The 93,573-nt window shown below is 57.1% G+C and carries 73 protein-coding genes, 1 other RNA gene and 1 pseudogene; 58 read left to right on the forward strand and 17 right to left on the reverse strand.

Going from position 1 to position 93,573, the window contains the following annotated elements; genetic code table 11:
- From EB809_RS21085 to EB809_RS13905, 22 genes and pseudogenes are all read left to right on the forward strand, one after another.
- Positions 1-194 (forward strand): annotated as a pseudogene (locus EB809_RS21085) (integrase); the annotation flags it as partial.
- A gap of 131 nt (positions 195-325) precedes the next feature.
- The gene (locus EB809_RS13805; protein ID WP_207389252.1) at positions 326-673 is read left to right on the forward strand and encodes an endonuclease domain-containing protein; all 348 of its coding nucleotides are present in this window, start codon (positions 326-328) and stop codon (positions 671-673) included.
- 82 nt (positions 674-755) lie between these two features.
- Positions 756-1,934: a 2-methylaconitate cis-trans isomerase PrpF gene (gene prpF / locus EB809_RS13810; protein WP_123635417.1), complete on the forward strand. Its 1,179-nt coding sequence runs from the start codon at positions 756-758 to the stop codon at positions 1,932-1,934.
- Between the two features lie 132 nt (positions 1,935-2,066).
- Positions 2,067-3,551: a 2-methylcitrate dehydratase gene (gene prpD, locus EB809_RS13815; RefSeq protein WP_123635418.1), complete on the forward strand. Its 1,485-nt coding sequence runs from the start codon at positions 2,067-2,069 to the stop codon at positions 3,549-3,551.
- Between the two features lie 202 nt (positions 3,552-3,753).
- Entirely contained in the window at positions 3,754-4,485 is a 732-nt protein-coding gene (locus EB809_RS13820; protein ID WP_123635419.1) for a PEP-CTERM sorting domain-containing protein, read from the forward strand.
- Positions 4,486-4,688: 203 nt separating this feature from the next.
- On the forward strand, positions 4,689-6,101 hold the full coding sequence (locus EB809_RS13825) for a TIGR03013 family XrtA/PEP-CTERM system glycosyltransferase (protein ID WP_123635420.1): 1,413 nt from the start codon (positions 4,689-4,691) through the stop codon (positions 6,099-6,101).
- A gap of 76 nt (positions 6,102-6,177) precedes the next feature.
- The gene (locus tag EB809_RS13830) at positions 6,178-6,804 is read left to right on the forward strand and encodes an XrtA/PEP-CTERM system exopolysaccharide export protein (protein WP_123635421.1); all 627 of its coding nucleotides are present in this window, start codon (positions 6,178-6,180) and stop codon (positions 6,802-6,804) included.
- A gap of 80 nt (positions 6,805-6,884) precedes the next feature.
- Entirely contained in the window at positions 6,885-8,411 is a 1,527-nt protein-coding gene (locus EB809_RS13835; RefSeq protein WP_123635422.1) for an XrtA system polysaccharide chain length determinant, read from the forward strand.
- Positions 8,411-9,313 carry a polysaccharide biosynthesis protein gene (locus EB809_RS13840; RefSeq protein WP_223807968.1) on the forward strand — a complete coding sequence of 301 codons (903 nt, stop codon included), beginning with the start codon at positions 8,411-8,413 and terminating at the stop codon, positions 9,311-9,313. The genes EB809_RS13835 and EB809_RS13840 overlap by 1 nt, the downstream gene beginning before the upstream one ends.
- Positions 9,306-10,592 carry an outer membrane beta-barrel protein gene (locus EB809_RS13845; RefSeq protein ID WP_123635423.1) on the forward strand — a complete coding sequence of 429 codons (1,287 nt, stop codon included), beginning with the start codon at positions 9,306-9,308 and terminating at the stop codon, positions 10,590-10,592. Before EB809_RS13840 ends, EB809_RS13845 begins: the two co-directional genes overlap by 8 nt.
- Positions 10,589-11,545 (forward strand): XrtA system polysaccharide deacetylase, encoded by a 957-nt coding sequence (locus EB809_RS13850; RefSeq protein WP_123635424.1) that lies wholly within the window; start codon positions 10,589-10,591, stop codon positions 11,543-11,545. The genes EB809_RS13845 and EB809_RS13850 overlap by 4 nt, the downstream gene beginning before the upstream one ends.
- Before the next feature lie 24 nt (positions 11,546-11,569).
- Positions 11,570-12,724, forward strand: a complete 1,155-nt coding sequence (locus tag EB809_RS13855) for a glycosyltransferase family 2 protein (protein ID WP_123635425.1) — start codon at positions 11,570-11,572, stop codon at positions 12,722-12,724.
- On the forward strand, positions 12,724-13,851 hold the full coding sequence (locus EB809_RS13860) for a glycosyltransferase (RefSeq protein ID WP_123635426.1): 1,128 nt from the start codon (positions 12,724-12,726) through the stop codon (positions 13,849-13,851). Before EB809_RS13855 ends, EB809_RS13860 begins: the two co-directional genes overlap by 1 nt.
- On the forward strand, positions 13,848-15,044 hold the full coding sequence (locus EB809_RS13865) for a GNAT family N-acetyltransferase (RefSeq protein WP_123635427.1): 1,197 nt from the start codon (positions 13,848-13,850) through the stop codon (positions 15,042-15,044). Before EB809_RS13860 ends, EB809_RS13865 begins: the two co-directional genes overlap by 4 nt.
- Before the next feature lie 17 nt (positions 15,045-15,061).
- Positions 15,062-16,039 (forward strand): polysaccharide deacetylase family protein, encoded by a 978-nt coding sequence (locus EB809_RS13870; protein ID WP_190294904.1) that lies wholly within the window; start codon positions 15,062-15,064, stop codon positions 16,037-16,039.
- A 21-nt stretch (positions 16,040-16,060) separates the two neighbouring features.
- Positions 16,061-17,170 (forward strand): glycosyltransferase, encoded by a 1,110-nt coding sequence (locus EB809_RS13875; RefSeq protein ID WP_123635429.1) that lies wholly within the window; start codon positions 16,061-16,063, stop codon positions 17,168-17,170.
- Positions 17,151-17,780: a hypothetical protein gene (locus tag EB809_RS13880; protein ID WP_123635430.1), complete on the forward strand. Its 630-nt coding sequence runs from the start codon at positions 17,151-17,153 to the stop codon at positions 17,778-17,780. The genes EB809_RS13875 and EB809_RS13880 overlap by 20 nt, the downstream gene beginning before the upstream one ends.
- A gap of 89 nt (positions 17,781-17,869) precedes the next feature.
- The gene (locus EB809_RS13885) at positions 17,870-19,210 is read left to right on the forward strand and encodes a phenylacetate--CoA ligase family protein (protein WP_123635431.1); all 1,341 of its coding nucleotides are present in this window, start codon (positions 17,870-17,872) and stop codon (positions 19,208-19,210) included.
- Positions 19,207-20,100, forward strand: coding sequence for a glycosyltransferase family 2 protein (locus EB809_RS13890; RefSeq protein WP_190294905.1), 894 nt, complete (start codon positions 19,207-19,209; stop codon positions 20,098-20,100). Before EB809_RS13885 ends, EB809_RS13890 begins: the two co-directional genes overlap by 4 nt.
- A 22-nt stretch (positions 20,101-20,122) precedes the next feature.
- Positions 20,123-21,097 (forward strand): polysaccharide deacetylase family protein, encoded by a 975-nt coding sequence (locus EB809_RS13895; RefSeq protein WP_123635433.1) that lies wholly within the window; start codon positions 20,123-20,125, stop codon positions 21,095-21,097.
- Between the two features lie 31 nt (positions 21,098-21,128).
- A complete protein-coding gene (locus EB809_RS13900) occupies positions 21,129-22,517 on the forward strand; it encodes a phenylacetate--CoA ligase family protein (RefSeq protein WP_123635434.1) in 1,389 nt (462 codons plus the stop codon).
- A gap of 8 nt (positions 22,518-22,525) precedes the next feature.
- Complete coding sequence (locus EB809_RS13905; protein ID WP_123635435.1) at positions 22,526-23,479, forward strand: glycosyltransferase; 954 nt, start codon at positions 22,526-22,528, stop codon at positions 23,477-23,479.
- Positions 23,480-23,485: 6 nt separating this feature from the next.
- Here EB809_RS13905 and EB809_RS13910 read toward each other — a convergent pair whose 3' ends face one another.
- On the reverse strand, positions 23,486-24,532 hold the full coding sequence (locus EB809_RS13910) for a hypothetical protein (RefSeq protein ID WP_123635436.1): 1,047 nt from the start codon (positions 24,530-24,532) through the stop codon (positions 23,486-23,488).
- A gap of 159 nt (positions 24,533-24,691) precedes the next feature.
- Between EB809_RS13910 and EB809_RS13915 the strand changes: the two genes are divergently transcribed.
- The 3 genes from EB809_RS13915 to EB809_RS13925 are packed head-to-tail and all read left to right on the forward strand — an operon-like array spanning position 24,692 to position 28,177.
- Entirely contained in the window at positions 24,692-25,837 is a 1,146-nt protein-coding gene (locus tag EB809_RS13915) for a glycosyltransferase family 4 protein (RefSeq protein WP_123635437.1), read from the forward strand.
- Positions 25,821-27,179, forward strand: coding sequence for an O-antigen ligase family protein (locus tag EB809_RS13920; protein WP_190294906.1), 1,359 nt, complete (start codon positions 25,821-25,823; stop codon positions 27,177-27,179). Before EB809_RS13915 ends, EB809_RS13920 begins: the two co-directional genes overlap by 17 nt.
- Positions 27,180-27,193: 14 nt before the next feature.
- Positions 27,194-28,177 carry an acyltransferase family protein gene (locus EB809_RS13925; RefSeq protein WP_123635439.1) on the forward strand — a complete coding sequence of 328 codons (984 nt, stop codon included), beginning with the start codon at positions 27,194-27,196 and terminating at the stop codon, positions 28,175-28,177.
- Positions 28,178-28,221: 44 nt separating this feature from the next.
- Here EB809_RS13925 and EB809_RS13930 read toward each other — a convergent pair whose 3' ends face one another.
- From EB809_RS13930 to EB809_RS13945, 4 genes are all read right to left on the reverse strand, one after another.
- A complete protein-coding gene (locus EB809_RS13930; RefSeq protein ID WP_123635440.1) occupies positions 28,222-29,220 on the reverse strand; it encodes a glycosyltransferase family 2 protein in 999 nt (332 codons plus the stop codon).
- 40 nt (positions 29,221-29,260) lie between these two features.
- Entirely contained in the window at positions 29,261-30,781 is a 1,521-nt protein-coding gene (locus tag EB809_RS13935) for a lipopolysaccharide biosynthesis protein (protein WP_123635441.1), read from the reverse strand.
- Between the two features lie 4 nt (positions 30,782-30,785).
- Complete coding sequence (locus EB809_RS13940) at positions 30,786-31,760, reverse strand: glycosyltransferase family 2 protein (RefSeq protein WP_190294907.1); 975 nt, start codon at positions 31,758-31,760, stop codon at positions 30,786-30,788.
- Positions 31,761-31,916: 156 nt separating this feature from the next.
- On the reverse strand, positions 31,917-36,458 hold the full coding sequence (locus tag EB809_RS13945; RefSeq protein WP_190294908.1) for a kelch repeat-containing protein: 4,542 nt from the start codon (positions 36,456-36,458) through the stop codon (positions 31,917-31,919).
- Positions 36,459-36,996: 538 nt separating this feature from the next.
- Between EB809_RS13945 and EB809_RS20970 the strand changes: the two genes are divergently transcribed.
- Together EB809_RS20970 and xrt are read left to right on the forward strand one after the other, a co-directional pair.
- Positions 36,997-37,623, forward strand: a complete 627-nt coding sequence (locus EB809_RS20970) for a GNAT family N-acetyltransferase (RefSeq protein WP_190294909.1) — start codon at positions 36,997-36,999, stop codon at positions 37,621-37,623.
- A gap of 85 nt (positions 37,624-37,708) precedes the next feature.
- A complete protein-coding gene (xrt, locus tag EB809_RS13955; protein ID WP_190294910.1) occupies positions 37,709-39,271 on the forward strand; it encodes an exosortase in 1,563 nt (520 codons plus the stop codon).
- Positions 39,272-39,278: 7 nt separating this feature from the next.
- Here xrt and EB809_RS13960 read toward each other — a convergent pair whose 3' ends face one another.
- The 8 genes from EB809_RS13960 to EB809_RS13995 all read right to left on the reverse strand — a co-directional run bounded on the left by EB809_RS13960 (position 39,279) and on the right by EB809_RS13995 (position 51,797).
- Positions 39,279-41,252: a PA14 domain-containing protein gene (locus EB809_RS13960; RefSeq protein WP_123635446.1), complete on the reverse strand. Its 1,974-nt coding sequence runs from the start codon at positions 41,250-41,252 to the stop codon at positions 39,279-39,281.
- Positions 41,253-41,551: 299 nt separating this feature from the next.
- Positions 41,552-42,241: a PEP-CTERM sorting domain-containing protein gene (locus EB809_RS13965; protein ID WP_190294911.1), complete on the reverse strand. Its 690-nt coding sequence runs from the start codon at positions 42,239-42,241 to the stop codon at positions 41,552-41,554.
- A gap of 146 nt (positions 42,242-42,387) precedes the next feature.
- Positions 42,388-45,114 (reverse strand): tetratricopeptide repeat protein, encoded by a 2,727-nt coding sequence (locus EB809_RS13970; RefSeq protein ID WP_223807969.1) that lies wholly within the window; start codon positions 45,112-45,114, stop codon positions 42,388-42,390.
- Between the two features lie 14 nt (positions 45,115-45,128).
- On the reverse strand, positions 45,129-46,505 hold the full coding sequence (prsR, locus tag EB809_RS13975; RefSeq protein ID WP_123635448.1) for a PEP-CTERM-box response regulator transcription factor: 1,377 nt from the start codon (positions 46,503-46,505) through the stop codon (positions 45,129-45,131).
- 250 nt (positions 46,506-46,755) lie between these two features.
- The gene (gene prsK, locus EB809_RS13980; protein ID WP_123635449.1) at positions 46,756-48,870 is read right to left on the reverse strand and encodes an XrtA/PEP-CTERM system histidine kinase PrsK; all 2,115 of its coding nucleotides are present in this window, start codon (positions 48,868-48,870) and stop codon (positions 46,756-46,758) included.
- 188 nt (positions 48,871-49,058) lie between these two features.
- Positions 49,059-50,006 (reverse strand): SDR family oxidoreductase, encoded by a 948-nt coding sequence (locus EB809_RS13985; RefSeq protein WP_123635450.1) that lies wholly within the window; start codon positions 50,004-50,006, stop codon positions 49,059-49,061.
- A complete protein-coding gene (locus EB809_RS13990) occupies positions 50,006-50,821 on the reverse strand; it encodes a lysophospholipid acyltransferase family protein (RefSeq protein WP_123635451.1) in 816 nt (271 codons plus the stop codon). Before EB809_RS13990 ends, EB809_RS13985 begins: the two co-directional genes overlap by 1 nt.
- An 82-nt stretch (positions 50,822-50,903) precedes the next feature.
- Complete coding sequence (locus EB809_RS13995) at positions 50,904-51,797, reverse strand: D-hexose-6-phosphate mutarotase (RefSeq protein WP_123635452.1); 894 nt, start codon at positions 51,795-51,797, stop codon at positions 50,904-50,906.
- Positions 51,798-52,004: 207 nt separating this feature from the next.
- Between EB809_RS13995 and EB809_RS14000 the strand changes: the two genes are divergently transcribed.
- The 23 genes from EB809_RS14000 to EB809_RS21180 all read left to right on the forward strand — a co-directional run bounded on the left by EB809_RS14000 (position 52,005) and on the right by EB809_RS21180 (position 76,303).
- A complete protein-coding gene (locus EB809_RS14000; protein ID WP_123635453.1) occupies positions 52,005-54,494 on the forward strand; it encodes an acyl-CoA dehydrogenase in 2,490 nt (829 codons plus the stop codon).
- A 197-nt stretch (positions 54,495-54,691) separates the two neighbouring features.
- Positions 54,692-55,222: an REP-associated tyrosine transposase gene (locus tag EB809_RS14005; RefSeq protein ID WP_123635454.1), complete on the forward strand. Its 531-nt coding sequence runs from the start codon at positions 54,692-54,694 to the stop codon at positions 55,220-55,222.
- Positions 55,223-55,461: 239 nt separating this feature from the next.
- Positions 55,462-56,160 carry a 2OG-Fe(II) oxygenase gene (locus EB809_RS14010; RefSeq protein WP_190294912.1) on the forward strand — a complete coding sequence of 233 codons (699 nt, stop codon included), beginning with the start codon at positions 55,462-55,464 and terminating at the stop codon, positions 56,158-56,160.
- A 90-nt stretch (positions 56,161-56,250) separates the two neighbouring features.
- Positions 56,251-56,347, forward strand: an RNA gene (ffs, locus tag EB809_RS14015) — signal recognition particle sRNA small type.
- A 185-nt stretch (positions 56,348-56,532) separates the two neighbouring features.
- Positions 56,533-58,569 carry a DNA polymerase III subunit gamma/tau gene (dnaX, locus tag EB809_RS14020; RefSeq protein ID WP_123635456.1) on the forward strand — a complete coding sequence of 679 codons (2,037 nt, stop codon included), beginning with the start codon at positions 56,533-56,535 and terminating at the stop codon, positions 58,567-58,569.
- A gap of 123 nt (positions 58,570-58,692) precedes the next feature.
- Entirely contained in the window at positions 58,693-59,016 is a 324-nt protein-coding gene (locus tag EB809_RS14025; protein ID WP_123635457.1) for a YbaB/EbfC family nucleoid-associated protein, read from the forward strand.
- 41 nt (positions 59,017-59,057) lie between these two features.
- A complete protein-coding gene (gene recR / locus EB809_RS14030) occupies positions 59,058-59,660 on the forward strand; it encodes a recombination mediator RecR (protein ID WP_123635458.1) in 603 nt (200 codons plus the stop codon).
- A 42-nt stretch (positions 59,661-59,702) separates the two neighbouring features.
- Positions 59,703-60,827: a ribonuclease D gene (locus EB809_RS14035; RefSeq protein WP_123635459.1), complete on the forward strand. Its 1,125-nt coding sequence runs from the start codon at positions 59,703-59,705 to the stop codon at positions 60,825-60,827.
- Complete coding sequence (locus tag EB809_RS14040; protein WP_123635460.1) at positions 60,824-61,108, forward strand: YcgL domain-containing protein; 285 nt, start codon at positions 60,824-60,826, stop codon at positions 61,106-61,108. Before EB809_RS14035 ends, EB809_RS14040 begins: the two co-directional genes overlap by 4 nt.
- Positions 61,108-61,554, forward strand: coding sequence for a YcgN family cysteine cluster protein (locus EB809_RS14045; RefSeq protein WP_123635461.1), 447 nt, complete (start codon positions 61,108-61,110; stop codon positions 61,552-61,554). Before EB809_RS14040 ends, EB809_RS14045 begins: the two co-directional genes overlap by 1 nt.
- Entirely contained in the window at positions 61,555-61,923 is a 369-nt protein-coding gene (locus EB809_RS14050; RefSeq protein ID WP_317848724.1) for a hypothetical protein, read from the forward strand.
- 88 nt (positions 61,924-62,011) lie between these two features.
- Positions 62,012-64,720, forward strand: a complete 2,709-nt coding sequence (locus tag EB809_RS14055; protein ID WP_123635462.1) for a VWA domain-containing protein — start codon at positions 62,012-62,014, stop codon at positions 64,718-64,720.
- A gap of 63 nt (positions 64,721-64,783) precedes the next feature.
- Positions 64,784-65,626, forward strand: coding sequence for an AAA family ATPase (locus tag EB809_RS14060; RefSeq protein ID WP_123635463.1), 843 nt, complete (start codon positions 64,784-64,786; stop codon positions 65,624-65,626).
- A 27-nt stretch (positions 65,627-65,653) separates the two neighbouring features.
- Entirely contained in the window at positions 65,654-66,832 is a 1,179-nt protein-coding gene (locus EB809_RS14065) for a vWA domain-containing protein (protein WP_123635464.1), read from the forward strand.
- A gap of 577 nt (positions 66,833-67,409) precedes the next feature.
- A complete protein-coding gene (locus EB809_RS14070) occupies positions 67,410-67,907 on the forward strand; it encodes an AraC family transcriptional regulator (protein WP_123635465.1) in 498 nt (165 codons plus the stop codon).
- An 11-nt stretch (positions 67,908-67,918) separates the two neighbouring features.
- On the forward strand, positions 67,919-69,739 hold the full coding sequence (locus EB809_RS14075) for a tetratricopeptide repeat protein (protein WP_123635466.1): 1,821 nt from the start codon (positions 67,919-67,921) through the stop codon (positions 69,737-69,739).
- A complete protein-coding gene (locus EB809_RS14080; RefSeq protein ID WP_123635467.1) occupies positions 69,736-72,537 on the forward strand; it encodes a tetratricopeptide repeat protein in 2,802 nt (933 codons plus the stop codon). Before EB809_RS14075 ends, EB809_RS14080 begins: the two co-directional genes overlap by 4 nt.
- Positions 72,515-73,147, forward strand: coding sequence for a tetratricopeptide repeat protein (locus EB809_RS14085; RefSeq protein ID WP_190294913.1), 633 nt, complete (start codon positions 72,515-72,517; stop codon positions 73,145-73,147). The genes EB809_RS14080 and EB809_RS14085 overlap by 23 nt, the downstream gene beginning before the upstream one ends.
- Position 73,148: 1 nt before the next feature.
- Positions 73,149-73,511, forward strand: coding sequence for a hypothetical protein (locus EB809_RS14090; protein ID WP_123635469.1), 363 nt, complete (start codon positions 73,149-73,151; stop codon positions 73,509-73,511).
- A 97-nt stretch (positions 73,512-73,608) separates the two neighbouring features.
- Complete coding sequence (locus EB809_RS14095; protein ID WP_123635470.1) at positions 73,609-74,250, forward strand: MotA/TolQ/ExbB proton channel family protein; 642 nt, start codon at positions 73,609-73,611, stop codon at positions 74,248-74,250.
- A 16-nt stretch (positions 74,251-74,266) separates the two neighbouring features.
- Positions 74,267-74,800: an ExbD/TolR family protein gene (locus EB809_RS14100; RefSeq protein WP_123635471.1), complete on the forward strand. Its 534-nt coding sequence runs from the start codon at positions 74,267-74,269 to the stop codon at positions 74,798-74,800.
- On the forward strand, positions 74,797-75,300 hold the full coding sequence (locus EB809_RS14105; protein WP_123635472.1) for an ExbD/TolR family protein: 504 nt from the start codon (positions 74,797-74,799) through the stop codon (positions 75,298-75,300). The genes EB809_RS14100 and EB809_RS14105 overlap by 4 nt, the downstream gene beginning before the upstream one ends.
- Positions 75,266-76,303 carry a TonB family protein gene (locus EB809_RS21180; RefSeq protein ID WP_263316993.1) on the forward strand — a complete coding sequence of 346 codons (1,038 nt, stop codon included), beginning with the start codon at positions 75,266-75,268 and terminating at the stop codon, positions 76,301-76,303. Before EB809_RS14105 ends, EB809_RS21180 begins: the two co-directional genes overlap by 35 nt.
- 11 nt (positions 76,304-76,314) lie before the next feature.
- Here EB809_RS21180 and EB809_RS14115 read toward each other — a convergent pair whose 3' ends face one another.
- Together EB809_RS14115 and EB809_RS14120 are read right to left on the reverse strand one after the other, a co-directional pair.
- Positions 76,315-76,785 carry a MaoC/PaaZ C-terminal domain-containing protein gene (locus EB809_RS14115; protein ID WP_123635473.1) on the reverse strand — a complete coding sequence of 157 codons (471 nt, stop codon included), beginning with the start codon at positions 76,783-76,785 and terminating at the stop codon, positions 76,315-76,317.
- 66 nt (positions 76,786-76,851) lie between these two features.
- Positions 76,852-77,862, reverse strand: coding sequence for an alpha/beta hydrolase (locus tag EB809_RS14120; RefSeq protein ID WP_123635474.1), 1,011 nt, complete (start codon positions 77,860-77,862; stop codon positions 76,852-76,854).
- Between the two features lie 423 nt (positions 77,863-78,285).
- On the opposite strand from EB809_RS14120, the gene EB809_RS14125 reads away from it, so the two are divergent.
- The 3 genes from EB809_RS14125 (at position 78,286) to EB809_RS14135 (ending at position 85,242) form a co-directional block, all read left to right on the forward strand.
- Complete coding sequence (locus tag EB809_RS14125; RefSeq protein WP_123635475.1) at positions 78,286-79,962, forward strand: AMP-binding protein; 1,677 nt, start codon at positions 78,286-78,288, stop codon at positions 79,960-79,962.
- Positions 79,963-80,097: 135 nt separating this feature from the next.
- Positions 80,098-84,012 carry an ATP-dependent RNA helicase HrpA gene (gene hrpA, locus EB809_RS14130; protein WP_190294914.1) on the forward strand — a complete coding sequence of 1,305 codons (3,915 nt, stop codon included), beginning with the start codon at positions 80,098-80,100 and terminating at the stop codon, positions 84,010-84,012.
- Between the two features lie 108 nt (positions 84,013-84,120).
- Entirely contained in the window at positions 84,121-85,242 is a 1,122-nt protein-coding gene (locus tag EB809_RS14135) for a beta-ketoacyl-ACP synthase III (protein WP_123635476.1), read from the forward strand.
- Positions 85,243-85,346: 104 nt separating this feature from the next.
- Here the strand turns inward: EB809_RS14135 and EB809_RS14140 are convergent, their stop codons facing one another.
- Positions 85,347-85,712 carry an acyl-CoA thioesterase gene (locus tag EB809_RS14140; protein ID WP_223807970.1) on the reverse strand — a complete coding sequence of 122 codons (366 nt, stop codon included), beginning with the start codon at positions 85,710-85,712 and terminating at the stop codon, positions 85,347-85,349.
- Between the two features lie 466 nt (positions 85,713-86,178).
- On the opposite strand from EB809_RS14140, the gene EB809_RS14145 reads away from it, so the two are divergent.
- The 5 genes from EB809_RS14145 to dinG all read left to right on the forward strand — a co-directional run bounded on the left by EB809_RS14145 (position 86,179) and on the right by dinG (position 93,385).
- Complete coding sequence (locus tag EB809_RS14145) at positions 86,179-86,943, forward strand: VacJ family lipoprotein (protein ID WP_123635477.1); 765 nt, start codon at positions 86,179-86,181, stop codon at positions 86,941-86,943.
- Positions 86,944-86,995: 52 nt separating this feature from the next.
- Positions 86,996-88,480 (forward strand): DUF3336 domain-containing protein, encoded by a 1,485-nt coding sequence (locus tag EB809_RS14150; RefSeq protein ID WP_223807971.1) that lies wholly within the window; start codon positions 86,996-86,998, stop codon positions 88,478-88,480.
- A gap of 159 nt (positions 88,481-88,639) precedes the next feature.
- On the forward strand, positions 88,640-90,454 hold the full coding sequence (locus EB809_RS14155) for an ExeA family protein (RefSeq protein WP_123635487.1): 1,815 nt from the start codon (positions 88,640-88,642) through the stop codon (positions 90,452-90,454).
- A 4-nt stretch (positions 90,455-90,458) separates the two neighbouring features.
- Positions 90,459-91,247, forward strand: a complete 789-nt coding sequence (locus tag EB809_RS14160; RefSeq protein WP_123635478.1) for a general secretion pathway protein GspB — start codon at positions 90,459-90,461, stop codon at positions 91,245-91,247.
- Positions 91,247-93,385, forward strand: coding sequence for an ATP-dependent DNA helicase DinG (gene dinG, locus EB809_RS14165; RefSeq protein ID WP_123635479.1), 2,139 nt, complete (start codon positions 91,247-91,249; stop codon positions 93,383-93,385). The genes EB809_RS14160 and dinG overlap by 1 nt, the downstream gene beginning before the upstream one ends.
- A 71-nt stretch (positions 93,386-93,456) precedes the next feature.
- Here the strand turns inward: dinG and EB809_RS14170 are convergent.
- A partial coding sequence (locus EB809_RS14170; RefSeq protein WP_148079186.1) for a transposase occupies positions 93,457-93,573 on the reverse strand: 117 nt, incomplete at its 5' end.

A 93,573-nucleotide genomic window follows, 5' to 3' on the forward strand; every position in this document is an offset into this window, starting at 1 on the left:
ACAACGGCGAGATCAAGTGGCAGGGCCATTTGATCTACGTGAGTGAGCTGTTAGCCAGGCACCGCGTGGGCCTGAAAGAGGTTGAGGATGACCGAGTAGAGGTGCGATACAGCACCCATCTGCTGGGTCACATCAACCTTAAAACCGCGCGACTGGAGCCCGCATGCCGGTGGCACGCGGGGGAAGAGGTGTAACCCATGTTGCCGGTTCAAAGTGTTACCCATGCTCCGGTTGAACAGAGAGAGGGGGAGCGTCTTGCTCCAAAAGCTGGAGATTAAAAGTGGTGAAGGAACACCAATCCCGCGCAAAGGATCTGCGCGCGAACATGACCGATGCTGAGCATAAGCTGTGGTGGCATCTGCGAGGCCACCGGCTCTGCGGCCAGAAGTTTAGGCGCCAGCAGCCCATTGGCCCCTATATAGTCGACTTCGTTCACTTCGGAGCTCGACTGATCGTCGAGGCCGATGGTGGTCAGCATAACGACAGCGAGTATGACAGGAAGCGCGATGCCTGGTTGACGGCTAAAGGCTTCCAGGTTCTGCGATTCTGGAACCATGATGTTTTAAAGGATATCGAGACGGTGCTGGAAGTGATTCTTCGTGAGGCTTCTGCCCCCTCTCCCCCAGCCCCTCTCCCGCGAGGGGAGAGGGGAGTTAACTCGAGGCATGACTGAGTAAGCCTCTCTCCCCTGGAGGGAGCGATGTTTGGAGAGAGAGGGAGAGCCCCAGAACCCAATCTGGACCAGGAAAACCAAAATGACCCACAAACCCCAAATCAAAATCCCCGCCACCTACATGCGTGGCGGCACCAGCAAGGGCGTGTTCTTCAACCTGACCGACCTGCCGGAAGTGGCGCAGGTACCGGGCGAAGCACGCGATAAGCTGCTGCTGCGCGTCATCGGCAGCCCCGATCCCTACGGCAAGCAGACCGACGGCATGGGCGGCGCCACGTCCAGCACCAGCAAGACCGTCATCCTGTCGAAAAGTGAGAGCCCGGATCACGATGTGGACTATCTGTTTGGTCAGGTCTCCATCGACAAACCGTTCGTCGACTGGAGCGGCAACTGCGGTAACCTGACCGCGGCCGTCGGGGCGTTCGCCATCAACAACGGCCTCGTGGACCCGGCGCAATTGCCGGAGAACGGCACCGCCACGGTCCGGATCTGGCAGAAGAACATCGAGAAAACCATCATTGCCCGTATTCCCATAACCAACGGGGAAGTGCAGGAAACCGGCGACTTCGAGCTGGACGGCGTGACCTTCCCGGCCGCCGAAGTCCAGGTGGAGTTCATGGATCCGGCTGACGGCGAGGGTGCCATGTTCCCGACGGGTAACGTTGTCGACGATCTGGACGTGCCCGGCGTCGGTACCCTGAAAGCCACCATGATCAACGCCGGCATCCCGACCATCTTTATCAACGCCGACGCCATCGGCTACGACGGCACCGAACTGCAGGACGCCATCAACAACGACGACAAGGCCCTGACCCTGTTCGAAACCATCCGCGCCCATGGCGCTGTCAAAATGGGGCTGATCAGCGACGTGGCCGAAGCCGCCAACCGGCAACATACGCCCAAGGTGGCTTTCGTCGCACCGCCCAAAGGCTACGTGGCCTCCAGCGGCAAGGACATCGCCGCGGACGACATCGATGTCCTCGTCCGGGCGTTGTCGATGGGGAAACTGCATCACGCCATGATGGGCACCGCTGCCGTAGCCATCGCCACGGCTTCCGCGATCCCCGGCACTCTGGTGAACCTGGCAGCCGGTGGTGGCGATCGCACCTCCGTGGTGTTTGGTCATCCGTCAGGCACCCTGCGCGTCGGCGCCGAAGCCGAGCAGGTGAACGGCCAGTGGAGTGCGAAGAAAGCCATCATGAGCCGCAGTGCCCGCATCCTGATGGAAGGCTGGGTCCGCATTCCGGGAGATGCCTTCTGAGTTGCTTCGATGAAGAGACCGGGTCAGCTCGAAGCGGCCCGGTTTCCGGTCCATACTGACGCCATCATTTCTTGAAAGGCCGGGGCAGGGCTGATCGATCTAGCGGCACCCTCCCGGCCAGGGAGACGCCCCATGTCAGCGACATTCGATCTCAACGAACGCCCGGATTACGACGACGTCCTGCAGAAGATTGCGGACTACGTTCTCAATTATCAGGTCGATAGCCTCGAGGCGCTGGATACTGCCCGCAACTGCCTGATAGACACCCTCGGCTGCGGCCTTCTGGCGCTTCGCTTTCCCGAATGCACCAAACATCTGGGGCCGATCGTTGAGGGCACAGTAGTGCCTCACGGTGCCCGAGTTCCCGGCACCTCGTTCCGCATGGATCCCGTGAAAGCCGCCTGGGACATCGGCTGCATCATCCGCTGGCTGGACTACAACGACACCTGGCTGGCCGCCGAATGGGGGCACCCCTCCGATAACCTCGGCAGCATTCTGGCCGTCGCCGATCACCTGTCGCAGAAGCGCCAGGCTGAAGGCAAGGCGCCGTTGACCATGCGCGACGTGCTGGAAAGCATGATCATGGCCCACGAGATCCAGGGCGTGCTGGCGCTGGAGAATTCCTTCAACCGCGTTGGTCTGGACCACGTGGTACTGGTCAAGGTGGCCTCGACGGCGGTCACCGCCAAGCTGATGGGTGCGAACCGGGAGCAGATGCTGTCCGCGCTGTCCCACGCCTGGGTCGACGGTCAGGCCCTGCGCACCTATCGCCACGCGCCCAACGCCGGCTCGCGCAAGTCCTGGGCGGCGGGCGATGCGACCTCCCGCGCCGTGCGTCTCGCAGACATCGCCATGCGCGGTGAGATGGGCATTCCCGGCGTGCTGACAGCGCCCCAGTGGGGCTTCTACGACGTGCTGTTCAGCAAGACCAACAAAGATCAGAAGCTCAAGCCTGAAGATCAGCGACGGTTCTCGCTGCCCCAGGACTTTGGGTCTTACGTGATGGAGAGCATCCTGTTCAAGATCTCGTTCCCGGCCGAATTCCACGCCCAGACTGCCGCCGAAGCCGCTGTGACCCTGCATCCCCAGGTGAAAGACCGGCTGGACGAGATCGACCGGGTCGTCATCACCACCCACGAATCCGCCATCCGCATCATCTCCAAAGTCGGCAAGCTGGCGAACGCCGCCGATCGCGACCACTGCCTGCAGTACATGACGGCGGTTCCGCTGATCTTTGGTGCCTTGACGGCCGATCACTACGAAGACGCTTTCCACCAGGCCCACCCCGAAATCGACACCCTGAGGGACAAAATGGAGATCGTGGAAGAACCCCGCTACACCCGGGAATACCTCGAAGCGGACAAGCGCTCGATCGCCAATGCGATTCAGGTCTTCTTCAAGGATGGCTCAAAAACGGAACAGATTGCCGTGGAATATCCGATTGGCCATCGTCGGCGCCGGAAGGAAGGTATCCCGCTGCTTGAGGAGAAGTTCCGGGCCAATCTTGAAACGCGGTTTCCGAAAGGGCGGTGCGACGCCATTGTCGATCGATGCATCGATCAGAAGGTGCTGGAGGGTACGTCGGTGCCTGACTTTATGGCGTTGTTTATGATCTGAGACAGATTTTACAACTTTTTTAAAAAAATTAAGGGATTGACGGTTCGAGAAAAACGTCCATTTTCTTTACAGCGGTGTGGGCAGAAATTGGGTTGTATGGTGTTTAAAGATATGATTATTAAGAAATAAATATTGTTGGCCTTCTTGTTGCTTCTAAGTGACCACGGACTAACAACAACCTCAACAGGTTTAGGAGCTGTGCATGAAGAAGGAACGTGTTCTCAGTATCAGTGCGGGCATCGCACTCGGCGTATCCGGTTTGGTCGCGTCTGTACAGGCGGCGCCCATGCTGTATGTCAGCAGCGCCGGCGAGTCTGCTGCGCAGGCTGCCGAAACCAACTTCCTGGCCAAGCTGAAGTCAGGTTATCTGACTGAAGACTTCGAGTCTTACACGGCTGGCACGACATCCCAGAGCAACGCCATCGCCACGAGCGTCGGTACCTTTACCCAGGATGTTGCGGGTTCAGGCGGTGACTGCGACAGCCTTGGATTCACCTGTAACGGCGGTGTTGCCATTCTGGATGATGGTAGCTCTCCGTTTGGCGGTCGTTTTGCAACTCCAAGCGGTTCGGACAACGCGAACTGGCTGGACAGCATGGACAGCGAAGAGATGACTTTCTCGCTGACGCCGGGCTTCAACGCCCTGGGTTTCTACATCACGGACCCGAACGATGTGGGTGGCCGGATGACCGTGGGTAGCACCACCTTCACCTTCGAAGACATCTTCGGTTCTGCCCTGGGTAACGGCAACGTGTTTTACATCACGCTGTTCGATTCCGAAGGTCTGGGTGATGTTACCTTCTACGCCAATGCCTCGGACGACGGCTATGGCATCGACAACGTTACTGTTGGCGAAGTGCCGGAGCCGGGTTCACTGGCGCTCCTCGGCCTTGGTCTTGCGGGTATCGGCGTGATGCGCCGTCGCAAGGCATAAGCTGGCGAGATACGGTGTTAGAAACCTGCTAAACCCCGGCTTTGCCGGGGTTTTTGCTGTCAGGAATTTTTACATGCGCCTCCCATCTGTTTGAGATTGCACCCAATTGCAGTTCAACCCGGAAGGAGTAGACTTCAAAGGAGTTGGAGATCTACCGATCGGATTCATGGACGCGTCTGGCAGGGTGGCGTGAAGGAGTCGACGTGGCACACGTCAGGATATTCAGGCATTACATTCATCTCCCGTTCGTTATTCTGGGGCTGATTGATTTCAGTGTATTGGTCGGGGCCTTCTGCCTCGCCGTTTTCTTCCGGTATTTCGGTGATATTGCCTATTTCTCCGAATCCATCGCTTACATCCTGCCTTCCGCAGTTATCTTCGCTGCCCTCAATATGTTGCTGATGGTCGCCATGGGCGTGCATCAGTCCCGGCTGGAAGATGGCCTGTCCGGCATGATGCTGCGTACGCTCATTGCGCTGATCCTCAGCATTCCGTTTGCACTGACCGCCTATTTGCTGAGCCAGGAATGGCTTTGGTACCTGGGTGGGGACGGGGTCATCACGTCCGCATCCGTCTTTGGTTTCTTCCTGTTGGGCATCGCGCGCATCGTCTTCTTTACGGTGGTGGGCAATGACGCCTTCAAGCGGAAGGTCTTGGTGCTGGGCACAGGTTTTCGTGCCCGGCAACTGCTCGAAGACCTCCAGACCCCCTTCAATCGCAAGGGGTTCCATCTGGTGGGGTTTGTACCGATCAACGATGAGCCGGTCGAAGTCCCGGAACAGTATCTCGTCAATGTCCCCGGAAGCCTGCACGAGTATATGACGCGTCGTCCGGTCCAGGAGATTGTGGTGTCCGTGGAAGACCGTCGTAAGGGGTTGCCCATGGAAGACCTGCTGGAATGCAAGATGCAGGGCATCCGCATCGTCGACGGCGCGGTCTTCTACGAACGCGAGTCCCGCAAGGTCGCCATGGAGATGATTACGCGCGGCTGGCTCGTTTTCTCGGATGGCTTCTCGGTGTCTTCCGTGTCCGGATTCGGCAAGCGGGCCCTGGATGTGCTGGCGTCAGGCATCTTGTTGATTGCAACCAGCCCGCTGATGCTGCTGACCATCCTGGCGATCAAGATCGAAGACGGATGGTCCGCACCGGTGTTGTACAGCCAGGAACGTGTTGGTCTGCGCGGCCAGGTCTTCAAGGTCCACAAGTTCCGGTCGATGCGCACGGATGCTGAAAAGGATGGCGCCGTCTGGGCGCGCCAGAACGATACCCGCGTGACGCGCGTGGGGGCCTTTATCCGCAAGGTGCGTATCGATGAGCTTCCACAAATCTTTAACGTGCTGAACGGCACTATGTCGTTTGTGGGCCCGAGGCCCGAGCGGCCCATGTTCGTCGAGCAATTGGCGGAGAAGATCCCGTTCTACAACGAACGTCACCGTGTGAAGCCGGGCATTACCGGCTGGGCGCAGCTGTGCTTTGCCTACGCCGATAACGAGGAAGACAGCCGGGAAAAGCTTCGCTACGACCTGTACTACATTAAGAATCAGAGTCTACTGTTGGATTTGTTGGTTATTATTCAGACAGTGGAAGTAATATTGTTCAAGAAAGGATCGCGCTAGGCATTGGTTTGGCTGGTCATCGGTCGGAACGGGTGTCAGTAACCGTGGCTTTCGAAAAAAGAAGCGAGGATGTGAAATGGCAAGGATGGTAATCGGGCTCGTTGTACTGTTTTCTCTTCTGGCAGGTTGTGCCTCGCAACCGGCTTCGTCGCCGCAGCAGATCGAGGCGGCGCTCAACAAGAACGCCGGACCGGTCGACCAGTACATTCTGGGACCCAACGATGTGGTCCAGGTCTCGGTGTGGCGCAATCAGGATCTCAGCGTCAGCGTTCCCATTCGTCCCGACGGCCGGATCTCCGTGCCGCTGGTGGGGGATGTCGTGGCCGCCGGTCTGACCCCCGAAGAACTGGCCGACGACGTACAGGACAAACTTGAGCAGTATATCCGTCAGCCCCAGGTCAGTGTGGTCGTCACCGGGATGAACAGTCATGAGTTCACCGATCGCGTCCGGGTGACCGGTGCCGTTCAGAGTCCCATGACCATGCCGTTCCGTGATGGCATGACGGTCATGGACGTGGTGCTCTCTGCTGGCGGCGCCAACCCGTTCGCCGATTTGAACAGCGCCATGCTGTACCGGCCGATGGGCAAGGAGGTGGTGGCGATCCCGGTCAAGCTTGACGACATTCTGACCCGGGGCGACATCGCGACCAACTACCGGCTTTTGCCCGGTGATATCCTGACCGTGCCCGAGCGCAGTTTCTGATCCACTGGACGACGCCCTGACATCGATGGTCGGGGCATTCCAGATGATCGCACGTTAGCTTTCAGTTTCAGGTAACAGCTATGGCACTTCCACTGATTCAACTGCCCAGCGAAATCATCCGCGAAGTCCGAACCCGCAAGTGGCTCGCGCTGGCGGCCTTCGCCATTGTCAGCTTTGGCGTACTGGCTGCCGGGTTTCTCTGGCCCTACAAATACGAGTCGGACGTCGTCATCTATGTGGACGACGAGAACATCATCCGCCCTCTGATGGAGGGCAGCGCCGTGACGACCAAGATCAATGAGCGGGCATCAGCAGCCCAGGAGCTTCTCTGGAGCCGGGGCGTGATGGAAAACGTCGCCAAGGACACCGATATCTTTGGCCCGGATGCGGCCACGCTGCAGGCGGAAAAGCTGGAATCCCGTGTCAACTGGCTACGCTCCAACCTGAGCGTCCGTCCCCGCGGTGATAGCTATTTCAGCATCGGCTTTATGTCTGAATCCCCCTCTCAGGCGTATCGGGTGGCGCAGCGCATGGGCCAGGCCTTTATCGAAGAGTCGGTGCGCCGCAAGCAGGCGGAAAGTCGCAGTGCCTACGAGTTCATCGACAACCAGGTCAAATCCTATGAGGATCTGCTCGCCGAGTCGGAAAAACGTCTCAAGCAGTTCCTGTCCAAGAATGTCGATGGCACCGAAGGCGAAGCCAATGGCAAATTGTCCGACCTGCGCGGAAAGCTGGAACAGGCGCAACTGGATAAGCAGGTAACCGAAACCCGAGTGGCCTCGTTGCAAGGTCAGCTTTCGAACGTGAACCAGAATATAAGCCGCGGCAAGACCATCGACGCCTACCAGCAGCGCATCAACTCCATGCAGGATCAGCTCGATACGCTGCGCCTTAAGTACAAGGATTCCTACCCGGATATCGTGGCGTTGCAGGAGCAGATCGCGGTGCTCAAACGCCAGCGTGACAAAGCCCGCAGCAGCGGAGACACCTCCGACGCCAGTGTTGGTACCGGGGACACGATCAACCCGCTGTATCAGGACTTGAGTTCAGATCTGGCCGATGCCCGTACCCAGATGGAAATGATCAACACCCGCATCAGCTCGATCAAGGCGTTGATCGGGGAACAGGTTGATCGTATGCAGCGGATCCAGGAAAACAAAGCGGAATACTCGCAACTGACCCGCGATATGGAAGTCAACAAACAGATCTACAACGATCTGCTCAAGCGTCGCGAGCGGGCCCGGGTTTCCATGCACCTGGACATCAAGGGCCAGGGCCTGAACTATCGGATCAACGAGACGGCGCGTTACCCGCTCAAACCCGAAGGGGCCCAGTTTAACCAGTTTGCCATGGCGGGGCTCTTCCTGGGCCTGTTAGCGCCATTGGGCACCATCGCCGGACTGCTGCAAATCGATCCGCGGGTACGCGCCAAATCCCAGTTGGAAGATGAAGTGGGTATCCCGGTGCTGATCGACATCCCCCGGGTGAGAACGCCCTTTGAGATGCGTCGGGAGCGGCGGGTGACCTATGCCGTCGTTATTTGTGCCGTGCTGGTGATAGCCGCCTATATCGGTGTAGCCGTTGCTTCAGTGATGGGAGTTATTTGATGAACGGAACGCGCCAGAGCAGAGATGTCGATGCCTCTCCCGATAAGGACGAGCAGAACGAATTGGAAGCCCTGAGGAAACGGCAGCGTCAACTGAGCCGGGAGGAGGAATCCTCCAACCGGCCGGAAAAATCAGGCTCAGGCTCAAGCGAGTCGGAAGACGCTCGCCTGTTGGTTCCCAGCACGCTCGAACTGGGTGCCGGCGCGGTCGACCGCTACGTCATGAGCCGCCAGATCAAACGAATGCAGGAGCCTCGCCAACTGACATTCGATGATCTCGACGAACGCCGTATTATCTATCCGGAGTCGCCGAACCGGGATCTGGTCAACCGATTCCGTAGCCTGCGGACCAAGTTGCTGGAAATCTCCGGCGGCAACAACTTCACGTTGGTGGTGACCGGCGCGACCGATGGTGCCGGATCGTCCTTTATCGCCCTGAACCTGGCCGCGGCCTTCGCCTTCGACCAGTCCAAGACCGCGCTGTTGGTAGACTGCAACCTACGCGAGCCGTCCTTGCACACCATGCTGGATATGTTCCCGGACACCGGCCTGACGGATTTCCTGGAAGAGTCAGACTACGACGTCGCCAAAATTATTTACCCGACGGGCATTCCCCGGCTGCGCCTGGTGCCGGCTGGCAGTCGCCGCGAATCGCCGGCTGAATTCTTCACGTCGTTCCAGATCAAACTGTTCCTCCAGTCGATCCGCCGGCGTTATCCGGACCGGTTCATCATCTTGGATACGGCCTCAATCAGTCATTCGCCGGACGCGCGGATTCTCTCTGATCTCTGCGACTATTCATTGCTGGTGGTCCCGCATGGTAAGGCCACGCCGTCAGCGGTGGAGCAGGCTGCGCATTCGTTTGATCCCGAGAAATTTGCCGGAGTGGTTATCAATGGGTAGTTCTTCCGAATCAGGGATGATTCGAGGCATTGTCCTCCTGGCCGGGTCTCTCTTTCTGGGCGCGGCGACAACGGCCCATGCAGAGCCCGTGAAGCTCAGCATCGGCGCTGACAGCCGATTCAGCGACAACATCAAGCGCAGCGAATCGGGGGAGAAATCGGATGTGGAAAATCGCATCAAACTGAAGATTTCCCATAAAACCGATCCGGGTCGGTGCGTATCGGATTTTAACGCCGATCTTGCCTATGGCATTTACGCCAACCATACCTACGATCCGGAACCCTATGCCTTCATCGACTGGCTGGGCAGCTGCCAGATTGCCGAGCGCTTTTTCTGGGATGTCACCAACGAAACGCGGGACGTCGTCCAGAACAACACCGAACCCAACACACCGGACAACCGCAGCCGGCGCAATATCTTCAGCACGGGGCCACGCTACGTCTGGGGCGTTACGCCGGTCGATACCATCAGCTTGTCGGCCCAGTACGAAAACATCGAATTCAGCGAGCCGGAAGAGCGTGACAGCGAGGCAGGAATCGGGTCCGCGGTGTGGAGCCATCTGTTTTCCGAGCTGCTGACCGGTGGCCTGAACCTGTCCACCGAGCATCGGGAGTACGACAACAAGGAAAAGGTCGATCGCAATACCGCGACCCTGTTCTTCTCGAAGGAATTTGCGGCCACCACGATTTCCGGCTCACTCGGCGGTACCTGGTTGAAACGCCGGTTTTTCAGTACCGAGCAGTCGTTCAATGGCTGGGTAGGCGATCTGCGGCTTGAACGACAGATCAACGAGGCGTCCTCGTTCTATGTCGCGGCAAGCCGCCAGGTCACGGACGAAACCTCTGAGTTCGACTTCCTGTTCGACGGCGTTACCTACACGATCGAGGACACCTCAGCCGTCGAAGTCAGCGACGTCCGGGGTGGCTACACCCGCCGGTTCAGTGATACCTCGACCCTCAACCTGAGCGCCGTCGCCACCCGCTCGGACAACCTGAAGACCGACTCGCGCGAAGGCCGGGTGGCCTTTAACGCCGACTACCGCCGCCCGGTGACCGGCCAGATCGACTTCACCGCGGGCACGCGGGTTGCCTACATCGACTACAAGGACAACGACACCCAGGACGAAATCATCGGGGTCGACGTCGGGCTCAGTTGCCAACTCCTGTCCGATCTCGACCTGAGCGGAAAAATTGGTCACAACCGGCGCAACAGTGACGTGGGCTCCCGGGAGTATGCCGAAAACTGGGTGCTGGTCAGTCTGGAGTACCAGATCCGATGACGCACACGACCGATCGCAGCCGTAACGAACAACCCATTAACGCACTCACCGTCGACGTGGAAGACTATTTCCAGGTGGCGGCCCTGGCCGAAGCCGTGTCGCGGGATGATTGGGAATCCATGGAATACCGGGTGGAAGCCAACACGGATCGTTTGTTGGCGCGGTTCGAGCAGCACGGCATCCGGGCCACGTTTTTCACCCTCGGCTGGGTTGCCGAACGCTCGCCCGCGCTGGTGCGCCGCATCCAGGCCGCCGGCCACGAGATTGCCAGCCATGGATACAGCCACCAACTGATCTACAACCAGACGCCCGAGGTCTTCCGCGAGGAAACCCGGCGCTCGAAGCAGATCCTGGAAGACATTACCGGCGAGCGGGTAACGGGCTATCGCGCCGCCAGCTATTCCATCACCAACGAATCCCGTTGGGCGCTCGATATCCTGGCGGAAGAAGGCTTTACCTGGGATTCGTCGATTTTCCCGGTGCATCACGATCGCTACGGCATGCCGGGCACGCCGCGCTGGCCGCACCGCCTCAAGACCGATGGCGGACACGAACTGGCGGAATTCCCGCTCAGTACACTCCAGCTGCCCGGTTACACGCTGCCCATTGCCGGCGGCGGTTACTTCCGGCTGTTTCCCTATTGGTTCAGCCAGTGGGGCCTGGGGCAGATCAATCGCCAGTCGCAGCCCTTCGTGTTTTACCTGCACCCCTGGGAAGTGGATCCCGGCCAGCCCCGGCTGAAGGTCAAATGGCTGTCGCGGTTCCGGCACTACAACAACCTGGATGTCTGTGAAGCGCGGCTGGAGAAGCTGCTCCGCCGGTTCCGCTTTGCTCCGATGAGTGAGGTCCTGCGCGAACAGGGCGTGCTGCCTGGCGGATCGGCCAACGAGCAGGGCGATACGGCGGTGACCGAAACGGCTGCAACGCCGGGTCGCTCCGCGGTGTCACACTAGGAACGGTGTTTACGGGCAACCATTATGCTGATCCTGCTGTTCTGGCTTTCGCTACTCCTGCTGCTCTACATCTACCTGGGCTATCCGCTGCTGCTGTATCTGTGGGGCCAACAACCCCGCACGATCGAACAGGATGAGGAAGACCTGCCTCATGTCTCGATCCTGATTGCCGCCTATAACGAAGCAAAGGACATCGAGACCACGCTGCGCAATAAACTGGCCCTGGACTATCCGGCCGACCGTCTGGAAATCCTGGTGGTCTCCGACGAGTCCGAAGACGGCACGGACGATATCGTGCGTGCCGTGGCTGCAGACAGCGCTTCACCCATTCGCCTGTTCCGGCAGGCGCCTCGCCAGGGCAAGACCGCCGGTTTGAACCGCATCGTGCCGGAGGCCAAGGGCAACATCATTGCGTTTTCCGACGCCAATTCCGAGTGGGATGCCGCGGCCCTGCGCAAACTGGTGCGTAATTTTGCCGACCCGCAGGTGGGATACGTGACCGGCAAGATGGTCTACGTCAACGACGCGGGCCATCTGGTAGGCGATGGCTGCAGCGCCTACATGAAATACGAGAACTGGCTACGCCACCAGGAAACCCGCGTGGGTTCCATCGTGGGTGTCGACGGCGGTATCGACGCCATGCGCCGATCGCTCTATCAGCCCCTGCGCCCCGACCAGCTCCCGGATTTTGTCCAGCCCCTGAAAGTGGTGGAGCAGGGCCAGCGTGTGGTCTACGAACCAGAGGCGCTGTTGCGCGAAGAAGCCCTTCAGGACGGAGCCAGCGAGTTTTCCATGCGGGTTCGCGTGACCTTGCGGGCATTGTGGGCGTTGCGGGACATGCGAGTGCTACTCAATCCGTTGCGCTTTGGCCGCTTCGCCATTCAGCTGCTGTCCCACAAGGTCCTGCGCTATCTGGCGTTTGTGCCACAGATCGTATTGACCGTGAGTGCGGTATTGCTCGCGAACCGCGGGGGCATCTACGGGCTCTGCCTATTGGGGCTCATCGCGATGTACCTGTTTGCCTGGCTGGGTCAGCGACGCGAGCGGGACGGCCGGAACCTGCCGTTCTACATGGCCGCGCCGTACTACCTGATGCTTCTCAACATGGCCTGTTACCAGGCGACTCGCGCCTTTATGCGGGGCGAGAAGAAAGTGATCTGGAATCCAAGGAAAGGTTAGTGGGAAAAGTACTGCACCTCATCGATAGCGGTGGGCTCTATGGTGCCGAAAAGATGTTACTGACACTGGTTTCCCAGCAGCTGGCCATGGGGCTCTCACCCATGATCCTCAGCGCCGGTGAGCTGGATGTGGGCGACAAGGCCATTGAGGTCGAGGCCCGTCGGTTGGGTCTGCCGGTTCATCCCTGGCGGATGCGGCCCGGGTTCAACCCCTCGGAAGCGCTGCGCATTCTGCGCTGGGCGCAGGCGGAAGGTTACGAGCTGCTTCACTCCCACGGCTACAAATTCAATGTCTTGATGGGCATGTGGCCGGCCTTCATGCGCCGGCTGCCCATGGTGGCCACGCTGCACGGCTACGTCAAAGCCGCCCGCTACACCAGGGCCTGGCTGTACGAGGCATTGGACCGGCTCGTCCTGCGACGCCTGAACCGCATCGTGGTGGTCTCCGAGGCCATGCGGTTCGACATACCGCCGGGTATCGCGCGGTCATCGTTACTGACCGTCATCCCGAATGGCCTGGATACCGAAAGCCTGCGGGAGTCGGCAAACACCGAATTATCGGAGGAACTGCAGACCTTCATCGACAATCATCACCCGGTCCTGCTGGGTGTCGGACGCCTCTCCCGCGAGAAGGGGTTCGAGCGATTGGTGGGTGCCCTGTCCATGCTCAAATCCCGCTTCCCCGGTATCGGTTTGATGCTCATCGGGGAAGGGCGGGAACGCCAGGCCCTGACCGACCAGATTGTGGCGGAAGGGCTGCAGCAGCAGGTCATCATGCCGGGCTACTGCAACACCGTGCCCGCCCTGATGGCCGCATGCGATGTGCTGTGCATGCCTTCCCGGACCGAAGGGCTCCCGATATCGCTGCTGGAAGCCATGGCCCTGGAGTTGCCGGTCGTGGCGTCCAATGTCGGCGAAATCGGTGCCGTACTGGGCAATGACTTTGGCGGCTACCTGGTGGACGCGACCGAAAGCGCCTCAGTCGCCAAAAGCATCGTCGAATGCCTGTCCGACGAGGCGGAACGCGACAAACGCGTGGCCTGGGCCCGATCACGGGTGGAACGGGATTTTTCCGGCGAGGCGATGTTTAGAGGCTATATGGCCATATATGAGCAGGTGCTTCGATGAGTAAAGGCCAAGGGACTGGCGAGGCGAACGAGCCGATGTCAGATAAATGTGATGTGCTGAATCAACGGACTTTTGTCGCGACCTTAATTGGTGGCGGTAAAGCCTATTCCAACACCAAGTATTTGAAGGATCGGTCAGCTTCGAAAATTAAGGCTGAAATAGCCGAGGAAAGCGATCTGCCGAGTGTTTGGGCTTGGTGCACCCAAACTGCTTTAAAGATGTCTTATCCAAGCTATTTTTGCAGTGGTGATTGGCTTGAAGCAGTTGAAAAAACCAAAGGTCGATCAAACAACTTATTGGTAATAATAGTAAAAGATGATGATGAAATATTAGGAGTTTTACCACTCCTCAAGCATCGAAATTATTTATTCGGAACCGATCTTCGAATGTTAGGATCCGAATTCTATCCTGATCCGCTAGGAGTCATCGCGGCTGATAAAGATCAGGATGTTGTAATAAATTTTATAAAATTATACCTAAAATCAATTAAAGGTTGGGATCGCCTTTTTCTTGATTGGATGCTGGAAGATGAGGTGAATAGGTGGAGTCTGAGCGCAAACATAGTATCGGAAGCACCATACCGTATTCTCGATAACGACTTTGATGCTCTATTAAGTGAATTTAAAAAAAAGAAGCGTTACAACCTGAAAAGCACTGTTAAAAAATCTGATGACTCTGGCATTGAGTTTGTCTCCAATGTTGAAGAGCTAATGAATAAGGAATGCCTGGACGCTCTTTTATCTATCCATAAAAAAAGATCTGCTCAACGAGGGATTAACAGTTCATTCTCAGGAAGCAATGTCGAGAATCTTCATCGTTATCTTTGCGATAATTCTAACTTTGTAAAGTATTTTCTTTTGAAGTTAGAGAGTAGAATTGTGGCTGTAATTTACGGTTTTGAATACGGTGAGCGCTTCTTCTATTATCAGGTTTCACACGATCCTGAGTTTGATGATTTAAGCCCTGGTTCAGTGTTACTGTATAAGGTTATCGAAGATTGTTGTGCCAGGGGGGTTAAGGAGTTTAACTTCTTACAGGGTGGTGAAAGTTATAAAAAAGTATGGGCGAAAGATTCCAGAGATTTATATCAGTGCATCCTGTATAACGACCGGTTTCGGGCCGAAATTCTCAAGATGGTTTCAAGTTGTAAGGCTGCTGTTAAAGTACTGCGAAAAAAAATGCTCAGTTGGTGATGTCGGGGGATATTGGTATGGGTGTAAAAAACCGAATTTTTAAATATTATTTCCCCCAAAAAGCTGTTGATTTAAAGCAAAAAAGACGCGGGAACTGTAACGGTATCGTTTTGATGTACCATGAGGTTCTGGAAGATAGTATAGATATCCCCGCATGGACTATTGTGAAAAGAAGTAATTTCGAATGGCAGATGAAGTATCTAAGAAATAATTTCGATGTCGTAACAATGGATGAAGCTACAAAAAGGGTTTGTGGTTTATCTGAAGGGCAACGTCCATTTGCTGTAGTTACTTTTGATGACGGATATAAAGGAAACTTTAATAACGTCTTGCCAGTAATGAATAAGCTTAGCCTTCCTTTTGTTGTGTATGTCGCAACCAAGGCTGTTTCTGATAGCTCTATCTATTGGTACGACAAGATAATTGGTTTGCTAGATAAGAGAGACGATCTATTTATTAGTATAGAGGGAGATGATATTCCAATAAGGAAGTCTCACTCTAATTCTAAACGATGGTCATTGATGCAAAAGGCGCTGAGTAAACTGAAATCAATGTCTGCCTCTGAAAGGGATATTGAGGTCAAAAAGATACTAGATGAAAATGATGCTCGTAGTTTTAGCTCAAGAATTGGAATGTTGAGCGCTAGCGATCTTGGTGCGATGAGTAAGCATCAGCTAGTTACTATTGGAAATCATACCCATGGGCATGAACTACTTGATCAGATATCTGGCCTCGAGATCTATAATACAATCAATAAGGCTAACTGTTTAATAGAGAGTTGGACTGGGATAAAGCCCAAACATTTTGCTTATCCAAATGGTAACTACAGTGAAAATGTTCTCGACGCGCTCTCAGCGTTCGGTTTTTCAACATTAGTTACGACAAAGCCTGGAATCTGGGATGGCTCGCGTTCACTTATGGAGATTCCACGTCTAGGAATAGGTCGATTTGAGACTAAATCACAATTCAAAGCACGGTTGGCAGGGTTTCTGTGATTTTTGGTGTGAGATAATTCAGTGAAAATTGCTTATTTAATAGATTATCTTTATAGCGTAAATGGTGGCACTGAGAGGCAGCTGCTTAGGCTTATAGAAGGCATGGTGAGTAGGGGGCATGAGGTTACTCTTTATGTTCTTCGAGATACTGCTTTTACACAAGAATTAGATGATTTTCCTTGTAGTATTGTCTGCTTAAATGTTGATTCATTAGCTTCATTAAGAAGTTGGAAAAAGCTTTTTGAATTTAGACGTGATATTGAGAAAAAAAAGTATGAAGTATTACATGGTTTTTTTAACGATGTTGCGCTCTTGGTCCCTCCTCTTTTTCTGGGAAGTAAAATGGCGGTGTTTACTTCCCGAAGAGATATGGGGATATGGTACACCACCTATAAGTTGATGTATTTGAGGTTGTTTTCGAGCTCTAGTGTCAAGCTTATATGCAACTGTAAGGCTGTTGCTAATAAGGCAGAAAGACTTGAGTATAAAAATAGTAAAAAGATAAATGTTATATTGAATGGAATCGATTCCCCCCCTTCGTTTTTTGAGCAAAGATCGGAGTTTTTAGAAGAACTCACAAAAACCGAATGTATTAAATTGGTTGTTGTTGCAAATGTGCGACCTGTAAAACGAATTGAAGATTTAGTTGATGCACTCCAGCTGATAACTCAGAAAGGTGTGTTAGCCAAATGTTTTGTCATAGGCCATATTTCTGACATTGAATATGCCAAAAAATTAAACGAGAGAATTGAAAGGCATCGCCTGACGGGTCTGGTTAAATTCGTAGGGCCGATCAGTGAACCAAGAATTTATTTGTCGCAGTTTGATGTCGGTCTAATTACTTCTGAATCAGAAGGCCTGTCTAATACACTCATGGAATACTTGACTGCAGGTCTGCCAGCGATTGCTTCAAACGTAGGGGGAAATCCAGAGTTAGTCAATCACGGAGATAATGGCTTTCTTTATGAAAAGGGAAATGTGCGTGAACTTGCTAATATGCTTGAAGAAATTTGTAAAAATGAGCTGCTAAGAGAAAGGATGTCAGGCAATAGTATCAGTATTTCTGAAAAGTTCAGTATAACTCGAATGCTCGATGAGCATGAGGGCGTTTATGCGTCTAACTCTCAATAGCATATTACGGAAGTGGAATGAAGAAGGTTTTTGGGGTTTCTTTGTTGCGCTGATTGTTAGAATACCCGGAATTAAAGCGTTTAACATTTACCAGGTTTACGCTCTTGATTTAACTGATTACCCACTGAGCGAAACTAACTTTGACAAAAATGTGAAGTTGGTAAGAGATATAGAACACTTGAACAAGCAGGCTTGGTTTTCTGATCGCTTAGACATATTTAAATCCAGGCTTAGCCTTAACCATCGTGGCATTATTTATTCGGAGTCCGGTATGGAGGTAGCATACCTTTGGCTCGACCTAAGTGGTAAGCATCGTGAGCAACGGTACGGGTACAGTATTCCACTTAAGAGTGACGAAGCCTTTTACTATGATAGCTTTGTAATTCCTGCTCGGCGTGGTAAGGGAATATTAAGAAAATTGATCTGGAATGCAGGTATTTTTGCAAAGAATGACTTGTCTCGATCAAAAATGTTGGCAACCATCGATATACAGAACAAAATATCGAGGCGAGCTCATAAAAATATTGGTTTTAAGCGAATGAGAACAGGTGTTTATGTGGCACTTAAGAATAGGTGGGAGTATAAATTTATTACGAAGGGCTACCGGTAGGAGCTCACTAGCTGATCTTGATCGGGTTGAGGTAAGTGAAGTTTGCTTTTTTATAATTGGAGCTGAAAAGGATCTTTGGAAACAGCACTATGATTGCTTCACTTTCGAAACATATATTCTATCCCCTCTGGGATCTCAAGGATCGCAGCCGGCGCCTGGACGAATGGAAGAACTTGGAGCGTCAACAGTGGTGGCCCCGCGCAGAACTGGAAACGATGCAATGGCAGCGGGTGCAGGAGATGGTTCGCTACGCGGCCCGGCACAGCCCGTACTATCGGGGATTGTTCCGAGAGCACGGCATCAAACCGGACCGGATTCGCTCAATCGAGGATTTCCGGGCTATCCCCGTCACCACCAAGCACAGCATCCGGAACAACCTGGATCGGTTTATCAGTGACGAGTTCTCCAAGGATGACCTGGTCACCGCCAAGACGGGCGGCTCCACCGGCGTGTCCCTGCACCTTTATTTCGACGAAGCCTGCCAGGAACGACGCAACGCCGCCCAGCTGTTGGCCGACCGCTGGTCCGGATGGGACCTCGGTGTGAAAAAGGCCGCCGTCTGGGGTAACCCGCCGGTGCCCAAGACCACCAAACAGAAGTTGCGTCACCACCTCCTGGACCGAACCGTCTACCTGGACACCATGGACCTGAATGACGCCTCCATGGGGGATTTCGTCAATCTCTGGCGGCGGGAAAAGCCCGAGGCCATCTTCGGCCACGCCCATTCCATCTACATCTTTGCGCGTTATGTGGATCGGGAAGGGATCCGGGACTTGCGGCCCCGGGGCATCGTAGCGACATCGATGATGCTGCTGGAGCACGAGCGCGCCCTCATCGAGTCGGCTTTCGGTTGCCGCGTCACCAATCGCTACGGCTGTGAAGAGGTGGGCCTGATTGCCTGTGAGTGCGAACAGCACAACGGCATGCACCTGAACCTGCCACACGTGCTGGTGGAATGCCTCGACAGCGATGGCCGGCCCGCAGCGCCGGGTCAGCCCGGCAAGCTGGTCCTGACCGACCTGAACAACCAGGGCATGCCCCTGATTCGATACCGCGTGGAGGACGTCGGCGTGTTGTCCGACCGCCAGTGCAGCTGCGGGCGAGGCTTGCCCATCCTCGAGCGCCTGGAAGGCCGTGTCGCCGATTTCCTGAAATTGCCCAGTGGCGGGCAGGTCGCCGGTATTTCACTGGTGGAACGGACCCTGACGAAAGTCCCCGGGATTGAGCAGATGCAACTCGTCCAGGAAACCCTGGATACCCTGACCATCAATCGCGTGAAGGGCCAGGATTATGATGACAAGACGGATGCCGCGCTGATTGCCGCGTTGCGTGAAGTCTTCGACGAGAGCGTCACGTTGTCCATCAACGATGTAGAGGCGATCCCGCAGGAAGCCTCGGGCAAATACAGGTTCTCGATATGCAAGGTATGACGTCAACCAACCAGCCCCTGGTCAGCGTGGTGATCGCCACCTACAACATGGGCCACTACTTACCTGAAGCCGTCAATTCGGTTCTGGGGCAGACCTGGTCCAACCTTGAAGTCGTGATCATAGACGACGGCTCCACGGATGACACGGCCAATCAGATCGCGCCGCTGGCGGCTGACGAAAGGGTCCATTACATCCGCACCGAGAACAAGGGCCAGCCTCAGGCGAAGAACCGGGGCCTGCATGAGGCGCAAGGTGAATTTATTGCCTTCTGCGATGCCGACGATCTCTGGTCGCCCCGCAAGCTTGAGCTGCAGATGCGTGAGTTCGATAACCCTAAGGTGGGGGTGGTCTATAGCGAGGTCTCCTACATCGACCAGGAAGGCGATCATATCGACAAGGCCCAGCCGTACGAACGCCACAGTGGAACGGTTACAGAGCACCTGGTGATCAAGAACTTCGTACCCTTTGGGACGGCGGTCATCCGCCGGGCCTGCATCGACAAGAACGGGCCGTTCGACGAGACCTTGCCCATGGGGATCGACTGGGATCTGTGGCTGCGCTATTCCGTCGACTGGGAGTTCCGCTACGTTAGCGACGTCACCTACATCTACCGGATCTGGCCCGGTCAGATGTCCAAGAACTACCGGGGCCGCTACGACAACGCGTTTCGCATCCTGGAGAAGTTCCTGACGGCGAACCCGAACGCTGTACCGGACGAGCTGGCGTCCCGGGCCTGGGCGGATATGTACATCAGCCGCGGCATGTCCATCGCCGCTGCCGAACGATCGTTTATTGAACCGTTTTGCGATGTCTTCCGGGGCATCCTGCGGGACAGCTCCTACTGGCAGGGCTGGCGGTCACTCGCCAAGCTGATCCTGCGCAGGGTGTAGTCGGAGCGGGGAGAGACAGGGAATGACACTCAACCAATTCATCTACAAAGCCACCCGCCCACTGGGCGGGCTGCAGCTCGCCCGCATGCTGGCTCGCCACCATCCCCGAATCCTGATGTACCACCGGCTTTCGGCGACAGACGAGCCGGGCAAGATCCATGTGGATCAGTTCCGAAAGCAAATGCGGTTGATCAAGCGCCACTTTCACCCGATGAACCTGACAGAGCTGTTGGAGGCGCATGAGCAGGGGAACGTCCCCAATCATGCGGTTGTGGTGACGTTCGATGATGGTTATGCGGACTTTGCCGAATACGCCTTCCCGATCATGCAGGAGGAGGGGATACCGTCCACGTTGTTTATTACGACGGGCTTTGTGAACGGTGACCTGTGGTTGTGGCCAGATCAGTTGCATTATGTAATTGATGAGGCAAGCATTGGTGGAGAGCCTGTTTATATTGATGGGATGGATAAGTATGTTGAGTTGCTATCTGATCGGGACCGGGCATGGAACACCATTGCGGACTATTGCCTTAAAATTCAAAATGAAAAAAAGGAGTCGTTGATATCAAATCTATATCATCGTCTCAATGTGGTTCGGCCAAGTCAGGCGCCCGTTCAATATTGTGGTTTGAAATGGTCTCAAATCAGAAAAATGGTTAAATCGGGATTAGATGTTGGAAGTCATTCGTATAGTCATCCTATATTAACTCAGTTGCAGGATAATGAGCTGGATAAAGAATTGAAGTTGTCTAAACTCCTTATACAAAAAGAGCTAAATATAGAAACTCCTCTTTTTTGTTATCCGAATGGTACTCCTGACGACTTTAATGAAAAAATTAAGGAATCTATTAGTAAGGCAGGTTATCGGTATGCTGTTAACGCATATCCCTCAAGACTACCTCTTTCGGATACACTGTCAATCAATCGATATCCTGCTGTGGAAAATATGATGTTATTCGAAAAAACTGTTTTCGGAACGGGATACCTTTTTAGATAAGCAATATATCAACTTATACGAAAGCAAAAATATGTCAAAAATAATTGAATGGTTCTATTTCAAGTTACCAGTTTGGGCTCAAAACATACTGGTGTCTTTATATGGTCTTAAATTAAAAAGGGAAAGGTACAATAAAGATGGTGCGAGTTTCTTTGAATTCCTGAAGAGATCTCAAAAAAAGGAATTGAGTGAAATATTGAAACTACAAGAAAAAATGTTTCTGTCATTGGCCATAAAAGCCTTGAAAACAGTACCTCATTATCGCAATTTGGCTCGATCTCAGAATATTGATATTGATAAATTGGTGAATATTGATGCTATAAATTTTTTCCCTGTATTAGATAAATCACAAGTCAAAGCCAAGCCCCATTCTTTTTTGTGTGAAAAAAATAATCCAAAGAGTTTAATTAAGCTTAATACTAGTGGTACTACTGGTTCTCCTTTAACTATCTACTGTACCAAAAGTATAAGATCTAAGCATTATGCTTTTTTTTCTAGATTACGCTCTTGGTTTGGGCTGAATCCTCTATGCCGAAGAGCAACTATTTTTGGTCGAATAATTTGCCCCCCTGACCAAGTCAAGCCTCCCTTTTGGCGTAGTGATTACTTTCAAAATAATTTACTATTATCTTCTTATCATTTGTCGTCAGATAACCTCCAGTACTATTATCGAAAACTAATTGAATACCAGCCTGAAGAAATAATTGCATACCCATCTAGTTTGTACCAGGTTGCTCGATATATAAATAACAATGATCTTCCTGCTCTAAATGTAAAGCTAGTAATGACAACTGCAGAGACGCTGATGCCTTATCAGATTGAGGAGATTAGAAATGCCTTTAATGGACCTTTAGTTAATCAATACGGATGCACAGAAATGGCTTTTTTTGCCTCTAGCTGTGAATTCGGAAACCTTCATTTTCATCCAGAGCATGCAGTAATAGAAGTAATGGACGAAAATGGTGTCATTAGATCAGAAGGTAAAGGTGTGTTGTTAGCTACCGGATTGATTAACGATGTAATGCCTCTAATAAGATACAATACGGGTGACATAGTTGAAATAGCTTCCAGAAATGAATCTTGTAGATGTGGAAGAAGCTTTCAATTAATTAGGAGTATTGAAGGGCGAATGGATGATTTGGTTTATAAAAAAGATGGAACTCCCGTTGGACGTCTAGATCCCGTTTTTAAAGGTGGCCTTGGAATAGAAGCTGCTCAAATAGTTCAGGACGAGATCGGTGACATAAAAGTATATGTGTCTCCGGAGGCTAATTTTAACGAAAATAATGAAGAGTGGCTGAAAAAAGAGTTAGCCAAAAGAATTGGCGATGATGTATCCATTGAAATAATCATCAATCCTAACTTGCTTGACTTAAAAGGCTCAAAATTTAGGTCTGTAATAGGGCGTTATAATCCATAGGAATATTAATGAGTAGCTTAAATTTCCCAAAAGTAGCAATTATAGTTCCTGCCTATAATGAAGAAAAATATATCGGAGCATGTTTAGAGAGTTTGCTGAATTTAAAGTATCCGAAGGATAAAGTTGAAATACTAGTTGTAGACAACGGATCGGCAGATCGCACGGTAAATATTGCTGCCTCATATGGGGTCAAAGTTCTAAAAAAAGAAAATACCAAGGTCGGGGGAGTAAGAAATTTTGGTGTTGCAAGCAGTAGCTCCGAAATCGTGGCGTTTATAGACGCCGACTGTGTCGCTAAGGAGGGATGGTTATCAACAGCGGTTAACTGGCTTGATAATCCTAAGGTAGGGGCAGTTGGAGGTGTATACAACTTGCGAGTACGGCCTTCATGGGTTGAAAAAGCATGGGTTTTGGGGACGCGGACAACGGATACTCCCACTAAAACTTTGCCTGGCGGCAGTTTTCTTATGAGACGGGCGTTATTTGAGGAATTGGGAGGGTTTGATAGTAATATTAATGCAGGAGAGGACAGTAAGCTAAGCTACGAAATTGGATCAGCCGGCTATGGTTTATGGCTACTAAAGGATTGCTCCGTCGTTCATTTAGGGTACCCAAATAGTATTGGCGGGTTTGCGAAACGTCAGTTTTGGCATTCTTCTAGCTATCTAAAATCAAACGTAGGCTTTAAAGATAAAACTTTTATAGCTTCGCTTCTGTTCACAGTTTGCTGTGCCGTCTTTCTATTGGCTTTGGTTCTAGGTAACGCTAGTGCTATGCTTCTTTCACTAATGGTATCATTAATCATATGCCTCACCTTTACGGCAAAGCGTGTTTTGTTCGGAAACTACGATGCAATTAACTGGAAATATATAATTCCAGCCGTTTTTTTGGACTATGTTTACTTTATATCCCGAATGTCGGGGTTGCTGTTTGGGGCCGTAAAAGACCCCTTTAAGAGATAGCCAGCCTCACTTTATATTAATAGATGCTGGCGGACTTGGACATTTTTCGCAACCAGTGATTGGGAAGCCTTCTTTATTTGCATCTCCATTACTGTCTATGACATACAAATACATGGTGTCCATGTCTTGGGCTGCTGGAGTTAGTTCTGCTACTATCCCCCCATTACTCCAAGAGTCGTACGGCAATAACTCCCTGTGCGACGTGGGGTCATAAGTTGGACTGTCGGATACTTCTATTCTTGCTCTACTATTTGAAATGTAGATATCGCTCATTCGAAACTCGGTTCCTGCGTATTTGTCGTTATCGACGGGATCAAAGCCGACCAAGCCGACAGTTAAACCTTCGGTATCCGATGATTTTCGAAAGTCAGTTACACGGTGTTTTATATCGCCGTTCATCTTCGCTTCGATCAGGTTTTTCTCCGCATCAACGTAGATCTCAAAATGATTCCATTGATTTGCTGGAGCACGGGTTGCTACCCAATCCGCAGGAGGCGAGTAATTCAACTCACGCGCTTCATAAGTTATGTGCATAGTAGTCCAGGAAATTCTTGTCCCTAGTCCGTCTAACCTGTCCCATATTCGAATGTATTTATTTGCCTCACCGGAATCTACTAAATAATCAGGATGGAAATACCATGAAACATAGAGCTTATTAAGCCCAAGGCCCGATAGGGCTTTGGGTTTCTCAAGAAAAGAAACTGCCCCTTGGTAAGCGCCTACGGCGCCGTTATATCTGAGGTTCCCTGATTTTACGAATTTAGGTGGCGTTCTTCCCCAGTTTGTTCCTGACACATCTCCCCAGGCGGTATTGGAACTAGTGATCTCTGTTCCCGAGGATAAATTGCTATAAAGATCTCTGTTGCTGACGAGGTCAAATAACAGTACTTTTTGGTTTTCTTCTGTGAATCCGGAACCTGAAACGGTAATCTTGTTAGGCGATGAATCAGAGTTCGCGACAGATGTGATTTGAGGTGCTGCGTAGATTTGATAACTTTGTGCTATCAATAGTCCTGATAAAACTACTTTTAATGAGAGATTAAGTGTTCTCATGCTACACCTCATATATATTTAATCGACTCTGACCCGATCAGGAGGATAGGCTGGCCTTTAATTAGTAGTTAAGGCATTAATAAGTGTATCGCGTAATAGGTGGTCGTGTCTGAAATTTTTGTTATAAGTTTTTGTGTTTTTATAGCTTGCGGGTATTTTATGGAAATTGAAAAGAAAAAAGCACGTATATTGTTGGTGGTAAGGTGGCCAATCGGAGGGATCCGAACCTATCTTAAATATATTATTCCGCTATTGGCAGATGAGTTTTTAGAATTTGACATCATCTCGGTCTCAGCCAATAATTCGGAATCCTTAAGAGAAGAAATCGGGACTCATATATCAAACTGGTATGTTGTGCCTGAAGAAGAATATTCATTAGTAAAATTTGCCTTAAAGGTTGTTGGCTTAGCGAAAAAAAATAATTACGATATAATTCATGCGCACGGATTCACCTCGATGATAGCTGCTGCTGGTGCGGGCAAGCTTACAAGTGGAAAAACAGTGGTAACTTCACATGATATATTGGATAGAAAATTATTTTCGGGTTTTAAGGGTACTTTAAAGCGGTGGGTTTTAGGCTGGGCCATCGACGACTGTTCTGCGATACAGTCTGTATCTACCGGAGCAGAGGCTAATCTTATCGAAGTTTATCCAAGCTTTAAAAAGCGAAGCACGGTTATTTTAAATGGCATTCATGGCGAGCAATTCGTTAAAGCCGATGCGACCGACCTCCGAGCCATGTTGAAAATATCCAGCGATGTCGTGTTAATTGGTTTTTTTGGGAGGTTTATGAATCAAAAAGGATTCAAATACCTTGTGGAAGCGATTGATTCGTTAAACTCCCGTGAAGATAAACAACGGTTTCATGTTGCATGCTTTGGGGGAGGGGCCTACGTTCGAGAGGAAAAAGCACAGCTTGATAGAAGAGGGCTCATAGATTATTTCAGTTTCATGCCATTCATGACAGATGTGTCCTCAGCGATGAAAGGTTGCGACCTGATTGTAATGCCTTCACTTTGGGAGGCCTGTCCGCTGCAACCCATGGAAGCTCTTTGCGCAGGAGTACCATTCGTAGGAAGCGACTGTGTTGGTTTAGGGGAAGTATTGGAACTGACGCCCGCACTTCAGTTCAGGGCTGGTGATTCGGCAGACCTTGAAAGATCTATCATTAAATGTATCGAGATAGGGACTCAGCCCTTTAAGGACTATATTCCCAAGGCTGCGGAGCGTTTCAGCGTTAGAACAACCGCGAAAAACCTTAAATCATTGTATGCGAAGGTACTCCAAGGTGAACTCAGCAAGTAATTCTTCGGTACTAGATAGGTTTGAGGATAGTAAAAGTACCTTGATCCCTTATCGGCTATTTTTGGTGTATTTGATAAGCTTCTTTTTGCATCTTCCAAGTCGCTTAAGTTTTCTTGGTACTATTCGTTTTGATTTTCTTCTTGTGTTGTTGATTTCATTTTATATTATTGGCTCTAAATCTATAAAGCCCAACAAGCTTGACCCAGCATCTAAATATTTATTTTTTATTTTTGTGTATGCGATCGTTACTTTGCCGCTGGTCGAATGGCCAGGTTCGGTTATAAGAGAAGGATTAATTGCATTTATAAAGGGTGCTATTTTTTATTTCTTTACTGTCAACTTGGTTGTAAATGAGCGAAGGCTCAAGGCTGTTGTTTTTGTTTTTGTAATTTGTAACTTAATTCGCGTGGTTGAACCGCTATTTATGCATTTGACCACAGGTTACCTTGGTTCAGAGACCTACCTGGGCATGGGAGAGTTTGCGGGTAGGTTGTCTGGGGCGCCTTCTGATGTGATAAACCCCAATGGCTTAGCGTTTGTTATAGCAACGATTTTTCCATTTTTGCATTACGTTTTCTCGCCGCTAAATAGCATCTCAAAATCAATGTACTTGGCTATTTCTATAGCTTTAATCTATACGATGGTTTTAACCTTATCTAGGTCGGGGGCGTTGGCACTTTTAATAATAGCATTTGGAGTCTTCCTAAAAAGTAATAGAAAGGGATTGCTCACCATTATTGGTTTGGCCGGTATTGCAATAATATATTCTAATTTAGATCCAATTGAAAAGGACAGATATTTGTCCATCGTTAGCGATGATGCTCGTCAATCGGCTACAGCTGAAGGTAGGATTGATGGCTGGTTTAGAGATTTCCGCGTTGCGATGAATAGGCCAATAGTAGGGCATGGTCTTGGAACTTCTCGGGAAGCAAGTTGGAATGTAGCGGGTGAAGATAAAGTGTCCCATATACTGTGGGCCGAAATATGGCAAGAAATTGGAATTATTGGCTTGGCCCTATTTCTTTTGTATCTTCGAGCTATGGTTAGAAATTTTCTGTCTGCAGGCCAGCTAATTAAACGAAAGTTGCCGAAGGATGATTTTTTATACAGGGCCAATGAGGCAATGCAGGTTTGGCTTCTAATGAATCTTCTTTTTAGCTTGGCGAGTTATGGACTAAAAAGTTATGAGTGGTATTTTTTTGGCGGATTATCTGTTGTGTTGCTGAAGATGGCTAACAAAAAGGTTTTATCAGATGAACGAGGCGGTGTTGAAGTCACGAGTCAGTTGGAAATTGCGTCAAAAAAATTCCCACTCCTTAAAAGATTAAAAGAATATAAATAGGGACCTAGTGGATAATGGAAAAGGATAATTCAATTGAATCTTTACGTGGATTAGCGATACTTTTAGTTATCGCTTTGCACATCAACAATGATGGCGCATTGGATGGGGCACGGGAGATCTATGACTACATGTCATATACCTTTCAGAATATTAGGCTGCCATTATTCACTGTTATTTCAGGTTTTCTTTATGGTTGCAGGCCAGTCGTTGAAGGTAGATATTTGTATTTCTTGCAAGGCAAGTTTCGTCGTATAGTTGTTCCACTTCTAACGGTTGTCACTCTTGAAATTTTATCGAAAGCCTATCTTCCAGGAGTTTCGGAAAGAGTATCTATAGATAAGTTGCTGTATTTTATTTTCTACCCATACGAGCATTTTTGGTTTCTGCAGGTCATATTCCTGATATTTGTCTTTGTCGGATTACTTGATTATTGGTCAGTTATCGATTCACCAAGAAAATGGTCTTATATATTTTTAGTATCTCTCGTGCTTTACATTTCTTATCCGAAGCTCGGGTTAGATTTGTCGTTTTTCTCTATAGGCACGACCACATACCTACTACCTTTTTTCCTCCTAGGGTATGGCATATCTAAATACCCTGAGCATTTGTTCTCGAATAAAATGAGTCTAATTATCATTTTTTGTTTTATTGTATCATTTTCACTCCAACAGTTTGAGTGGGTTTGGGGTGAACCTGAAGTTGCCGGAAAGCGAACTATACTTGGACTTTTGGTCTCTGTCTCATCATGTGCGCTTCTCTTTAAATATAGAAAAAATGTAACCCCGTTGAAGATTATAGGATCCTACGCGTTTACTATATATCTATATCAAGGATTCGGTTCTGGAATCGGTCGTAGACTAGGGGGCATGTTTGTTGATATAAATCCGCATATTTATTTTTTGATCGTTATTTCAGTTACGGTAATTTTTGGGGTCGCTGTTGAATACTTTGTAAAAAAAATACCAAGACTTCGTACCTTGTTGTTAGGTGTAAAATGAAAGCTCAATTTTAATTTATATACAGATAGTTGGCCGCCATGCTCTTAGTTTTGAACTGATTCAGGTTGCTCTACGTCTCTAAATTTGAGGGCGGTTAATACAATTTTCGTCCCCTGGAAAACGTCGTGCTTAATTTCCTTTCGACTGCAGGGAGGAAAGGTTTGGCCGTAGAGCGAAACGGCGGCTTTTAGCTTTCCTTTCCTGATGAGCTGGGTCTGAAGCTCTCTTTTCATGTGCCTAACTAATTTTTTTAATTTTTTCCGAAATATTTGTTCGGTTTCTTGATGAATTAAATCCATTCTACTTAGTAAAAAATTGGACATCATCCTTTCAGGGTCGCCGCTCATGTTCAAATCGTGTAATCGTCTTTCAAAAGCCACTTCGGGGAGAACAACAACAGGCCCCTTCATAGCTATTCGATATATAAGATGAAAATCTTCGCATGCGCGAAGCGACTCGTCGAAGCCTCCTTCATTAAAAACTAAGCTTCTTCGGAATAGAGGCGAGGAAGCAATTGTAAAATTTTCTTCTAAGAGTATATTCCGGCAACTTTGTGAAGGAAGAAGGAAGGGGCCGGGTCCGATTTCGAGACATTTTTCGGCGATTAAAGGACAGGAAGAGAAGTGATCCGCTGATTTTTCGTTTTCTGTGAAGTTGCGATAATTGCTCGTTACAAAAACGGCTTCTGGATAACTGAAGAACTGTTCAACTTGGTGCTCGACTTTGTGCGGCAGCATAATATCATCCGCGTCGAAAAAGGTTATGAATTCCCCTGCTGCGTGGCGGAGTCCCAAGTTCCTTGGAGCTGAACAGCTACCACTGTTATCTTGTCGAATATAACGAACTCTAGAGGTGTGACCATTGACGATTTCAGGAGTGGAGTCAGTAGATCCGTCGTCCACAACGATTATTTCTATGTTGGGGTAAGTCTGTGCTTCGATACTTGAAAGGGTTTCATCCAGGTAGTCTTCGGCATTGAACGCTGGAATGATGACTGTGACCAATGGGAGTTCCATAGCGCTCGTTACCTCGCTGTCTGTCATGTCGATTTTATGCTGATTTTAGAGAGATAAATATTACGCATTAGAGCAACGCCTTTAGTCTTCCATGGGGTATGAGGGTTCTCAATAATTCTTTCTCATTGGTGGTGAAACTTAGCTTGACGCCAATGACGGTTGTGATCGTGGCCACGACCGCAGCAAAGCTGAATATGGATAAGTAGTCGGTCAGATCTCCCGTCAACGCGACGAAGTAATAGGCGATTGCGTTGACTGGCAACATTATAAGTATGGGTCGGGCCAAACTCATGTAATACCGGCTCATCGGGATACCCAACTCTTTGCATGCAAGCGCTGGCAAAAAGGCAATTCTTAATATGAGTAGCGGGATCATCGTTCCAAAAGCGACGCCGATTAGGCCAAAAAACTGAACAAAAATGATGCTGAGGGTTAGATTGCACGCCACCTCAATCATATCCAGTTTTGCAATAACCCGGTGCCTGTTCATCGCATACATTGCCGAGTTCAGGGGGTGATTGGCAAAACCGATCATTCTTCCAACCAGTAATATCACCATCACCCAGTAGGCGATCTGGTAGTCTGCTCCCATCCATCGATCTATAAAGGCCTGCCCGAAGATCGCCAGTCCGCCTCCAGCAACCATGGCCAGAACTAGGTTGATGCGTGTGACAAACAACATCTTGCTGTTCATCTCCTCTTGTTCGCCGCTGGCATGGTAGCCGGTGAATACCGGCACGAACATGTTGGTTGCCTGGCTCAAAAACTGGGCGAGATAATCAACAAGACGGACGCCTATAGCGTAGGGGGTTACAGCGGCCGCGGACATAAAACCTGCGATGACGAAGTTATCGACGTTGTTCCGCAACTGGTAGGCGATAGCGATCGCGAATGACCACGCACTGTACTGAAAGAGCTCTTTGCCCATGGGACGTGACAGATAGCGCCGATTGAACCTTAGTTGTGGGAACGCTCTTCGGCAGATCACGTAGTAGAGCAGGTTGGACACCCGTGCGGTAAAAAAGGTAATGATCGCCAGGGCGACGACGCCGTAGCCTTGGCTGATGAACCAAAACGTCAGCGCGGCACCAATCAACGTGGTGGCGATTCTGGCTAAAGCGACTTGATGGAATCGCAATCGGGCGCCTGCCACGCCCGCCAACGCGTTGAACGGGAATTCCAGCGCCACGGAGAAGCCAATGATCAGGACCAGGAGTTGGATGATGTCCTTATCGGTGCCGGTGTCAAAAAAAAGTCGGCTTCCGAAACTGATGCCGATGCTGGCCAGAGCAATGACACCGGCAATAGTCAGGTAGATCGCAAGGGCGGTATTGATAACCTGGTTGGCTTGTTCATGATCCTCAAGTTTGAGGTAGCGACTGGCATATCGTGTAACTGCCGTTGCCATTCCCATATCGAAGAGGTGGTAGGCGGCGGCGAGACTCCCGATGATCGTCCAGATACCATACCAATGATCCCCGAGTTTGTGGATCAGGAAGGGCATCATGAAGAAGGCGACCGCGATCGATACGAACGTCTGCGATACGCGGGTTACGGAACCTTTTAGCAGGGTAGTGGCAGTAGACACGTGATTATCGATTCTGTGGCTTTATTTTTTTGAGCCATTGGATAGCGGGTGCAGGAAGGTAGCTCATTAGCATGTAAAAAAGGGAGTCGTTGTTTGGCTTTATACGCCTTGCACTCCGAAAGGCCTGTCGAGCTTTTCCCAACTGGTATTGCTTGAAATAGGAGTAGCCCATTTCGTGGTAGTAGCGAGCGATCTTGCCATCCAGTATGGCGAGTGAGGTTTGGTCGTGCTGGTGAAAACTCTTCATCTTGTCGATCGCCTTGATGATGCTGGGCGCGCGCTCCTCGATGCTTCTGAGTGAAATGCTGCCCGAACGTACTCGGTATTGGTGATAGATCGCGGGCAGGTAGATCAGGTCGAACTGACTGGCTATGGCTTGCCACATGATGAAGTCATCGGCATTGCGAACGTCTTCGTCAAACAGTCCGACTTTGTCGAAGACGTCACGCCGGATCGCGACGCCGGATGTGCCCACGTAATTGGAACGGGCGAGACCCTGCAATGCGGTTTTTGACTCGATAAGCCACGCGTCATCACTGATTTTTATTTTGGTCAACCGCTGAAGCGTTTCGTAGGGCGCCAGGAAGTCGGAATTGATGACTTCACCAGCTTCATCGATGCAGGCAAATCCGGTAAAAACCATGCCCGCGGTCGGTTGGCTGTCGAGCGCGGTCAGGGTGTCCCGGAGCTTATTGGGTAACATCAGGTCATCGGAGTCAAAGATGAAAATGACATCACCCTGGGCTTCTCGAATGGCTCTGTTCCTCGGGATAGACGGGCGTCCGCTGTTGTCTTGATAGAAATAACGGATCCTGGGGTCGTCGAAGCCGCCGATGATGTCAGCCGTTTTGTCGGTCGATCCATCATCCACAATCAGGACTTCAAAATCATTGAAACTTTGCTCAAGGATTGAATCGATCGTTTCGGCAATATAGTCCTGGGAATTGAAGGCCGGAATAATGATGGATATTCGATGCATTGGCTTCCCTGCAGTCGATAAAGCGAGCCTGGATAGATCAATTCCAGTATATCCCATCGACTACTGCGTAAGAACCGGGTTTTTGGGCGAATGCCCAGGATTGTGAGGTTTGCCCTGCGCCGCCAGTTTTAACCGGCGACGCAGGGGGCTGAGGCGTCAGAAACGCATGGACTCAACGGAAGTGGTGTAGGAGTCCCCGGTGGTCACACCGCCGCCGATGACGAGTACTTGGCCATTAATTGTGGCCGAAGCCGCGCCATGCTTGGGTGTCGGGACTTTCGTCAGTGGCCGCCAGGTGTTCGTGAGTGGATCATACTCCTCGTTATTCTCGAAGACGCCTGACGACGATTCCGGATTGTACTCTCCACCCATTATTTGGGCCCTGCCATTCAGGGTGCCAACGGCCATTGCGCGACGCCCTGTGGGCATCGGTGTCTGGAGAGCCCAGGAAGCCGATGGCCCGGTCAGCATTTCCACGGAAACTAGAGTGCTGTTGGGCTCTGAGCCGTCTGCATTGCGCTCACGCCCGCCGAACACGTAGACCTTGCCCTCAAGCAGAGCCGATACCGGGTTGTCACGCCGCACGTTGAGGGCCGGGCCGGTTTGCCAATTGCCGGTTGAGGGATTGAAGATTTCGACGGTGTTCAATGAGCTTCCCTGACTGTTCATACCACCGATGACGTAGATAAGCCCATTCATCGCCTGTGCTGTCGCTCCGCCGCGAGCTGTCGGCATATCCGTCAGTGGCGTCCAGCTGTTGCTGCCGGGGCTATAGACGGCTGCGTTGCTCACCGCGCCGGAGAACGGAGCCGTTGAGCCACCAAAAACATAGAGCTGACCGCCAAGGACGACGACTGCCGGGTTTTCGACACCTTCCCCGGGCAGGGGGGCTCCGGTGCTCCAGCTATTACTGGCCGGATTGTAGATGCGAAGGGTGTTCAGGTGTCCGGTGCTGTTTTTGCCTCCAACGACATACACAAGGCTATTGATGCTGGCGCCAGCGGCGTCAAGAACCGGAGCCGGAAGTGGGCTGGGCGTGTCCCAGCAGCCCAGACTTTCCGGTGTCAGTACCGTGAGCTTCCCGCCACCAAACTCACCAACAAATAACACGCCGTCGGGTGATTGCGTCATGGGCAGTGGGTCGTTAAAGCCACTGACCAAAGGTGCGCCTTCAACGGCTTGCAGTCCGGTGTCATTGAGGAGAACTCGATAAATGTCGTCACCAATTGAATAGTCAGTGATCAGTAGCTGATTGTTCAGGAATTCACCAACGCAGCCTGTGGCGCCGCTATATTCAATGATGGCATTGGCAGACTTGTGATCCCCGAGTATGAAGAAGGGATCGACGTAATTCGGGAGTGGGGCGACACCCTGGAACGACCCATCCTTGAATACACATTCGTCTCGGTACGGGTTTGGATGCCCGTAATATTTGCCTTCTTCGATGAGGTGGAGAATATCAGGCTGCTCTCCAGGGTTGTCGCCGCCTGTCAGGTAGCTTGCCGTGCTACCGAATCCGAGGCATGGCGGTTCCGGGGAGGGGGGGAAGGTTCCTGTCACTCCCAGGCCGTTATCGGTGGCGTACATTTGACCGTTGCTGTGGAAGACGAAGTCATAGCTATTACGCAGCCCGGTTGCATAGGTTTGTACGTCGCAAGGCGGTGGTCCAAAAATATCACTTGTGTTTGCGCAGCTGCCATCGAAGCCCGCTGCAAAAACATCCGCAACCAGTATAGCGGCACTCAAGGGCTGCTCCTGCATGTCTCCGAATTCTGAATTGGAATTGTTGGGAGCGCCGGCTCCCGTATTGCCGGCGGCTGCGATGTACAGTCGGTTGTCTGAACCGAAGTGCAGCGAGTTTATCGAGTGATTGGCTTTCGCCCGTGGCAATCCGGTAATGACGTTGTCGACCTGGCTGAAGTTAGGGCCTGAGAGGCGTGTAATCATGCCTGAATTCGGCTCGCCATCGTCTACAGAAGGGCTGGAATGGGCCAGCCACAGATCAATGTTGCTTGCTGTTGAATCTGGACCCACGGTAATGCCAAGCGTGAGCCTAGGGCCGAGCGCGTCCTGAAGGGCTGTAATTGTTTGGGTATCAACGAGATTGTAATCCTCGTCAAACGTCAGAGCCTTAATGCTGCCGAACAACTGCGTAACGTAGAGGCGGTTATCCGGTCCCCAAACCATCGAGGTAGGGTAGTCCAGGCTGTAGCTGTTGCGCAGGAATTCGATACCGGTCTCTGGAGAAAGCGGAGTCCCGCCGGCTTCGAGAGTGAAGTCGTCAAATTTGTAGACGACGGGGGTCGGCGCGTAGCGATGGGTCCCGAATATGCCGGCAAAGCTGCGGGTTCCTATTTCAGGATCAATTCCCGCGGCGTCAAAGCTGAAGAATTCATCAGGTGGGGTCAGTGTCACGGCCTGTATACTGGTCCCGCCATCTAATTGATAACGCAGTTCGACGGTTCGAGAGTACGGGTTAACAATCATGGTGAATGTGACATCCCGGCCCGGCAGATTACTGACCGAGATATTTCTCTCGTTCACGGTTTGGCCGCCGACCTCCATCAAGTAATGGACGCGGGGGCCATTGGGATCGGATAGTGCGACCAGTTTGATGTAATTGTCCTGATCCGTACCGAACCACAATCCCGCCTGTTCGTAATTACCGCTTCCTGCCGGCACATCCAGAAGTTGCGCACTGATTCGCGTAATCTGGTTAGGTGCCGCAAATCCGACTCCAAGTGCGTTTTCCAGGGAGTTATTACCTGCGTATTGAATGCCGGAGGTTGTGGTCAGACGCAGTACCCCCTCGAGGAAATTCATTTCGAGATTTTCTGGAATGAAGCCGTTGCCCGAGGCCGGTTTGTCAATCCAGGTGAATCCGGTGCCAAGACCGTTTCGATCCGTCAAGTAGCCCTGGCTCTCCGTGAAGCTAATCTGATACGGCAGTGAAACGCGCACATCGGAGCAACTGATGGGCGCGCAGTTTCCGCTACTGGATAGAGAAAGTGTGACCGGAATGTCCACGTCGGGAAAACCCGCCGCAGTGATGGTGACTGTTGCGGAATAATTGCCGGCAGCCATACCGGTTGAATCCACGCCCACTTGGATCACTTCCGGTGTGGTGCCGGTTGTTGGTGAGGCGTTGAGCCATGCCATGTTGGTGCTGACGGTGAAGTCATGGGTCTCGCTCATTGAGTGCGAGATATCTACGGCCTGTGACGCTATCGGTGAGTCGGGGGCGCCGCTGAATGACAGGCTGGAAGGGGTAGCCACCAAACCATTTGGATCATCTGTGATGCTGAGGGTGTAGGCCAATGTGGCAGATTCATAGCCATTTGCGGATGCTGTCACCGTGCCGGTGTAGGTCCCCACTGCGAGGCCGGCCGGGGATGCGGTCACGGTGATTTGCGCTGGCGTGCTGCCCGAATCGCCAGCCGCGCTGAGCCACGAAGCGTTGGACGTTAGCGAAAAAGTCGCCCCGGAGTTGTCACTGCTGTTGAGCTGGACCGTCTGTTCGAGCACCGTATTGTCGTCGACGTGGCGTGATCCTGCGAGACTTGATGTAGAGAACGTCAGGGCTTCGGCGTTATTCAATACATCGAAGAAAACCGTTGTTTCATGATTGACGCCCTCGGAATCCCTGACGACAGCAGTGATGGTGTGGCTGCCATCTGAGACAGTCGTGCTATCGAAAGGGTAGGCTAGATCAGACGGCGTGGTGCCCGCGAAGTCATAAGGTGCAAGACTTTCAGTTTGGCGTGCTCCTCCTGTTTTTGTTGGATTATCGAGGTAGAACTGAACTCGGCTGATGGTTGAGTCATCGGGTACAAAAATGAAAATGTCACCGGCTACCTGCGATCCCTGTAAAGAGGAGGCGTTACTGCGATTCGGACTGGTGCTCACCAACAGGCTGTAGTCACCACCGGCTGCCGGAGTTATCTCAAGACTGACGACGATCTCGTCACTTGCCGCATTGCTGCCGGAGGCGGCGATCACGGCACTGTAAGAACCGGCGGCGAGGCCATCCGGTGACACGGTGATGTTCAGATTTTCTGGAACCGTACCGGATGAGGGACTGACAGACAGCCAGTTTGCGTTGTCGCTTATGGAGAAATCAGCACTTGTCCCGCTCGATGTGTCGAGTGTGACTGAAGCAACCTGGTTGCTGGTATCACCTTCTGCGGCCGTAAATGTTAGAACGTCGGTCGAGAATTCAAATGCGGGTGAGGCGTTGTCGACGATGAAAGCGGCCGAAAGCAGTTCGGTCGCGCCGGAACTATAGGTGACTCGGGCGTATACACTATGCTGACCATCGTTAATCGTGGTTGTGTCAAAAGGATAAGCAGTGTCGTTCGGCGCTGTTCCGTTGAAATCGTAGGGGCTCACAAGTTCGGTTTTTCTAGGAGTCGCGGGAGGTGGGGCATCAAGGTAAAAATCAACTTTTCGGATCCCGGACTCGGTCGAGGTGAAAATGTAGGCCATGCCCGACAGTTGTGAGCCCTGCAAGGTGACCGGTGCCGCTCGATCCGGAAACGAGCTGACCTGTAGTGAAGGAACGGCATTGGCCGCAAATGCCAATGCAAGTAGAAGAGGCATCAATAGCCAGCGAGCTATGGATTGTTTGGGCTTATAGAACCGGCCTGCTTTTGAGCCGTATCCGGCTGCCAATATGGATGTGCCGAGTAGTTGTTTCATGAATTCAAAGCCTCCAGACAGGTCAAGACTCCTCCCGGGCTGCTTCGCATATAAAATGCCAGACAGGCTAATCACGTAAGGTTTACAGTGTGATAACCTCCGGTTTCGAGCTGCGAAAATTACAGCTCTGTAAGGTTTTTCGACAAGGAATTCTTTCCCCCATGACGCAGGATGGCGCCTTCCAATGACCCTTTTCCAGTCCTCAGCCTGGCAGGATGCCTGGTGGTCTGTATGGGGGGGCACTCCGGAATTCGAGTTGGCGAGCCACGGCGGTGGCGGCCGGTCAGGCATGTACACGGATGAGTATCGGTTCCGTGGTGTGCTACCTATCCGCTGCCTGCAGTTTGTGGGAACCAACTACCGCCGAATGTCCACTCCGCGGACCGAGTACAACGGTCTGGGGCTATCGGGTATCTCAGGTGTCGGGAGTTCTGACGCCCTGGAGGCCTGCCGTCAGACGACGTGGTCTGAGGCTGTCTTCCGGGATCTGATTCGTAACGCCCCGGATCACCGTGCCCTTCTGAAACTGGCGTCTGAAATGCGTCTGGATGTGCGCGAGGTCGCAAACGACACCGCCTATCAGGTCCGGACGGATGGCCGCTTCGAGCATTATCTGGCCGGATTGGGGCGCAGTACCCGTCTTCGCTTTTTCAATCGCCGGAAAGTGCTGGAATCTCTGGGCGATATTACGGTCAGAAATGACTGGAGTCGGGACCCGGTGGCTTTCTTTGAACGGTTGAACGAATTCCATATCGAACGTTGGGGAACGCCGTGCTTCGGTCGGGACAGCCTGCTGTTTCACCGGCGATTTCTTGATGGGATTGAGGACGAGGGCGGTGCACCGGATCTGTCTGTGCTGTCGGTGAGTAACCGGCCGGTTTCAGTACTCTATAACGTCAGGTTCGGGAGCTGTGTCTACAACCTGCAGTCGGGTTTTCTGGAGAATTATCATCGGAAACTGGCTCTGGGGTCCTTGCACCTGGGCTACGCCATCGAACAGGCTTTCCGGGAACCGGGCAACGATGTGTTCGACTTATTGGCAGGGCAGGGCAAAAACAGTAATTATAAGCAGCATATTGCGACAGATCAGGTTGAGCTGGTGTCTTTGATGCTCGTCCGGTCACCGTTCTATAAATGGCTTTACCGACTGAAACAACCGCGGTAAAAAAGCCTTAAGCACAGTGAATCTTTGGGCCCGGGGCTGACTGTCGGGGCTTTCGTCTCAATGTTGATGAACCGGGATGTTAAACATGGATCGAGGGAACTCATTGTCACGCATCAGCATCTGGTCTCCGGTCGTTTTCTTGATCGCTTTCATTGCCGGTACGTTCCCCATTCTCGCGGATATCGCCGAACGCTGGGTCAAATGGGATGAGGCCTACTCCCATGGTCTGATCCTGTTGGCCGTGTGCCTTTATCTGACGGTCCAGAAACTGCGAAAGGTGCGTCCCCGCTCTGGCTTTTACTGGCCATGGCTTCTTCCGTTAGCACTGTCGACAGCGTTGTATGCCATTGGCGGCATGCTTCGGATAGAAGCCGTACAGCAAATCATGCTTCTGCCGATTTTGTTCTCGGGCCTGCTGGTTCAGTGGGGGTGGCGACAGACGATTCCGCTCCTGATCCCGATCGGATTGATCGTGTTTGCGATCCCTTTCTGGGACTACCTCGCCTGGTCGCTGCAGCTGATCACGGTGGCGGTGAATCAGCTCGTACTGGCGCAGCTTGGTATCAACTTTGTCGTGGAAGGCGTGTTCGTCTATTTCCCGGGCGTGGGGGCTTTTGAGATTGCCCATGGTTGCTCAGGTCTTCGCTATCTTCTTGTCGGGCTCACGCTGACGTTCCTTTACAGCGAACTCAATCTGGTCACGTTTCGGGCCCGTATCAGTCTGATCTGTTTTGGTGCCGTACTCGCTTTGGTCGCCAACTGGGTTCGTGTTTTCGTCATTATCCACACCGGCTATGTAACCAACATGACGTCGTCACTGGTCAATCATCACGATACCTTTGGTTGGTGGGTGTTTGCGGCGACGCTGGTACCCGTTTTTCTGTTTGCGCGCTGGTTGGAAAAACGGGAGTCGACGGTTGATCCGGAGGCATCAGCGACGGTTCAAGCTGGGCGCGCTGGTGGAACTTCCGCACTGGTCGGTGTGTCCACGACCGTTGTCCCCATGCTGCTGCTGGCCGTTGCCTTCTGGCCGGGCGAAGCGTCGAGGGCCAGCAATATGAACCTGCATCAGAATTACCGTGGATTGAGCCCGCTGGATGCGGCCGAATGGTTGCCGCTGTTCAACAACGGGCTGTCGCGTTGGCACCCGATCATGGAGCGTCCGGACCGTTCATTCGAGCAGACCTACGTTCCAAGACAGACACTTGAGACGTCGGATGAGGATAGCCAGCCGCCGCATTATTTTGTCGGTCTCTACAGTTACGACTATCAGAGACAAGGCGCTGAGGTCATCCAGTATGGCAACCATATCTACGATGGTGAGGCGTTCCTGCCGAATCAGGCCTTCACTGTTGGTCTTGAGCAGGGCGAGCCCATGGCAGGCGTGGCGATCAAGTCCCACAGCGATCCGACGCCGATCTATCTGGCCTATGCATACTACGTCGAGGGACGCTGGGAAACGGCGGAGTTGCAGGCCAAGCTGGCTCAGTTGCCGGGCGCGTTCAACCGCCGTAACGATGCATCGTTGCTGGTTCTGGGGGTTCGTTGCGGCGACTGTGATGGGCAGGCTGCTTTAAATAGCATTGCGCCCGGGATAAGGGCCCGGGCGCAAGAGTACCTCGATAACGTCTATCTCGAACAGAAGTGATCCGTTCTCACTGAACCTCCTGAGACACTTCCTCTGAGGGCGGGCTGATTCGATCACTGCTATCAACCGTCTGAACCGTAAAGTACCAGGTGCCGCTGGCCAAACCGTCGAAGGTGTAGCTCGTGGTGCCTGCGTCGACGTTCTGGGTCTGCCCGAGATTGCCGGACTCCTGGCCGTAATTGATGACGTAATGATCAATTTCGCTCAGCGCGATGGATGAACCATCCAGGCGAGTGGAGGGTGCAGTCCAGGACAGGGTGACGTTGCCCGTTGTGGTCGGCGGTTGTGTCGGTTCAGGCTCTGTGCTACCTCCTCCGGTGCCGGCTGATGTTGACTCCAGCGTCCAGGGGTCAAGATCGCTTTGGTAAGCATCCAGATTAGAGACACCACTGGTATTTGATACGGCTGAAGCGTCGTTTACCCAGGCGTTCAGGCCGTGCGCTACTTCCCAGCTATCGGGAATACCATCGGAATCGCTGTCCTGGTCGCCCGACGCTGTAGGGTCGGGCGCGGTCACCGTCTGAGTAATGGCAACATCACTGTTATTGGTCGTGTCAACGATGTTGAGTTGAGCAACGGCACTTCCCGTTCCCTCGTAGTATTCCATAGTAATCGGTACGGTCTCACCGGCACTGATACTTCGTGTATAGGTGTAAGTTGTAGCCGAATGACCAGACCAGTCTTCAATCACCTTTTCGCCATTAAGATAGACGCGAACGCCGTCATTGGTTCGGGCAACGAATTGATAGTCTCTTGCGCCGCTGGAATGTGGTGCGGTGAACTGGCCAGTCCAACGAATACTGAACGCATCGGAAGGAACGCCGTTCATAGGGGCATTACGCCCCCAGTCGAAGTCGATGGTCCCATCGACTCGATAACCTACGAAATTATTGAAATCGGTACCTTCAAAGTATTGACCGACAAATCCAGAAACTGTTGCGCTAGTTGGTGTTTCCTCTACGGGGGCTTCGTCGCTGTTGTTTGGATCTGTACCAGCCTGATATTCCTGCAAGTTTGAGTAACCATCCCCATCCGCATCCCGGGCAGCGTCGCTGCCATTGAGCGGATCCAGGTTATAAGCGAACTCCTGGCCATCCGGAATGCCGTCACCGTCGGTGTCGGCGTTGTTTTCCTTGGTGCCGATCAGGAACTCGTCGGCGGCGGTCAGGAAGTCGCCGTCGGGGTCGGTGTCAGCGTCGTTGGAGTTGGATGGATCTAGGCCATTGACGGTCTCCCAGTTGTCGTAGAGGCCGTCTGAATCGTTATCAAGTGGTGGGAACTCGGGGTTGAAGGAAAGCCCCTGGGTGCTGTCGAAATAACCAACCCGATACCCGAGTGTATAGGCCTCGGCAGAGGACTGATTCTCATAGTTACCGGATTGGCCTTCACTGTATAGATAATCGCCGGAGATGACTTCCTGGGAAATGCCCGGCCCAGACCAGGCTACGGCGAAATGCTCACCACCTGAACCCTGTTTGTGGCGGATTTCAAAGTAGTAGCGCTTTCCCCCTTCGAGTACTTGTGTGCCAGACGTTTGGGACGAGTACTTGGTGTAGTTGTACGGGGTGGTGTAGTTCGGCACTGACGCAATGATTTCAGCATTGGAAGGCGATTCGTTGGTGCTGAACAAGAATTGGGTCTCATCGTCACCCGAAACATAAAAGGTGTATTCGCCATTGGTCGGGGGCTCAATGTAACCCCGCACCAAACTGCCGTAGTAATTCCCAAGGCCTCCGGGATTGTCCAGGGACGTCAACTCTTTGGTGGTGTTGGGGTTGTCGGGATAGGCGTCGATGCTGGTCAGGTCGGAGACATCAGACCCTGTGATTCCGGTCCAGATCCTGAACTGCACTTTCCCTGGCTCACTGGTTGCCGGCAAGGCCGCGGGTGGCGGGAGTTCGCCGAACTGGGAGGGCCACATCTGGCAACCGTGGATAAATAAGATGGTGCTACCTATCAGCAAAACCTTTGCGTTATGCATAAGTCGTCACCCGAATCGAGTACAAACTTGGCATGGGGATGGCCATTCCGGCGTCCCGCGCCTTGTGGCGAACCCACCAGGGACGCTGAACCCATCACTGTGACCTTGACGGAGTTCTGGCGTCAGGAGAGTGAGTTACACAAAGTATCGTTCCCGCAGAAAGGCCCTGCCACGTGGATTTAGGAATCTTTTGATCTTTAGAGAGGGATGTTATTCGTTTAAATGATGAGCAAACATTTGCCCGGACAATAGGGGAGACGGGCCCGCGCAAGGCGGGCCGTTCCGCTTTTAACTTCAGGTCAACGGCGTCTTCGGAACGTAAGAAGGCCGCCCAGCCCGAGAGCGAACAGCGCCAGACTGGCGGGCTCGGGTACCGAGATAATCTGGAAGATCGAGAAGTCGCTCTGGTTATTGCATTTACCGGTGCCGCACGTGTTCGAGTAGAGTGCGTCAAAGGTCAGCGAACCGATCAGGTTCTTCCCGAAAATAGCGCCGACATCCACCGTTCCCGGCGAGCCGAAGACTGCGGTGCTGGCCGCCAGCGGAGGCATGCTTGAATCGCCGTCGATGGTCAGCGAGACGAAATCATCGCCTGGATTGAGGTAGACATTCTTCAGTACGGCAACGCTGGAGCTGCCATCCAGGAAGGTGGCGGTAATCCGGGCAATCTCTTCGACGTCTCCGAATTCCGGGCCGTCGTAGAGAAAGGCGAGGGAGAAGCCACCAAGCACGAAGCCGGATGACGAACTGGCGGTCAGGCTTTCCCGCAATCCGATTTCATTGGTGCCGGAATCGCCAGCGACACCAACGCCGGCGGCCGTTATACCGTGTTCTGTTTTAGTGCCGAGCTCACCGCCTGTGGCGGAGAAGGTTAAACCGCCGCCATAGCCAGAGGCGATGTCGGTGGCTGTGATGACCGTTGCACTTGCCCCCACAGAAAGCATTCCCATTGACAAGGCAAGTGCCAGTCCATTGGTCGGAATACGCATGGCGGAGCCTCCTCCTGCCAACGTCATGAGGAATACAATTGCTGCGATTTACATGCCATGGGGTGTGCGAAGAGGAAAATCAGAAGGTTACGTCTGACTTGCCGAACGGCGTTGTAAAACCGTTCGACAAGTCGCATAACGCGGCATTAGAGCTTGGAGAGTATCTTCTGAGCTTCGTCCTGGCGTCCTGTCGATTTGTAGGCTTCCGCAAGATGCTGGGCGATTTCAGTGGTTTGCGGCGACAGCTTGTAGGCTTTTTCCAGTACGGGCAGGCTACCGCTGTGATCCCCCTGCTGGAACAGGATCCAGCCGTAGGTATCGGCAATCGCCGCGGAGTCCGGTTTGAGGTTGTAAGCTTTTTCGGCAAGCTGGCGGGCATCCTGTTTGCCGGATTCGTGGTACAGCCACGCCAGGTTGTTCAGGGCCACCACATTCCGGGGCGAGGTGTTCAGGACTTGCTGGTAAGCGTCCATGGCTTTCTGGGCATCACCACGTGTTTGATAGGCCATGGCAAGCCGCATTTGCAGGGCCTCGTTCCCCGGATGGTCTTCGACGCCGCTTTCCAGCGCCTTGATCGCCCGCAGCTCCTGCTGGCTTTCTCCGAGGGCTTCGACGAACAGCAGGGTCAGCTGCGGTGAGTTGTCCTTGGCCAGGGCCAGCTCATAGAGATCCGCCGCTTTGCCGTAACGCTTCTTGTCCTTTTCATGCGCCGCTTCGACGACATAGGGCTGGGGCGAATCCGGGTGTTTCAGTCGGGCTTCCTTGAGGATATCCCGGGCGGCTTTCTCATTGTCCATCTCGAAGTAGACCTGTGCGGTCTGCAGGGCGATGGCTTCGTTGTCCGGGAACAGCACTTGCGCTCGTTGCATGATCGCAAGGGCGTTCTGCTTGTCGTCGGTTTTCAGCTTGTTGCCGGCGACCGATCCGTAAACGTTGGCCACAGCGCCGGTATGTGGTGACAGCTCGTTCTCACTGACCGGCTCAAGCAGGGAGGCAGACAGTTCGTCAGCCCGATTGATGTTGTTGGCGCGCAAGGCCAGTTCGAGCAGGGCCAGCCTGGGAGCAACAGCATCCGGATGGTCCTTGGCGACTTGAGCCAGGTAAGCCTGCAGCTGCTCAGGCGAGGTGACCTGGGCCAGGCCTTGAATGGCTGCTCGGTTGTCCGGCGCCTTGGCGATGGCGGCCTTGAACTGGCGGCTGGCTTCGTCCGTGTTGTCCTGGCTCATGGCCAAGCCACCCAGTGCGTTGTTGGCGCGAGGGTCGCTGTCTGACAGTTTCAGCGCCTGGTTGTAGTACTGTCGGGCCTGAGACGCATCACCGGCGCGGGCCGCCAGGCCACCACTGACCAGCAGTGCCGTGATGTTGTCCGGTTGTTCCTTGACCCAGGCGCTGGCGGATTCTTCAGCGGCCTGGGTGTCGCCGGCCCGGACATAGGCATTGATGATCAACTGGCGTGCCTGGTCATTGTCCGGTTGCGCTTCCATAACCTGTTCGGCCTGGGCGATGGCGGTGTCGGTATCACCCTGTTCAACGAGGTAGTTGGCGTACCGCAGACGCAGGTCGTGGTTGTCCGGGTCGAGTTCCAGTGCTTTCTCAATGTACTTGCGACCGGCCTCGTCATCACCGCTGGCCAGGTGGGCGATGCCGATCAGCGCCAGGACACCGGGGTCTGTCTGTTTGTCATCCAGATTCTCGAGCAGTTTGCGGGCTTCCTCCGGACGCTGCAGGCGTAATTGGGTGGCGGCCAGCAGTTTACTTGCAGCCGGGGAGTCCTGGATCTGGCTGATCGGCTCAAGCAGTTCCTTGGCTTCTTCAACACGCCCCTGCTGGAAGCGGATCATGCCCAGCATAATGGAACTCTGGACGTGGTTGGGGGCCTGTTTCAGCACTTCGTTCAGGTAGCGGGCGGCGCCTTCCAGGTCGCCTTTACGATAGGCTTCCTGCGCGGCGTCGAAATTGCTCTTGATGGTGCCAGGTGCCGACTTGGCCAGGATTTCCTCGTAGACAAAGGCTTCCGACGATTTGCCTTCCTCACGAAGCACGCTCACCAGCGAGGAGATCGTGGTGTACTTCCGGTAGGTCATGATGTCGTACTTGCCGATGTCTTCCAGCGCACGGATGTAGGCTTCCTCGGACTTCTCCCATTGCTTCTGTTGCTGGGCCAGTTGGGCCTTCCAGAGCCACAGTTCCGGGTCGTTGGCGTCCACATCTTCCGCTTGCTTGATCTTTTGCCGGGCAAGATCGGCGTTGCCCTGGGCCTGCGCCACCTTGGACAGTCCAATCAGTGCCAGGGTCGATGTGGCGTCGGAATCCAATGCCTTCTGGTAGGCGGATTGCGCTTTGGGGTAGTTCCTGGCGGCCAGTTGAATGTCGCCGCGCAATAAATCAGCCCGGACCTGCTGGGTCCGATCCGGCGATTTCAGCTTGTCCAGGGCCTTGAGCGCGGCATCGCTGTCCTGGCGCATCAGGAAGGTTTTGGCCAGGATGAGCTGGATTCGGTTCTGGATGTTATCGGTGGTGCCTTTTTCCTGAAGCTGCTTGTCGATTTCCTTGACCTGACGCGCCGCGGTCACGGCATCGCCGGCGGTGATCAGGTTATCGATAATGATGAAATAGGGATCCACCTTGTGTGGGTTCAGGTCGATGGCGCTGCGCGCTTCAAGCGTACTGGCCTTGAGTTCACCCTGACGCTGGAAAAAACGGGACTGATCCAGATGGCTGAGGTATTGCAGCTCCTGCTGGCTCATTTCTTCCTTGTCGTCACTGCACCCGGTCAGCAGGGAGGTAAAGGCGACTGCCAGCAGGGTAATGCGAAACAACGTCTTCCACTTCATTGTCAGGTCCTTGTCATCCAGATACGGGGCGTCCTTCATGCCGCCGGTGCCGATCAGGCACCGGAAACGGCAGGTGATGTCTCGATTTTATACTTGTCTGTCAGGTTGTAGAGGGTGGGGCGGGTGATGCCGAGTAACCGGGCGGCCTGAGCCATGTTGAAGTTGCTGGTTTTCAGGGCATGGTTGATGGCCGAGCGTTCCGCATCCTCGCGGACCTGACGCAGGTTGAGCACATTGCCGTCATGGACGAAATCGTCGCATCGCAGCTGCAGGTCGCTGGCCGTGACGCGTTTGCCTTCGGCCATGATGGTGGCGCGCTTGATCTTGTTGATCATTTCCCGGACATTCCCGGGCCAGCTGTAGCTCTGGATGGCCTGCATGGCATCTTCCGAGAAGCCGAGGTTGGGGCGATCCAGCTGCCGCCCCAGCGACTTGAGAAGCGATTGGGCGATGACAATGGCATCGCCATCCCGTTCACGCACGGCGGGGACGTCGAGGGTGATTTCACTGATCCGGTAGTAGAGGTCTTCACGGAAATCGCCGCTGGAGACCAGGTCTTCCACGTTGCGGTGGGTCGCACACACCACGCGCACGTCCACATGGATCGGGTTGACGGCGCCAACCCGGTCAATGACCCGTTCCTGCAGGAACCGCAGCAGTTTGGCCTGCAGCGGCATGGGCATGTCGCCGATTTCGTCGAGGAACAGCGTTCCCCCGTTGGCCATCTCGATCTTGCCTTTCTTGCTCTGGGTGGCGCCGGTGAAGGCCCCTTTCTCGAAGCCAAATAACTCGCTTTCCAGCAGGTTTTCCGGAATGGCGGCACAGTTAATGGCCGCGAAGGTATGGTCCGCCCGCTGACTCATATCGTGAATGGCGCGGGCAAGCAGCTCCTTACCGGTGCCGGTTTCACCGATGATCAATGTGGTCACATCGGCCGGAGCCACTTTTTCGACCATCCTGCACAGTGAAAGCATTTGAGGGCTGGCGGCCACGATCCCCTTGATCGACGTGCCGTTACGACCCTGGCTGAGCTCGCGGTTCTCCAGTTCCAGTTCGGCCAGACGGAAGGCGCGATTGACGACGAAAGTGAGAATGTCCGGATCCAGCGGTTTCTGGTAGAAATCGCTGGCACCCATGCCAATGGCACGGACTGCGTTCTCCCGGTCCTCGCGCCCGGTGACGACGACCACCTTGGTGGTGGGGGACAGGCGGACAATGTCGTCCAGCAGGGCGAACCCTTCTTTCGCGCCGCCCGGGTCGGGGGGCAGACCCAGATCAAGTGTGACGACCTGAGGCTCGAATCGACGCAGTGCGGTGAGGGCCGCTTCGCGATCGCCGGCGACGACCACTTCAACATCGTCGGTGAAGCACCAGCGCATCTGACTTTGCAGGCCAGGATCGTCTTCGACAATCAATAAACGCTTATTCACGACAGAACCAAATCCTTTTTTCTGATCGGTGACGTTGGGCGCTGGGTGATATAACCCTGAACACCTTTGAGAGCTTTCTTCTTTACTGCCGACGGCTATTCTCGGCGCCGTCTGTTAACATACTGTAACACTGATTCTGGCTGTATTTTGACGGAAATCAACAGATATGCACTCCCTATTAAGGGAATGAACAAAAATTTGACAAACATTTAACTGTTGGTCGTTTTGTGAGCAGGTCGATGGCCCCCGGTCAGGCGTTCTCGGCAATCGGTTGGGGCGGTTCATCGAGATCGCCGCGCTTGATTTCGGGCTTTCCCAGCGGCAGCCGGACCGAAAAACAGGAACCCACTCCCGGTTCGCTGGTGACGTCGATGTTCCCGCCTATCTGGCGAACGTATTCCCGCGCCTGATAGGCGCCAATGCCCATGCCGGCCAGTCCCTTGGTGCTCTCGAACGGCTTGAACAGCTTCATCTTGATGAAGTCCTCGTTCATGCCGGCGCCGGTATCCTGAATAAAAATCACCACGTGATCGGAGCCTTTCTTCAGGTTCAGGGTGACTTCGCCGGTGGGTGGGGTGGCGTCCTGCGCATTCTGGATTAAGTGCCCGATGACGCTGCGCAGCTGTTCGGGATCGGCCCGGACCCAAATCGGTTCGCCGGGAGGATGGTAAACGGGTTTGGGTTCGCTGCGGGTATAGTGATGCGCCAACTCTTCCAGCATCGATTCGAGTTCGATCGGCTGGACCGGCATCTCGTTCGTGGCGGGCTTGCGAATATGGTCCACCAGGCCGGACAGTTTGGTCACCGCATGCTCGGTGGTGCGGATCATGTCGTCGATGAATTCGGGGTTGTCGCGATGCCTTTCCGCGTTTTTTACCAGCAGCGAGAGCTGGGCGATCATGGTTTTGAGGTCGTGTACCATGAAGGCGGACGCCTTGGATACCGCCTCGAACTGCATCGCACGTGAGAGCCGGTTCTGGGCATCGGCCTGGGCCAATACGTTACAGGTCTGGCGAGCCACGACCCGGACAAGGTCGAAGTTTTCCCAGTTGAGCTCCACTTTGGCGTAGGGCGACCCAACCAGGCAGACCCCATAGAGTTCATCGCCCAGGTACAGTGGGATCACGAGCCAGCCATCGGGGAACTTGAGGATGGCGTCGGGTATTTCCAGCAGTTCGTAGCGGATCGGATCGATGTGGTATTCCGACAGGTCGATGATCCATTCCTTTTCATTGAAGAAGCTGACGATGTTGGCGTCGCGGTCGATCATGGTGTGCCTGGGCGGCGTCAGGTTGACCGTGGTGTGCAGCACGTAGTTACCGTCTTCATCCCGGACCCAGAGCGCGCCGGCGTTGCTTTCCACCAGATCGGCCATGATCCGCACGACCCGCTCGGGCAATGGGGGATCTTCCGTGAGGTTGGCGAAAATCTGGGTCATTTTCAGCCACTCTTCCCGGTAGTCGTACTTGTAGTCAAAAAAGTTCTGGCTGATGAAAATCATCAACCGTGCCCGGAACCGGCTGGAGCTGAGCAGCGCGGTAAACAGCACCAGGAAAACGGTCAGGAACAGGACCTGCAGCGCTTGGCCCCAGTCCCCGCCCAGGGTCCGGACGTAATAGCCGCCAATGGCCACGAAAATCAGGTAGGCGCCGGCGAAGGCGATGGCCCCCACATGGAACACGGCATTGCGGGAGAGCTGGAAATCCACCGGCTGTTTGCGGGTATTGATGACGTTGACGGCAAACAGCGGCGCCAGGAAGGCGTTGGCGGCGCCCCGGGCACTCCAGAACGAATCCGACAGTTGGCCGAAGAGCAGGGCGTCGGAATACATAAAGAAGTCGTAGGCGAAGATGCCGCCAATCCCGATGCACAGGTACTTCATGCTCGAGCGGCCGAAGGAGAGGGAATTACGCCAGATCTGTTCGATCAGGCAGACGCCTAGCAAGGACACGGCAATCTGGCCGACGACCTTGGTCTTGCCGTCCAGCAGTTGCCAGCCGAGCGCGTATTCAAGAGCGCCGCAGGTCAGCAGTGACAGAATCAGCAAGCCGATCGCCGTGCCCAGCACCCGCCGCAGGGTAGTCGCCATGTGGCCAGAGCGCTTGCTGTCGCGAATCAGCGCAAACAGCACGGCCACCCAGGCGGCGTCGCGAATCAGTTCCAGCAGGTAGCGGATAAAGAAAGGGGGCTGGTTCCAGATCATCTGGGCCACGAGGGACGTGGCCCAGATGGTCGACACCATAGCGGCCAGCATGAGCGCCCGATCCGTGTTGCGCCTCAGGTATTTGGAGCCCACCAGGATGGCCAGGGCCGCGTACGCAAGGGCCGCAGCGGAATGGCTCACCAGACTGAAGTCGATGCTCATGGGTACTCGTCCTGTGAGTTTAGGAGCCTCTGACTAAGCACGAGGGCGCCGCGATCACCGGTGCCGCGCCCGTTTTTCGACCAGTATAAAAGCAATTCTGTCGCAGATGCACACAGTCTGTGGTTTGGGGCGCCGGGAAGTCCGCTTTCCAGGCACCCCGCCGTTGCGCACCGGGTCCGGCAGGGGCTTTAAACCGGATGTTTGTTTTCCCGATAGTAGCGGAAGATCTCCTTCAGCGGCCGCTTGGGTTTGAAGCCGAAGGTATCGCGGAACGTCCGCCCATCAATCACCACCGGATACTTGAAGAAGCTCATCAGGTACGAGGGGAAGCTCTTCATATTCAGCAGGCGCGCAATGGTCCGGGGCAGTACCGGCGGAATCGAGGGAATGGGTACCCGGGTGCAGCCACTGAGCTGGAGGGCGTGTTGGTAGGCGATCCAGTCATCCGGCGCGACGTTGAAGACACCCCGTTCCGGCTTGCGGTAGCTGAGTACGATGGCGTCTGCCATGTCATCGATGTGGATGAACTGCATCATCGGCGAGAAACCGGCCAGCACCGGGGCGCGGCGGCTGGCCAGGAGAGTACTGATCGAGTTGCGCACGCCGGGGCCGACGATGTTGCAGGGCCGCAGGACCGTGATGTTGAGATCCGGGTAGCGCCACAGGTAGATGTTGGCCAGGTTCTCCAGTTCGATGGAGTCGACCAGATCCATGCTCAGGCCGGCCCCCTTGAGCGGTGCCTGCTCGTCGATCAACGCGGGGTTATAGGCGCTGGCCCCGTAGACGTGGTAGGTGGAGAGCACGATCACCCGGTGGATACCGTATTTATGCGCCAGATCCAGCAGCTTCTGGCTGCCCAGTACGTTGGCGTTGTATCGCCGCATGCGGGTTTCCTGGCTCGACATGATGCGGCCCAGGTGAATGATGCCCTCGAATTGGAAGCGGCGGAATAGGTCCTCGAACACCCGCTTGTTGAAATCGATGCAGTAGCTGGGAATGTCGTCGCCGAGGTAGACCTGCTCCCGGAAATCGACGGCGACCAACTGGTAGTCGTCACGCAGGCGGTTGATGACCTGCTGGGCCAGGGCGCCAGCGGCACCGGTGACCAGAATCTGTGGTTTGCGTTCGTTCGCCATCAGAACAGCCTTTTCCTCTCGCTCAATCCCTGATTGATCAACTCGTTGATCTCCGCCTTGACCACCTCAACCCGCTCGGTGACCTTTTCTTCCGGAATGTCGGCGTTGTCGAAGTGCATGGGTTTGCCGAACTTGAGATAAACCTTGGCCGGAAACACGAACGGTACGGCCAGGGGCACGTATGGCAATCCAAGCGCCTTCGCCAGAGGCTTTACGTTGGCCACGGCGGGAATGGTTTCCTCACAGCCCACCACACCGACCGGCACGATGGTGGCGTTGTATTGCATCGCCAAGCGCATGAAGCCGTTACCGAAGCGCTTGAGCTGGTAGCGGTCGCTGTAGAGTTTGCCCGAACCACGGATGCCTTCCGGGAACACGATGATGGCCTCGTTGTTGGCCAGCATCTTGGCGCAGTTCACCGGGTCCCCCAGCACGGCTCCGATCTGGTTCAGGATATTGCCGAGGTAGGGCACCGTCGGGAAGAAGCGCTCGATCATGGCCCTGGGCAGCCGCGGGTTCCTTTCGCGCGAGGCCACCGCGGTGCCGATCAGCAGGCCGTCGATCGGCAATTGCCCGCTGTGGTTGGCGATCAGCAGCACCGGACCTTCGGCCGGCACGTTGTCGACGCCATCGGCCACCACCCGGAAATACTTCTCGTAGATCTGCTTGGCCAGCGAGAAACCGATCTTCAGCGAATCGTTGTTGTAGCCCCAGGGGTCGTAGCCCAGCGAGCCGAGCGGCTTGCGGATCCGGTTGACCTGGTCTTCCAGCGATTGCGGAACGACTTTTTCCTTGATGAACGATCTCAGACTCATCAGCGCTTCCTGGTTGGTATTCTCGTTGTCGGCTGTCCGTAACAGTGCAGGATACGTGCCCCTGTTGTTTTGGAACGGTGTTCTAGCACCGTGACAGCACCAATTCCGTGGTGTGGCTCTCGCCGTTCATTAAACGGATAAAGTGAGGCCATGCATTGGCGGTTTCGACGCACAGCATGGTTTTCCAGGCGTCATCCGGGAAGTCCGACAGCCGTTTGGCCTTCTCCGGACCGGGATTCCAGACCACGGTCGACTCGCTCCCCTGGGTTTCAATACGGGTAACGTGCCTGGGTGTATGCACCAGAATGGGGCCGCCTCGCTGGTAGATCCGATCCGTCTCACCCCGAAAGCGGACGTCGCCGGATTCCAGGATTTCCTGCCAGTCGTGGAGGGTATCGATGTAGTGAGTCTGCTCCAGACCGCTCAGGAAACTGTGAGTCACGTCCGCAGTCGGAAAATAGGTGTGCAGGGCTTCGGTGTACTCCACCGGCGTTGAGCCCGTGTTGTGCGTTGTCAGCAGGATCTGGCAGTGCTCGGCATTGAAGCGGAAGGTCATCCGGGCCCGCAGCGGCCAGGGGCTGCCGATATCGCCACAGTTGGCGGCATCCAGCATGAGGCTGATTTCCACATCCTGTTCCGATTCGTGGATATCGGCCAGGGTCCACGCGTGGGTGCGGGCAAAGCCGTGCGCTTTATCCGTTTGTGCCCGGTTCGCGACCGGTTCCGGGTTGCGCCGGGCGTCGCCAAACCAGGGCCAGCAAACCGGGATGCCGCCGCGAATGGCGCGGCCCTGCTCGAAGGTGGCATCCGGACTCATCCAGAGCCAGTTGTCCTCGCCCGTGGGGGCAAAGTGGGTGAGGTGGGCGCCTTGCAGGAAAATACGGGCCGAAAAACGGGGATGCCTGACTTCAATGGCGTCGAGGTCGCCGTGGGTGATCCGGGCGGTAAACAGTGCATCCGATTTGCTTGAAGTCATCCAGTTCGGTCCTTTTGACGCATATGATGGGGAACCGGCCGGTTTGTCGTCACTGACCGGCGTTGTTCCTTAGTTTGAGTCTTCCACGATTTTGTGATCATAGTGTTCGCGTCCGGCACCTGACCAGCCCCCTTTTGCGGAAAAATCGGGCGCTGGTCAGGAGATGAGCCGGTTCACTCTACCGTGTCGGTAAATGGAGGAGCCTGCATGAGTGTCCTGTTTCTTCTGATCAGTGCGTTAGTCCTGCTTTACTTTGGTGTTGGCGGCACCGTCGCGGGCGTTGTCATGACGCTCGCCACCCTGTTTGGCATGTTCGAGGATGACTGGCATGTCCTCAGCATCCTGATCGGCGGTGTGTTGCTGGCCTTCGCGCTGATACTCGTTTTCCCCGGTGGTTTGCGTCGCAATCGGTTGAGCCGGCCTTTACTGGGCTGGGTTCGCGATCGCTTGCCGTCGCTGTCGGACACCGAGGCGGAAGCGCTTAAATCCGGGAGCGTGGACTGGGATGGCGAGTTGTTTTCCGGTCGCCCGGAGTGGGACAAATTAATGGATGCGCCACATGCCCATCTCAATCAGGCCGAGCAGGCGTTTGTCGACGGCCCGGTGGAAACGCTTTGCGGCATGCTGGATGACTGGAAGATCACGAACGAACTCTATGACCTGCCACAGGAAGCTTGGGAGTTCATCAAGAAGGAAGGCTTCTTCGGGCTGGTGATTCCCGAGGAATACGGCGGCAAGGGGTTCTCCGCGACCGCCCACTCGGAAATCGTGATGAAGGTGTCGACCCGCAGTGTCTCGGCCGCGGTCACGGTCATGGTGCCCAACTCATTGGGGCCCGGTGAGCTGCTGATGCATTACGGCACCGACGAGCAAAAACAGTATTACCTGCCGCGTCTGGCAAAAGGTGAGGAGGTGCCGTGTTTCGCGCTGACCTCGCCGGTCGCCGGCTCCGACGCCGGGGCGATTCCCGACAAGGGCATCGTCTGCCGCGGTCAGTGGAAAGGCGAAGAGGTGCTGGGGCTCAAGGTCACCTGGAACAAGCGCTACATCACGCTGGCGCCGGTGGCGACGCTCATTGGTCTGGCGATCAAGGTCTACGACCCGGACGGCCTGATGGGCGGTGAGGAAGATCTGGGCGTCACCTGCGTCATGATCCCTCACGATCTTGAAGGCGTGAATCACGGCGCTCGCCACCTGCCCATGAACACGGTCTTTATGAACGGTCCGACGTGGGGCGAAGACGTCTTTATCCCCCTGACCCAGGTGATCGGCGGCGAAGGTATGGTCGGCCGGGGCTGGACGATGTTGCTCGAATGCCTGTCCATCGGCCGCTCGATTTCGCTGCCGGCGCTGGGCACGGGGGCCGGTAAGCTGGCCTGTCTCACCACCGGTGCCTACGCCGGCATTCGCGAACAATTCGGCCGTTCCATCAGTCATTTCGAGGGGGTACAGGAGGCGCTAGAGCCCGTCGCCGGTTACACCTACATGATGGACGCCGGGCGGCTGCTGACCTCCGGCATGCTCGATCGGGGCGTACGCCCGTCCGTTCCCTCTGCGGTGCTGAAGTACCGCAACACGGACCTGATGCGTAAAGTCATCAACCACGCCATGGACGTTGTGGCCGGGCGCGGTGTGATCACCGGTCCGCGCAACTTCCTGGCCCGGGCCTATCAGGCGGTGCCCATCGGCATCACGGTGGAAGGGGCCAACATCCTGACCCGCAGCCTGATGATCTTCGGCCAGGGGGCCATTCGTTGCCACCCCTACATTGTCGATGAGATCGAAGCCGCCGGCATGGAGGATGAAGAACAGGCCGTTCGCGCCTTTGATGACGTGTTCTACAACCACATGGCACACACCACCCGCAACGCCCTGCGGTCGTTCGTGCTGGGGCTCAGTCATGGCTGGCTGGAGCCGGTGCCCGGTCGCGGCGGATTGCAGCGTTACTATCGCCAGCTGGCGCGATTCACGTCGGCGTTTGCGGTGCTCACCGATGTCACCCTGCTGACCATCGGCGGCGGCCTGAAGGCTCGTCAACGGCTTTCCGGGCGCATGGCGGATTGTCTGGTGGCGCTGTATTACGCCTCGGCGATCATCAAGCAATGGCACGAGGAAGGCTATCCGGAGGACAACCGTCCGGTGGTCGAGTGGGGACTGCAGCGGTGTCTCTACGACTTCCAGAACGCCATGAAGGCACTGATCGAGAACTTCCCGGTACCAGCGCTGCGCTGGCCGCTCAAGCTGCTGGTCTTCCCGATTGGCGCCTGGCTCAAAGCGCCGGACGACCGTCTCGGTGAAGAGGTGGCTCTGTCCATCGTCAAGGATGCCCCGGTCCGCGAGCGCATCGTGCGCGGCGTCTACCAGCCGGTGACCCCGGACGATCCGGTGGGCCGCGTGCTGCACGCCTACAACATGGCCAACGCCTGCCGGGACGCTCGCGAGCGTCTCAACGAAGCCATCCGCAAGACCGATCCGGACGAGTTGCAGGACATCGAAATGTTGATGGCCCACCAGCGCTCGGAACTGGTGGACTGGGCGATCGAGAAAAACGTGGTGCGGGAAGACGAGCGCGACACCCTGATCGAAGCGCTCAGCGCCCTGTACGACGTCATCCGCGTGGACGCCTTCGACGGCGACGCCATCAAGTCGCTGGCGGAATGCTCCGAAGGCAAACTCAGCGAAGTCGCCCGTCCGTGACGACCGGTCGGCCGGGTAGGGATGGAACCCTGCCCGGCGCTTTCTCGTCTCGCCTAGCCCTTGGTGCATACCCGCCGTAGGTTGGGCTGACAATGGAAGCCCAACAGAAAGCAGGTTAAAGGGCGCATTAGAACGCCGATCATTTTGAAATTCCTCAGTGGGACCGATAAACAAAAGCCAAGGGATGGCAGCATCATATGCAGTACCGTCGATCCGATATTCCGGGAGCGACTTACTTTTTCACGGTAAATCTTGCCCAGCGCAATTCAGACCTTTTGGTTCGCCGAATTAGCGATCTCCGTTCAGTCATGTATGAGGTAAAAGCCAGGCATCCATTTTCGCTTGTGGCAATGGTGGTCATGCCGGAACATTTGCATGCGATCTGGCGCTTACCGGAAAACGACGCCAATTACCCGCGCCGCTGGTCATTAATCAAGGCAGGCTTCTCAAGAAGGATTGAAAGAGGGGAGCGTATCGCACCCAGCCGTGAGGCAAAGAGAGAACGTGGGCTATGGCAGCGCCGCTTCTGGGAACACCAGATCAGGGATCAGGCGGATTTGGAGACACATGTCGACTATATCCACTACAACCCGGTAAAACACGGCTGGGTCGAGCGTCCCATCGACTGGCCGCATTCGACAATACATGGATACGTTGCGAGAGGTTGGATGGATACCGATTGGGCAGGTATTGATGACCTGGGCGGGGAGGCGTTTGGTGAAAGGTAAGGTTGTGTTGGGCTTCCTGCGTCAGCCCAACCTACATGAGCCGTTTCCCCTCAGTTCAATGGTACCTCCGGTAGGTTGGGCTGACGGAGGAAGCCCAACAGACGCCGGCTTGCACTGATGTAGACCAGCCTCATCATGATTCAGCGTAGGGATCATTCCCTATCCGGTCCGACCAGAAAAAGAGGGCAGCAGGGCGGGTTTGGTCGTACACTGCTGGCAGTTCTGTTTGAGGTATGGCCATGCCCTCTGTTCCTTTCGATGCCGCGGCTGCGGTTGATCTTGCACTTCAGCAACCTGCTGGTTCGGCGGCTATTGAGTCGTGGCTGGATGCGGTTTGTGACGACCTGGCTGAATTCGGCTGGACCAGCCAGTCGATCCTGCCGCTCGTCCCTGACGGGTTGATGGGCGACCTGCGTGGTGAGGTGCAGACCCTTCACCGCTCGGAAGCGCTGGACACGGCGGGTGTCGGGCGTGGCAAGGATCACACCCATGACCGCTCGGTGCGTCGTGACCGTATCGCGTGGCTGAACGGGGAAACGGGGCCGCAAGGTCAGTTGTATTCGCTTTTCCAGTCCATCCAGGACGGCTTGAACCAGCGCCTGTTCCTGGGGTTGAAGCGATTCGAGGCGCATTACGCGACCTATGAGTCGGGCGATTTCTATCGCTGCCATGTGGACAGCTTTCGTGGTCGTTCGTCACGCATCATCAGCCTCGTGTTGTACCTGAACGAGGGCTGGCAGGCGGCGGATGGCGGTCTGCTGCAGATCTTCAACCGGGAAAATCCGGATGAGGTCTGTGGTCAGGTTCTGCCGGAAGCCGGTCGGGTGGCTCTTTTCGTCAGCGAAGACGTGCCCCACGAAGTGCTTGCCGCGCAGCGGACCCGCTACAGCATTGCCTGCTGGTTCCGGCGGGATCCGATACAGGGCATCGCTCTGTAAATCCATCTTCAAAAAGGCGTTGATGCCGCCGGTGCGGCCTGCTAAGATGCGCGCCGCATCCGGGGCAATACCGGATCGTTATGGTGGCTCCGCCGGTGCCTCCGCAACAATAAACCGTGAACCCGGTCAGGCCCGGAAGGGAGCAGCCGCAGCGGTGGACTTGGGTGCCGGAGTGTCGCTGGTGGAGTCACCCCCAGTTTCCTCCCTGTTGAACATCCCCGATTTTCTCCTTGTTTAAAATCCAGCCAAATCAGCCGGCTACGGTATATTGGTATGACGCCTGCCCGTGCGGTATTCGCGCGCGGTTTCCTTCTTATCACTGGCTGTCCATGCTATCGTTAAGCCCGGTTTGAACGGGACGTGACGCATTCGATGAGCTATCAGGTTCTGGCCCGAAAATGGCGGCCAAAGACGTTTCAGGACATGGTGGGGCAGGAACATGTGCTCAAGGCACTGGTTCATGCACTGGACCATGAGCGCCTGCACCATGCCTATCTATTTACCGGAACCCGCGGGGTGGGGAAGACCACCATTGGCCGGCTTCTGGCCCGCTGCCTGAACTGCGAAACCGGGATTACGTCGTCGCCCTGCGGTGAGTGTGACAGCTGCCAGGAGATCCTGGGTGGCCGTTTTGTCGATCTCATCGAAATCGACGCCGCGTCCCGCACCAAGGTCGAGGACATGCGCGAGCTGCTGGATAACGTCCAGTACGCGCCGACCCGTGGCCGCTTCAAGATCTACCTGATCGACGAAGTCCACATGCTTTCCAACTCCAGTTTCAACGCCCTGTTGAAAACGCTGGAAGAGCCGCCCGACCACGTCAAGTTCCTGTTTGCGACCACGGACCCGCAGAAACTGCCGGTGACCATCCTGTCCCGCTGCCTGCAGTTCAATCTCAAACGGATGACGCCGGAACACATCGTCGGTCACCTCAATTACGTGCTGACCGAGGAAGGCATTCCCTACGAAGAGCCGGCTCTCTGGCTGCTGGCCCGGGCTGCCGACGGCAGTATGCGGGACGCCCTGAGCCTGACCGATCAGGCGATTGCCTTTGGCAACCAGAAGCTGGCGGCCAGTGACGTTAGCGCCATGCTGGGTACCATCGACCAGCGGGACATCCATCAGATTGTGGATGCCCTGGTGCGCAGCGATGGTCCGGCGATGCTTTCCGAGATTCACCGGATTGCGGAGTTTGCGCCGGACTACAGCGTGATTCTCAGTGACCTGTTGTCCTTGTTCCATCGGGTCACCCTGGAACAGGTCGTGCCCGGCAGCGCCGACAACGCCATGGGCGATGCGGAGCACGTCAAGGCGATGGCGCGGCAGCTGAGTGCCGAAGACGCCCAGCTGTTCTATCAAGCCGCTCTTGTGGGCCGCAAAGATCTGGCGATTACTCCGGACGCCCGCATGGGCTTTGAGATGGCATTGCTGCGGATGCTGACCTTCCGTCCGGGAACTGATCGCCGCGATCCACCCGTGATCCAGAGCAGTGAGCGCCGTGATGCCGGCACGCCGGGCGACGATCCCGAGCCTGCGCCCGCCCAACCGGCCACCGAATCGGTCGCGGCGGCGCCTGAACCCACGCCACAGCCGGAACCGCAAGCGGAACCAGAACCTGCCTCGCCGGTACAAGCCGACGCTGAGGCAACACCTGATCCGTCGGAGCCTCCGCCCGCGCCGGTCGCCGAACCGGAACCCGCACCGGCACCGGCACCCGCTGTGGCTGAGGAGCCGGAACCCGTGCAAGCCTCGGCCCGGCAGGAAGAATCGGTGCCGCTGAGCGCCTATGACGATCCCTCGCTTTCTGCCGATGGTGAGGTCGACATGGATCTGCCGGAAGAGGTGCCGTCCGCGTCGGAGCCGGTAGCAGAGCAGCCAGCGCCTGAACCGCAACCGGAGCCTCAGCCTCCGGTATCGGCGCCAGCACAGCCGGCTCCAGCAGCGCCTGTTGAAGACAAGCCAGCGCCGGCCCCGACAGCCGCCATTGAGCGCTCAGGGCCAGTTAACGAGCCCATGGAAACCGCCGATCCGGCGAACTTTGAATGGCAACGGGATTTCCGGGCGCTGGGGCTGAGTGGCATGGCGGGCAACCTGGCGAGTCAGGCTGCGTTCGCGAAAACGGGTAAAGATGTCATTCTGACCCTCGACAGCGGTCACGCGCGGCTGCTCAATGATCGGCACGTCTCGCGGATTACCGAAGCGCTCGGCGCCTTCTTCGGAGAGTCTGTCACGGTGACGTTGCAGGAAGGTGAGCCCGGGGAAGCCACGCCGGCGGCGTTCGCCGAGCGCGCCCGGATTGCACGCCAACAGGCGGCCGAGTCATCGATTGCCGGGGATCCGATCGTACAATCGATCATGCAGCGGTTTGACGGGGCGATTGTGGACGGCAGTATCGAACCGGTCAAATAGGTCGCTGTCCAAGAGGAATGTCTGACGGACGCGTGAAAACCGGTGTGGTCAGGGTTGAAATCCCGCGGTAAAGCCGCACAACGCCGTCAGGTGAATCCGATATCCAGTACTGAGGTGCTACGCATGTTTAAAGGTATGGGCGACCTGATGAAGCAGGCCCAGCAAATGCAGGACGAGTTCAAACGCGTCCAGGAAGAGGTGGCAAAAGCCGAGGTGACCGGGGAAGCCGGCGCCGGACTGGTCAAAGTCACCATGAACGGCCGTCACGATGTGAGCAAAGTGGACATCGATCCCTCGCTGCTCACCGAAGACAAGGAAATCCTGGAAGACCTGCTGGCAGCGGCTGTGAACGATGCGGTACGACGCGTCGAAGAGCATCAGAAGGAGCGTATGTCCGGTATGGCCTCCGACATGGGTGTGCCGCCCGGCTTCAAGATGCCGTTCTGACGTTACGCTCTTGATAACGAATAAGCAGTAGAGGAATCCGGATGGCTTTCAGTCCGCTGGTCGATGAACTTGTAGAATCGTTGCGTTGTTTGCCGGGTGTTGGCCAGAAAACCGCGCAGCGGATGGCGTTCCATTTGCTGGAGCGGGGCCGGGGCGGCGGTGAACGCCTGGCCAGCGCCTTGCAGAACGCCATGAGCGGCGTCCAGCGTTGCCATTCCTGCCAGAACTTCGCCGACACCGACCTGTGCAACCTCTGCGCCGACGACAAGCGCCGCACCGGCACGTTGTGCGTTGTGGAAAGCCCGTCGGATCTGCTGGCCATCGAGCAGGCGGGCTATTACGACGGCAGCTATTTTGTGTTGATGGGGCACCTGTCGCCCATCGATGGCGTCGGCCCGGAAGAAATCGGCATCGAACAGCTCCTGCGGCGGATCCGGGACGAGGGCGTCACCGAGCTGATCCTGGCCACCAACCCGACCGTCGAAGGCGAGGCCACGGCCCACTACATCGCCGATCGGCTGGACGGTCAGAATGTCTTGATCACACGCCTGGCCCACGGTATTCCGGTGGGTGGCGAACTGGGGTACGTCGACGGCTTTACCCTCGGCCACGCCTTCCGCGGCCGCAAGCCCCTGAGCGAATGATTCCTTCCGATCGAAACGCCTCCATCCAACCTGGAACGCTTCATGACTGATACTTCCACTGTGCGCTGGCTGAACACGCCTGAAGAACTCGATCGCTGGCTGGCGCAGGCGCCGGATCGGCCACTGGCCCTGGACACCGAGTTCGAGCGGGTCAGCACCTTTTTCCCGATTCCCGGGCTGGTGCAATTGGGCCTCGGGGAGGATCTGCGCCTGGTGGAACCGGCGGTCGCCGAAGCCTCGCAAGCCTTCCGCGACTGTCTGGCCGGTACCGAGCGGCCCAAGCTCCTCTACGCCATGAGCGAGGACATGGAGCTGTTCCGCCACTGGCTGGACCTGGAACCTCAAGCCGTATTGGATCTGCAGCTGGCCAGCGCGCTGGCCGGTCTGGGCTTCTCGGTGGGCTATGCCAAGCTGGTGGAAACCCTGTTTGATGTGGCCATCGACAAATCCGCGACCCGCTCCGACTGGTTGGCCCGCCCGCTGTCCGACGTTCAGTGCCGGTACGCCCTGGAGGACATCCGCTATCTGGAGCCGATGTACGAACGGTTGACGACCCTGCTCGAGGAGCGGGGCTTCTATACCGCCTGGCTCGAAGAGAGCGAACGCTTTGCCAAGGACTTGGCCAGTCAGGGCGAACCCGAGGACTATTACCTGAAAATACGCGGTGGCTGGCAGCTGAATCCTCGCCAGCAGGCGGTCCTGCGTGAGTTGGCTGCCTGGCGCGAGCAGGAATGCCGTCGTCGAGATCGCCCACGGAGCCGCGTGCTGGCCGACGCGGCGTTGATCCGGATCGCAGAGCGCATGCCGGAGAGTAAGGGCGCGCTGGGCGCGTTGCAGGAGGTGCCGCCGGTGGTGGTGCGTCGTTATGGCGACACCTTGCTCGCGTGCGTCGAGCGCGGCGAGTCGAGCGAAGGCATTACTGATAGAATTGAAACGCCGCTGACCCGGGACGAGCAGGGCCTGTTCAAACAGGTCAAGCGCCTGTTCCGGGGTGAGGCGGAAGCCCGCGACGTTCCCGTTGAACTGGTGGCCCCGCGCAAGCGTATCGAGGCCTGTATCCGTCGCTGGGACAGCAACGATGACGCGGCGCGTTTTTTCACTGAAGGTTGGCGCGGTGACATGCTGGCGCCGGTCCTGGACGATGTATCGAGAGTATTGAGCGAATGAACCGGCAGTTTGTTTCCGTATTCCGCAGCGGCAAAAAAGCCGATACGTACCTGTACGTCCGTCGCAATCAGGTCTGGGACGATCTGCCCGAGGGCTTGCGCAGCATCTTCGGGACACCACACCATGCGATGGACTTGCTGTTGACGCCGGATCGCAAGTTGGCGCGCACCACGGGGCAAGAGGTGCTGTCGGCCATCGAGGAAAAGGATTTCTATCTGCAGATGCCGGAAGAGCAGGCGGATTACATGGTTGAGTTCAAGCAAAAACTGAAGAAAGAGTAATGATTGCAGCGATTCCTTTCTGGCAACGTAAGCACTTTCACGAGATGACGCGTGAAGAGTGGGAATCGCTGTGCGACGGTTGTGGCAAGTGCTGCCTGACCAAGCTCGAGGATGAGGACACGGGCGAGGTTTACTACACCGACCTGGCCTGTGAATACATGGATGGCGACAGCTGCCAATGCACGGTCTACAGCCGGCGCCAGGAAAAGGTGCCGGATTGTATCGTGCTGACACCCGACAGCGTTGGCGATTTCCACTGGCTGCCACAAACCTGTGCCTATCGCCTGCTGGCGGAGGACAAGCCGTTGCCGGACTGGCATCCGTTGGTCTCCGGTGACCCTGACAGTGTCCATCGGGCTCAGGTGTCCGTGCGCCAACGCACCGTTTCCAACGCCAGCGTGCCGGAAGCGGACTGGGAAGAACACATCATTCATTGGGTACTTTAAGTGATCGATTTACCAATTCAGATGGACTCGCAGGCCCAGGCGGCCTACCTGATTTTCTGGGCCGTGTACGCCATCGGCTTCCTGATCTTCGTTTTCCTGATGTCGCGTTTGCTGCGCATCATCCCGGTCTACGGGATTCGCACCTTGATTCTGGCCGCGTTGGTGGCGCTGCTGCTGACACCGGTCCAGTCCACGGAGGCGGCCAACTGGTGGATTCCGGCCTGGCTGCATGGGGGTTATGAAACCATACTCGGTCACACGGAAGAAGCGGCTCGGGCCTTCTCGAACATGGTGCTGGTTGGCGGATGCGTGCTGATTGTCTGGATTCTGGATCTGGTCCGGGTGCGGATCTGGCGCCGCGAGGCCTGATGGCGGCCGACTAAATCGCTTTTCTGGGCGGGGCCCCGTGCGCTAATCTCCGTCACACACGTTTACGGATGCGACAGATAATAACGCTATGATGACTGCTTCCTGGTCCCGCTTTCTGCTTTCTCTCTCTCTATTGGCGCTGATGGTTTTCCAGGCTCCCGGGGCAATAGCCCAGGAAGCCGATGGGAGCAAGGCACCGGCCTTGCCGGAGCCCCAGGATGTCCGCATCGTGGTGGACATCTCCGGCAGCATGAAGGACAGCGATCCGGACAACCTGCGTCAGCCCGCGGTACGACTGTTGGCCCGGATGCTGCCGGACAATGCCCGCGGGGGCGTCTGGACCTTCGGCCAATACGTCAACATGCTGGTGCCGTCCGGCGAAGTGACGCCGAAGTGGCGTGACACCGCCGTCAAACGCTCCTCAAAGATCAATTCGGTCGCGCTCCGGACCAATATCGGTGAGGCCCTGGAAGTCGCCAGTGACGATTTCTACGGCGACCGCCGCTTCGACAACACCCACTTCATCCTGCTGACCGATGGCGTCGTCGATATTTCGAAGGACGCCGCGGTCAACGCTCGCGAGCGCAATCGCATCCTTGATAACGTGGTGGAGCGCATCCGGTCCCGGGGCGCCACGATTCACACCATCGCGCTGTCCAAAAATGCCGATCTCGCACTGCTTGAGCGTCTGGCCGTGGAGACCGGCGGTACGTTCTCCGTGGCGCCGGATGCCGATGCCCTGAACCGGGTGTTCGCCGAAACCCTGAACACCGCGGCACCCCAACCTGAAGTGCCGATCGAGAACAAGCGCTTCCGCATCAGCGAGGACGTGCACGAATTCACGGCGTTGATATTCCATGAGGGCGACGACCAACCGCTGGCCCTGATGACGCCGGACCGCAAACGAATCACCCACGACCAGCATCCGGATAACGTGCGCTGGTACACGGAAGGCGCCTACGACCTGATCACCGTCGACGAACCGGCTGAAGGCGAATGGCAGGTGGACGGCGAACTCGGCGAGCAATCCCGGGTGACGGTGGTCAGTGATCTGCGCATGGCGGTGTCGCCGGTGCCGAACTTTTTCTACACCGGCGAGCCGGTGTCGATCGATGCCTCCTTCTACGATGACGACAAGCCGATCACCAATCCGGATTTTCTGGGCGTCCTCGATGTGTCCCTGACCCTGTCGACCCAGGATGGCCGATCCGGCAGCAAAACGCTGTCCGGCGACACGCCACCGGCGGATGGCGTCTACAGCGATACCATTGAAAAGCTGAGCGAACCCGGCACCTACGATCTCAAGCTGGCGGCAGACGGCAAGACCTTTGCCCGTCAGTTCACCGCTCGCATCACCTTGCGCCCGCCGGCAAGCGTGTCGGTTGAAGGCGAAGGCTCGGGAAGTGGCAGTCAGTATGTGCTGGAAGTCCGTCCGGAGCACCCGGATCTCGATCGCAGCAATGCCATGGTGGGTGTCCGGGTGCAGCCGCCGGGGCAGGGTGGTGACGGCGACTTTGAGCCGGCCCCATTCGATCAAAAGGCGGGTGTCTGGCGCAAGGTGATCAAACCCTCAGCCGGTAACGGGGATTATGAAGTCCAGGTCCGTTTCCAGGGCAGCACGACAGACGGACAGGCCCTGAACTATGCACCGCCGACGTTTACCGCGACCTTCCCCCGCGAAGGTGGCGACCAGACGGCCTATACCTCGTTGAGTGCTGAGACGGTAACTGGCGCGGACGAAGGCGATTCCAGTCAGGCAGGCACAGCGCCCATCCCCCTGGCAGAGAACGAAGCCGCCGAGCCTGCCCAAGCGCCGGCACCTGAGCCCGAAAAAGCCGCACCGGACGTCGCTGCCGAAACCAGCGAAGTGCAACAGCCGGCCGTTACCGGGGAATCGGAGGTCGAACCCGCGCCGGCGATCGCGCCGCCCATCGACACATCGCAGGTGGAAACCCCATCCGAGCCGGCATCGCCGGCCAGTGACGAGCCTGCGGAACCGCCGCAAGAGGCCATGCCCGCGGAAACCGACGACAACGGCGATGAAGGCTCCCTACTGGCCGATGTTCCCTGGTGGGCCTGGGGAGCCGGTGGCGGTGTCATCGCAATCGCCGCCGTCGGGTTTGCGATTGCCCGGGCGAGACGAAAGGACGAAAAAGACCCGGACGACGAGGGTGCCGCCGCGACAGACGCCGAGGACGAGACCGCTGAGGCCGATGTCGCCGAGGAAGAAACGCCGGTCGAACCGGAGAGCGACGTGCCACCGGTTGTCGAGTCGGAGGAAGAGGCTCCCGTGGAAGAGACGCCACTGGAGGAGCCGCTGGAAGAAGAGGAACCGTTACCGCCAGTGATCGAGGAAGAGCCGGTCGCTGAACCGGAGCCGGAACCGGTCGCTGAGGAAGAGCCGGAGCCGCCGGTGGCCACCGAAGCGGCCGAACCGGTTGCCGAAGACGCCGCCGACGACATCCCGACGCTGGACGAGCAGCCTGCCGAGACGGCCGACATGGACGAAGCCTGGCCGGTGGACGACGAAGACGGCACCTCAAACCCGGAGATCGATGACACCGCCGATGACATAGAGCGGTTCCTGGAAGAGGCGCGCCGGGACGAGGCCGATCTGGCCGCGGCGGAAGAGGATATCCTGTCCGACTCGGGGGATGAGGACAGCGAGACAGACGACGATTACTCCCTCGAAGACTTTGATCTCTCCGATATCGACGACCTTCCGGACCTCGAAGACGAGGAACGTAAGCGAGGCGAATCGGAAAACGGGGATACCGACGATAAAAAATCAGAATAACGTCGGCAGGGCCCCGGCTCCTCGCGCATGTGAGCACCGACCCGAAATAAAAGGACAGACACCATGAAGTTTACTGGCACCGAAAAATACGTCGCCACCGAAGACCTCCAGATGGCGGTCAATGCGGCCATCACCCTGCAGCGCCCGCTGTTGATCAAGGGCGAGCCGGGCACCGGCAAGACCATGCTGGCAGAGGAACTGGCCGAAGGCGTGGGGGCAAGGCTGATCACCTGGCACATCAAGTCCACCACCAAGGCCCAGCAGGGACTGTACGAGTATGACGCGGTCTCGCGCCTGCGGGATTCCCAGCTCGGTGATGACAAGGTGCACGACATCAGCAACTACATCGTCAAGGGGAAGCTGTGGGAGGCCTTCGAGGCCGACGAGCAGGTGGTTCTGCTGATCGACGAGATCGACAAGGCCGACATCGAATTCCCCAACGACCTGTTGCTGGAACTCGATCGCATGGAGTTCTACGTCTACGAGACCCAGAAAGTGGTCAAGGCCACACGTCGTCCGATCGTCGTGATCACCAGTAACAACGAGAAAGAGCTGCCGGATGCGTTCCTGCGCCGCTGCTTCTTCCACTACATCAGCTTCCCGGATCACGACACGATGAAGAGCATCGTCGACGTGCATTTCCCGGACGTCCAGCAACAGATCGTCCGGGACGCGCTGGAAGTCTTCTTCGACGTGCGCAAGGTGCCCGGCCTGAAGAAAAAACCGTCCACCTCCGAGCTGGTGGACTGGCTCAAGCTGCTGATGGCCGACGAACTGTCCGCCAAGATGTTGCAGGAGAAGGACACCTCCTCGGCGCTGCCGCCGCTCTATGGCGCCCTGGTCAAGAACGAGCAGGACGTTCACCTGTTGCAGAAACTGGCCTTCATGGCGCGTCGCCGGAGCTGATCCGACGGCCTCTGTAAGGAGGACACTATGCTGATTGATTTTTTCATGGAGGTGCGCCGTGCCCGTGTGCCGGCGAGTCTGCGTGAGTATCTCGATCTGGTGGACGCGCTACAGCACCGTCTGGCCTTTGCCGACATGGAGGAGTTCTATTACCTGGCGCGCCTGTGCCTGGTGAAGGACGAGCGGCATTACGACAAGTTCGACCGGGCGTTCACCGCCTACTTTGACGGCATCGAGAACCTCGACGACCTGATGCAGCAACTGATTCCCGAAGACTGGCTGCGCAAGGAGTTCGAGAAACAGTTGTCGGAAGAGGACAAAGCCAGGATCGATTCGCTGGGCGGGCTGCAGGAGCTGATCGACGCGTTCAAGGATCGCCTGGAAAACCAGAAAGAACGGCATCAGGGCGGTAACCGCCAGATCGGCACCGGCGGGACGTCTCCGTTCGGGGCCCACGGCTACAACCCGGAAGGCTTCCGCATCGGGCAGGAAAAGGGGCGCCACGGCCGGGCCGTCAAGGTCTGGGAAAAGCGGGGCTTCAAGGATCTGGATGACAGCATCACGCTGGGCATCCGCAACATCAAGGTCGCGTTGAGACGGTTGCGTAAATTTGCCCGACAGGGTGCCGCCGATCAGCTGGACATGGACGATACGATCCGCTCCACCGCCCGAAACGCCGGCTATCTGGACCTGAAAATGGTCCCGGAACGGCACAATGCCGTCAAAGTGCTGCTGTTCTTCGACGTGGGTGGGTCCATGGATCCGCACATCCGCGTCTGCGAGGAGCTGTTCTCGGCGGCGCGTGTTGAGTTCAAGCACATGCAGTATTTCTACTTCCACAACTTCATCTATGAAAGCGTGTGGACGAACAATGTGCGACGCCTCAACGAGACCACCAGCACCTGGGACATCCTGCACAAGTACTCGCCGGACTATAAGGTCATCTTCATCGGTGACGCCAGTATGGCGCCGTACGAGATTTCCCATCCCGGCGGCTCCATCGAGCACTGGAACGAAGAGGCCGGTGCCGTCTGGTTCCAGCGTCTGCAGGATCACTTCCGCAAGGTGGTGTGGCTCAATCCGCTGCCGGAGAACTACTGGGGAACCGGTGGCTCTATCGGCATGACCCGCCAACTGGTTGGGGACCACATGTACCCGCTGACCATCGACGGTCTGGAATCCGCCATGCGGTTCCTCAGCAAATAATCCGGCGGGTAGTGGCGCGCCGAGGCTCCCATCCCCGGCGCGCTGTTGCCACCGGAAACCCTGGGGTTACGCTTCCGCCTCGTAGGTTGGGCTGACGCAGGAAGCCCAACAAATAATCAGGCGAGGATGGGGGCGACCTGTTGCCTTGCCCTGTCGGGCTTCCTGCGTCAGCGCCAACCGGCCTGTCGGTTGGCGCATTCAGGCATCGCAGGGCAAAAAAAGCCGATGCGGTTGAGGCGCATCGGCGAAGCTCGGCATATCGAACGGTTTACCCTTCATCGAAGAATTGCACCGCAATTAGGTCAAAGCACGCGCTTTGCCAGCCTAAAAAAAAGACATTAAAAACAGACCTCTAATTCATTTTTTGACGAGACCGTCATTCTCTCTCTCGCGCTTTATCCTGGCATGTGTAAATGATGTCGACAGTTTGGAACGGTGTGACAAGCCCGACTTGTCATTTGGTGATCCAGGTACCGTTTCAGCAGCCGGGCCGGTGTTACGCTTTGTTACCGAAAGCCCGGGCGCCTGCTGCCATCGGGCTTGATGAACCCTCAGGACACTGATCGCGAGAGTACCGATGCGCCTTATCCTGCTCATCACCGGCCTGCTGTTCACCGGTGCGCTGGCGGCCGAGCCCCTCAGTGACGATATTGCCTCACTCAAGGCCGATGTCGCCGGCCTTAACCACACGTTGTTCCAGCTGGAAGAGGATATCCTCAATCCGGCGAACACTCAGGTAGCGGTCTACCTGTCCTTCGATGCCCGGGATTACTTTGTGCTGGACTCTGTTGAACTGGCGCTGGACGGCCATTCGGCGGTATCTCACCTCTACAGCGAAAGGGAACGCAAGGCGCTTGAGCAAGGTGGGGTGCAGCGGCTGTATCTGGGAAATCTGGCGGCTGGCGAGCACGAGCTGAGCGCGGTGTTCAATGGCCAGGGCGCGAACGACCACTACTACCGCAAGGACGCCAGCTTTACCATTCAGAAGGCCTCCGGCAAGGCCCAATACGAGCTGGTGATCGACGCGCGAGCGCCCAGTTTCGAACCTGCCATGCGCATCAAACAGTGGGATTGAGGCCGATCGGCATGAGATCTGCGCTGTCGCTCCTGCTCGTCGCCGCCTTGCTGCCCTCCGGTCTGGCCTGGGCGGACGCCGGAAGTCAAAGCAAGCAAATCCGTGATGTGGCCCGTTATGAGCTGCTGGTGGGTGACACGGATCGCGCACTGCATGAGATCTGGAACGATGGATCGCCAGAAGCCAGCATGTTAAGAGGCGAAGCGTTGGCTCACATGGGTGTCGCCAACGAAGCCCGCAACGCATTGATGGCGGTACGAAATGCCGGCCAGACACTGTCCGATCCCGCGTTATTGGCCCTGGCCAAGAGCCAGCGTCAGTTGGGCGATCGCCCGGCAGCCAACGACGCGCTGAGCACGCTGATGCGGCGTTCGAGAGGACCCGAGGGGCAGGAGGCGGCCTACCTTCTCGCGGAGGATGCGATCGATTCGGAGGCTTACGATCGGGCGGGACAGATCCTGAGCAAGAGCCAGGACGGCTATTGGGCAGCGATGGGCTACCTGAATCTGGCGACCGCATACGCCCGCCAGGACACCGACACCGCGCGCAGCCTGATCGCACTCAGGGTGGCGCGTGCGATGCTGGGCGATCAGGAGGCCACCCGCTATCCTGAACTGCTCCAGCATATCCAGGTGACGGCCGGTTACCTGGCTTTGCGCAGCGACGAGCCGGACAAGGCGCTCTCTTTCCTCAACAAGGTCTCCCTGAACGGCTATTACACCCCGCAGGCCCTCTATCTTCATGGCTTAGCCCTGGCCCGCAAGGACAACTACCGCACCGCCATGCAGTCCTGGCACCGCGCCCGAAAATTCCCGTTGGGCTTTCCCGGCGCGGCCGATGCCTGGCTGGGCATGGGCCGCGGTTACGACGAATCCGGCTACCTGGGGCAGGCCGGCGAAGCCTATCTGGCTGCCATCTCCGCTTTTGAAGGCGAGTTGGTGACCCTGCGCACGTTGCGCACGCAAATCCAGGAGCAGGGTGGCTATGAGGCGATGGTCCGCTCCGCCGGCCGGGACGACGTGGAATGGTTCCTGGCGGACAGCAAGACCCTGACCCAACCGCGCCTGGCCTATCTCATGCAGTTTATGGAGCGCCCTGAGGCCCAGCAGGCCGTCCGGGATGTCGCTGAATTGACTCGCATGGAACAGCAGTTAAAGCGCCGACTGTCGGATTTGGACGTTTTCGAGGGCATGCTGACGCGGCGACTCAAGCAGGTGTCCCGCCAGGGCAGTCGCGCGAAAATCGCCGAGGTCGGTCAGGGGATACAGCAACTGAATCAGCGACTCCAGGCCTTGCAGGCCCGGTTGGGCGATGCCGGCGAAAAGGGCCAGGTTGCGGATCTGGCAACCGGCGAGACCGCGGACAAATTGGCACAGATTCGACAGATCCGGTCGCAAAAAAAACTGACACCGGAAGAACAGGCGCGCCTGGATCGCCTGGAAGGGGTGCTCACGTGGAAAGCCCAGGAAGGGTTTGACCGAGCCCGCCGGGAGCATGCGCGGCACGTTGCTTCGATTGCTCACTCGCTCGACGCCGCAAAGGCGGCTTACCAGCGCTTCGACAGTGAACTGAGTCAGACACCGGACCGGTTCCGCAAACTGCTGAGCCGGGTGGGCGCGGCCCGCTCCGAGGCCCGGACGCTGCTCACCCGGGTAGAAACGCAGCGCCAAAAAGCGGGCGGTGAATTGGATCAGCATCTGATGGCATTCATCGACGACCAGGCATCGCAAATGAGCGCGCACCTGGATCGCAGCGAACAGCAACTGGCCCATCTTTATGAGCACCTGGCCCTGAATGACGCTGCACCCGTCAAGACCGGAGGTGATCAATGAACCGGCGGTTGAGAGTGGCTCTCCTGTGCCTGCTGTTTCCAATGTGCGGTTACGGCGCCGGCGAGAAAGGCAGTTTCCAGGTGAATCTCGGCGAGGACGGCGAAACCATTGGCGAGATGCGCCCGATCTTTCTGGAGATGTCGTCCCAAACGTTGCCGGCCATCTCGGTAAAGGAGGTCGCACGGCGTTATAAGCGATTGTTCGAGGAAGCGGAAGAACCGGAAGTCCGCATTGACGCGCTGCACCGGCTGACCAACCTGCATTCCCGGGCCGGCGCCAGCCTGGAACTGTCCCCGCAGCAGGAAGCGGTGATCTATCGGGAAGCGCTGAAAAGCTACGAGATGATTGTCAGCGAGGGGCGCTATCAGGGCCGGCTGGATGAGCTGCTGTACCAGACCGCCAAGGCCTATGCCTTCATCGGGGAGGACGAGCAATCCATCAAACGCCTTCGACAGCTGGTGGGACTGTATCCGCAGTCCGCTCTGGCGACCGAGTCCCGCTTCCGGATTGCCGAGGATGCCTTCTCCCGCGGGGCCTACGCCGAAGCCGAACAGGCGTACCAGCGGGTCATCGACGATGGCAAGCATCCTGACCTGCAACAGAAGGCGCTGTACATGCTCGGTTGGAGCCAGTACAAGCAGCAGGTCCCGGAGCGGGCCAGTCACACCTTCCTGACCGTGCTGGATGGCTATCGGGACCGGTCCGACAATTTTACGGCCCTGGCCGGCGGAAGCGAGGATCTGGTGAACGATACCTTCCGCATTCTGGCGTTAATGGCGGCCCAGCGCGACGGCGCCCGGACCCTGGACCAGATGCTCGCTCGTGAAGGCGGGCGATCCTACGATTATCTGCTTTACGACCGGCTGGCGGATTATTACCTGGCCAAGCAGCGTTACGCCGACAGCGCCGCCGTCAACCGGCATTTCATCGACCGGAATCCGGAACATCCCCGGACGGCCGCCATGCGGGCCCAGATTGTGGCGGTCTGGGAAGCCGGCGGGTTTGATCAGGAGGCGCGCGAGGCCCGGGAAGATTACGTGCAGGCATACGCGACGCCTGCCGCCTACGCCGCACTGTCCAGCGACGAGCAGACCACGTGGCGGGATTTGGCCGGGCAGGTGGCGGATACGCTGTACCATGCGGCCGGTCAGCAATCCGGTGGCGGCTCAAGCGGATTTGCCGGTGCCGGGCGCTACTACGGTCGTCTGGGCGATGTGAACGCTCAGGCGGGCACCTCGACTGACCCTGGTCGATTCTGGCGTCTGGCCGGTGATGCCTGGCTCCAGGCTGGTGACGGAGCAAAGGCCACCGCCTTTTATGAAAAGGCGGGCTACCAGGCCCCCGGCTATGACGATGCGGCGGATGCCGCCTGGGCCGCTGTGCTGGAGTATCGCAAGCAGCCGTCGCCGGCGGGAGACGCGTCACTGACAGACGCCGTCGACCGATTTGCGCAAGCGTTCCCGTCGGATAAAAGGGTCACGCCGGCGCAGGCCGATCTTTCGAATCGCCTGCTGCTGGCGGGCAACCACGCTGAAGCTCGTCGGGAAGCGCTGCAGGTGACGGAGTCCGGTCAAGCAGCCGCTGAAGATCAGCGAGCGGCCTATCTGGTGTTGGGTCAGATTGCGTATCAGGCCCATCAATACGCCGAGGCGGAACAGGCTTACCGGCGGGCTCTGGACCTGGCCGCGTCGGACCGTCGCCCGATGTCCGCCGGGGAAGCGTCCGACACCCGCAACCAGTTGGCTCGTTCCATCTACCGGCAGGCCGAAGCCCAGGAGGCCGACGGTGAGACGGCGCAGGCCATTGCCTCCCTCCAGCGTATCCCGAGCGTCAAGCCGGACGCGGACATCGCCATGAAGGCCCGCTACGATGCCGCCACCATGATGCTTGAGTCGGATCAATGGGCCGCGGCTGTCGATGCCTTGCAGGGTTTTCGCCGCGACTATCCCGATGCCGGTTTAACGGCAGGCGTCAGCAGTAAGCTGGTGCTGGCCTACACGTCGGCCGGGCAACCCGCCCAGGCGGCGGATGAACTGCTCCAGCGCGCCGAAAACGAGCCGGAACCCTGGGACGATCGCCTAACAGCAGCCAACTTGCTGCTGGACGCCGGAGACCCGGGCCGGGCACACGCGATCATCAGCGATTACCTGGCCCAGGCGCCGACACCGCGTGATGCCGACGAACATGTTCGCCAGCAGCGCCTGCGACACCAGCTCATCACCGCGTCGTCGTCCGCGCCGGTCATGCGCCAGGCCTTGCTGGAACAGGAGCTCGACAGCGAGTGGCACTCACCGGACACCCTGGCCTGGGCGGCGGATGCGGCGCTGGTGCTGGCGGATCAGGAGGCCGAGCGCTTCAATGGGATCACGCTCGACTTGCCGCTGAAACAGTCACTGAAGGCCAAGCGCCGGGCGCTCGAAGCGGCCGTGGGGCGATACGACGAGGCGCGCAAGCTGGGCGATGACACGGATCGCTCCCGAGCCCTGTATGGCGAAGCCGAACTGTTCCGCACCTTGGCGCGGGACATCATGGATTCCCAGCGCCCGGACACCCTGAACGAGCTGGAACAGGCCCAATACGGCGTCCTGCTGGAAGAGCAGGCTTACCCGTTCGAGGAGAAGGCGATCGACCTGCACGCCCGCAATCACCAGCTCATCGCCGATGGCGTCTACAACGCGTGGGTGCGTCGCAGCCTGGACGTACTGGGGCAAATGTTCCCGGGACGCTACAAGCGGGATGCGGAATGGATCAACTGGACCCGAGGGGAGGTGGATTATGCCCGCGCCGATACGCAGTAATGGCCCGGCGGGATACCGGTTGCATGCCGTTTTGTTGGCGTTGGCCCTGCTTGTGAGCGGTTGCGCGTCCCATCCCGGTTCCGGGGGCGGCTCCCGGGCAACGCCAGCGAAGGCGACGCCGAAGGTTGTCGAGCCTCTGACAGAAGCCCAGGCCGCCCTGCTGGACGACGCGCTCAAACGCAGTGCGGCCGGTGATCTCGCGGGTGCGGAACAGCGCCTGCGTCAGTTGCGCGAAGAACGGCCGGACAGCGCCGTGGCCGCGGCACGGCTGGGATGGATCCTGCAACAGGAAGAGCAGCCACAGTCGGCGATGGCGGCTTATCGGGCAGCGCTGGCACTGGATCCGGCCGAATCCATGGCGGCCAACAACCTGGCGCTGATGCTGGAGGAGCAGGGGCAGTTCACCGAGGCCCGCGATCTGCTGCAGACGGCGCTCGCGCAACACCCGGATTCACCGCAACTGCACTTCAACCTGGCGGTGCTGGCGGAACTTTATCTGCTGGATTTACCCATGGCCCTGGACCACTACCGCACCTACCAGTCACTGACCGACGACCGCAAGGCCCAGGTCTCCGGCTGGATCGCGGATCTGGAACGACGGGTGAACTGATATGGCGATCTTTGATATCCATCGCGTTTTTCGGGCACCAATACTGGCATGCTGGGTTGCAGCGATTGGCACAGGTGTACCGGTTTGCGCTGGCGCGGCGCCTGAAAAGGCATCGTCGCCGTCGAAGGACCCGGTTGCGCTGACGGTGAAGGGGATTTCGGTACAGGCGGACGACGACTATCCCCGTGTCCTGAATATCCTGCCCTGGCAGCCGCCCACCGTGTCCCGGCGCAACCGCGAGCCGCTTCGGCTGGCACCCGACGGCCTGCTGGATCCGGTGGATCCCTACGCGCTGAAGCGCCACAGCGAATTTCGCCGGACGCTGGACCCTCTGAGTGACCCCATCGGAGTGGGGCACCGGTAGCCGATTCAACTGAATAAAGACGCCCCTGATCGCCGACGGAGTCACGCCGGCATTCAGGGACGCCAACAACAAGACCCGTAGACCGCGGAGCACACCCATGCTTGAAACCATCATTCGCTTTTTCCAGAACGGCGGCCCGTTCATGTATCCCATCGCGCTGGTGCTGATCGTCGGCCTGGCGATTGCGCTGGAACGCTTTGCCTATCTGGCGATGGTGCGCCGCGCCAACCGGCGGGCGTTCGAGACGGGCATCCTGCCGCTGCTGCAGAAACGGGATTACAAACGGGCGATGCAGGCGGCCAACAGTTCCAGCAGCGCGATCGCCGGCATCCTGGGCGCCGGGTTGGGGCGCCTGCTGGGCAACCAGCGCCGTGAAGACATTGAGTACGCTATGGAAGAGGGGTTGATGGAAGTGTTGCCCCGCCTGGAAAAACGGACCCAGTACCTTGCCACACTGGCGAATGTGTCCACGCTGCTGGGCCTGCTGGGCACCATCATCGGCCTGATTGCTGCCTTTACCGCGGTCGCCAATGCCGATCCCGCCGAGAAGGCTACGCTGTTGTCCCAGAGTATTTCCGTCGCGATGAACACGACGGCCTTCGGCCTGATGGCGGCGATTCCCTTGTTGCTGTTCCACGCGTTGTTGCAGACCCGCACCAATGAACTGGTGGACAGCTTTGAAATGGCGGGCGTCAAGTTCCTGAACACCGTTTCCGAACACCAGGCTCAGGCCTCCTGACAGGGATCGCATGGCCATGCGACGCAGACACCGTCGACTGAACAGCACCCCTGAGCTGGATATCACCGCCTTCATGAATCTGATGATCGTGCTGGTGCCGGTCCTGCTGCTGGGGATGGTGTTTACCCAGATCCGGATGATCGAACTGGATTTCCCGGGGCTGGCAAAGGGCGAGGTGCCCGATCCGGATCAGTTCCGCCTGGAAGTCATGGTGGTGCCCAGCGGAATGCGGGTCGCCGACAGCGAACGAGGCACGATACGTAACCTGCCATTGAAAGAGGGGCAACAGGACTTTGCCGGTCTCAAGGTCACCCTCAAGGCGATCAAGCAGCGCATGCCGGATAAAACCGACATCGTCCTGCGTCTTGGCGAGGCGGTGGACTACCAGACGCTGGTTACGGCCATGGACACGGTTCGCTCCTATCCCGCCGTGGTGGCGGCCAGCGCGGTCGAGGCCGAGCTGTTTCCGGATGTGTCATTGGGCGACGCACCGGACGAGCTGCAGATCAGCGCTGTGATGGACTCTCACGTCACCGGAGGCCGCCCATGAAGTCGTCCCGTCGGGCTCGCCGGATCCAGCGCCATTACAGCCGTATGCATCGGGCCGGTGGCCTGAATCTCGTGTCGCTCATGGATATTTTCACCATCCTCGTGTTCTTTTTGATGGTGAATTCATCCGACGTGAAGGTGATGCAGCAGGCGAGCGATGTGTCATTACCCCTCTCCACCGCGGAGACACCCGGCGAAGAAGCGCTCCTGATTGAGGTGAGCGGTGACTCGATCCGCGTTCAGGGTCGCGAAGTCGCCCGCCTCGAAGCATTGGGCGCCGAGGAGGACCGCATTGCGGGCCTGTTCAATGAGCTGCAACACCAGAAACAGCGCCGGGACGCGGTGCCACAGGAGGGGCTCGAAATTACCGTGATGGCCGATCAGGGCACGGCTTATCGCAACCTGCGCCGTATCATGCAAACCTGTGTTGATGCCGATTACCGGCGGGTTCGGCTGGCGGTGGAGCATGACGCTGTCGAATCAGGGGCGGCCAATGGGTAGCCGGATCGATGTGCATCAGGCGGCGTTGGCAACGACCGGCGCCGGCAGCGTGACGTTGCGCCTTCCCTGGGATCGGGAGCCGGGCGAGCGGTTGCGACTGGGGTTATCGCTGCTGCTGTTCCTCGCGGTGTTCGTGCCGCTGGCCTTCTGGATTCCGCGCATTGAACTGCCCGAGCCGGATCGTCAGACCCAGGAGCAGTTGCCGCCGCAGTTGGCTCGTTTGATCCAGGAAAAGCCGGAACCCAAACCCGTGGTCAAACCGGAGCCTGAAAAGCCCAAACCCGAGCCAGAGGCGAAGCCTCAGCCTGAACCCACATCGGCACCCAAGCCACAGCCGAAACCCGAGCCGGTCATCAAGCCCGAGCCGAAACCGGTCGCCCCCGCAGAGCCGCCAAAACAAACCGCGGAGCAGGCAAGAGCCGTGGCTGCCAAGTCAGGCCTGATGGCGTTATCGGAAGATTTCTCGGCAATGCAGTCTTTGGCGAAGGAATCCCGTGATCCCCGTCTGTCGGCGAATGTCGAGACGGAAGCAGCCTCTGTCGCGACAAAGACGGTGGAGTCTGATGCGCTGCAACGCAGCGAGGGGATTAAGGACGTGAAAGGGCCGACCGAGCAGGTGGCCCTGGCGGAGCACCAGGTCAAACAGGTCGACGCGCCGGCGTCGGCCAAGCCCTCGAAACCCCGGCCAAAAGCCGCCCCGGAGCCGGGGCCGGCAGAACGTTCGATGGCTAACATACGGCGCGTCTTCGATCAGCAGAAGTCGGTTCTGTTCTCTTTGTACAACAGAGCGTTGCGAAAGAATCCTGCACTTGAAGGTGAAGTGCTGCTGGAGGTCACGGTTGAGCCGGACGGACACGTGTCCAACTGCCGGGTCGTCAGCTCGGAGCTGAATGCCCCGGCGCTGGAGCAGAAAATCGTCATGCGTGTGCGCCTGTTCAATTTCGGCGCGGCGGATGTCGAGACGCGTACAGTGCGCTTCCCGATCAATTTCCTGCCGTCCTGATCAGGCGGCGTTCAGCCGATGGTGATGCGTGGCAGCTGGGGTTTGGGCAGTGACATTTTCTCGGTGGGCGCGATCACTTTCGCTTCGCCGACAACCACATCCTCACCCCGCTGGTTGGTCACCACACAGTCGATGGTAACCCGGTTCCTGCGGTCCTTGCTGGCAACCGTCAGTTTGACGGTCAGGGTATCGTCGAGCTTGACCGGGCGCTTGAAGTTGAGGCTCTGCTCCAGGTAGATCGTGCCGGGGCCGGGCATCACCGTCGCCAGCGCTGCGGAAATCAACGAACCGCTCCACATGCCGTGGGCAATCCGCTCCTTGAACATGCTGTTGGCGGCAAAGGCCGGGTCCAGGTGGACCGGGTTCACGTCGCCGGAGACAGCGGCAAACAGCACCAGCTCTTCTTCCGTCAGCGAACGGGTGTAGACGGCGGTATCGCCGACATGCAGCTCGTCATAGACGATGTTTTCCAGATTTTCCATGTGTCTCAGTCCTGAGAAGTCCCTGATCGATGACGTTCCATACGTCAGTGCGCCATTGTGTTTTTGTTATGGGCTCTTGGTGGGATTATGCGGAGTCGGTCGGTGCCGGGCAAGCCATGTCGTCAATGCGTCCACAACCTGGGAGCGATTCTGCTCATTGAAGGGCTCATGTCGCATGCCTTCGAACACCAGGCAGGTCACGTCGGTATGGCCGGAGTTTCGATAGGCTTTGGCCAGCCGTCGAGTTCCCTTGCCACGCTCGCCAACGGGATCTTCCGCGCCGGACACGATCAGGATGGGCAACTGGGCCGGAATTCGCTCCAGACAACCGCGCCGGAGCAGGGCAGCCAGTCCGCCACCCAGGTCCGACCAGAGCCGGTTGGTGCAGTCGAAGCCGCAATAGGGGTCGTTCAGGTAGTCCTTGACCGCACGGTCGTCCGTGGTCAGCCAGTCAAATTCGGTCCTGGCGTTGGGCACCTGCTTGCCAAAGGCGCCGAAGGTCAGGTCCCTGACAAGAGGACTTCGCTCATGAGGCCCGCGGAATCGGGTCGCCAGCGCCACAATCCATCGCAGGGCCTGAAGCTTGATCCTCGAATCCCGATTGGACCCCGACAGGATCAGGCCCGCGGGCCAGGACGTCTCGGTGGAACGGGTCAGGTAGCCCTGCGCGATAAACGACCCCATGCTGTGGCCGAGCAGATAGCAGGGCAGGTTGGCATAGCGCTGGCGGATCCACTGCTGGACCTGGCCCAGGTCGTCCATCACCTGCTGCCATCCGTTGTCGTCGGCATAATGCCCGAGCTCGTCATCCGGCGTGGCGGGGCCATGTCCGCGATGGTCGTGGGCGACGACGGTGTAACCCTGCCGGTTCAGGTCCCGGGCCAGATGCCGGTAGCGCTGGGCGTGCTCGGCCATGCCGTGGGCAATATGAATCACCGCGCGCGGCTCAGAGGCTTCCCAGGTGTACACAGGAATGCGATGGCCATCCGGCGCCTGCAGGGGTGTCCGGGCTGCTTCGGTGGTGACCCGATTGGTGTCGGTTTCGAGAGGATGGGGCGCAGTGATCAGCTGGGTCACGGGGGCTTCCTGCAAACGGTGGATGATCGAAATCAATACACTGAGTGTACATTTCAACGATAGAGCATAGAGGCCAAATTTTGTGCGCCAGCTCTCGAATTTTCGAGGTCGTGCCAACGGGGACAGGCTTTTGCGTGGATGTCTGTGCCGTCTACCTCATTTCATTGAAAACTGGTATTCTCTCGTCACTTTTTGTGGGTAAAGGGACCTCTGCATAGCCCCTCGAGAGGGTTCAGGGGTGCCTTGCTTGAACTGGACTGCATCTGTCGCGCTTCCCGCGGAACGACAGCCAAAAAGAAGAGCAGCCAGCGTGCAACACCACCGCACAACGACCACGATCAGGCAGAATACGAAAACACAGACACGAAGAATAAGACACCTCAGTCACTACAAGCATAATTGCAATACACAGGAGATGGTGTGATGGATTTGGAGCAGTTCTACCAGGATAAATATCCACCCGGGGTCAAGAACGAGATCGATCTGAACAAATACGAGAGCATGCTCGACGTGTTTGATTCGGCCGTTAAGAGATTTGCCGATCGCCCTGCGTTCAGTGCCCTTGGTGTGACGCTGACCTATCGGGATCTCGATACCCAGTCCCGCAATTTTGCCGCCTGGATCCAGAACAAGACCAATCTCAAGCCCGGCGATCGCATCGCCATGCAAATGCCGAACGTGACCCAGTATCCGGTCGCGGTTTTCGGCGCCATGCGCGCGGGTTTGATCGTCGTCAACACCAACCCGCTGTACACCGAGCGGGAAATGGAGCACCAGTTCAACGACTCCGGTGCCAAAGCATTGGTGGTGCTGGCCAACATGGCGGACAAGGTCGAGAAAGTCCTGCCGCATACCGGCATCGAGCATGTCATCGTCACCGAAATCGCGGACATGCATAAACCGCTCAAGCGCAAGCTGATGAACGCGGCGGTCAAATACCTGAAGAAGATGGTGCCGGAATACAACCTGCCGAACGCACACGGTCTGCCCAAGGTGCTGAGCGCTGGCGCCAAGTGCAAGCTGACGCCGGTTGCCGTCAAGCGTGATGATATCGCCGTTCTGCAGTACACCGGCGGCACCACCGGTGTGGCCAAGGGCGCCATGCTGACCCAGGGCAACCTGGTCGCCAACCTGCTGCAGACCCGCCCGATGATGGAAGACAACGTGGAAGAGGGCAAAGAGATTGTCATTGCGCCGCTGCCGCTCTACCACATTTACTCCTTCACCCTGAACTGCGGCATCATGCTGGAATCCGGCGCCCACAGCGTGCTGATTCCCAACCCGCGTGACATTGCGGGTTTCGTCAAGGAAATCAAGAACTACAAGTTCACCTCGTTCCTGGGGCTGAACACCCTGTTCGTTGCCCTGTGCAACAACGAGGAGTTCAAGAGTCTGGACTTCAGTGCGCTGAAGATGACGGCATCCGGCGGTATGGCTTTGACCAGTTCCACCGCCAAGCTCTGGAAGCAGGTCACTGGCTGTGAAATCACCGAAGGCTACGGCATGACCGAAACCTCCCCGGTGGTGACCTTCAACCCGCCGAGCGCGATCCAGCTGGGCACGATCGGCCTGCCGATCTGCTCGACCCAGATCAAGACCATCGACGATGAAGGCAACGAAACACCGATCGGTGAGCCGGGCGAGCTGTGTGTGAAAGGCCCGCAGGTCATGAAGGGCTACTGGCAACGTCCGGAAGAGACCAAGAAGTCGTTCACCGAAGACGGTTTCTACCGCAGTGGTGACATTGCCCTGATCCAGGAAGACGGGTATATCCGGATCGTGGACCGCAAGAAGGACATGATCATCGTCTCCGGCTTCAACGTGTTCCCGAATGAAATCGAAGACGTTGTCTCCAGCCACCCGCAGGTCGTTGAATGCGCCGCTGTGGGCGTGGCCGACGAGAAGAGCGGTGAGGCCGTGAAGGTCTTCCTGGTCAGCAAGTCGCCGGACCTGAAGGAGTCCGAACTGAAGGAGTTCTGTCGTGAGCGCCTGACGGCTTACAAGGTGCCCAAGTTCTTCGAGTTCCGGGACGAGCTGCCGAAAACCAACGTTGGCAAGATCCTGCGTCGGGAACTGCGCGACGAAGCGACCGCGGAATAACCGCTCCGCGAGCGCGAAAACCCTGTCCCGGTCCGGCCGGCGACAGGGTTTTTTGTTGATGAGACCGATGGCTTTACGGATCTGTTATCGTGTTCTCCAGAATTTTCCCGTTCCAATCCATAACCAGCAGGTTCAATGAGCAAGACGATCAGCCCTGAATCCTCCACCGATATCCCCACAGGTCCGGCTCTGGATGCCCGCTTTGCGGCGATGCCCCAGCGTTACGTGGCGCGCATCAAGAAACAGCTGGCGCGCAGCAAGGGCCGTCCCGGCGAAGCGGACCGCGCGAAGATTCTGCGCTGGCTGGAAGAGGGCGAGGCGGACTATCAACGTCGGGTCGATTTGCGCCCGCGAATCGAGTATCCCCCGGAGCTTCCGGTCTCTGAACGGGTAGCGGATATTCGGGAGGCCCTGGATCATCATCAGGTGGTGATCGTGGCCGGGGAAACCGGGTCGGGCAAAACCACCCAGATCCCCAAGATCTGTCTTGAGGCCGGGCGCGGAACCCGCGGCCTGATCGGTCATACCCAACCCCGGCGTCTGGCGGCGCGCAGCGTGTCATCCCGGATTGCCGAGGAAATCGGTGAGCAGGTGGGTCAGCGCGTGGGTTATCAGGTCCGATTCACCGACAACACCAGCGCCGATTCGCTGATCAAGGTCATGACCGACGGCATCCTGCTGTCCGAGATCCAGCACGACCGCTTCCTGGATCGCTACGACACGTTGATTATCGACGAGGCCCACGAGCGCAGCCTGAACATCGATTTTCTGCTGGGTTACCTGCGCAACCTGTTGTCGAAGCGCCCTGATCTCAAGATCGTCATTACGTCGGCCACCATCGAGGTGGACCGGTTCAGTGCGTTTTTCAGCGATGCGCCGGTGATTGAAGTCTCCGGGCGGACTTACCCGGTGGAAGTGCGCTATCGCCCGCTGGTGGGCGAGGATGACGACAAGGACCAGGGCTGGTCCGACGGTGTGGTGGAAGCGCTGGAGGAGATTGAAGCCCACGAACGCAGCAGCGGGCAACGTCCGGGCGACGTGCTGGTGTTCCTGCCCGGCGAGCGTGAAATCCGCGAGATGAGCAAGGCGTTGCGTCATGCGGATCTACGCCACACGGAAGTCCTGCCGCTGTATTCCCGATTAAGTGCCCGCGAACAGAACCGGATCTTCCAGGGTCACGCCGGGCGCCGGATTGTGCTGTCCACCAACGTGGCGGAAACGTCGCTGACCGTGCCCGGTATTCGTTACGTGATCGATACCGGCGTCGCCCGCATCAGTCGCTACAGCGTGCGTTCGAAGATCCAGCGTCTGCCTGTGGAACCGATTTCCCAGGCCAGCGCCAATCAGCGCAAAGGACGCTGCGGCCGGGTGGCGCCGGGTATCTGTTTCCGTCTTTACGACGAAGCCGACTTCCTGAGCCGCCCGGAGTACACCGATCCCGAGATCCTCCGGACCAACCTGGCCTCGGTCATCCTGCAGATGGCGGTGTCCGGTCTGGGTGATATTCGCAATTTCCCGTTTTTGGAAGCGCCCGACAATCGCCTGGTCAACGACGGTTACAAGCTGCTCGAAGAGCTGGGTGCGGTGAACCCGAAGCGTCAGCTGACCAAGCTGGGCCGGACCATGGCACGCCTGCCGGTCGACCCGCGTCTGGCGCGAATGCTGGTGGCCGGCGCCGAGCAGGGCAGTCTGGCCGAGGTGCTGGTGGTCATCGCCGGCTTGAGCGTTCAGGACCCGCGGGAGCGCCCGCAGGACAAGCAGCAGGCGGCCGATCAGGCCCACGCGCCGTTCAACGACAAGGAATCGGATTTCGTCACCCTGCTCAATATCTGGAATGTTTACGAAGAGCAGCGCCAGGACCTGTCCCAGAACCAGTTGCGCCGTCTGTGCCAGAAGTCGTTCCTGTCCTACATGCGGATGCGGGAGTGGCGGGACGTCCATCGCCAACTGACGTTGCTGTGCCGGGATCAAAAGCTGCCGGTCAACACCAGGACGGCCAGCTACGAGGCACTGCACAAGGCCATTCTTTCCGGTCTGCTGGGGCAGGTGGCCACCAAGTATGAAAAGCGGGAGTATCTGGCGACCCGCAATCGTAAGGTGATGCTGTTCCCCGGCTCCAAGGTGGCGAAGACGACACCGAAATGGATTGTCGCGGCGGAGATTGTCGAAACCAGCCGGGTGTTTGCGCGCATGCTGGCCCGTATCGAACCGGAGTGGGTCGAGCCGCTGGCCGGGCATGTGGTGAAGCGTCATTACTTCGAACCCCACTGGGAACGCAAGCGCGCCCAGGTGGTGGGCTACGAAAAAGTCAGCCTTTACGGGCTGGACATCGTACCCCGCCGGCGTATTGGCTACGCCAAGGTGGACCCCGCGGAAGCGCGCCAGCTGTACATCCGGCGGGCGCTGGTTGAGGGCGATTACAGCACCCGGGCGCCGTTTATTCGCCACAACCGGGAGATGCTGGACACGGTCGAGGGTATGGAGCGCAAGTCCCGCCGTCGGGATTTGCTGGTCGATGAAGAAACGCTGGTGGCTTTCTACCACGAGCGTCTGCCGGATTCGGTGGTGAGCGGTCAACACTTCGAAACCTGGTGGAAAGAGCTTTCTGCCAGTGAGATCAAGGCGCTTGAGCTGACCGAAGCGGATATTCTCCAGCGCGATCCGGATGCGGGACTGGAGACAGAGTACCCCGACGAGCTGCAGTGGGAAGGCGTCCATTACCCGTTGAGCTACCAGTTCGAGCCCACCAGCCAGGACGATGGCGTCACCCTGCAGGTCCCCCTGATGGCCCTGAAACAGGTGCCGGCCCATCGGGTCGACTGGCTGGTACCGGGGCTGCTGCGGGAGAAATGTATCCATCTGGTGAAAGGGCTGCCCAAGGCCATCCGCCGGAATTTCGTGCCGGTCCCGGATTTTGTGGATGCCGCGCTGGCCAACATGACACCGTCCAACGAACCGTTGACCGAGAAGCTGGCGGATCAGCTGCGCCGCATGACCGGTGTTCGTATTGATCCGGAAGCCTGGCAGGGCATCGAGCTGCCGGCCCACCTTCAGATGAATATCCGGGTCGTTGACGACCAGGGTGGCAAGCTGGCCGAGGGGCGGGACGTTACTGATATCCAGTCGCGCCTGGAAGGCCGGGCGGAAGAAGCGCTGTCACAGGCGCCGGAGACCGGTCCGACCAAAGACAGCGAGCCCGCCGAACACTGGGCCTTCGGATCGCTGCCCGAATCGGTCGACACCGAGAAGGGCGGCATGCGTGTGCGGGTTTATCCGGCCCTGGAGGACCTGGGTCGACAGGTGCGTCCCATTCGTTGCCTGGATCCGCTGACGAGTCGGCGGGTCACCGAACGCGGTGTCGCGAGACTGATCGTCAACCGGTTCGGCAGTACGCTGGACGGCATCGAACGCAAGCTGCCCGAGTTCAAGAGCGCGGCGCTGCTGTTTGCGCCGGTGGGCAAGGCCGAGTCACTGCGGGACGACCTGTTGATCTCATCGGTCATTGATCATTTCCTGGCCGAGAGCTTGCCGCGTGATAAAGCGGCGTTCGACACGCTTTTCGACGCGCATCGCGGCGACTTCATCCCGTACCTGGAAGAGCGGACGCGATTGGTGCACGCCATTCTCAAGACCTACAACGGCTTGATGAAGCAGCTCAAAGGCAAGATTCCCCTGGCGCTGGCCAACAGCATGGCGGATGTGAAATTCCAGCTGTCCCAGTTGATCTATCCAGGATTCCTGGTGGCCACGCCGGGCGAATGGCTGGCGCATTTCCCGCGCTACCTGGACGCCGTTGAGGTCCGCCTGGAGAAAATGCCGCGGGAGATGGGGCGCGAGCGGACCTTCCTGCACGAGTTCGAAGGGCTCTGGTCCCGCTACGCCAAGCGTCGCGACGCCCACGAAAAGCAGCGTCTCAGTGACCCTGAACTGCTGCGGTATCGGTGGATGCTGGAAGAATACCGGGTGTCGTTTTTCGCGCAGCAGTTGGGGACGGCCACAACCGTATCGGTCCAGCGCCTGGACCGGCAATGGGAAAAGGTGAGCACCTGACGCCGGCCTGTCCCTCCGCAAAGTGCTCCAGGATGCGTCGTTGCGGCTGCAGAACAGGCTCTGTGTGTTACTATTTGGTGCAATTACATCTGAATTCTGGAGTGTCACGTGATCAAAGCCGTCATCAGCGGAACCGGGCTGTATACCCCGCCAGCGTATATCGATAACGAAGAACTGGTCGACGCGTTCAATGCCTATGTCGAACGCTTTAACCGGGATCATGCGGAAGAGATCGAACGCGGAGAATGCGAGGCCCTGCTGCCGTCGGCACCGGAATTTATTGAAAAGGCCTCCGGCATCAAGCGGCGCCATGTGATCGACAAGGATGGCATCCTGGATCCCGAGCGCATGTGTCCGCGGATTCCCGAGCGCGCCAACGACGAGCCCAACGTTCAGTGTGACATGTCCGTGGTGGCGGCCAGGCAGGCGCTGGAACAGGCCGGTCGCAATGCAGACGACGTGGATGCGGTGATTGTCGCCTGTTCGAACATGCAGCGCCCGTACCCGGCTATTTCCATCGAGGTTCAGGCGGCGCTGGGCATCGACGGGTTTGCTTATGACGTGAACGTGGCCTGTAGCTCCGCCACGTTCGGCCTGCAGGCAGCGGCGAACGCCGTCGAGAACGGTACTGCCAACGCCGTGTTGGTGATCAGCCCGGAGATCTGTTCCGGCCATCTGAATTTCCGCGACCGGGACAGCCACTTCATCTTCGGGGATGCCTGCACGGCAATTCTGGTCGAGCGCGAAGATCGCGTTGCTGACGGACAGGGCTTCGATATTCTGGGCACGCGCCTGAAGACGCAGTTCTCCAACAACATACGGAACAACTTTGGCTTCCTCAATCGGGGCGCCGAAGAGGGCATTGGCAAGCCGGACAAGCTCTTTATCCAGCAAGGCCGCAAGGTGTTCAAGGAAGTCTCACCGCTGGTGGCTGAGACCATCCAGGGCCATCTGGCCAGTCTGGAATTAGAGCCGGAAGACCTGCGCCGGATGTGGCTGCATCAGGCCAACCTCAACATGAACCAGTTGATTGCACGGCGCGTGCTGGGCCGGGACGCGACCATCGAGGAAGCGCCGGTGATCCTCGATGAATACGCCAATACCAGCTCCGCGGGCTCGATCATCGCTTTCCATCTGCATCGCGATGACCTGGTCAGCGGCGATCTGGGTGTGATCTGTTCCTTCGGGGCGGGTTATTCGATTGGCAGCGTTGTGATCCGGAAGCGCTGATCGGTCTGAAACGTTGTGAAACCCGCCTGTTGAGCAGGCGGGTTTTTTCTTGGATGAACCCAATCCGGGCGAGGATTGCCCGCAAATTCGGCAGGATCAGGCATTTATTCTGCCGCCAGTGCGCGTAATCTGTCGGGCAGCCGTGTCGACTTCCTCGTTTGGTGGTCGAACCAGACGATCTTGGCGTAGCCCTCGGCGTACTTGTCGCCGGTGGCGCTGTCGTGAAGCGTGTAGAACGTCTCCAGGCTGCTGTTGCCCGCTTTGCCGGCATAGGTACTGACGGTCACGGTGGCCGGATAGTTCAGTTCCTTCAGGAAGGTGGCGCTGGTCTTGATGATGACCGGCCCCGTACCGTCCGGAAGGTTGCGCAGGTTCTCAGAACCCAGCCACGTGATACGGGCTTCTTCAAAAAAGCGGAAATAAACCGTATTGTTGGCGTGCCCATAGGCATCCATATCTCCCCAACGCATGGGGATGTCCAGGGAGTGGATAGGGAGCCTCGCAGTCACTCCAAATCGCCTCTGGCGCTCAGAGCGGGTCACAGTCAAGGCGCGACTTTGCAGGAAGGCTGGTTGCCTTTCAAAAAGTCGCAACGTAGAGTGTGGATCGCTCAGAGCGCCCCATGGGGCACGCTCTGAAGACAGCATCTGCGGCGTTGCAGCTCTTGGCAAGGGGGCAGCCATTCCCGGCGAACTGCGCCTTGCAGCTACAGCCTTCAGAGCGTGCAGAGGCGATTTGGAGTGACTGCGAGGCTCCCCGTTTTCCGAATTCTGACATGGCTTGTTTCCCTCATCGGAGCTGTTGTTCCGGTTGCCCGCCAACGTCAAAAGACGCTATTCGAGGCAGCTTCAATTGCGGTATATGCGGATGACCGTATCCGGCGCGACGGGCTATTTTCGATAAAACTTGTTTGAAGTCAAAATATCAGGCTGCTAAATGAAATTCCTGACTGCTTTCGCCGGAGCCCGCCATGGGCGTGTTGCACTGGTTTTACTGACCTTTCTCGCCGCCAATCACGCGCTGGCCCAGCAAAGTAAGGGTCCCAAGGATGAGCGCGATCCCTGGGAGGGCTGGAACCGAAACGTCTATGCGTTCAACGAGTTCATCGACGACTGGTTCCTGCGCCCGGTGGCCGAGGGCTACCGGTTTATTACGCCGGATTTTGTCGACAAGGGCGTGACCAACTTCTTCACGAATCTTGGCGAGCTGAATAATTTCGTCAACAGCGTGCTGCAGTTGAAAGGGGAATCCGCGGTGGTCGCGCTGGGTCGATTCACCTACAACACCACATTTGGTCTTGGCGGTCTGATTGACGTGGGCACGGCGTTTGATCTACCTGAGCGTCCCGAGGATCTCGGCCAAACCCTCGGCTACTGGGGTGTGGGTAGCGGGCCCTATCTGGTCCTGCCGTTCCTGGGGCCCTCGACCGGTCGTGATTTCGGTGGCCTGGTCGGCGACCTGACGGTGATGCCCAGCACCTGGGATTACATCGAGAGCCCGGAAAATTACTACATGCGCGGACTGCAAATTGTGGACAAGCGGGCCGATCTGATTCCGGCAGAAAGTTTTATCTCGGGCGACAGCTACACTTTTGTCAGGAACGCCTACCTCCAGCGTCGGCAATTCCTGATCAACGATGGCAAAGTTAAAAGCGACCCGTTTGCCAACGACGATGACGATGTGATGCTCGACAATTTCTAGGTCAAGCCGATAGCCGATTGCAAGGCGTTGGCGTTGGCTCCGCCAGGGGACCATGATGATTGCAGCCGGCAAGATCGAAAAGTATCGCAAGCGCCTGGCCCAGGCGCCGAACTACGAGATGTGGAAGGCCGCGGCCCTGGAGTTGGACTACCTCGAGGGCAACGTCGAATGGAAGGAAGAGAATCCGTCGGATCTCTATCACTATGAGCTCATCTACGACCGCCTGACCCACCTGCGGGAATACCACCAGAACCAGGATTACGAGCGACTGCGGCGGGCGCTGCGCGAAGGGTTGCACCACGATCTCGGCAATATGGGGAACCCGGCGCTTTACAGCCGTTCACGGGTGGGTACCAAACACCTGATCGAGACCTACATCAATCAGGTCTGCGAATCCCTGGATTTTCTCTGCGACCAGCCGATCCCGGGATTCATTCCCGAGGCCAAACTCCGCTTTTTCCAGGACACCCTGACCAGCTACGGCCGGCCCGCACTGCTTCTAAGCGGTGGCGCTTCCCTGGGGACGTTTCACCTGGGGGTGATCAAGGCGCTCTGGGAGCGGGGCCTGTTGCCCCAGACGATTGCCGGCTCCAGCGTGGGCGCGATCGTGGCCGGTATCCTGGGCACGCACACCGACGCTGAAATCCCCGACCTGTTCAATCCGGAAACCCATCACCTCAAGGCCTGGAAATGGAACGGTCTGCTGCGCGGACTCAACGGCCAGGGTTTTATGGACCAGAAGCAGCTGCTGGCCAATTTACGCGCGAATATGGGCGAGTATACGTTTGAGGAAGCCTTCGACCGGACCGGTCGTTCGATCAACATCAGCGTTTCTCCGGTACAGGCCAACCAGAAATCCCGGCTGTTGTGCGGGTACACCTCGCCTTATCTGCTGGTCTGGAGCGCCGCGCTGGCCTCGGCGGCCGTGCCGGGCATCTTCCCGCCGGTGACCTTGATGAAGAAAGACCTGCAGGGGGCCGTGTTGCCTTACATGCCCCGTCTCAAGTTCGTCGACGGTTCGGTTGTCAGCGATCTGCCCATCGAACGATTGATGCACCTGTACGACGTCAATTACACGATCGTCAGTCAGAGCAACCCGCATGTGGTGCCGTTCCTGAACCGGCGGGGCCGGGATGAAAAACTGGGCCTGCTGAACCTGCCCATGCACGTCCTGAAGTCCGAGGTGCAGTTCCACGGCACCGGGCTGTTCGACTACCTGCGCAAGCGGGTGCAACCGGAGCTGTTCCGTCAGGTGGCCGGCCACCTGTATACCATCATGGCCCAGCGTTATTCCGGGGACATCACCATCGCGCCGCATTATTCCTGGCGCCACTACTCGCAGATGCTGTCCAACCCATCGCCGGCGTTCATTCGCCAGATGATGCTGGAAGGGGAGCGGGCGACCTGGCCCAAGATCTCCATGATTCGGTCACACGCCAAGATCTCGAAGACGCTGGAGCGGTGTATCCAGAGAGTGCGTGATCAGATGCAGAGTCGACGTGGGGATCTGCGGTTGGTTTCTTCCCAGGAAACCTGAGTTGCATTCCGAAACCTGCCTGACGTGAAGGCAGGCGTTGAGCTCGAATTGCCTGGGTCACAGAAAGACGCCGAAGAGCACGACACGTGGTGACAGTGATAAGAGCGGGACGGTATCATACGGGGTTCCTGGCAATATCCCGTGACAGACTGGACACCCATGTACTACGAGTTTTTCGGCTTTCGGGAACCTCCCTTCTCGATTGCGCCGGATCCCCGTTATCTCTATTTGAGCGAACGGCACAAAGAAGCATTGGCGCACCTGATGTATGGCGTTCAGGGGCAGGGCGGGTTTATTGTCATCACCGGCGAAGTCGGCACCGGCAAAACCACCGTCTGCCGCTGCTTCATCGAGAACGTGCCCGAGAACGTGGATATTGCCCTGGTGCTGAATCCGCGGTTGTCAGCCCGCGAGTTGCTGTCCAGCATCTGCGATGAGCTCGGTATTCGCCATCCCGCCGGCAGCACCATCAAGCGCCTGATCGATCTGGTGAACCAGCACCTGCTGGATGCCCACGCCCGTGGCCGGCACCAGGTACTGATCATCGACGAGGCCCAGAACCTGTCGGCGGATGTGCTGGAGCAACTGCGCTTGCTCACCAATCTGGAAACCGCCGAGAAAAAGCTGTTGCAGATTGTCCTGCTGGGCCAGCCCGAACTTCAGGAAATGCTCGAGACTAGGGAGCTGCGGCAACTCGCCCAGCGGGTCACGGCACGATACCACCTGGATGCCATCGATCGCAGCGAACTGCCGGCCTACCTGCGTTATCGCCTGAGCGTGGCGGGGCAGCGCAGTGAATTCTTTAATTCGGCCCGCATGGCCCAGCTCTATCGTCTGAGCGGGGGGATTCCGCGCGTCATCAACCTGATTTGCGATCGGGCGCTGTTGGGGGCCTATTCCGAAGGGACACACGAAGTTAACCGTGACCACATTGCCCAGGCCGCCCGGGAAGTGCTGGGGCGCCCGCACCCGAGGCTGCCGATCAATAAGCTGAAATTACGCTACGTCGCCGCGGCCGCCGCCTGTCTGATGGTGGTGCTTTTCCTGGGCTGGAGCGCGATTGATCCGTTAAGCCCGGGCACGTCAGAACCGGTGGCGGAAACAGCGACGGCCGCTGAAGTGCCCGAAAAGGAGATAGCGCCGTCGACTGAGGCCAAGGTCGTAGCGGATCCCGAAACGGCCGACGGCGACGCTGTCGCCGATGCGGCTGAAGAGTCCGCCGAAGCCACCGAAACCGCTGCCTCGTCCGGTGGCGAAGTGGTCCGCGCCGTGGCAGAGCAGCCGTTTACCGGCAATCCCAACGGGGCCAACGGTGACGGCAATGTGCCTCCGAACTGGCTGTCCCTGCTTGACGACGCGGGCCGCAGTCAGGTCGAGGCCTATACACAGCTGTTTTCGCGCTGGGGCTTCGATTACGATGCGGGCCAGTACCATTACGCCTGCGATTTTGCCGAGACCGTGGGGTTGAGCTGTCTGCACCGGCAGGGGAACTGGCGCAGCATCGAACAGCTCAACCGACCGGTTATCCTGAAGCTGTTCGATGACAAGGGCGATCCGCGCTACGCCACGCTGATCGCGCTGGAGGGTGGCGAAGCCAAGCTGGTGCTGGGCGAGCAGACACTCAAATTGTCCACGGACCTGGTGGATCGCTACTGGCTGGGGGATTATTCCCTGGTCTGGCGCCTGCCGCCGTACCGGTCCAGCCTGGTCCCGAATGACGAGGCCGTCGGCGAGGAAGCCTGGCTGAGCGCCAAGCTGATGCAGTTGATCAGTACGCTGGAGAGTAACATCACCAAGCAGGATGAGCTGATGGCGGCCAGCCTGAAAGATCAGATCGTCTGGTATCAGTCGCTCAATGGCCTGATACCGGACGGGATTGCCGGAGCCAAGACACTGATCCAGATGAATTCCGATCTCTATCCCTCAATCCCACGACTTTCACCCGCGCGCCGTCAGACGGCGGAGGTTCACTGATCGCATGTCGTACATTCTCGATGCGCTCCGCAAGTCCGAGAGCGACCGGCAGCAGGGTCGGGTGCCGGATCTCGCCCAATCCGTGCAGATGGTGCATAAACCGCGTCGCCGGTCTATGCCCGTCGGTGGCTGGGTGGCCATCGCCCTGGTTTTCAATGGCCTGATCCTGGCGGCCATTTTCTGGCCGGGTAGTGGCTTCCTGGCCAGTTCTGTCGATAAGCAGGCCTCCGCGTCGCCTGTGGCTGATGAAACGCCCAAGGTCAGTGCAAAAGAAGCGGCGACCCAGGCTGTGGCGCCGGAAGAGTCGAAGCCGGCTGCGCAGCCTCAACAGCAGGCGGCCGCTGACACGCAGGATGAGGCGCCCACGGTGATCACGCCGTCCACCTCCCGGGAAGAGCCGGCGCAGACCTACGCCGAGACGGAGTACCCGGAAGCAGTTGGTGCCTCCACCGCTTCGGACGAGCCGACGCTCATCGTACCGTCCCAGCCGGATGCATCGACGCCGGCGCTGCCGGCCTCCAGCTTTGATTTTGCCGACGGGCCGCCGGTGGAGCATCTGGTCGAGAAGCCGATCGCGTTCCAGCGCAAGATTCCGGACCTGCATTTCAGCAGTCACATCTACGCGTCGGATCCGGCGGCCCGGCGGGTCATGATCAATGGCAACTACCTGCGGCCGGGTGACAGTTTCTCCGGCATCCGGGTGGAGGCGATCACCTCCGACGGCGTGATTCTCAGTGCCTACGGCGAGACCTTCCGGGTCGGTGTCGTCCGCGATTGGACCAGTCCCCGCTGATGCCTCTGAACGACGACGTCAAACAGCGTATCCAGCAGGGTTACCGGGATCTTCTCAGCGGCAAGTCCGTCAAGGCCCGCTATGGCCAGCGGCTGATGATTGCGGAGATCGCCCGCTACCTGGGTGGCATCACCGAGGGTGACGGCGAGCGCACCTCGCCGGCGTCGGCCTGCGTGGTGGAAGCGGGCACCGGTACCGGCAAGACGCTGGCCTACCTGCTCGCCGCCATTCCCATGGCCCAAGCGTTGGGCAAGAAGCTGGTGATTTCCACAGCCACGGTCGCCCTGCAGGATCAGATCGTCCAGAAGGACCTGCCGGACCTGCGCAAGCACACCAAGATTGATTTCGACTGGACGCTGGCCAAGGGTCGGGGCCGTTACCTGTGCCTGTCGCGCCTGGAGGGGCGCCTGCACGACGAGGGCGTTCAGGACAGCGATACCATGCCGCTGTTCCTGCTGGACAAGGAGCAGGAAGACGAGCCGGGCACCCGGGAATTTTTCGAGGAAATGCTGGGCCAGTACGCCTCCCGCAATTGGGACGGCGACCGGGACCACTGGCCGCAGCAGATTCCGGATGACATCTGGCGCCAGGTCACCACCGACCATCGGCAGTGTACCAACCGCCATTGCAGCTACTTCGACACCTGCGCCTTCTTCGAGGCCCGCAAGGGCGTTGACGAGGTGGATGTGATCGTTGCCAACCACGATCTCGTGCTGGCGGATCTGGCGCTCGGCGGCGGGGCCATCCTGCCCAAGCCGGAAGAGGCCATCTTCATCTTCGATGAGGCCCACCATCTGCCTGACAAGGCGCTCAACCACTTTGCCGCGTCGGTGTCCCTGAACGGGACCCGCAGCTGGTTGAAGCAGCTGTCCCAGGTCATCGTGAAGATGAAGCCGCATCTCGCGCCGGTATCACACGCCTCCAAAACGCTCGATCGGATCAGCGAAGCCTCCCGCGACTACGATACCTTGCTGGGGCAGGTCTTTGAGCTGGCGGACAAGACCATCGAGTGGACGTTCGAGGATGAGCGCAACACCGCCCAGTGGCGTTATCCGGATGGGGAACTTCCCGAGGATATGGCCAGGGCGGCGGTTGAAGCCGGTACGGCCAGCGCAACGCTGACCCGGCAGCTGGGCGTTCTGGCCGACGAAATGCAGAAAGCGTTCGATGACAAGCGGGAGCATGACGTCGACCGCCAGACCGGCGAGGCCTGGTTCCCGGTCGTCGGCAGCCTGCACAGCCGGGCAGAGGACCAGCACCGCCTCTGGATGGCGTGGCAGGCGGCACGCGAGGACCGGGGGCCGCCCCCGGCACGCTGGGCGGTACGGCAGCGGTTCGATCACAGCGAAGACATCACGTTCTTCAGCAGCCCGGTCCTGGCCGATAGCCTGTTGTACGGTCGGCTGTGGTCGCGTGCTTACGGGGTCATCCTGACCAGCGCCACGCTGACGGCACTGGGCAAGTTCGATCGCCTGCGCAGCCGGGCCGGACTGCCGGAAGCCAGCAACTACCTGGTGGTGCCCAGCGCCTTCCGCTATGGGGATATGGCCTCGGTGGAAGTGCCGGCGATGTCAGCGCTGCCCACGGATGCGGATGCCTTCACCGGGGCCCTGGTGGAGCGTTTGCCGCAGCTTTGGGAAGACGGCCTGGCCACGTTGGTATTGTTCACCTCACGCCGCCAGATGAACGCGGTGCGGGACAAGCTGTCCCCGGAATGGCCGGAACTCATCACCACCCAGGACGACATGGCGAAAGGCGAGGTGCTGCGGCATCACCGAGAACGCATTGACGCCGGTCAGCGCAGCGTGCTGTTCGGTGTGGCCAGCTTTGCCGAAGGGATTGACCTGCCGGGCGACTACCTGCAGCACGTGGTGATCACCCGACTGCCGTTTGCCGTGCCCGACGATCCCATCGACGCCAGCCTGGCGGAGTGGGTCACGGCCCGGGGTGGCAACCCGTTCATGGAAATCACCGTGCCGGATGCCTCCATCCGCCTGGTACAGGCCGCCGGCCGCCTGTTGCGAACGGAGCAGGACACGGGCCGCATCACCATTCTGGATCGCCGCATCGTCACCCGCCGCTATGGCCAGCTCCTGCTGGATGCCCTGCCGCCATTCCGTCGGGTCATTTCCCCCTGATCCCAAGACTGCCGGCCTGGGCGGAAGCGTGGGCCGACCTCGACCTTGTTTTCCAGCCACAAAAAAAAGGTTCATCGCACTTTACCGGGAAAAGCGGCTTTGATTTTCAGGAAGAAGTAGTCGTTATCCCGGTAGCCGTACGCCATCCGCTTGATCACCTTGATTTTATTGTTCATCCCCTCCAGCAC

This window comes from Marinobacter sp. R17 (assembly GCF_003789045.1).
Classification (GTDB): Bacteria; Pseudomonadota; Gammaproteobacteria; order Pseudomonadales; family Oleiphilaceae; genus Marinobacter_A; species Marinobacter_A mangrovi.

Bases quoted from the DNA above. Each gene is read 5' to 3' on its own strand.
- EB809_RS13805 (WP_207389252.1), top strand. From the start codon at position 326: ATGACCGATGCTGAGCATAAGCTGTGGTGGCATCTGCGAGGCCACCGG.
- prpF (WP_123635417.1), top strand. From the start codon at position 756: ATGACCCACAAACCCCAAATCAAAATCCCCGCCACCTACATGCGTGGC.
- prpD (WP_123635418.1), top strand. From the start codon at position 2,067: ATGTCAGCGACATTCGATCTCAACGAACGCCCGGATTACGACGACGTC.
- EB809_RS13820 (WP_123635419.1), top strand. From the start codon at position 3,754: ATGAAGAAGGAACGTGTTCTCAGTATCAGTGCGGGCATCGCACTCGGC.
- EB809_RS13830 (WP_123635421.1), top strand. From the start codon at position 6,178: ATGGCAAGGATGGTAATCGGGCTCGTTGTACTGTTTTCTCTTCTGGCA.
- EB809_RS13835 (WP_123635422.1), top strand. From the start codon at position 6,885: ATGGCACTTCCACTGATTCAACTGCCCAGCGAAATCATCCGCGAAGTC.
- EB809_RS13840 (WP_223807968.1), top strand. From the start codon at position 8,411: ATGAACGGAACGCGCCAGAGCAGAGATGTCGATGCCTCTCCCGATAAG.
- EB809_RS13845 (WP_123635423.1), top strand. From the start codon at position 9,306: ATGGGTAGTTCTTCCGAATCAGGGATGATTCGAGGCATTGTCCTCCTG.
- EB809_RS13850 (WP_123635424.1), top strand. From the start codon at position 10,589: ATGACGCACACGACCGATCGCAGCCGTAACGAACAACCCATTAACGCA.
- EB809_RS13855 (WP_123635425.1), top strand. From the start codon at position 11,570: ATGCTGATCCTGCTGTTCTGGCTTTCGCTACTCCTGCTGCTCTACATC.
- EB809_RS13865 (WP_123635427.1), top strand. From the start codon at position 13,848: ATGAGTAAAGGCCAAGGGACTGGCGAGGCGAACGAGCCGATGTCAGAT.
- EB809_RS13870 (WP_190294904.1), top strand. From the start codon at position 15,062: ATGGGTGTAAAAAACCGAATTTTTAAATATTATTTCCCCCAAAAAGCT.
- EB809_RS13880 (WP_123635430.1), top strand. From the start codon at position 17,151: ATGCGTCTAACTCTCAATAGCATATTACGGAAGTGGAATGAAGAAGGT.
- EB809_RS13885 (WP_123635431.1), top strand. From the start codon at position 17,870: ATGATTGCTTCACTTTCGAAACATATATTCTATCCCCTCTGGGATCTC.
- EB809_RS13890 (WP_190294905.1), top strand. From the start codon at position 19,207: ATGACGTCAACCAACCAGCCCCTGGTCAGCGTGGTGATCGCCACCTAC.
- EB809_RS13895 (WP_123635433.1), top strand. From the start codon at position 20,123: ATGACACTCAACCAATTCATCTACAAAGCCACCCGCCCACTGGGCGGG.
- EB809_RS13900 (WP_123635434.1), top strand. From the start codon at position 21,129: ATGTCAAAAATAATTGAATGGTTCTATTTCAAGTTACCAGTTTGGGCT.
- EB809_RS13905 (WP_123635435.1), top strand. From the start codon at position 22,526: ATGAGTAGCTTAAATTTCCCAAAAGTAGCAATTATAGTTCCTGCCTAT.
- EB809_RS13910 (WP_123635436.1), bottom strand. From the start codon at position 24,532: ATGAGAACACTTAATCTCTCATTAAAAGTAGTTTTATCAGGACTATTG.
- EB809_RS13915 (WP_123635437.1), top strand. From the start codon at position 24,692: ATGGAAATTGAAAAGAAAAAAGCACGTATATTGTTGGTGGTAAGGTGG.
- EB809_RS13925 (WP_123635439.1), top strand. From the start codon at position 27,194: ATGGAAAAGGATAATTCAATTGAATCTTTACGTGGATTAGCGATACTT.
- EB809_RS13930 (WP_123635440.1), bottom strand. From the start codon at position 29,220: ATGACAGACAGCGAGGTAACGAGCGCTATGGAACTCCCATTGGTCACA.
- EB809_RS13940 (WP_190294907.1), bottom strand. From the start codon at position 31,760: ATGCATCGAATATCCATCATTATTCCGGCCTTCAATTCCCAGGACTAT.
- EB809_RS13945 (WP_190294908.1), bottom strand. From the start codon at position 36,458: ATGAAACAACTACTCGGCACATCCATATTGGCAGCCGGATACGGCTCA.
- EB809_RS20970 (WP_190294909.1), top strand. From the start codon at position 36,997: ATGCGTCTGGATGTGCGCGAGGTCGCAAACGACACCGCCTATCAGGTC.
- xrt (WP_190294910.1), top strand. From the start codon at position 37,709: ATGGATCGAGGGAACTCATTGTCACGCATCAGCATCTGGTCTCCGGTC.
- EB809_RS13960 (WP_123635446.1), bottom strand. From the start codon at position 41,252: ATGCATAACGCAAAGGTTTTGCTGATAGGTAGCACCATCTTATTTATC.
- EB809_RS13965 (WP_190294911.1), bottom strand. From the start codon at position 42,241: ATGCGTATTCCGACCAATGGACTGGCACTTGCCTTGTCAATGGGAATG.
- EB809_RS13970 (WP_223807969.1), bottom strand. From the start codon at position 45,114: ATGAAGGACGCCCCGTATCTGGATGACAAGGACCTGACAATGAAGTGG.
- prsK (WP_123635449.1), bottom strand. From the start codon at position 48,870: ATGAGCATCGACTTCAGTCTGGTGAGCCATTCCGCTGCGGCCCTTGCG.
- EB809_RS13985 (WP_123635450.1), bottom strand. From the start codon at position 50,006: ATGGCGAACGAACGCAAACCACAGATTCTGGTCACCGGTGCCGCTGGC.
- EB809_RS13990 (WP_123635451.1), bottom strand. From the start codon at position 50,821: ATGAGTCTGAGATCGTTCATCAAGGAAAAAGTCGTTCCGCAATCGCTG.
- EB809_RS13995 (WP_123635452.1), bottom strand. From the start codon at position 51,797: ATGACTTCAAGCAAATCGGATGCACTGTTTACCGCCCGGATCACCCAC.
- EB809_RS14000 (WP_123635453.1), top strand. From the start codon at position 52,005: ATGAGTGTCCTGTTTCTTCTGATCAGTGCGTTAGTCCTGCTTTACTTT.
- EB809_RS14005 (WP_123635454.1), top strand. From the start codon at position 54,692: ATGCAGTACCGTCGATCCGATATTCCGGGAGCGACTTACTTTTTCACG.
- EB809_RS14010 (WP_190294912.1), top strand. From the start codon at position 55,462: ATGCCCTCTGTTCCTTTCGATGCCGCGGCTGCGGTTGATCTTGCACTT.
- dnaX (WP_123635456.1), top strand. From the start codon at position 56,533: ATGAGCTATCAGGTTCTGGCCCGAAAATGGCGGCCAAAGACGTTTCAG.
- EB809_RS14025 (WP_123635457.1), top strand. From the start codon at position 58,693: ATGTTTAAAGGTATGGGCGACCTGATGAAGCAGGCCCAGCAAATGCAG.
- recR (WP_123635458.1), top strand. From the start codon at position 59,058: ATGGCTTTCAGTCCGCTGGTCGATGAACTTGTAGAATCGTTGCGTTGT.
- EB809_RS14035 (WP_123635459.1), top strand. From the start codon at position 59,703: ATGACTGATACTTCCACTGTGCGCTGGCTGAACACGCCTGAAGAACTC.
- EB809_RS14040 (WP_123635460.1), top strand. From the start codon at position 60,824: ATGAACCGGCAGTTTGTTTCCGTATTCCGCAGCGGCAAAAAAGCCGAT.
- EB809_RS14045 (WP_123635461.1), top strand. From the start codon at position 61,108: ATGATTGCAGCGATTCCTTTCTGGCAACGTAAGCACTTTCACGAGATG.
- EB809_RS14055 (WP_123635462.1), top strand. From the start codon at position 62,012: ATGATGACTGCTTCCTGGTCCCGCTTTCTGCTTTCTCTCTCTCTATTG.
- EB809_RS14060 (WP_123635463.1), top strand. From the start codon at position 64,784: ATGAAGTTTACTGGCACCGAAAAATACGTCGCCACCGAAGACCTCCAG.
- EB809_RS14065 (WP_123635464.1), top strand. From the start codon at position 65,654: ATGCTGATTGATTTTTTCATGGAGGTGCGCCGTGCCCGTGTGCCGGCG.
- EB809_RS14070 (WP_123635465.1), top strand. From the start codon at position 67,410: ATGCGCCTTATCCTGCTCATCACCGGCCTGCTGTTCACCGGTGCGCTG.
- EB809_RS14075 (WP_123635466.1), top strand. From the start codon at position 67,919: ATGAGATCTGCGCTGTCGCTCCTGCTCGTCGCCGCCTTGCTGCCCTCC.
- EB809_RS14080 (WP_123635467.1), top strand. From the start codon at position 69,736: ATGAACCGGCGGTTGAGAGTGGCTCTCCTGTGCCTGCTGTTTCCAATG.
- EB809_RS14085 (WP_190294913.1), top strand. From the start codon at position 72,515: ATGCCCGCGCCGATACGCAGTAATGGCCCGGCGGGATACCGGTTGCAT.
- EB809_RS14090 (WP_123635469.1), top strand. From the start codon at position 73,149: ATGGCGATCTTTGATATCCATCGCGTTTTTCGGGCACCAATACTGGCA.
- EB809_RS14095 (WP_123635470.1), top strand. From the start codon at position 73,609: ATGCTTGAAACCATCATTCGCTTTTTCCAGAACGGCGGCCCGTTCATG.
- EB809_RS14100 (WP_123635471.1), top strand. From the start codon at position 74,267: ATGCGACGCAGACACCGTCGACTGAACAGCACCCCTGAGCTGGATATC.
- EB809_RS14105 (WP_123635472.1), top strand. From the start codon at position 74,797: ATGAAGTCGTCCCGTCGGGCTCGCCGGATCCAGCGCCATTACAGCCGT.
- EB809_RS21180 (WP_263316993.1), top strand. From the start codon at position 75,266: ATGACGCTGTCGAATCAGGGGCGGCCAATGGGTAGCCGGATCGATGTG.
- EB809_RS14115 (WP_123635473.1), bottom strand. From the start codon at position 76,785: ATGGAAAATCTGGAAAACATCGTCTATGACGAGCTGCATGTCGGCGAT.
- EB809_RS14125 (WP_123635475.1), top strand. From the start codon at position 78,286: ATGGATTTGGAGCAGTTCTACCAGGATAAATATCCACCCGGGGTCAAG.
- hrpA (WP_190294914.1), top strand. From the start codon at position 80,098: ATGAGCAAGACGATCAGCCCTGAATCCTCCACCGATATCCCCACAGGT.
- EB809_RS14140 (WP_223807970.1), bottom strand. From the start codon at position 85,712: ATGCGTTGGGGAGATATGGATGCCTATGGGCACGCCAACAATACGGTT.
- EB809_RS14145 (WP_123635477.1), top strand. From the start codon at position 86,179: ATGAAATTCCTGACTGCTTTCGCCGGAGCCCGCCATGGGCGTGTTGCA.
- EB809_RS14150 (WP_223807971.1), top strand. From the start codon at position 86,996: ATGATGATTGCAGCCGGCAAGATCGAAAAGTATCGCAAGCGCCTGGCC.
- EB809_RS14155 (WP_123635487.1), top strand. From the start codon at position 88,640: ATGTACTACGAGTTTTTCGGCTTTCGGGAACCTCCCTTCTCGATTGCG.
- EB809_RS14160 (WP_123635478.1), top strand. From the start codon at position 90,459: ATGTCGTACATTCTCGATGCGCTCCGCAAGTCCGAGAGCGACCGGCAG.
- dinG (WP_123635479.1), top strand. From the start codon at position 91,247: ATGCCTCTGAACGACGACGTCAAACAGCGTATCCAGCAGGGTTACCGG.